We start from the raw sequence: 96,155 nt of genomic DNA, 5'->3' as shown, positions 1-96,155 counted from the left end.
GACCGGCGGTGATGAACTATATGTGATTTTGTTCTAAGCCCGCGAGCCGTTAAGGCAGGATTTGGTGTGATTCCAAAGCCGACAGTATAGTCTGGATGGGAGAAGATGGAGGTTCAAGCGTTCAAAAAAGATATGGATTTGAACGTCTGTTTGATGTGCCTTAAATTCTCCCTTTGTGTAAAACACAAAGGGTTTTTTCGTTCTATGAAAAAGTAGGCATAGCAGAACCTTTCCACTTTCCATGAGAAGATCGATGGAAAAGGAGAGAGAAAGATGAAACAAAAAAACAGTGTAGTGCAGATGGTGAGTGTAGCGATGCTAAGTAGTATTGCATATTTACTGATGATGTTGGATTTCCCGTTTCCAGGGCTTCCGCCATTTTTAAAAATTGATTTTAGTGATGTACCAGCTTTAATTGCTGCGATTATTTTTGGACCAGTTGCAGGGATAATTGTAGAGGCGATAAAGAATATTTTACATTACGGGATTCAAGGGAGTTTAACGGGAGTACCAGTTGGAGAAATTGCCAACTTTATTGCAGGATGTTTATTTATTGGACCGGCAGCTTTCTTATTTAGAAAGTATCGTACTGTTAAGAGTTTAACGACAGGATTAATGCTAGGGACAATTACAATGGCGCTCATCATGAGTGTATTAAATTACATCATTATATTCCCAGCTTACACTTGGTTTTTAAATTCACCAGCTATGTCTAGCGAGGCTATAAGAACAACGGTTGTAACGGCAATCTTACCATTTAATTTGATTAAAGGAATTGTTGTGACAATTGTATTTGTAGCGTTATTCTCACGCCTGAAAGTATGGGTGTTTGCAAAAATGAAAAATGCATAAAATATAAAATAAAACCATTAGTAGTATGGAACTACTAATGGTTTTTTATTAAATAGAATGAAAATAGAAAACAAAAAATATCCCTCATATTAATGAGGGATATTTTTTGAAGTTAATAAAAAACTATTCGAATTTTAAAGAGTCGCCGTCGAATGATTCGTCAGCAACTTTAATTGAGTCAGTTGGACAACCTTCGAATGCATCCATCATATCTTCAATTAATACATCTGGAATTTCAACGATACCTTGGTTATCGTCTAACGTTACAAATGCAATACCTTCATCATCATAATCATAAATGTCTGGTGCAGCAGCGCCGCAAGCACCACATGCGATACAAGTATCTTTATCAACGATTGTATATTTTGCCATCTTTTTTCCCTCCTGATAATATGTATGTGAAAAGCTCGCCATAAAAATTATAACCTTATTGTAAAACGGTTTTTAAAACTTTTCAACATAAAATTATAATGATAATCCTTATCAATTAGAGTGTCAACTAATTTTTGCATTATGTCACAAGATTTTCAAAATACGTAAATGTTATTTCGTTTGGTACAATATACTATATACAAGTACATAGTGCCGATATGATAAGTTTAATCGTGCAATCATATTAAAAAGTAACTAAGTTAGATTGAAAGGTGGAAGCGGTAATGCAACTACAATATACTGTATTGTATTGTTTAAAACAATTGAATGGTGAAAGGACCGTTTCTTCTATTTATTATTTATTAAAAGGAAAACGATCTTCACAAACGTTACAAGATGGAAATATGTTCCGAATTTCTTTTTTGTTTGGAATATATAAATCGTTAAATAGAACAGATTATGATCGTGAAGTTGCAAAGTTGTTGCAAGCAGATTTGATTCAAGAAATACATGAAAATACATATTTGTTAACATCTAAAGGTAAAATGCAGTTACAAACATGGGAGGAAGTGTATGCTTTTCCCGAGCATTTACATGGTTTGCACTATGGAGAATTAGGTGAAACATTTTGGAAAAGAGTATCATTAATTATTCAAACTATATCTAATTTACAACAGAATAATACAAAGTTTATTCCTATTCAACAAGATACAGAAATAACGGTGTGGGTGAAACGCTTTTTAACAGGTATACCGTATAGGAGAAATGAATTGGCTAAAAGATTATGGAAAGAAATACATAATCTTTTAGGAAAAGGTGATGTGGTAGAAGCGACAATTGTAACATATCGATTAACAGGATATGAACGTATCGGTTGTACATTGCAGCAATTAGCGGAAATTACGAAACAAGATATATTTCGGGTGTATTTTTTATTTTGGGGTACAATTCACTTCTTTATACAAGAAGTTCGCGATAAAGAAAATGAATTTCCGCTGTTAGCGGAAATTATATCTTACCCAAATGAGAGAGCTGAATTATTTAGTTTATCAACGAAAAAAACATATAATTTTTGGAGACAAGGACGTTCTTTAGAAGAAATAGCGACAATTAGAAATTTAAAGGTTGCAACGATAGAAGATCATTTTGTTGAAATTGCGTTGCGGGAAAAAGAGTTTTCAATCGAGATGTTTATGGAAAAAGATAAAATAGATAAAGTAACAAAAGTAATTGAAGCATTACAAACACGTAAGTTGCGTGAGTTGAAACAAGCGGTTGGAGAGGGGATTTCTTATTTTGAGGTCCGTCTTGTATTGGCGCGGATGGAGGGTATAAATGAAGCTTGAGGAATATTTATATAGATGGTTTGGATATTCTGAATTTCGACCAGGGCAAAAAGGGGTAATTACAGATTTATTAGAAGGAAAAGATGTTATAGCAATGCTCCCGACTGGAAGAGGGAAGTCTATGTGCTATCAACTTCCAGGGCTAATGCAAGAAGGAACAGTACTGGTTGTATCACCATTATTATCTTTGATGGAGGATCAGGTTACACAATTAAAATATGTTGTGAAAAACCGAGTAATAGCATTTAATAGTTTTCGGACATTACATGAAAAAAGAGAAGCGATGAAAAAATTAGCTTCATATAAATTTATTTTTGTATCACCAGAGATGTTGCAGTCGGAAGTGTTAATAAGAGAATTGAAGAAAGTTCATATTTCATTATTTGTTGTGGATGAGGCTCATTGTATTTCACAATGGGGTTATGATTTTAGACCGGATTATAAAAAACTAAATGTAGTCATTGAGCATATCGGGTCTCCTACGGTGCTAGCATTAACGGCAACAGCGACGAAAGATGTGCTACGAGATATAGCGGAGAGTTTAGATTTGAAGAAAGTGACGCAGCATGTATACTCTATTGATCGTCCAAATATTGCAATGGAAGTACAATTTGTGGAGACGATAGAGGAGAAGAAAGAAGCGCTTTTGGATCAGGTGATGTATTTACAAGGGCCAGGAATTGTATATTGTTCAAGTAGAGCGTGGACAGAACGTTTAACGGAATATTTAAGAGGAAAAGGCGTGACGGGTGTCGCTTTTTATCATGGTGGTATGGAACATGAAGAGCGTATGTTAATTCAACAACAGTTTATGAATGACCAGTTGCAGCTTGTAATATGTACAAGTGCTTTTGGTATGGGAGTAAATAAGTCGAATACGAGCTATATTATTCATTTCCATTATCCGACTAATATAGCTTCTTATTTACAAGAAATCGGAAGAGCTGGAAGAGATGGTGAACCGAGTATAGCTATCTTACTATGTAGTCCGTTAGATCACGATTTGCCAATTTCAATAATTGAAGATGAATTGCCAAGTCAGTCGCAAATACAATTTTTATTTTCTTTACTACAAGAAAGAATGTTTCAAACGAAAGAATTACCAATAGAAGAGGTAGAAGAAATTTGTTATAATGCAGCAAGATTTAATGAACAATATTGGCGTTTCATCCGCTATCATCTTGAGAAACTTGGAATCATACAACAGCGAAAATTAAAATTAAAGAGCTTGTCAGATGAAATTATGAACAGATTAATAGCTGAAGTAGAAATAAGGCTGCGTAATAAATATAGTGAGCTAGAAAACATGAAATCATGGATGCAAGTGAAAGGATGTAGACGTGAATATTTGCTGCAACAGTTCGGTTATAGAAAAGAGAACGAGTTAAAAAATTGCTGTGACTATTGTGGTATTACAAAAACAGATTATAAAAAAAGACAAGCGCAACAATCGGATTTCGACTATAATTGGGAAACAGAGTTACAAAAGCTTTTCGGTCTAGAAAAGATGGGGGAATGATGAACATTCAAAGGCATAATATTGAAGATATGAGTCCGAAAGAAATAAGGCTGAACCTGTATATCACACAGTTCATTATTATCGGTATCGGTTGTTTACTAGCATATATATTATTCCGAGATATAAAATCGGTGTATAGTCTGTGGAAATGGGAACCGGTGTCTATACTTATAATAGGTGGCTTATTAGCGATTGGTATTGTGTTATTAGATTATGTTGCAATGCGAGTATTTCCAGAGTCTTGGTTTGATGATGGTGGTATTAACGATAGAATGTTTCAAGGAATGTCAGTTATGCATCTACTCGTTATTACGTTCATTATCGGTTTTGCAGAAGAATTTCTATTTAGAGGTGTAGTGCAGACTCACTTTGGAATTGTAATAGCGAGTTTAGTATTTGCAGTATTACATATTCGGTATATAAAAAAGCCATTTTTGTTTTGTTTCGTCTGTTTCATTAGTTTTGTCTTTGGTTATGTATTTGAATGGACAGGAAATTTGTTTATAACAATCTTTGCACACTTTCTTGTTGATTTTATAATGGGACTCCAATTAAGAAAATAAATGGAAGGTGGTGGTGAACAACATGAGAAAACGAATTCCTGATTTTGAAGAGGAATTAGAAGTTGAGCGAGTGGAAGAAAAAGAAAGTTTACCGCCGCGTAGTGAAATTCATAGAAATAAAGAGAAAAAAGAAAAGTTTAAAATGAATCATATTTTCGTCCGAGTTTTAACATTTCTATTCATATTACTACCAATTAGTATCTTATGGTATACAGATAAATATATTCAGGTGAAAAGTGATGGTAATAACGCTGGGAAAAGTGCGTTTGAGGTCATTTTCTTTGATTCAGCTAAATCTGAATCCGGGGCACCATCTGAGAAAGTAGTAACGCATACGGTGAAAGAGGGAGAAACCTTAGAAAGTATAGCGAAGCAATATTTTTCAGATGAAACTGGGATCGAAGTGATTAAAAAGTATAATGATTTACAAGAAGATGAAGTGAATATAGGTCAAGAATTAAAAATTCCGATAAAAGATAATTCCGCAAAGCAGGATAGCTAGTAACATACCTACTATATAAATTGAGGATTCTCTTTATGAGGAGGGGAGTAAAAAATATATGATATGGATTATCTTATTAAGTACTCTCATATGTATTGGTATTATATTTCTTCTTGTAATGTATACAGAAGCGATGCGTAATACTGTGTTAGAACATACTTTAATATTTGAAGAATTTCCGGAAAGTTTTCAAGAAGTAAAGGTGTTTTTTATTTCTGATATTCATAGAAGGGTCATTTCAAGTTCGTTAATTGAACAAGTAAAAGGAAAAGTAGACCTTGTAATTATTGGTGGTGATTTAGCGGAAAGAGGCGTCCCTTTATCAAAAATCTCCGCAAATATACAAAAGTTAAGAGCGATAGCTCCTGTATATTTTGTATGGGGAAATAATGATTATGAGATTGAATATCATGAATTAGATGCTTTGTTATTAGAAAATAATGTGAAAGTTTTAGATAATACAAGAGTTGTATTTGAGTCTGAACGAGGAGAAAAAATTTGTTTACTTGGTGTAGATGATGTTGGTTTGAAACGTGATCGTTTAGATTTGGCGTTGGCGGATTGCAAAGAAGATGGTTTTCGCATATTAATTAGCCATAACCCTGATATAATAAATAAAATGTCTGGAAAAGAACAAATTTCACTTGTTTTAAGTGGACATACACATGGGGGACAGATTCGATTATTCCCATCTAAAAAACATTTAAAAGGTGGCGTATATAAGCATTCAAATATGACTCTTTTTGTTAGTAATGGGTATGGAACAACGTTGATTCCACTTCGCTTCCGAGCACCTGCTCAAACACATATTATTACGTTATGCGGAGGGAAATGATGCCAACTCTAAACGGGAAATATAACATAAAAGCTGTTTCGAATATAATTGGAATTCAGCCGAGTACGCTTCGTGCATGGGAGAGACGATATCAAATTATTGCCCCAAAGCGGAATCATGCGGGACATCGATTATATACAGAAGAGCATATTGAAGTTTTGAAATGGTTAATGGACAAGGTTTCTTCCGGCATGATGATTGGACAAGCAGTTCAATTATTAGAAGGGAATCGTTTGCAGCGTAGTGTTCAAAAAGAAATACATTTCGATAGAGAAGTTGTTTTAGTGGACGACTTACTACAAGCTTTGTTAAAATTTGATGAAATTACAACTTCTGCATTGTTAAACGAGGTTTTTAGTATTTATGCAACAGAAAAAGTTATAGCAAGTATTGTTCTTCAAGTGTCAAATAAATTGTTAACGTTAAAAAATAATAATGAAGTTACATTGATGCAATTTCAATATGTCGTATCATTTTTACAAACTCGACTAGGAATGGTGTATCATAATGCATCATCATTTTCTTCTATACACAAAGTTGTCGTGTTAGAAAATAATATGTTGAAAGGGTTTGTTTTCTCAACGTATTTACGCTTAAAGGGATATGAGGTGATATATATTAGGTCAAGCTTAGCGGAAGATGGTGTTTTGTTAGCTGCTGAGCAAATACAACCTACATATGTAGTAGTCTCTTTTGCTGACGGACGAGAACTTAAGAACGTGATGGACGACATGAATTTGTTGCAAGAAAAAAATGAGAACCTTTCGGTTGGGTTTATAGGAGAAATAAGTGCTCAAGATCAGTTGAACATTCAAACACGCCTAATTGGTGATACGAAAGAAGAATGGGATGATTGGTTAAAAATGTTAGAATAGTTGTTCGAAATGAACCATCTATTTTCTATTTCATATAATAAAAATTATATTCATTGGTTACGTAGGGAGGGTATGAGATGAGGCTGGAACGATTAAATTACAATAAGATAAAAATTTTCTTAACATTTGATGATTTATCTGAACGAGGATTAACGAAAGAAGATTTGTGGAGAAATGCACCGAAAGTACAGCAATTATTTCGTGATATGATGCAGGAAGCAAATAAGGAACTAGGATTTGAAGCGGATGGTCCGATTGCAGTTGAAGTATTTTCTCTACAAGCGCAAGGAATGGTCGTAATTGTAACGAAAGAACATCAAGATGTGGATACAGATGATGAGTTCCGTGACGAGTTTATTGAAATGCAAGTGACTCTAGATGAAAGCGAGCATATACTTTATGAGTTTGCTACACTAGATGATGTAATTAACCTGTCGAATCGTTTATATAACCTTGATGTAACTGGCGGAAAACTATATACGTGGGATGGTCGTTTCTATCTTTGGATGGAAGAAGAGGAGCAAGTTCAATTACTGAAGGCAGATTTTATAGCTATTTTAGCGGAATATGGTAATCCGTCTACAGCAACTATTTATCGTCTAATGGAGTATGGTAGAGAATTAATGGCTTCTCAAGCAATTGAACAAATACACAATTACTTTGTGAAAAAACAAAACCTTAGCTAATATAACAAAGCTAAGGTTTTGTTTTTTTATTTGGAAAAATCTAAAATATTGGTCTGAAAATGTCAAAACGATCAATGGTAAAGTGGGAATCATAAATACCGGGGCGTTTTTTGCTTAAAAGTATCTTCTTAAGGTGTTGTATATAAGTAAAATAAAAAATATTTAAATATTTAAGTATTTTACTTTTCTAAAAGTGATAAAAGGACTATAATGATAGTGAAAACGCTTGCAACAGAAAATAGTTTGTATATATTTGTTAGCGTTTTCTATTGCATTCCAAATTTAACGGTGTATACTAGGCAATGAAGGTTTACTAAACAAGTGAAATTACAGGGGGTTTACTTACTATGGTAGCCGAAAAGGGAACTCAAACAAAAACACAACAACAAAGGGAACAACATTTTGAATTATTGAATTCGACACAAATTGTTATTAGTGAAGCATTAGAAAAATTGGGTTATCCAAACGAAGTATATGAATTATTAAAAGAACCAATTCGTATGATGACAGTGAAAATACCAGTTCGTATGGATGACGGGACTGTTAAAATATTTACAGGATATCGTGCACAACATAATGATGCTGTTGGTCCAACGAAAGGTGGAATTCGCTTCCATCCGAATGTAACAGAAAATGAAGTGAAAGCACTTTCAATCTGGATGAGTTTAAAGTGTGGTATTGTTGATTTACCATACGGTGGAGGTAAAGGTGGAATTATTTGTGACCCACGTGAAATGTCATTCCGTGAGTTAGAAAGATTAAGCCGCGGTTATGTACGAGCAATTAGCCAAATCGTAGGACCGACAAAAGACATTCCAGCTCCAGATGTATTCACAAACTCTCAGATTATGGCATGGATGATGGATGAGTATAGCCGTATCGATGAATTTAATTCACCAGGATTTATTACAGGTAAGCCACTTGTATTAGGTGGATCACATGGACGTGAAACAGCAACGGCGAAAGGTGTAACAATTTGTATTCGCGAAGCTGCGAAAAAACGCGAAATTGATATTAAAGGTGCACGCGTTGTTGTTCAAGGATTCGGTAACGCTGGAAGCTTCTTAGCTAAATTTATGCATGATGCAGGCGCGAAAGTTATTGCAATCTCGGATGCTTACGGTGCATTGCATGATCCAAACGGATTAGATATTGATTATTTATTGGACCGTCGTGATAGCTTCGGTACAGTAACAAAACTATTTAATAATACAATTTCAAACAAAGAATTGTTAGAGCTTGATTGCGACATTTTAGTTCCGGCTGCAATTGAGAACCAAATTACAGAAGAAAATGCTAACAATATTAAAGCGAAAATCGTTGTTGAAGCTGCAAATGGTCCAACAACATTAGAAGCAACTAAAATTTTAACAGATCGCGGCATTTTACTTGTTCCAGACGTATTAGCAAGTGCTGGTGGTGTAACAGTATCTTACTTTGAGTGGGTACAAAATAACCAAGGTTACTACTGGACTGAAGAAGAAGTAGAACAACGTTTAGAAAAAGTAATGGTAAGATCATTTGATTCTATTTATGAAACAGCACAAGTTCGTAAAGTGAACATGCGCTTAGCGGCGTATATGGTTGGTGTTCGTAAAATGGCTGAAGCAAGTCGCTTCAGAGGTTGGGTATAATATTATATTATGAGAAAACGTGATTCCTTTCGAGGGAATCACGTTTTTTTGTTGAAATATAAGAATGAGGTGGTGTATATGGAAAATGAAATGATGGAACGAGTAGAACAATTAGAAGAAAAAGTTAAGAGGTTAGAGGGAGAACTCGCGAGAACGACGAAAGCCCCAAAAACAAGTATCGTTCGGGTGTTCGGGGAAGGACTGCTGTTTTTAATATTTGGTGCAGTTATAGTAGGACCAATTATCGCTGTTATATTGGTAATTATTAATTGGTTTGTTGAAAAATAAAATAAAAATAAAAAAGAACGCTTGTTCTACACGAACGAACGTGCTATACTTTCCTTAGATAAACAAAACGGAAATGATTTTAAGGAGAGATAAATGATGAAAATGACAGTAGACCAAAGATTTATGATGCCAGCAGATGTTGTAGAACGAGTGGAAGTATTAAGAAACAAACAAAGTAAGCGTGGCACATTATTACAATCAGTAAATAAATTTTTCGGTTTAGATACGAAAGAGGATTGTGTTTGGTTTTACGGTTTTTATGGAGTTGCTGTAAGTATTTTATTATTTATGGTATTCACATCAAATATTTTCGATTTTCTCTTCGCGTAAGAAATATGCGATAAGGACATTGCTACCGAATACATATATAAAGAAGTAAGGTAATCTTCTGAATTGGGAGTTGGTAGTAATGGCGATGTTTCCTATAGAGCGTAACTATATTGGGTATGGAAGTTCACGACCGGGAATTCCTCTTTCTAAAGTAAGATTTATTGTAAGTCATGATACGGGGAACCCTGGTAGCAATGCGATAGGGAATCGGGATTACTTTAATGAAATACAACCGAAAGCTTCGGCACATACATTTATAGATGATAAAACAATATTGGAAATTGTTCCTATAAATGAAGTAGCCTATCATGTTCGATATGGTGTGCCGACAGATAATGACTTATATGGTTATGATGCCAATAAGGCTGCCATTGGAGTGGAACTTTGTTATGGCGGTGATGTTAACTTTTGGGAAGCATATACCCGTTTTACGTGGTATCATGCGTATTTATGTCAAAACTTCGGCTTGAATCCGAAAAAAGATATCGTATCACATAAAACACTTGACCCAGCTAGAAAGATTGATCCTGAAAATGTATTAGGAAAACAAGGTATTAAATTTCAGCAGTTTTTAGCAGATGTCTATCGGATGTACGTTTCGTTTAGATGACAAATATATGAAAAATGAATACAATAAAGATAGGTGCCTACTGCTGTAAGTAGGTTTTTTCTTGTTTTTATAAATAGCGTATTGGTAGAAGACTAGGAGTGAGCTGAGTATGCAGAAAGAAACAGCTATCATAATTGGAGGCGGTCCGTGCGGATTAGCAGCAGCAATTTCGTTGCAAAAGGTAGGGATAAACCCGTTAGTAATTGAAAAAGGAAACATTGTAAATGCGATTTATAATTATCCAACACATCAAACATTTTTCTCTTCTAGTGAAAAATTAGAAATTGGTGATGTAGCTTTTATTACAGAAAATCGTAAGCCTGTTCGAAATCAAGCGCTTGCGTATTATCGTGAAGTAGTAAAGCGTAAATCTGTACGTGTAAATGCTTTTGAGCGAGTGGAGAAAGTTCAAAAGGATGGAGACGTTTTTCAAGTTGAAACGACAAAGCGTGACGGAAGTAAAGAAATATATATAGCGAAATATATTGTTGTAGCAACTGGATATTATGACAATCCAAATTATATGAATGTTCCAGGTGAGGAATTGAAGAAAGTAGCTCACTATTTTAAAGAGGGACATCCTTATTTTGATCGAGATGTAGTAGTTATAGGTGGGAAAAACTCGAGTGTAGATGCGGCGTTAGAACTTGTTAAAGCCGGTGCGCGTGTAACAGTTTTATATCGCGGAAGTGAGTACTCTCCGAGCATTAAGCCGTGGATTTTGCCGGAGTTTGAGGCATTAGTGCGAAGCGGCACAATTCAAATGCATTTCGGGGCTCACGTGAAAGAAGTTACTGAACATACATTAACGTTTACAGTTGATGATGAGGCATATACAATCCAAAATGATTTTGTATTTGCGATGACTGGTTACCATCCTGATCATAGTTTCTTAACGAGGATGGGTGTTCGGATTGATGAGGAAACAGGACGCCCAATTTATACAGAGGATACAATGGAAACGAACACTGAAAATATTTTCATTGCAGGTGTAATTGCTGCTGGAAATAATGCAAATGAAATATTTATTGAGAACGGTCGATTTCATGGGGATGCGATTGCGCAAACCATTGCAACGAGAGAAATGTAAGAAGAAGCTGTCGAAATAAATTTCGACAGCTTCTTTTTTAATCGTGCATAAACATATTTTGGATTGATTCATGAGAAGTTGTATTCTCTAATGCAACTAATAATTTAATACGTGCTTTTTGAGCATTTAAACCGTATGTGAATACAATACCCATATCTTTTAATTGTTTGCCGCCACCTTCATATGAATATACATCTTGAACGATGCCGTTGAAACAACGAGAAACTAATACGACAGGAATTCCTTTGTTTATTAATCGTTCTAGACTAGGAAGTGTTCTTGGAGGTAAATTACCTTGTCCAAGTGCTTCAATAACAATCCCGTCTACTGGAAGGTTTTCGATTGCTGCTAACAATGTATCGTCCATACCAGCGTATGCTTTTAGAACAACTACGTTTTTAGAAACTTTATTTACTGAATATGTTTCGTGATGTACTAAAGCGTGATGGAATACAACGCCGCGCTTTGTTACCATACCAATTGGTCCATACTGTGGACTCTGGAATGTTGCCACGTTACTTGTATGTGTTTTCGTTACATTTGTAGCGCAATGAATTTCGTCGTTTAATACGACTAGAACACCTTTTTCAGCTGCTTCACTACAGCTAGCGACTTTTACAGCCGATAAGAAGTTATATAGACCATCAGCACCTAATTCATTACTAGAACGCATTGCGCCTGTTACAACGATTGGAATAGTGGCCTGTACTGTTAAATCTAAGAAATAGGCTGTTTCTTCTAATGTATCCGTACCATGCGTAATGACTACGCCATGAATGTTGTCTTGTTTTACTCTTTCATCGATGATGACTTGTAATTGTAACATTTCGCTCGGTGTCATATGAGGAGATGGTAGATGGAACACGTCTTCAACGATTAAATCAACATCGCCTTCTAAATCAGGAATAAATTTTAAAAGAGGATTTTTTTCACCTGGTTGTACGACCCCAGTTTCTTTATCTTCCTCCATTGCAATTGTTCCACCTGTGTGTAAAACTAGGATTCTTTTCAATGCTTATACCCCTTTCAAGTAAAAAAATACATTTAGAACATAACATGTTTTGAGTAAATTCGACAATGGAAATGTATAAAAGTATGCCTCGAAAATGACAATAAAGTTAGCTGCTATATGTACGATGTGTAAAACCACGAAACGGAAAGTGTAAATATAGGATAGGAGGGAGCAATTACGTTGAAAAAGGTGGAGCAAATTATTATTCGTATATTAGTAATACAATTCATTTGTCTTTCGGTTGTGCAATTGTTATTTATACATAAGTCATCAGTGAAATATTTATCTAAAATTGTTTATTATGAAGGTGTCATGGTAAAAGACAAAGTAGAAACCTTACAGGTGAATAGGTAGTTTTCATTTTCTTCTATGAAGGATTATGCTACAATAATTGAGGATTTAATGACGTGAAGCAAATGAGAAGAAGCAGGAGAATGCCTGCTTTTCGTTTTGTTTTATAAGTGAAAAAATGAGGTGTTACAATGGATAAACGAATTTCAATTGCTATAGATGGTCCAGCAGCTGCTGGAAAAAGTACAGTTGCGAAAGTAGTAGCGAAGAAACTTTCTTACGTTTATATTGATACAGGCGCAATGTATCGTGCGATTACATATGCAGCCCTTGAGCAAAAAGTGGACATTGAAAATGAAGAGCAGTTAATGGAAGTTGTAAAAAATGTGCATATTGAGTTTCAACAAGGAGAAAATACACAACTTGTATTTTTAAATGGACAAGATGTTTCTGAAGTAATTCGTACACCTGATGTGACGAATCGAGTATCTATTGTAGCGAAACATCGCCTTGTTCGTGAAGAAATGGTACGTCGTCAACAAGAGTTAGCGGAAAAAGGCGGCGTTGTAATGGATGGCCGTGATATTGGTACACATGTGTTACCAGATGCTGAAGTGAAGATCTTTATGCTTGCTTCTGTTGAAGAAAGAGCAGAAAGAAGACATTTAGAAAATATGAATAAAGGTTTCGATTCTAATTTAGAGCAGTTAAAAGAAGAAATTGCTCAGCGTGATAAATTAGATTCAGAACGCGAAGTTTCTCCTCTAAAAAAAGCTGATGATGCATTGGAATTAGATACAACTTCTTTATCAATTGAAGAAGTTGTCCAAAAAATTATGAGTATTGTTTCAGGAGTGTTTGCGAAATAAAGAAAGGGGATAGCCTCTTTCTTTTTTTGTTTGTATAGAAATGTAAAGGATACGTGAATTGTGAACCTCTTTCCTTGACAAATGATCGGATTTGTAAGAAGTTAGTAAAAGAGGGATAAAACTTTCAGAATATATTCGCTATTATATTTCAAAACATACTTTCTTCAAGATGATTTTGCTGTATACTATTTATATAGGTTTAATATATTTTCTAGTAAAATGTATGAAAACTGAGTATGTGATGATAAATTCTTAAACATGCAAATGAAAACATTCGTTTTCATTTCGTATATACATAAAAAATGCTTTGTCAATTCTGTAGGGAGGTATTTCCATGGTAGAGAAAATGAATGAAGAAGTTATGGATTCAAAAGAATTACAAGTTGGTGACGTTGTTACAGGTTCTGTAACGAAGGTTGAAGAGAAACAAGTGCTTGTAAATGTTGGATACAAAACAGATGGCGTAATTCCAATTAGTGAATTAGCTAACGTTCATATTGAAAAAGCAAGCGATGTAGTAGAATTAGATCAAACACTAGAATTAAAGGTTATTAAATTAGAAGAGGATGACCTTGTCTTATCTAAACGTGCTGTTGATGCAGAAAAAGCGTGGGTAGAATTACAAGAGAAATTTACTTCTGGTCATGTATTTGATGTGACTGTAAAAGATATCGTGAATGGTGGATTAGTTGTGGACCTTGGTGTTCGTGGTTTTATCCCAGCTTCACTTGTAGAAGTACATTATGTAGAAGATTTTACTGACTATAAAGGCAAAACATTAGCCGTGAAAATTGTTGAATTAGACCGCGAAAAAAATCGTGTAATCCTTTCGCATAAAGCAGTAGTAGAATTAGAGCTAGATTCTAAGAAAAAAGAAGCAATCTCTTCATTAAAAGAAGGCGACGTTGTTGAAGGAACAGTACAACGATTAACTGATTTTGGTGCTTTCGTAAATGTTGGTGGTGTGGACGGTTTAGTTCATATTTCACAAATTTCACACGAACGTGTAGAGCAACCTTCTGAAGTATTAGAGCAAGGGCAAAAGGTAAAGGTGAAGGTGTTATCTGTTGATGCTGATACACAACGTATTTCTTTATCAATTAAAGCAGCTCAACCAGGACCTTGGGAAAATGTGGCTGGCGAACTAAAAGCTGGAGATATTCGTGAGGGAGTAGTAAAACGTCTTGTTACATTCGGTGCATTCGTTGAAGTTTTACCTGGCGTTGAAGGTCTTGTGCACGTATCTCAAATTGCAAATCGTCACGTGAAAAATCCAAGTGAAGTATTGGAAATGGGACAAGAAGTGAAAGTGAAAGTGCTTGAAGTCCATGTAGCAGAGAAACGTATTTCTTTAAGTATAAAAGAAGCGCTTGAGGAAAATAATGTAATTGAAGATTACAGTCAGTATGAACCAAATGCTGATTCTGCTACTTTCCAATTAAGTGATATTATTGGTGAACAACTGAAAAAATTAAAGAAATAAAGAGGGGTACAAGTGGTAAGGGCAAAACGTAAATTAGATCATATTGAATACGCTCTTTCTACTGGTCAGTCTCGTACGCATGGCTTTCATGATATTGATTTTGTGCATCAAGGTTTGCCAAATTCAAGTTATGACACAATAACATGTGAAACAAAAATCGGCGAACTTTCACTAAGTTCGCCGATTTTTATCAATGCGATGACTGGTGGTGGAGGAGAGAAAACGTTACGTATTAATGAGCAATTAGCATATGTAGCGAAACATCATAATCTTGCTATGGCTGTAGGTTCGCAAATGGCGGCGTTAAAAGATGAAAGTGAGGCTGCTTCTTATAAGATTATTAGAAAAGTAAATCCAAACGGTATTTTCTTTGCTAATTTAGGTAGTGAGGCAACTATCGAACAGGCAGAGCGGGCCGTTGATATGATTGAAGCGAATGCATTGCAAATTCATTTAAATGTCATACAAGAGTTAACGATGCCAGAAGGAGACCGTGACTTTACTGGTGTACTTCAGCGCATTGAGAAAATTGTTTTAAATAGTAAAGTTCCTGTCATTGTAAAAGAAGTTGGATTTGGGATGAGTAAGGAAACCGTGCAGCAGTTAGCGAGCGTAGGTGTAACGGCAATTGATATTGGCGGACAAGGTGGTACGAATTTTGCTGCTGTTGAAAATGAAAGAAGACAGCGAATGCTTTCTTATTTTAATAACTGGGGCATACAAACAGCAACCTCGATTATTGAAGCAACCTCTACAAATAATAACCTCTCTTTTATTGCATCTGGGGGTATACAAACAGCGCTTGACGTAGCGAAAGCAATCGCATTAGGGGCGAATACAACTGCGTTTGCTGGTTACTTTTTACGTATTTTAATGCAAGATGGTATTGAGAAGTTAGTGGATGAAATTGATCTTTTACATACAGATTTGAAATTTATTATGACAGCTCTTGGTGCGAAGACGATAGAAGAGTTACAGGCTGTACCTCTTGTTGTAAAGGGCGAAACATATCATTGGTTAACGCAGCGTGGTATTGATACGGCGCATTATAGTAGAAGATAAAAAATCAACCGTTTGGTTGATTTTTTTGTTTTCTGTTCTGTTTAGTAATGTAAAGTGAGGAAAAAAATAATATTCTATAAAAATAAAAAAAATATTATTATGTATATAAACATTAGTTTGTGAAAATTGCGACTGAAATAGAGGCTGGAAAATGTAGATATTGTAAGGCTGAATGATTGGGAATGGTTTGATTTTGTCAAAGGAAATAGGTGGAGGTAAAAATAAACCTAGAAAGATTTATATATGAAATATTATTTCGATATAAGTAAAATGTAAAAGACGGTTTCGTACAATATCGAAACCGTCTTTTTGTATTCATTAGTGCTGATTTTGTTTTCGAGCTTGCTCTGGTGTATCTAGTCCAGTTGCACCTGGATATTGTAGTGATTGGTCACGATCAGATTCAACGCGGCGTGATTCTCTTAGTTTTCGTTCTTGACGATCTTTACCCATAATGAATAGCACCTCCTTATTAAAAGTGTTGCTGTTATATGAAAAAACTATGCGCGAAGAAAGTGGATTAACTTTCATAAAAAGTTCCCATAATGGAAAACATAGGAGGTGAAATGATGGAAGGGAGTACTTTTTATTTTATTGCTTGGATAGGGTGGATTGTCGTAACTTTTTTTATGAAAAAGGATTCTATTCGGTGGAAGCTAAGCGCCTGTATATTGATTTTTATTATTTGCTCTCCGTTGCATGTAACGATTGCTTCATTCACGGTATCAGTAAATGCACTTTTGCTTTGTATTGTTGCTTTTATAGGAATCACGCTCTATTCTATTTGGAAAAAATTATATACCTTACTTTCGGCACTTATTATTGCAATGTTATATACAAGTTTTCATTTGTTAGAAGTATATGATCCAATTTGGATTGTGGTGGACAGATTGTTTTTGTTAAGTAGTGCTCTTGTGTATGCATCGGTTTTATTACACGAAGATCGCATATTACGATTATGTTCTCTTTATGTAGGAATGTTACAGGGAGAATTGTTTGTGACACTTATTTTTCGGAAACTACACTTCCCTTACGATTACGGTAGCTTAGCGTTTTTTGATATCGTCGCCGTTTCTACATTGTTTATGGCAATTTTGTTTTGGATTGCAAAAGCATCAGTATATATGGAACAGTTCAAAGGGAAAACACGTAAAAGAAAGGCGAGGGTAATACATGACTGAATATACACCGGCCATTTTATGCGGAGTAATAGCGGGGACAGTAACGAGAGTGCTAATGCTCCGGACAGATACGCGTCAATATCCGACGAGACTCCACGGGAAAATTATTCACGTTGCGATGGGGTTAATTGCAGCGGCTTTAGGAGCAATTGCGATTCCGTCAATTTTGAAAAAAGATTTTTCTGCTATTACGTTTCTTACATTGGCAGCAACACAGTTTCGTGATGTGCGTAATATGGAAAGAAATACACTTCAACAATTAGATGGATATGAGCTCGTACCGCGTGGAAATACATATATTGAAGGGATTGCATTAGTTTTTGAAAGTCGGAACTATTTGGCGATGTTAACGTCGTTTGCAACGACGTTTGCATATATAGGGTTCCGTTCATGGATCGCTGGAGTAATTATGGCTATCATCGCATTTATTATCGCGAAAAAATTAATGTCGGGCAAAAGGTTACATGATCTTGTCGATATCGAGCATGTTCCACTTCGTTTTGAAGGAGCGGGGCTGTATATTGATAATATTTACATTATGAATATTGGATTGCCAGCAAGGCAAGAGGAAATTATGAAATATGGAATGGGCTTTATTTTAAGGCCGAAATCAATTGATGCGATGGTGACAATCTCAAACTTAGGACAACGACAAGCTATTTTACATGATGTTTCTGTCGCTTTAGGGATTTATAGAGATTCTGGCACGCCGGCGCTTGTGCCATTAGCAAAGCGTGATTTAGAAGATGGTAGGGTTGGGATTTTTGTCTTGCCACAAGATCAAGATGCAGAGAAAGCGATAGGTGTCATAGGGAATGTGCCGACGTTAGAAAGTGCTGTTCATATGTCATCGGAAGCCCCGAAAGGAAGGGGAGATAAGGGATGATGTTAGAAAGTGTAATTCTCGCAGTTATTACAACAGCGCCGGAGAAATTTGCTGGTGGTGCCCCTTTGTTTACTTGTGAATCGACAGAGGAATTAGAATTTGTTGCAAATAATTTAGAGGCAATTTTAGATGGTATTGCGCATCGCTTACAAGAGAATGTATATATTATTGTGAAACATTAGCAACGTGTGGTATAATGTGAGGTGTTTTGATACGTTGAGAAATATTCTGGAATGCAAATCCCTTCTTGCACAAAGAAGGGTTTTTTACATAATAAACAGAAGCAAGTTGAAAGGATGAAAGTATATGCCGAAACCAGTAATAGCAATAGTAGGCCGCCCGAACGTAGGAAAATCTACTATTTTCAATAGAATTGTTGGAGAAAGAGTTTCAATCGTAGAAGATATACCAGGTATAACGCGAGACCGTATTTATAGTGCGGGAGAATGGTTAAATCATGAGTTTAACATTATTGACACAGGTGGAATTGATATTGGAGACGAGCCGTTCTTGACACAAATTCGTCAACAAGCGGAAGTAGCAATTGATGAAGCAGATGTTATCATTTTTATGACGAATGGTCGCGATGGTGTAACTGCAGCAGATGAAGAAGTTGCTAAAATTTTATATCGTTCTAAAAAACCAATTGTACTTGCGGTAAATAAGGTTGATAATCCCGAAATGCGTAGTGATATTTATGATTTTTATGCATTAGGATTTGGCGAGCCATTCCCGATTTCAGGTACACACGGTTTAGGACTTGGTGATTTGTTAGATGAAGCTGCAAATCATTTTCCGAAGATTGAAGAAGAAGCGTATGACGATGAAACAATCCGTTTCTCTTTAATTGGACGTCCAAATGTAGGGAAATCATCACTTGTAAATGCACTTCTTGGTCAAGAACGTGTAATTGTAAGTAATATAGCGGGAACGACACGTGATGCTGTTGATACGCCATATAGTAAAGATGGTCAAGATTATGTAATCATCGATACAGCTGGTATGCGTAAAAAAGGGAAAGTATACGAAAGCACAGAAAAGTATAGTGTACTTCGTGCACTTAGAGCGATTGAACGTTCTGACGTTGTTTTAGTCGTTTTAGACGGAGAAGAAGGAATTATTGAACAGGATAAAAAAATTGCTGGATATGCTCATGATTCAGGACGTGCTGTTATTATCGTCGTAAACAAATGGGATGCAGTGAAAAAAGATGAAAAAACAATGAAAGCATTTGAAGAAAACATCCGTGCTCATTTCCAATTTTTAGAGTACGCACCGATTGTGTTCTTATCTGCAAAAACGAAAAAACGTACACAAACATTATTACCAGTTATTAATGAAGTAAATGAAAGCCATAGCATTCGTATTCAAACGAACGTATTAAATGATGTAATTATGGATGCGGTAGCGATGAATCCAACGCCAACTCATAATGGTAGCCGTCTGAAAATCTTCTATGCGACACAGGTTGCGGTAAAACCACCAACATTTGTTATATTTGTAAACGATACAGAGTTAATGCACTTCTCATATGAGCGCTTCTTAAAGAATCGTTTACGTGAAGCGTTCGGTTTTGTAGGAACGCCGATTCACATTATCGCTAGAGCAAGAGACTAATGGAGAGGATGTGATTTTATGACAAAAATCACAGTAGTAGGAGCAGGTAGCTGGGGAACAGCGTTAGCGATGGTATTGGCTGACAATGGACATGATGTACGAATTTGGGGAAATCGATCTGAACTTATGGATGAGATTAATACGAAACATGAGAATAGTCGATACCTTCCAGGAATTACATTGCCAAGCACAATCGTAGCCTACTCTTCTTTAGAAGAAGCATTAGTAGATGTAAATGTAGTACTTCTTGTAGTGCCAACGAAAGCGTACAGAGAAGTATTGCAAGATATGAAGAAATATGTAGCGGGTCCGATTACTTGGGTTCATGCAAGTAAAGGAATTGAACCTGGTACGTCAAAACGTATTTCGGAAGTGATTGAGGAAGAAATTCCAGAGAACTTGATTAAAGACGTTGTTGTGCTGTCTGGACCGAGTCATGCTGAAGAAGTCGGTTTACGTCAAGAGACGACGGTTACGTCTGCAGCAAAGCGTATGGAAGCGGCTGAGGAAGTACAAGACTTGTTTATGAATAGCTACTTCCGTGTATACACAAATCCAGATATCGTTGGAGTTGAGCTTGGTGGTGCGTTAAAAAATATTATCGCATTAGCTGCTGGAATAACTGATGGTCTTGGATTAGGTGATAATGCGAAAGCAGCATTAATGACACGTGGTTTAACAGAGATTGCTCGTTTAGGCAGAAAGATGGGCGGAAATCCGTTAACGTTTGCTGGTCTAACTGGAATGGGAGACTTAATCGTAACTTGTACAAGCGTTCATAGCCGAAATTGGCGCGCTGGAAATATGCTTGGAAAAGGGCACTCTTTAGAAGAAGTGTTAGAAAGTATGGGTATGGTTGTAGAAGGTGTGAGAACAACGAAAGCTGCTCACGAATTAGCTGAGAAAATGGAAGTTGAAATGCCGATTACAGCTGCTTTATATGATGTGCTATTCAATGGGAATAATGTGAAAGATGCAGTAGGCTCATTGATGGGGCGTGTTCGAAAACATGAAGTGGAAGCTATACCAGACTTACTTTAAAGAAAAGCGACAGAAGTACATTTGTACTTCTGTCGCTTTTTATTTTTATGGGTCTTTTCACCATTTTTTTAATTTTGCATAGGATGAAGAGTAACTTGAGGAGAGGGTGAAAAGAATGGATAATAACATTTTTAATAACATTGAAAAAGAAGCGAAAGTGAATAAAGAAGATATTTTTAAATTAGCATCATCTGTACAAAACGCGAATTTACGTGATGAGACTGTGCTACGTCAATTGATTCATCAAGTGGCTCTTATGGCAGGACGTGAAGTGCCGAAAGAACAAGAGGATCAAATTGTAAAAGCGATCATTAACAATAATATGCCCGCAGATTTTGGTTCGTTAAGCAAAATGTTTAAAAAATAAAATATATGAGAAACAAAGAGTTTGTAGATTGCATATGATAGCCATGAAAGTATGGGAATAGAGCTGTTTTGGGCATATTTGGTCAACCGAAGCGAGAGATACACTCGCTTCGGTTTTATTTTTATCTAGATTAGTGGAAGATGCAGAAAAGTCTGTTGATTAAAGTTATATATTCGTAATTTGTAGTAAAATATTCTTTTTGTATTTGTTTAAAGATTTTAATTTGTTAAAATAGTATAAAAATAGATTAATAAAAAGGGGTGTGTATATGTCAGAAGGGCTTTTAAAAATGTGGTTTGCTTTAGGAGCAATTGGATTTATGTTTTTTGCAGTAAGTTTTATTTTACTAAGTAGATACAAAATAAAGAATAAAATTTTGAAAGGGATTACAGCGTTAGTAGCGTACACCCTTATGATTGTTTCAGGAATTGTTATTTTTCTTGTTGTATTTAGTGGACCAGTACAGCAGTAAAGGGAATGGTCTCGAAAATGCTACATACGGAGCAAGTTATATTAGTATGAAAAGGTGATTGCTAGTGAAAAAATTCCATATTATTTTAATATTTTGTTGTATGAGCCTTTTAACGGGGTGTCTGTATTCGAAAGAAAATATGAAACAAAATGCTGTTCCTTATGAAGATCAACTACAGGTTGTTCAAAAAGCTGTAGCGACATTTAAGGAGCAAAATGATGGGATATTACCAATTAAGACGCGGGATATGAGTACGCCTATTTATCAAAAGTATCCAATCGATTTTCAAAAGATTGCTCCGCGTTACATACAAGAAGCGCCGGGAAATGCGTATGAAAGTGGAGGAGTGTACCAATACGTATTAATAGACGTTGAAACAAACCCGACAGTAAAATTAATTGATGTTAGGATGGCTGAACAAATCCAGGAATTATCATTAAAACTTAGGATGTATCGGGATGAACATCAATATCCACCTTTTAAAAAGGTAATTTCAGATGGTGTGTATGAATTAGATTTCAAAAAACTAGGATATAAAGATGTGCCGCAAGTGACAAGTCCGTATTCTGGTAAAGGGCTTCCTTTTGTAATCAATGAAAAGGGAGAAATTTATGTTGATTATCGAATCGATTTATATGAAGCGTTGAAAAAAAATGAAGGTCAATTTAAGGAGGGGGAAGATATTCGGAATATACTTTCGAACGATTCTCCATTTGTACCTGCGTATTCTTTACCGTATACGGTAAAGAATGGAGAACCAATTTTTTTAAAATCATAAGTCATGAACCTTTCTTTTAGTGAATAAGTTCTAGAAGAAAGGTTTTTTATGTTACACAACTTGCGATGCAAACAAAAGGTATTTTTTAATAGTCATATGAAATTGGACAAAATTATATGATATATTGTCCGAACTTCTAGAATACCATTATATTATATCAGATATTATAGGCAACGTTAGAGAAGGTATTAGTTGACTATAAACGTGGAATTATTCCCAAAAATATTGAGGGAGGGAATCACTTGGAAAAGGTAGATATTTTTAAAGATATTGCGGAACGCACAGGCGGTGATATTTATTTTGGAGTTGTAGGAGCTGTTCGAACAGGGAAATCAACATTCATTAAAAAATTTATGGAACTTGTAGTTATTCCTAATATTGAGAATGAGTCTGACCGTCAAAGGGCGCAAGATGAACTGCCTCAAAGTGCTGCTGGTCGTACAATTATGACGACGGAACCGAAGTTTGTTCCAAACCAAGCGGTTTCTATCGAAGTAGATGAAGGTCTTGAAGTGAATATTCGATTAGTAGATTGCGTTGGATATACGGTTCCAGGAGCAAAAGGCTATGAAGATGAGAATGGCCCGCGCATGATTAATACTCCTTGGTATGAAGAGCCTATTCCATTCCATGAAGCTGCAGAAATCGGCACACGTAAAGTAATTCAAGAGCATTCCACAATTGGTGTTGTAATTACAACAGATGGAACGATTGGTGAAATTCCAAGAAGAGATTATATAGAGGCAGAAGAACGCGTAGTAAATGAGTTAAAAGAAGTCGGAAAACCTTTCATTATGATCATCAACACTGTACAGCCGTATCATCCAGATACAGAGCAATTGCGCCAAAGTTTATCTGAAGAATATGATATCCCAGTCATTGCGATGAGTGTAGAGAGTTTAAGGGAAACAGATGTGTACAATGTGCTTCGAGAAGCGTTATTTGAGTTCCCGGTTTTAGAAGTGAATGTTAACCTTCCGAGCTGGGTGATGGTGTTAAATGAAGGGCATTGGTTACGCCAAAGCTATCAAGAAGCTGTTCAAGAGACTGTAAAGGATATAAAACGTCTTCGTGATGTGGACCGCGTCGTTTGGCAGTTTAGTCAGTATGAATTTATTGATCGAGCGAGCCTAGCTGGCATTGATATGGGGCAAGGTGTAGCAGAGATTGATTTATATGCACCAGATGAATTATATGATCAAATTTTAAAAGAAGTAGTAGGGGTGGAAATTAGAGGGAAAGATCATTTATTGAAGCTTATGCTCGATTTATCTCATGCGAAAGTAGAATACGATCAAGTAGCGGATGCCCTGCGTATGGTAAAGCAAACAGGATATGGTGTAGCGGCGCCTGCGTTAGCTGACATGAGCTTAGATGAGCCAGAAATTATTCGTCACGGTTCAAGGTTTGGTGTGAAATTAAAAGCTGTAGCGCCATCTATTCATATGATTAAAGTAGATGTGGAGTCAACGTTTGAGCCAATCATTGGTACTGAAAAGCAAAGTGAAGAATTAGTTCGTTATTTAATGCAGGATTTTGAAGATGACCCATTATCAATTTGGAATTCTGATATATTCGGACGTTCGCTTAGCTCTATTGTTCGAGAAGGCATTCAAGCGAAACTATCTTTAATGCCAGAAAATGCGAGATATAAATTAAAAGAAACGCTAGAAAGAATTATTAATGAAGGATCTGGCGGATTAATTGCGATTATATTATAAGAAAAAATCCCTCTCATCGTAGAGGGATTTTTTTGATTTTCACGTATAGAAATAGAAAAATAAACAGTCATTATCTAATATATTGTTGTAAATTGTCAAGTTTCATCAGATTTTCACATTTTAAGAGTAACAATTTCCTTAAAAATATTGAATTATAAAGGAGAATCGTATAATATAGGCGTTGATAATGATTTATCTACATCTTTGTAGTATAGAATTTGCAAAAATTGCCTACAAATGAAAGTAAGACTCATTTTATGATCATTATACAGTCTTATCTTTGGGAGGAGGTGAATGGCATGAACAAGACAGATTTAATCAATGCTGTTGCAGAAGCAAGTTCCCTTTCTAAAAAGGACGCAACAAAAGCAGTAGACGCTGTTTTTGATTCTATCTTAGAAGCTTTAAAACAAGGTGATAAAGTACAACTGATCGGATTCGGTAACTTCGAAGTTCGTGAGCGTGCGGCTCGTAAAGGTCGTAACCCACAAACAGGTGAGGAGATTGAAATCGCTGCAAGTAAAGTACCTGCATTCAAACCTGGTAAAGCGTTAAAAGATGCGGTTAAATAATCCTTACATATTAACAGGGAAGAAGAGTTTCCTTTTTGGGAACTCTTCTTTTTGCTTTTAAAAACATAAATATGCTAGAATGTGTTCGTATCACTTTTAGGTTTTCGGGAGGGCTAGCGGATGGCAAAAGTTAATTTAGAACAAATTGAACATGCAGTACGCCTTATTTTAGAGGCAATCGGAGATGACCCAAATCGTGAGGGAGTGCTTGATACACCAAAGCGTGTTGCAAAAATGTACGCAGAAGTGTTCGCGGGTATGCATGAAGATCCGAAAGAACATTTGCATAAAGTGTTCGGAGAAGATCACGAGGAACTTGTACTAGTAAAAGATATACCGTTTTATTCGATGTGTGAGCATCATTTAGTTCCATTCTATGGAGTTGCTCACGTTGCATATATTCCGCAAGGCGGAAAAGTGACAGGGTTAAGTAAATTAGCTCGCACTGTAGATACAATTGCACGTCGTCCACAACTGCAAGAACGCATTACATCAACAGTAGCGAATTCTATTATGGAAGTACTAGAGCCGCATGGTGTAATGGTAGTAGTAGAAGCGGAACATATGTGCATGACAATGCGCGGTGTGAAAAAACCAGGCGCGAAAACAGTAACAACAGCAGTACGTGGTGTGTTAGAAAATGATGCTGCAGCACGTAGTGAAATTTTATCTTTTATTAAATCGAAGTAAAGAAAAGTAGGAAACTGCTTTTCTTTTTTTTTTTTATAAATAAATGATATAGTTTTAGTAAGGCAGAGTGAGAATAGAAAGACTACTAAAAAGAATGGAAGATGTTATTTCGTTCGGTGGAAGTTTGGAAAGAGTAGCCAAGTTTTGGTTATAGAAAATAGTATGTATGTGTTATAATAAGTTTTATGAATTAGAAAACAAGGGTGATTTTTGTGTGTGACATCTACGGAGGGTATGCGGGTATAAGAGAGAAATTGATGGAGAAATTACGCCATCCTTATTTTATAAATTATATTGAAGAACCATTTATTGATGAAGAAAAAATAGCATTGTTATATGGAGCTTTAAAAAGTGCAAATTTACATATAGAACAAATTGAGCATTATGTAGTAACGATTATGCTTGTGCAAATTGCGCTTGATACACATGAAAGAGTATCAAATAAAGCAGGGGAAGAAGCAAATGAATCGCATAAACGTCGTCAGCTAACAGTGCTTGCTGGTGATTACTATAGCGGGTTATATTATTATTTATTGTCTATGAATCGTGATATTGTTTTAATTCGTGCGCTTGCTGAAGGAATTAAAGAAATTAATGAACACAAAATAATGTTATATCAAAAAGCGCATGAAACGATGGATGACATAATGGAAAGTGTAGTTACGATTGAGTCTGCACTCTTGCAAAAAACATGTGATCATTTTCATTTATCGCATTGGAAGCCATTTATAACGTATGTACTAGGGAAAAACCGTCTTCAAAAAGAATGTGAACTGCATGCTGAAAAACAACATTCACCTGTTTTTCAAGCTGTTCAAGGAATTATGAAGGATCAAGCAGAGATAGAAACAGTTATTAATGGATGGATGATGGAACTCAGAAAGAAAGAAAATCAATTTTTGGAAAAACACACAGATATAAGCGAAATAAACTCTGTGTTAAGAGATAAATCGAAGACATAAGCAATTTTACATTGGAAGAAGGTACGAGCATGCAACAATCAAAAGAAGAAAGAGTACATGATGTATTTGAGAAAATCTCTGATAAATACGATGTGATGAATTCTGTAATTAGTTTTCAAAGACATAAAGCGTGGCGTAAAGAGACGATGCGCATTATGGATGTAAAACCAGGTAACAAGGCTCTTGATGTTTGCTGCGGGACAGCGGACTGGACAATTGCGCTAGCTGGAGCAGTAGGTGAACAGGGCAAGGTTGTTGGTTTAGACTTCAGTGAAAATATGTTATCTGTCGGTAAACAAAAGGTAGAGGCGTTACAATTAAAACAAGTAGAACTTCTACACGGGAATGCAATGGAACTTCCGTTTGAAGATAACACATTTGATTATGTAACGATTGGATTTGGTTTGCGTAACGTACCAGATTATTTGCACGTATTAAAAGAAATGACGCGTGTAGTAAAACCAGGTGGAAAAGTAATTTGTTTAGAAACATCTCAACCAACAATGATTGGTTTTCGACAAGGATATATTTTATACTTTAAATATATCATGCCGTTATTTGGAAAGTTATTTGCGAAAAGTTATAAAGAATATTCATGGCTGCAAGAATCTGCTAGTACATTCCCAGGTATGAAAGAGTTGGCTAATATGTTTGAAAAAGCTGGACTTGAACGTGTACAAGTGAAGCCGTTTACTTTTGGGGTAGCAGCGATGCATTTAGGTATAAAACCAGAATCAAAATAGAAAAAAGAAGTTTTAGGTTAAGGTGAACAATATGAAGTTACAACTTATGTACTCTTTTTTACGATCGGATATTAATGTAATAGAAAAAGAATTAAAAAAGACAGTTGCTTCTGAACAGCCATTAGTAGAAGAGGCGGCATTACAACTTATTGAAGCTGGCGGGAAACGAATTCGTCCTGTATTTGTGTTGCTTGCGGGAAAGTTCGGAGATTATAAGTTAGATGCAATTAAGCATGTAGCTGTTGCATTAGAACTTATTCATATGGCTTCTCTTGTTCATGATGATGTTATTGATGCTGCTTTTTTACGACGGGGTAGTGCGACTGTGAATGCAAAATGGGGAGATCGTATTGCAATGTATACAGGGGACTATTTATTCGCTAAGTCTCTTGAATGTATAACAAATATCGAAATTCCAGAGGCCCATCAGGCGCTATCGCATACCATTTTAGAAGTGTGTAAAGGTGAAATAGAACAAATTAAAGATAAATACAATTATGACCAAAATTTAAGAACGTATTTAAGAAGAATAAAGCGAAAAACAGCATTATTAATTGCTGCGAGTTGCCAACTAGGAGCAATTGCTGCTGGCGCTAATCGTGATACGGTAAATCGACTATTTTGGTATGGGTATTTTGTAGGCATGTCGTATCAAATTATTGATGACATTTTAGATTTCGTGTCCACAGAAGAGAAACTGGGCAAACCTGCTGGTGGTGATTTGTTACAAGGAAATATTACGCTACCTGCTCTATACGCAATGGAAGATCCGATACTTCGCAAAAAAATCACATCTGTACATGAAAATACAACAGCGGATGAAATGAAAGAAATTATTGAGGCCGTAAAGAATAGTACGGCTATTGATAAAGCATTTGCATTTAGTGAACGTTATTTACATAAAGCATTAGAAATTATAAAACCACTCCCGCGTGGGCAAGCGAAGTATGCATTACAAAATGTAGCAAAGTATATTGGAAAACGAAAATTTTAGTGTTTTTTCTAAAAAATAAAATAATCTCTCTATTTCAAAACTATTGCACAATTGTGATAAGGGTGTTAATATGTGTGTGGGGATATACAATTACATACATAATTCAGAAGTGGAGAGATTTTTTATGGAAAAAACATTTCTAATGGTAAAACCAGACGGTGTACAACGTGCCTTCATTGGGGAAATCGTAGCTCGTTTTGAGAAAAAAGGCTTTCAATTAGTTGGTGCAAAATTAATGCAAGTAACTCCGGAAATTGCTGGACAACACTATGCTGAGCACACAGAAAAACCTTTCTTTGGTGAATTAGTAGACTTTATTACATCTGGCCCTGTGTTCGCAATGGTGTGGCAAGGTGAAGGTGTAGTAGATACAGCTCGTAACATGATGGGTAAAACAAGACCACATGAAGCAGCTCCTGGAACAATTCGTGGAGATTTCGGTGTAACTGTTGCGAAAAACATTATCCATGGTTCTGATTCGTTAGAAAGTGCAGAGCGCGAGATTGCTATTTTCTTTAAAGAAGAAGAATTAGTTGACTACTCAAAATTAATGAATGAATGGATTTACTAATTATTTTGAAATAATTTGTAAACGCTTTAATTACTGTGATAATAGTAGAAAGTGCAAGGAGAATAGGGGTATTCTTCTTGCACTTTTTTTATTTCAATTAGTTACGAAGTTAGAGGTGTTATGATATATTGATATGTAAAGTAAAAGGCCTATCGGGGAAGAAGCGAATGGCTGATGTATTATATAATTTCTTTCATATTTTTAGAGTAATGAAGGATAAAATTATTGCTTAATATAGCGAGATAAATACATATACGAAAAGAGGAATAACGTATGCGATATATTACAGCTGGTGAATCTCATGGTCCACAACTTACAACGATTATAGAAGGTGTACCAGCAGGTCTACCTTTAGTAGCAGATGATATAAATGAAGAACTAGCTAGAAGGCAAAAGGGTTATGGGCGTGGTAGACGCATGCAAATTGAAACAGATCAAGTGCAAATTGTAAGTGGTGTTAGACATGGAGAGACATTAGGTTCTCCAATTGCACTGGTTGTTGAAAATCGTGATTTTGCACATTGGACAAAAATTATGGGCGCAGAGCCTTTAACGGAACAAGAAGAAAAAGAAATGAAAAGAAAAGTAACAAAGCCAAGACCTGGACATGCTGATTTAAATGGTGCGATTAAATATGGACATAGAGACATGAGAAATGTACTAGAACGTTCTTCAGCACGCGAAACGACAGTACGTGTTGCTGCTGGTGCGGTTGCTAAAAAAGTGTTAGCAGAACTTGGTATTACAGTGGCTGGTCATGTAATTGAAATTGGCGGTGTACAGGCTAAGGAAATTACGTATCGGTCAATTGAAGAATTAAAAAGTATTACAGAAGCATCACCTGTACGTTGCTTAGATGAAGGTGCAGGTAACAAAATGATGAAAGCAATTGATGATGCGAAAGCAAATGGTGATTCAATCGGTGGAATCGTTGAAGTGATTGTGGAAGGAATGCCAATTGGGGTTGGTAGCTATGTGCATTATGACCGAAAACTGGATGCAAAATTAGCAGCCGCAATTATGAGCATTAATGCCTTCAAAGGTGTCGAGATTGGAATTGGTTTTGAAGCAGCACATAGACCGGGAAGTGAAGTTCATGATGAAATTCTGTGGAATGAAGAGCATGGATATACACGAAGAACAAATAATGCAGGTGGATTAGAAGGTGGTATGACGACTGGAATGCCAATTGTTGTGCGCGGTGTGATGAAACCGATACCTACACTATATAAACCTCTTCAAAGTGTAGATATTGATACGAAAGAGCCTTTTACAGCGAGTATTGAACGTTCTGACAGTTGCGCTGTTCCAGCAGCTAGTGTTGTTGCAGAAGCGGTTGTAGCTTGGGAATTAGCGACAGCTTTAATAGAACAATTCGGATTAGATCGTATTGACCTTATTCGTGAAAATATTGAGAAACATAATGAATATGCGAGGGGATTTTAATGGAAAACATACATATTCAAACGAAATCAAAAGAATATGATGTACACGTAGGAAAAAAATCGTTGTCACATTTGAAAACAATCGTTCAAAATATGCAGCCATCTGTATCAAATATTATGATCATTTCAGATGAAGCTGTTGCATCTTTCCATTTACAGACAGTTGTAGATGCATTGCAAATAGAGCAAAATGTATTTTCATTCGTTGTACCGAGTGGCGAGAAAGAGAAGTCTTTTGAAAACTTCTATGCGGCTCATACGTCAGCTCTTGAAAATAAATTAGATAGAAATTCTTTAATTATTGCACTTGGAGGCGGGATGATTGGAGATTTAGCTGGCTTTGTTGCTGCGTCGTTTATGCGTGGAATTCGCTTTATTCAAGTTCCAACGACTTTATTAGCTCACGATAGTGCAGTAGGTGGGAAAGTAGCGATCAATCATCCGTTAGGTAAAAATATGATCGGTGCATTCCATCAACCGGAAGCAGTTGTATATCATACGCCGTTTTTACAGTCACTTCCTGAAAAAGAGTGGCGTTCAGGTTATGCAGAAGTGATAAAACATGCTCTTATTGGTGATGTAAAGCTGTATCATTGGTTAAAAGAAGAAGTGCAAACATTAGCGGACCTTCGTGATGAGAAGTTAATCCATATATTAACGAAGGCGATTCCTGTAAAGGCAAATATTGTAGCGCAAGATGAAACAGAAAAAGGTGTACGTGCTCATTTGAATTTTGGACATACGTTAGGCCATGCTCTTGAAAAAGAACTAGGATATGGAAATATTACTCACGGTGACGGAGTAGCGGTTGGTATGTTATTTGCCTTGTTTTTAAGTGAGCAAGTGTACAAGGTTGATCTTTCTTATGAAGAGATGAAGCAGTGGTTCTTGAAGTACGGATATCCAAAAATGCCAAGTGATTTGAATGTAGAGCGCCTTGTTCAATTGATGAAGCAGGATAAGAAAGCGAATGCTGGAGCAATTCATATGGTGCTAATGCAGGAATATGGGGTAGTGAATGTCGTATCTATTCCAGATGAGACTGTTCATATTGCGTTAGAGGCATTTCAAAAGGATATGGCTTAAGAAGTGTGAAGTGCTTGTTTTGAGGTATTCTCGTAATAGTGGCGGTTAAGATAAACGATTACAGTGTGGGATTACAACCGTATTGTAATCGAATTGAATAAAATGACTGGGGGAAGAAAAATGAGAGTGAAAGAGCAATTGTTAACTTTGAGAGCATATGTACCTGGGAAAAACATTGAAGAAGTAAAAAGGGAATATGGATTATCAAAAATTGTGAAATTAGCATCGAACGAAAATCCATTCGGTTGCTCAGCACGCGTAACAGAAGCATTAACTTCTTTAGCGAGTCAATATGCTCTTTATCCAGATGGATATGCATTTGAACTTCGGACAAAAGTAGCAGCGCAGTTAGGTGTCAAAGCAGAACAACTGTTATTTGGTAGTGGATTAGATGAAGTCATTCAAATGATTAGTCGTGCATTACTACACGAAGGAACAAATGTTGTAATGGCGAATCCAACATTCTCGCAATACCATCACCATGCTGTTATTGAAGGAGCAGAAGTTCGTGAAGTACCACTAAAAGATGGCGTTCATGATTTAGATGCGATGTTACAGCAAGTAGATGATAAAACGAAGATTGTATGGATTTGTAACCCGAATAATCCGACAGGTACATATGTAGAGAAACAAAACTTACTTTCATTTCTAGAATCAGTTCCTAAGTCAGCGCTCGTTATTATGGACGAGGCATACTATGAATATGCGGGAGCAGAAGACTATCCGCAAACATTACCACTTCTTGAAAAGTATGAAAATCTGATGGTTTTACGTACGTTCTCAAAAGCATATGGTTTAGCTGCATTCCGTATCGGGTATGCGGTTGGTAATGCGAAGTTAATCGGGCAGCTAGAAGTAGCAAGGTTACCATTTAATACATCGACTGTAGCGCAGGCTGTAGCACTCGCTGCATTAGAAGATCAAGCATTTTTACAAGAATGTGTGAAAAAGAACGAAGAAGGATTAAATCAATATTACGCATTTTGTAAGGAATATAATGTATTCTATTATCCATCTCAAACAAATTTCATTTTCTTAAAGCTCGGTATTCCTGGTAATGAGGCTTTCGAACGATTAATGAAGAAAGGCTACATTGTTCGTTCTGGTGCTGCATTTGGTATACATGATGGTATTCGTATTACTGTCGGTTTGAAAGAAGAAAATGATGAAATTATAGAATTATTGACAGAGCTTGTAAAAGAGCAAGTAAAGAAAGAAGAAACATACTCTTAAGAGTGTGTGAAGGCTCCTATTATAGGAGTCTTTTTATTTAAATAGTTCCGTGCACGGTTAAATCCTAAACATTAGAATAATGGGTCTTCCGCCTCGAATCATCTAAGTCAAAATGGATAAGATGGTTCGAGGCGGCTATCTCGTATAACTGACGAGAGTACATCACAAGGCTATGGTGGTGGAAAAATCCTCTATCTCTAAGTAGATAAACATATAGTCTGCGCTCATGTGAAAACATGAGAAGTTCATAAGAGAACTGGCTAAGGAATTGCGCCCTTAGTTAAACGAGATAAATTTTATTGAATCTATCAAACTTCATTGAATATATCGAACGTATGCGCTATATTGGATTCAATGTGGTGAGAATAATAATGAAATTTTCACGAGTTAGTCAAGTATCGGAATTAACAGGTTTGTATCCTAGTCGTCTTAGGAGAATGCTGGTGGAACACGCTATTATTCAGAAGAACCAATCTTTCATTATCTGAAAGGTGAGTGCTCGAATAATCGCACAGTAAAGGAGTAGGCTTCTGATGATATTGGCGAAGAAAGTTAGACTGATTCCAACGCCTGAACAAGAAAAAGTGCTTAGAAACCATGCTGGTGCTGCAAGATTCGCTTATAACTATTGTAAAAGAATGAGTGATAGATACTATAAGCTATTTGGAAAATCTGTTTCACAGTTAGCTTTACAGAAACGATTTACAAAGATCAAGAAGCGAAAGAAATATGAGTGGTTAAAAGACATCAATGCACAAGTTCCTAAACAGGCTTCAAAAGATTTTGATACGGCGAGAAAACATTCGTTCAAAAAGTACAAAAATGGTTATCACACTTCTTATAAATCCAAAAAAGATGTAATCCAAGGATTTTATGCCAATTATGAAAGACTGGCTATAGGAAAGAAGGTAGTTCATATTCAGTCTATCGGAGAAGTGAAAACAAGCCAACAACTACCAAGAAATAAAAAACCATCTAATCCAAGAGTTACATTTGACGGTCGTCACTGGTGGATTAGTGTAGGGTTCCAAGAAGACTTTGCATCCCAAGAACTAACCAATGAGTCGATTGGTGTGGATGTTGGTTTAAAAGAGCTTTTTGTAGCTTCTAATGGTATGAAAGAACGAAATATAAACAAAGATGCCAAGGTTAAAAAACTTTTGAGAAGGAAAAAGTCAGCACAAAGAGATATGTCTAGAAGATTTAAAAAAGGTGTAAAAATTCAGTCTGCCGGATATGAAAAAGCGAAAACGGAGCACCTGCGGTTATCTAGGAAAATTATAAATATCCGAAATAACCATATCCATCAAGCAACAGCTAAATTGGTGAAAACCAAACCAATGAGGATTGTTGTGGAAGACTTACCTATCTCAAACCTGTTAAAAAACAAAAAACTATCGAAAGCATTTTCATTTCAAAAACTAAACTTCTTCTTTCAATGTTTATCATACAAGTGCGAGAAGTATGGCATTGCGTATGTAAAAGCTGATAAATGGTTCGCCTCAAGCAAGATTTGTTCATGTTGCGGAGTTAAATACGACCATTCAGTTCAACCAGAAGGACAGTGGAGTTTAAAGGTTCGTGAATGGAACTGTGTTGGGTGCAATAGCCATCACGATAGAGATTTGAATGCTTCGATAAATTTATCAAGATGGGTAAAATAAATGCTTGATAATAGGAGGTAACGATACTGCCTCGTGTGGAGTGTTATACCCCTCGTCCCTTCGGGGTTGCGAGAACACGATGAAGCACTAACTCGTGTAAATTTGATTGAATTGTATAGATTTAGTTAAGTTTATCGTATCGGAAGTTATTTGCACGGTAATGAAAGAAAACGGTACAATAGAAAGTAGTAATGCGGTATCGGTGTCATATTCGAATCGTTATCAGTGAAAGTACAAGAAGAAGTATGCTCATTCTAAAGGTTGCGTTCTTACAACTAGTTGCTTATGATAAATGAACAGAAAATAATATTTGTTAGAATTAAAGGAGACGTTTATGCAAAATTTTGAACAAGCTGTTTCATATATTGAAAATGGTGAAGCGGAAAAAGGATTACAATTATTAAAAGAACAATTAAAAATTGCGAATGATGAAGAGAAGTATGATATCGCTCGCTATTATCATACACTTGGATTTATGGATGAAGCGTTAGCAATTACAGAAGATTTGCGTTTATTGTACCCGGAAGAAAGTGAATTCACTGTATTTTTAGCAGAATTATATATTGATCTAGACAAAGAGGATGAAGCAATTGAAGTGCTTCGTGATATTCCAGAAAATGATGATTTATATGTTCAATCGTTATTACTTGTTGCGGATTTATTCCAAATGCAAGGTTTCGATGATGTAGCAGAACAAAAACTATTAAAGGCGAAAGAAATGATGCCTGACGAGCCTGTTATTACGTTTGGATTAGCAGAGTTATATAGTAGTAAAGGGGAAGAACAAAAGGCAATCACTTATTATGAGGTGCTATTAGCGGAACATAAAGTAATGGGTGGTGTTGTCATTGCGCTTCGCCTCGCAGAAACGTTAAGTGCGATTGGAAATTGGGAAGAAGCGATCTCTTACTACGAAGCAGGTTTAGAGGAACAAAAAGATATTCACTCATTATTTGGATATGCCTTCACATTATATCAAGGTGAAGAATACCAAAGAGCTATTGGTGCTTGGCAAGAATTAAAAGAATTAGATCCGGAGTATGCATCGCTTTACATGTATTTAGCGAAAAGCTATGAAAAAGAAGGAATGCTTCAAGAAAGCTATGAAACACTTCAAGAAGGAATTAAAGTAGATGAGCTTTCTGTACCATTTTATGTAGAATTAGCGAACATTGCGGCGAAATTAGGAAAAATAGCGGAAGCAGAGGAAGTGCTTCAAAAAGCGCTTGAGTTAGATCCAGGACATTTAGGTGCAATATTAAAATATGCTTATATCTTAAAAGAACAAGAAAAGTATGAAGAGTTAATTGCAGTTGTAGAGCGTGCGATTGATAGCGGAGAACCAGATACACAACTACTTTGGGATCTTGCGTTTGCAAAAAAACAATTAGAAATGTATTCGGATGCATTAAAACACTATGAAAGTGCATATACTTCTTTTAAGAATCATCCAGACTTCTTGGAAGAGTACGGTTATTTCTTATTGGAAGAAGGTATGCGAAAAGAGGCGAAAGAAGTATTTACTCAGTTAATACAACTAGACCCGACACAAATTCATATTGAAGAATTGTTATATAATTTAGAGGATTTTTCATAAGTTGGAAGGAAACTGAATGCCGCTTCTTGAATCTAAAAAGAAAAGAGAAAGACAGAGGAGGGACTTAATTGCTATGAATACCCCTGTTTCTGTAAACGAGAAGAAGGATTTTGTAAAATGGTTTTTGAATAATTACCAACTGAAACAGCGTGAATGTGTATGGATTTTGAATTATTTAATGAGTCACGACCAATTGATGCATAAAGTCCACTTCGTAGAGCATGCAAAATATTGTCCGCGTGGCTTAGTGATGTCCGCGAATTGTGTAAAAGATACACCGTTTCACTTTTTTAAACAAAATGTCATGACAACGGATGCTGAAAAATCGTTTCATGATATTCGTTTAAATCGAGATGAGGATATTTATATTCAACTCAATTTTAAATCATCATTTCAAAATGCCAATTATGTAGCTGTATTAGAAGAAAACCCGTATTTACCAAAGCATATTGAAGTAAATGAAAAAGATCGTTTACTTGCAGAAAGATTTTTAGAAGAAAGTGTATTTTCTTTTAGAAGAGAACGTCTTTTGAAACAAATTGATGAAGCGCTAGATAAGCAAGATCAGGAAGCGTTTCATAGGTTAACAGCTGAGTTAAAGATGCTATAGAATTCATTTGGATTCATAAAATTTTAAAAATTTCAGACTTTTTAAGAAAAACTACCTTAATATAGGTAGTTTTTCTTTTTTTACCTCTTTTAGTATGGTTTAATATATATAAAGTGAAAGTTCTGTCATTTGTAGGTGAGAGGAGGGAAGAAATTTGAAATGGATTGTAAAAGATGTGGAACAGTTTGAGCAAGCAAGAGAGTATGTAGATACAGGTGTTATACCACTTTTATCAATTTCGGCAGCGAAAGAAATGAAAATGGTAGTAGAACAAGGTGAATTTATCGAATTGTTGAGTATGGAGCTGGAAAGAGAATATAAAGGAAGAGTGCTGTTACTACCTGCATTTACGTATTTAGTAGAAAGTCAAAAAAACGAAAAAGGTCGTTTGCAAGAATGGACAAATCATTTACAAGAGCAAGGTTTTAAACATATTGCTTATGTTACAAGTGATTTTTCATGGAAAGAAGATATGCAAGAGTTGCAGGGAGATTTGTTTTGGTTTCCTTCATTAGCGTTAGAACAATTTAGTGATCAAGCGAAAAGAGAAGTTATTCATGCGCATATAAAAAATATAATGGTGATGTTAGAAGAAAAATGGGGAAAGTAATAATAAACAGAAAGTTCTTATTATTATGAGTAGTATGATATTGACCTGTGCATGAGCGTATTATATCATGATAGTGTCCTAGTTTTTATTTTTTATATAATTTATCACGAGGGGACAATTTCTGATAGAGGGGGGAAATTTTCGTGAGCGAGAAAGAACATCGTGTATCAAGAAGACAGTTTTTAAATTACACCCTTACAGGGGTAGGAGGCTTTATGGCAGCGGGTATTTTAATGCCGATGACGCGATTTGCGCTTGATCCGGTGTTAAGAAAAGAAGCGGGAACGGATATGGTTGCTGTTGCACAAGTAAAGGATATTACAACAGAGCCGAAACGTTTCGACTTTAAGGTGAAGCAGGTTGATGGTTGGTACAAGTCCGAAGAGCCAAAATCAGCTTGGGTTCATAAAGATGAAAGCGGAGACATTGTTGCGTTCTCTCCGGTATGTAAACATTTAGGATGTACAGTGAACTGGAATTCGGACAAAGCACATCCGAATCAATTCTTTTGTCCATGCCACGGGGGCCGTTACACAAAAGACGGGATGAACATTAAAGGCACGCCGCCCCTTGCTCCACTTGATGTATACGAGTCTAAAGTGAAAGATGGAACGCTGTATTTAGGAAAAGCGAAGCCAAGAGGGGGTGCAAAGTAGATGCTAAATAAAATTTATGATTGGGTAGATGAAAGGTTAGATATTACACCAATATGGCGTGATATTGCTGATCATGAAGTACCTGAACATGTAAACCCAGCACATCACTTTTCTGCATTCGTTTATTGCTTTGGAGGACTGACCTTTTTCGTTACTGTAATTCAAATTTTATCTGGAATGTTTTTGACGATGTATTATGTGCCTGATATTAAAAATGCTTGGGAATCGGTTTATTATTTACAAAATGAAGTTGCATACGGGCAAATTGTTCGTGGTATGCACCACTGGGGTGCTAGTCTCGTCATTGTAATGATGTTTTTACATACACTTAGAGTTTTCTTCCAGGGTGCGTATAAAAAGCCTCGTGAGCTAAACTGGATTGTTGGTGTTCTTATTTTCTTTGTTATGTTAGGTCTTGGTTTTACCGGATATTTATTACCGTGGGATATGAAAGCATTATTTGCTACGAAAGTAGGGATTCAAATTGCAGAGCAAACGCCGCTCATTGGTCCTTATATTAAAACATTACTCGCTGGTCATTCCGAAATTGTTGGCGCTCAAACATTAACTCGCTTCTTTGCTATTCACGTCTTCTTCTTACCAGCAGCACTTCTAGGTTTAATGGCCTTCCACTTCATCATGATTCGCAAACAAGGTATTTCCGGTCCGCTATAAGAGATTGCTAAATAAAAGGGGAAAGAACTAAAGGAGGGAGATTATGCATCGCGGCAAAGGGATGAAGTTTGTAGGAGATTCTCGGGTACCAGTAGCTCGGAAATCAAATATTCCAAAAGACTATTCTGAATACCCAGGAAAAACAGAAGCATTTTGGCCGAACTTCTTGTTAAAAGAATGGATGGTTGGTGCAGTTTTTTTAATCGGTTATTTATGTTTAACAGTGGCGCATCCGTCACCACTTGAGAGAATGGCGGATCCAACTGATGCCGGATATATACCACTTCCAGATTGGTATTTCTTATTCTTGTATCAGTTATTAAAGTATTCTTATGCTTCTGGTTCATTCACTGTAATTGGAGCGTTTATTATGCCAGGGATTGCGTTTGGCGCATTACTGTTAGCTCCATTTCTAGATCGAGGACCAGAAAGACGCCCGTTAAAGCGTCCTGTAGCAACTGGATTTATGCTTTTAGCAATTGCATCGATTATCTTTTTAACTTGGGAATCTGTAGCACACCACGACTGGGAAGCTGCAAAAAAACAAGGAGCAATTGTAAAAACAGCACCAGTTGATAAAAATGATGACGGCTATAAATTAATGCAAAAAAATACTTGTTTAACGTGTCACGGTGACAATTTACAGGGCGGGGCAGCAGCGCCTGCACTGCAAAACTTAACTTTAAAGCCAGAAGAAATTGCTAAAATTGCAAAAGAGGGAAAAGGTTCAATGCCTAAAGGTGTATTTAAAGGTACAGATGAGGAACTGAAGAAACTTTCGGAATTCGTTGCAAAGTATAATAAAAAATAATAAAAAGCTGACTACAAAAAATTGTAGTCAGCTTTTTATTTTGATGAAAGAAAGTTTACTATATAATAGAGTAGAGTTTGAGGAAAGAATGACTTTGTTTGAAAGGTGTTGGACATACAGCTTGGTTTACTTGTATGCAATGTTAAGACAACGCTCCGTATTATTATTTTTATTAGTTGTTAACATATTAGGTACAATATACGGATTTATATGGTATGGAAATCAATTAAAAGAAACTTCACCTATATTTTGGCCGTTTGTACCTGATAGCCCGATGGCGAGTCTCTTTTTTGTCTTTGTTTTATTTGCTTTTTTAATAAAGAGAAATTGGGGATTAATAGAGGCGCTAGCGATTGTTACTTTAATAAAATATGGTATATGGGCTGTTGTTGTAAATGCAATTATGATCTATGTAAAAGGTCCTATTGGTGTTATGGGGTATATGTTAATGCTTTCGCATTTTGCGATGGCAGTACAAGGATTGTTATATGCACCGTTTTACCGTATAAAAAAATGGCATTTTGCGGTAGCAGCTATATGGACATTACATAATGATGCAATTGATTATTTATTTTGGCAAATGCCGAGATATGGAATTATGCATTTGTTTGTAGAAGAAATTGGTTATTTTACGTTCTGGCTAAGCATCGCTACACTATGTATTACATATTATTCTTGCTTGCGTGAGAACCGAAAACAGTTTTCTTTATGATAGTTAGAATACGTAGGGGGAGAAAATGAAGAAAAATAAGAGTGGTACAAAAATATGGGATCGATTGGTTACGATAGCTGTTTCATACAGCATAGCATTTTCTATATTTGCACTCGCGACAACGGCGGTTGTATACGGAAAATGGCTGTATTATTTTGAAATTGATTTTTTAAACATTCCAGATTTAGCGGATATGACGAAGGATGATATTAAAAGAAATTATGATGTGCTTATCACCTATTTATCGCCGTTTTATGATGGTGCATTGCAGTTTCCAACATTAGATATGTCTACAAATGGCCGTATTCATTTTGTAGATGTTAAAAATATTTTAGTAAAGATTCAATATGTGATGTATGCGACAATTATGATTGCTATAATAGGCGGGATTTATTTACTAAAAAAGAAAAGTGAAAAGTTTTTACTGCACGGATCGATTTTAACAATTATCTTTCCGATTGCGCTGATGTTACCGATTGCTATTAATTTTGAAAAAAGTTTTGTGTTATTCCATAAGCTTTTATTCAGTAATGATTATTGGATGTTTGATATTGAAACGGATCCGATTATATTAATGCTACCAGAAGAATTCTTTATGCATGCAGCGTGTGCTATTTTATTATTTATTTTATGTGGCAGCATACTTTGTTATAGCTTGTATAGATATTTCGTAAAAAAGAAAAGGGTTTCAAAGGAAAAATTCTCTGCTTAAAGAGAATTTTTTTGTTTGTAAAACGATAATATATTTTTCGGTTCAGTTCTGTTCTATTCTTGTCCAAATTAACATATTTTGTACTAGTAGTTATAGGGGGGACCGTGATGAAGAGAACATTAATTGGATTGATAGCATTTCTAATTATAATGTTTCCGTTACGTATATATGCTGAAGAGTGGAGTGAACTAACAGGGTTGTTAGACGACTCATTACAATTAGTGAAGCGTAATGAAGATGAAAAAGCAGTACAAGTATTACAACGTTTCTCGGAGCAGTTTGTCATAAAGGGAAATGAAAAGAAGCAAGAAGTAACACCAGATCAAGTTAGAGTTATTTCTTTAGCTTACGACAGGGCGAAACAATCTCTCGCGGAAACAGATTTAAGTAAACAAGTTAAAATTGATAATGTGTTAGCCCTGCAGCTCGCTGTTGATGCGCAAGTGTCGAAATATCAACCACTTTGGATGGAAAGAGAAACAAAAGTAATGGGTGCCTTTTCACAAATGGAAAAAGCGATGAAAAAAGAAGACACGGGACAGTTTCAACAAACGTTAAACACATTTTTACATGAGTTTAATATTATTTATCCAAGCTTAATGATTGCTTTGCCAGAAAACGAAGTGCAGCGTGTAAATGCTCATTTATCTTATTTGGATGAATTTCGTAACGTTATGTTAAAAACGAAAGGTGGGCAAATGCAATTAGGAATCATTAAAGGGGATTTGCAAAAAATATTTCACACAGTAAAAAAAGATGAAATTGCACCCTCGCTCATTTGGTTTATGACAATTACTGGAGGTCTTATTTTATTCACATTAACTTATGTTGGGTGGAGAAAGTATAAAGGAGAGAGAGAAAAAAGAAAAAGTAATGTACACTCTAAAAATAGATAATACAATAAATAAAGATACGGATTGTAAGGTTTATTCATTGACAATGATGGCAGAAGAAAATAGAATGAGAAGTACTATAATTAAAACTTCAATGGAGGTTCATGATGTTTTATTTAATTTACTTCGCGATCATAATGATCATACCGTTGTATGCACAGTCAAGAGTACGTAGTGCTTATAGCAAGTATTCACAAGTTTATTCAACATCAGGTATGACAGGAGCGGAAGTGGCTCGAAAAATTTTAGATGAAAATGGATTATACAACGTAGCTGTAGAAGAAACACCAGGTCATTTATCAGACCATTATGATCCAACTGCCAAAACAGTTCGATTATCAACAGATAACTATTACGGTCATTCAGTTGCTGGTACAGCAGTTGCAGCACACGAAGTAGGACACGCAATTCAAGATGCAAAAGATTATAACTTTATGCGTATTCGTCATTCGTTAGTGCCTGTGGCGAATTTTGGATCGAATATATCATGGGTATTTATTATGATTGGTATATTTGCGACAATGTCAAAACTATTGTTATTAGGAATTATTTTAATGGCAGCAGGTGTTGTGTTCCAACTCGTTACATTACCAGTTGAGTTTGATGCATCAAAGCGTGCAATGCAACAAATTGAAGCGTTAGGTATCGTATCAACAGATGAATATGGCCAAGCTCGTAAAGTATTAAATGCGGCAGCATTAACATATGTAGCAGCTGCAGCTGTAGCGGTATTTGAATTATTACGTCTCGTATTAATGTATACTGGTATGCAGCGTAGCGACGACTAAAGACTATCATTTGATAGTCTTTTTTTGTTTTGTGGATTGAATTATATAATGGATTGTAAATAGAAATAATAGAAGTAATGCAGAAAGGCGGTGGGGGAATGAAATATCCAAGCCATTTAGTAAAACAAGTGAAAGAACGTAGTGCTTCTTATCAGCTAGAAGGCTTTTTAAGTGGACAAGGTCCTGAAAATCCAAAATTTATGTTGCTAGGAGAAGCGCCTGGTGAAACAGAAATTCATAATGGGATTCCATTTAGCGGGAGAGCGGGAAAACAGTTAATGGAGTTTTTAGAACGGATTCACGTTACAAGGGAGGAAGTATATATTACGAGCGCTGTTCGGAGTAGACCTTATAAGTGGCGAGAGAAAAAAGAACGAAATGGTGAAATCATACAGAAAAAGTATAATAGAACGCCAAATCAAGGAGAAATACTTGCCCATGCACCTTTGTTAGATTATGAATTAGAGAACATAAACCCGAAGCTTATCGTTACGCTTGGAAATATCGGCCTTCAACGTTTAACAGGAAAAAATACAAAAATCACAGATGTGCACGGGCAATTATTAAAACAGCCTATTCAAAAATTAAAGGATATGCAAAGTGCAGAGTTTACATGGTCAGAGAAAGAATATCGTATTTTCCCGACTTTTCATCCTGCTTCCATTTTTTATAATCGGAGTTTATTGGAGCTTATTTATGAGGATCTAGAGAAACTTAAAAAATATGTAATAAAAAACTAGAAAAGCTCTCTAGCTTTTCTAGTTGCATTTATGTATGTAACGGATTTTTATTTTCATCTAATGTAAAACCTTCACCAACTACATCATGTACATCGCTTACAGCAACAAAGGCATGAGGATCAACAGAAGTAATAATATTTTTTAATTTCACGATTTCATTTTTAGCAACAACGCAATATAATACGTTCCGTTCCACCTTTGTATACGATCCAACAGCTTTTAAAAAAGTAGCTCCGCGTTCCATATCAGATAAAATTTTGGCAGCAATTTCATCATTTTTATCTGAGATAATAGTTGCTCCTTTTGCCGCATAGGCTCCTTCTTGCATAAAATCAATGACTTTCGCCCCGATAAAAACAGCAACTAACGTATACATGCCTTCGCGGTATGATAAATAGGTAAGAATCGAGACGATAATGACGATAGCATCAAACATAAACATCGTTTTCCCCATACTCCAGCCAACGTATTTATGAGCGAGTCTCGCGATAATATCTACACCGCCGGTAGTCCCGCCGTATTTAAATATTATTCCAAGACCGATACCGATAAATGCCCCGGCGAATAAAGCCGCGAGTGTCATATCATTTTGTAAGTTTAAATGTAAGTTGAGAACGTCGTAACGTTGAAAAATCCATAGAAATAAAGATACGCTAAAGGTGCCGATTAGTGTATAGATAAATGTTGTTCTTCCGAGTAACTTCCAACCGATGAAAAATATAGGGATATTTAAAATTAAGTTTGAGTAAGAAGGATCAAACTTAAATAGAAAATACAATAATAGTGTAATGCCGGTAAATCCACCTTCTGCTAGGTGATTTTCAATATTGATATTCACAATACCGAAAGAAAAAATAGCGGAACCGATTAAAATAAAAATGATATTTCGAATCTTCAAATTCGATGTCATATAGAAATCCCCCTAATTATGTAGATTGCATTGCTCCGCTGATACGGTAAAACATAATGATAAGTAATTTCTAGTTGTTAGTAAAAATAGTGCAGGCTATAAAAAAATGCAAAAGAAGTTTCACTTTCCCCCGTTCCAACGGCTGGTAGGAGATAAAGCTCTGAAGCAGGGTGAACCAGCCGTAGGAAACCGATTGGTTCGGGCTAATCTTTTGCAAAAACCGCAAAAGAAAGTTTCACTTCATTATAGTCTATCCAAAAAAGGGTCGCAAATAGGTGTTTAACAGGGAATAATATTTGTCAAATCGCGATGAATTGGCTAACATGAAAGAGGAAGGATTAGAGGTGAATTGTATGGAAGCGAAAACGATGAAGGATATGCAGAAAGAAGTAGATGCATATATTGGTCAGTTTAAAGAAGGTTATTTCAGTCCACTTGCAATGATGGCTCGTTTAACGGAAGAAATGGGGGAGCTTGCAAGAGAGGTTAATCATTATTATGGTGAGAAACCGAAGAAAACAACTGAAAAAGAACGTAGTATTGAAGAAGAGCTTGGAGATGTATTATTTGTTATGATTTGTATGGCAAATAGTTTAAATATTGATTTAGAAACAGCACATAACATTGTAATGAATAAATTTAATACTCGCGATAAAGATCGCTGGACACGTATTGATGAGGGAGAGAAAGAATAATGAAAGAAATTAAAGTAATTATCGCTGGACCAAGGGGACGTATGGGACATGAAGCAGTCCTTCTTATGGAAAGAACGGAACATTTTAATTTAGTAGCAGCAGTGGATTATAAGCATGGCGGAGAGAAAATCTCTGATTTACCAGGCATGCCAGCGCTAGATGCACCTATTTACGCAGATTTACATACTTGTTTAGAGGAAGTAGAAGCTGATGTGTTATTAGATTTAACAACGCCAGAAGTTGGGAAACAACACGTTACACTTGCAGTTGAGCGTGGACTTCGTTCTGTTATTGGTACAACTGGATTTACAGAAGAAGAACTAAAGCAATTAACAGAGAATGCGAAAGAAAAAGAAGTAGGAACAATTATCGCTCCAAACTTTGCAATTGGTGCAGTTCTTATGATGAAATTCTCACAAATGGCAGCGAAGTATTTCCAAGATGTTGAAGTAATTGAATTGCATCATGATCAAAAGTTAGATGCACCATCTGGTACAGCGGTAAAAACAGTAGAATTAATTCGTCAAAACCGTGAATCAAAGCAGCAAGGTCATCCAAATGAAGTAGAGCAACTAGAAGGAGCTCGTGGTGCAAATGTAGACGGCATTCACATTCATAGTGTACGTTTACCAGGACTTATTGCACATCAAGAAGTAATGTTTGGTGGAAATGGACAAATGTTAACGGTTCGTCATGATTCATTCAATCGTGAATCATTTATGTCGGGTGTAAAACTATCAATTGATACAGTAATGAATCTAGATCATCTTGTGTACGGTTTAGAAAATATTATCGACTAAAGGGGAGACAACGGATGAAAATTGCCTTAATCGCACATGACAAAAAGAAAAATGACATGGTTTCGTTTGCATACGCATATAAACCAATTTTTGAACAACATGAATTATTTGCAACAGGAACGACAGGGCTTCGTATTATGGAAGCGACCGGTTTAGTTGTAACAAGATTTCAATCGGGTCCTCTTGGTGGCGATCAAGAAATTGGTGCAATGATTGCAAAAAATGATATGGATATGGTGATTTTTTTCCGGGATCCACTAACTGCTCAGCCGCATGAACCAGATGTAAATGCATTGCTTCGTCTATGTGATGTATATGCGATTCCACTTGCAACGAATATGGCAAGTGCTGAAATGTTAATGCACGCATTAGAGCGAGGAGATTTAGATTACCGCAAGTTAAGAAAATGAGGGGAACAATTATGAGTGGATTACATATATTAGCGTTTGGTGCTCATGCCGATGATGTTGAAATCGGCATGGCTGGTACCATTGCTAAATATACGAAACAAGGGTATGAAGTAGGTATTTGTGATTTAACAGAAGCTGATCTTTCTTCTAATGGAACGATAGAGTTGAGAAAAGAAGAAGCAAAGGCGGCAGCTCGTATAATGGGAGTAAAAACGAGACTGAATTTAGCGATGCCAGACCGTGGTTTGTATATGAAAGAAGAGTATATACGTGAAATTGTAAAGGTGATTCGTACATATAAACCAAAACTAGTTTTTGCACCGTATTATGAAGATCGTCATCCAGATCATGCGAATTGTGCAAAAATTGTGGAAGAAGCTATTTTTTCAGCGGGAATTCGTAAATATATGCCAGAGGTTCCACCACATCGTGTAGAGTCTTTTTATCATTATATGATTAATGGTTTTCATAAACCGAATTTTTGTATAGATATAAGTGAGTACCTTTCTATAAAAGTGGAGGCATTAGAAGCATATGAAAGTCAGTTTTCAACAGGGAGCGATGGTGTGAAAACGCCGTTAACAGAAGGTTATGTTGAAACTGTGGTTGCTCGTGAGAAAATGTTTGGAAAAGAAGTTGGAGTTTTATATGCCGAGGGATTTATGAGTAAGAAACCGGTTTTATTACATGCTGATTTAATAGGGGGATGTAAATGAAATTAAAAATAGGTATTACATGTTATCCTTCTGTAGGTGGTTCTGGAGTTGTTGGAACAGAATTAGGAAAGCAATTAGCGGAACGCGGGCATGAAATTCATTTTATTACATCGGGTTTACCATTCCGGTTAAACAAAGTGTATCCAAACATTTATTTTCATGAAGTGACGGTAAATCAATACTCTGTATTTCAATATCCACCATACGATTTAGCGTTAGCTAGTAAAATGGCAGAAGTTGCACAACGAGAAAACTTAGACATTTTACATGTGCATTACGCAATACCACATGCAATTTGTGCTTATTTAGCAAAACAAATGATTGGAGAGCGTATTAAAATTGTTACAACCTTGCATGGAACAGATATTACTGTGTTAGGTTCCGACCCTTCGCTAAATAATTTAATTCGTTTTGGTATTGAGCAATCTGATGTTGTGACGGCTGTCTCGCATTCATTAATTAGCGAAACACATGAGCTAGTAAAACCAAATAAAGATATTCAAACGGTGTATAACTTTATAGACGAACGTGTATATTTCAAGCGTGATATGTCTCAATTAAAGAAAGAATACGGTATAAGTGAGAGTGAAAAGATACTCATTCACATTTCAAATTTCCGTAAAGTGAAACGTGTGCAAGATGTTGTTCAGGCATTTGCTAAAATTGTTACAGAAGTAGATGCGAAGTTGCTTCTCGTAGGAGATGGACCAGAATTTTGCACGATTTTACAATTAGTGAAAAATCTACATATTGAAGATCGCGTCTTATTCTTAGGGAAGCAAGATAATGTTGCAGAGCTACTTGCGATGAGTGATTTAATGCTGCTTCTATCAGAGAAGGAAAGTTTTGGTCTTGTTTTATTAGAAGCGATGGCGTGTGGTGTACCTTGTATCGGAACAAGGGTTGGAGGTATTCCAGAAGTCATTCAACATGGTGAAACAGGATATTTATGTGAAGTTGGCAATCCAGCAGGAGTGGCAACTCAAGCCATTCAGCTATTAAAGGATGAAGAACTTCACCGTAATATGGGAGAGCGAGCAAGAGCAAGTGTTTACGAGCAGTTCCGCTCTGAAAAAATCGTCTCACAATATGAAACGATTTACTATGATGTACTAAGGGATGACAAAAATGAAAAGATTTAAAAAAGCTAGTTCTATTATTGAGACTTTAAAGCAACAAGGACATGAGGCCTACTTTGTCGGTGGAAGCGTACGAGATCTTATGATCGATAGGCCGATTGGAGATATTGATATTGCGACATCTGCTTTACCAGAAGAAGTGATGGCTATATTTCCAAGACATGTTCCTGTTGGTCTTGAGCATGGAACTGTAATTGTGGTAGAAAATGGTGAACCTTATGAGGTAACCACTTTTCGAACAGAGAGCGAATATGAAGATTTTCGAAGACCTAGTAGTGTTCAATTTGTTCGTTCATTAGAAGAGGATCTAAAACGTCGTGATTTCACAATGAATGCAATTGCGATGACAGAAGAAGGCGAAATGGTTGATTTATTTGCTGGACAGGAAGCGATTCAAAAGAGAGAAATTGTGACAGTCGGCAATGCTGCGGATCGTTTTCAAGAAGATGCCCTGCGAATGATGCGTGGTATTCGTTTCGTAAGTACGTTAGGTTTTTCTTTAGAAATGAAAACGAAACAAGCAATTGAAACATATGGACATTTACTGGAACATATTGCAATTGAGCGAATTACAGTGGAATTTGAGAAACTGTTAACTGGTACATATTGCGTGAAGGGCTTGCAAGAATTAGTAGAAACGAAGCTATTTTCTCATCTGCCATATTTACAAATGTCAGAAGAGAGATTATTAAAAGCTACGCAGTATAACTGGGATTCTTTTGAAACGGACATTGAGGCATGGGCATTCTTCTTATATTGTATCGGAGAAGAGCATCCATCTGTCTTTTTACGTCAATGGAAGTTTTCGAATAAAAAAATAAAAGATATCGTCGCAGTTTTATTAACAATTCGTACGAGAAAGGAGAAGGATTGGGATACAGTCCTTCTTTATAAAACGGGACTTCATATCGCTGAAATGGCCGAAAGAGTATATGAAGCGATGATTGAAAGCTATGATCATACATCTGTTAAACGAGTACAAACGTTGTTTGAAGCATTGCCAATCAAGAGTCGCCAAGAAATGAATGTGACTGGGAATGATTTATTAAACTGGGCAAATAAAAAGCCTGGTCCATGGGTTGCTGAAATGATTCAAAAAATTGAGGAAGCAATCGTACAAGGAAACGTAGTTAATGAGAAAGAGTGTATAAGGGAGTGGCTGCAAGAATGCAATCTACTATAAGAAAGCAGTTATTGCAAGTTTTTTCGGAAGCGGATGGCGCGTTTGTATCTGGCCAAACGATTAGTGATAAACTTGGTTGTTCAAGAACCGCTGTGTGGAAACATATGGAGGACCTTCGGAATGAGGGATATGAACTTGAGGCTGTGCGTCGATTAGGTTATCGCATTGCGGGTAAGCCAGACAAAGTAACTGCTAATGAAATTCAGTTAGGGTTACAAACGAAACATATTGGTAGAACGGTATATTTTGAAGAATCTGTTGAATCTACACAGCACATTGCAGCAAAACTTGCTTATGAAGGTGCAGAAGAAGGAACCATTGTTGTGGCAGAAGAACAAACATCGGGCAGAGGTCGTTTAAGTAGGAAATGGTATTCACCAAAAGGAACAGGAATTTGGATGAGTATTATTTTACGTCCATCAATCCCGGTTCATCATGCACCACAACTTACTTTGTTAGCGGCTGTTAGCGTTGCACAAGCAATTGAAAAGTGCACGGGTGTAAACGTAGGAATAAAATGGCCAAATGATATTTTAATTCAAGGTAAAAAGGCTGTAGGTATATTAACAGAAATGCAGGCGGATCCTGATAAAATTAATGCTGTCATTATGGGTATTGGTATTAATGCGAATCAAAAGCAAGAACATTTTGATGAGGAAATTCAGCATATTGCTACTTCTTTAGCGATTGAGTCCGGTAAGCCAATTGTTCGTGCAGAGCTTATGCAGCAAATCTTTTTACAACTAGAAAAATTATATGAAGAGTATTTACAAAATGGTTTCTCTGTTATTAAAATTCTTTGGGAAAGTTACGCTGTTAGCATCGGGAAAGAAATTACCGCTCGAACGATGAGAGAGACAATTATAGGGGTGGCAAAAGGAATTACAGAGGATGGTGTATTGCTTCTGGAGGATCATGAAGGGAAAGTACATCACATTCATTCTGCGGATATCGAAATTAAGTAAAAGAAGTTCCTTTTTGGAACTTCTTTTTATCCCGCTTTAATGGGCAGTAAGACCCCCACCTCAAAATTCAGCGAAAGCAAAGAAGTTAGGTGGGGGATCAACTGCCCATAAAAGTCCGATTGGTGAGGGCTGATAATTAGTGGGGGATGAAGAAAACCCCCACTGATTAAAGTTTCACTTTATTTGACTATTACTTTGCCTTCCATTCCTTTTAGAAGATGGTACCGGCATATTAATTCATATGTACCAGTACTTGTAGGTTTCACGGTAATGTTTTTATTTTTTCCGGGTTCAACTACGACGTCAATGCCAAGTTTTTTCACTGTAAAGGTGTGTTCATTCTTACCTTTGTTTTTTAAGAGCAATGTTGTTGACTCTTCAATTGGAATTGTGATGACGTTTGGCTGAAAGTAATCATCGTTTAATTCAACTTCAATTACTTTCGTTGAATCGATAGGTTGTGTTACGACGTTAACTGAGGCAAATGCATGGAAGGAGCTAAAAGTTACCATCCCTACAATTATCACAAGCAGAACGGTGAATTGAAATAACCATTTGTTCATAGACATTCGTAATTCTCCTTTTGTTAAGTATGTTCTTCCATTAACCTGCATCATTAGTTTAAGAGTTATACGGGGCTTAAACAAAGGTTTGCCTTTCTATGATTGAGTTATTTATAAAAAATTTCACATACCGTAATGAGAATAAAAAATTATTTTTTCGAAAAAATGTAGTAATTCCTTTTTGGATTTTGCTATAATTAGTTCGAATGTGGGCAGTATCAGAGCGAACTGCACCATCATTCGAAGCAATCCGAAAAAATAATAACTTGGATTCTGCCTTGATCCAATAATGGACTGGGACAGAGGGATGAATAATGCCGACTAACACACAACCCTTCTGCCCTTTTATGGCCAGAGGGGTTTTTTATATGATTTCGGCCATCTCCTCTCTCCTGCATAAAGGAGGAGTAGTTTTTGAAAACAAAAACAGATTTTTTGAAGATGAAAGAGCAAGGTGAGCCGATTACGATGCTAACGGCGTATGATTATCCATCTGCTAAATTAGCAGAAGAAGCTGAAGTTGATATGATTCTAGTTGGAGATTCCCTTGGGATGGTGGTGCTCGGATACGATTCAACAGTACCTGTAACAGTAGAGGATATGATTCATCATACGAAAGCTGTACGCCGAGGAGCGAAAGAGACGTTTATTGTAACTGATATGCCATTTATGTCGTATCATGTGTCGCCTCAAGATACGATGGTGAATGCACGCCGTATCGTTCAAGAGAGTGGTGCTCATGCACTGAAGGTAGAAGGTGCAGGGGAAGTAGTATCAACGATTCATTACTTGACGAACGCGGGAATTCCTGTCGTGGCGCACTTAGGCTTAACTCCTCAATCTGTAGGAGTACTAGGTGGGTATAAAGTACAAGGAAAAGATGCTGAAAGTGCAAAAAAATTAATAGAAGATGCGAAGAGATGTGAGGAAGCTGGTGCGATAGCGCTTGTGCTAGAATGTGTGCCAATGCAGTTAGCAGAATTAATTTCGAAGCAACTAACAATTCCAACGATTGGAATTGGAGCAGGGAAAAAAGTAGATGGGCAAGTACTTGTTTATCATGATCTTATCTCATACGGAGTAAATCGTGTTCCGAAATTTGTGAAGCAATATACGTCTGTTCAAGAGGAGATTGTGCGAGGGATTTCACAATACGTTACGGAAGTAAAGACAGGGCAATTTCCAGAAGAAAAACATTCATTCACAATGAAAGAGGAAGAATGCTTAGCGTTATACGGAGGAAAACAATAATGAAAATTGTAACTACAGTGCAAGAGATGCAGCAAATTACAAACGAACTTCGTACAAGTGGAAAAAGTATTGGTTTTGTTCCAACGATGGGTTACTTACATGAAGGTCATGCGACTTTATTACGTAAGGCAAGAGCAGAAAATGAAATTGTAGTTTTAAGCGTGTTTGTCAATCCGCTACAGTTTGGACCGAATGAAGATTTAGATCGATACCCTCGTGATATTGATAGAGATGAAAATGTAGCAAAAGAAAACGGTGTAGATTATTTATTTTATCCGAGCGTAGAAGAAATGTATCCAGCAGAACAAACGACAACAGTAGCAGTTGTGAAGCGTACCGATGTATTATGTGGCAAACAAAGACCTGGTCATTTTGCTGGAGTTGCGACTGTGCTAATGAAACTGTTTAATATAACATTGCCAACGCGTGCTTATTTCGGTATGAAAGATGCACAGCAAGTTGCTGTCATTGAAGGATTTGTCGCTGATTTTAATATTCCGATTACGATCGTACCAGTGGATATTGTAAGGGAAGAAGATGGATTAGCGAAAAGTTCTCGTAACGTGTATTTATCACAAGAAGAGCGTGAAGAGGCTCCTCAATTATACCGCAGCCTATGTATAGCGAAAGAAAAAATTGAAGCAGGCGAACGGAATGCAGAAATCATTACAACTCTTGTGAAAGAGTATATTGAGACGTATACGAAAGGCACTGTAGATTATGCTGATTTATATGCTTATCCTTCACTACAAGTAATGGATAAAATTGAAGGACGAATCATTTTAGCAATTGCAGTTAAATTTGAGAATGTACGATTAATTGACAATATAACAGTAACGGTTAAATAAGGGGGAGCAACTATGTTTCGCACAATGATGAGAGCGAAGTTACATCGCGCAACAGTAACAGAGGCAAATTTAAACTATGTAGGTAGTATTACAATTGATGAAGATTTAATGGATGCAGTAAATATTGTGGAAAATGAAAAAGTACAAATTGTAAATAACAATAATGGTGCTCGATTAGAGACATATGTTATTAAGGGCGAACGTGGTAGCGGTGTTGTTTGTTTAAATGGTGCAGCTGCAAGGCTTGTACAGCCAGGGGATAAAGTTATTATCATTTGCTACGGTTTAGTGGCAGAAGAAAATATTCATAAACAAGCGCCGAAAATTGCAGTATTAGACGATGAGAATCAAATTATTGAAATGTTAGGTGCTGAAAAAGCGGGTACGATATTATAAGTAAGAAGGCTATCTCTATTACGGAGATAGCTTTTTTGTGCATCTTTTCATTAAGATGAGATAAAACGTGGTATAGTAACATTATATAATTTTGTGTTTGATAGGTAAGAAATTGAGGTGTTACATATATGAGTAAGCGTTATGTCGTTGTGGATTTAGAGACGACAGGGAACTCCTGGAAGGATGGGAAGGATAAAATTACCCAAATTGCAGCTGTTGTAGTGGAAGATGGAGAGATATTAGAGATTTTCTCATCTTTTATTAATCCGAAGAGAGAGATTCCGCCATTTATTACAGAACTAACAGGGATTGATGAGAGTATGGTTAAGCAAGCCCCGTTATTTCAAGATGTAGCCCCGATGGTTGTTGAGCTATTACAAGGTGCAGCTTTCGTTGCACATAACGTTCACTTTGATTGGAATTTTTTAACGGAAGAATTAAGGCAGGCTGGATATACAGAAGTACATTGTCCTAAAGTTGATACAGTTGAGTTGGCGCAAATTCTTTTGCCGACGGCTGATAGTTATAAATTACGTGATTTAGCTAAACAACATGAACTAGAGCATGATCAACCGCATCGTGCGGATAGTGATGCTCTTGCAACAGCGGAATTGTTTTTACAATTTTTAAATGAAATTGAAAAGTTACCACTTGTCACCTTGCAATCGCTCTACGAATTAAGTGATGTTTTTCAAAGTGATATAGCGGATGTACTTTCTGAAAATATTTTAAAGAAAATGATGCATGGTAAAAAAGCAGCAGAGGGGTATGAGGTGTATCGAAATATTGCGCTTCGAAAGCGGAATTATTCTTTAAATCTCAGTGAAACATGTTCATCTAAATTTGATGCTTTCTTGCATAAGACAATCGGTAAACTTGAATTGAATATGCCAAAGTTTGAAAAAAGAGAAAGCCAACAGATTATGATGAAGGAAATATATACAGCACTAAGAGATTCTAGGTTTTCACTAATTGAGGCAGGAACAGGAACAGGAAAGACTCTTGCATATTTACTTCCAAGTATTTATTTTGCAACGAAAAAAGAAGAGCCTGTCATCATTAGTACCCAGACAGTACAACTGCAACAACAAATATTAGAAAAAGAAATTCCATTATTACAGAAAATAATGCCATTTTCTTTTGAAGTAGCTCTTTTGAAAGGAAGAAAGCATTATCTTTGTCTACATAAATTTGAATATGCTTTGCAAGAGGAAGAGAAAAATTATGATATGGCGCTCACAAAGGCAAAAATTTTAGTGTGGTTATTGCAAACAGAAACTGGTGATCGGGATGAGTTAAATATTCCTGAGGGCGGAAAGTTACTTTGGAACCGTATTTGTAGTGATGTACATAGTCCAGGCGGGATGCAAAGCAACTGGTATAGTCGTTGTTTTTATCAACGAGCAAAGAATAAAGCATTATTTGCAGATATCGTTATTACAAATCATGCGTTATTATTTCAAGATTTTTCAAGTGAAGAACCACTTTTTGCTTCATGTGAACATATTATCTTTGATGAAGCTCATCATATTGAGGAAGCGGCGAGTAGAACATTAGGTGAACAGTTCTCCTGTATGTATTTCCAGCTAGTTTTATCTCGTCTTGGTACGCTAGAAACAGATGATGTACTTTCTAAAGTATATAAAATGATGAAAAAATCAGAGCAAGCCTCTCGTTCAACTTTCCGTATGGTGAGTCATAGTTTAAAGGAATTGAAATTTGATGCGGATGAGCTATTCCAAATGTTACGTGCTTTCATCTTTAAACAAACAAAGCAGGAACAAGGGATAAGCAATATGCCACTCATTTATCGATACAACACGGAAGTAGAGAAAGGTAAGTTATGGGATAGCATTACCGAGTTAACAAATCGTTTTGTATACGATGTAAGAAAATTGTTGACTACACTTGAGAAGCAAGTTGACATATTACAAAGTAAATTAGAATGGGAGATGCATGTTGTTACAGGTGAATTTATGCATTTAATTGAGTTGTTGAGAAAGATGGAACAATCTTTACAATTACTCATTTTAGAAAAAAATTCATACGTGACATGGATGGAGACTGAAACGAAAGGAACAATTCATTCAACAGTTTTATATGCACAGCCTGTTCATATTGGTGAAAGGTTTGCGGATGAATTTTTAACACAGAAAAAGAGTGTTATTTTTACGTCAGCAACGTTAACAGTAAATGATTCATTTGACTATATAAAAGAGGAGCTAGGTTTACATGATTTTGCTCCAAATGCATTACAGGTCCCGTCACCATTCCGTTTTGAAGAACAGATGAAATTAATGGTTTCAACAGATGTGCCGTTTATTAAGCAAGCAAGTAATGAAGAATATATTGGATCTGTGTCGGCCCATATTGCAAAAATAGCGAAAGCTACAAAAGGCAGAATGCTCGTGTTATTCACTTCGTATGAAATGTTGAAAGAAGCGTATACGAATTTGAAAAATGATGAGGAATTAGAAGGTTATTTATTATTAACGCAAAGTGTGAATAATAAGAGCCGAAGTCGTCTCATTCGTAAATTTCAAGAGTTCGACAAATCGATTTTGTTAGGAACAAGTAGCTTTTGGGAAGGGATAGATATACCTGGAGATGCCCTTAGTTGTCTTGTTATTGTCCGGCTTCCCTTTACGCCTCCTCATCAACCGATGATGGAAGCAAAAGGAGAGTGGTTAAAAAATCAAGGAGAAGACGTATTCGCTAAGTTAGCACTCCCGCAAGCGATCTTGCGTTTCAAACAAGGATTTGGTCGTCTGATTAGAACAAGTACAGATACGGGAACGGTATTTGTATTAGATCGTCGTTTGACAAGCGCTTCTTATGGGAAACGTTTTTTACAATCAATCCCAACTGTCCCGCTTTATGAAGGCCCTTTAGAAGAATTGTTAGAACAATTAAAAGAACGGCCAACTGAATAAAATTGGAAGAAAAATACGCCTGAAGTACATTTAAACTTCAGGCGTAAAAAATGTGGGTAGGAGGAATTTTATTTTTCTTACTTCTTGTATACAAAATGTATTGGTTTTCGACTTGAAACCTTTTTTTGCAGTACATGTCCTGCTATAATAGATGGGTGATGAAGCAGGGGTTGTAAAGAATGTACTCTTATTGTAACCGCATTGCGTTCTTCTATAATTAGAAATTTTTGTGTAACGGAGGAGTTTTTTCATGGATAAGAAAATCGAAGTCCTATCAACGACGCGTCTTAAATATTCGTCTGACTTGTATAAAGTCGTTGATAGTTTGAATCGTACGTTAAAAGAGCAGGACCTCATGTTCGGATTAGCATTAGACGAAAAAGACAAAGAAACAGCTGTATTTACGATTTACAGAACGTAGTGATACAATGAAAAAGTGGATCTTTGCAATCGTTATCGTAATCGTTGCTAGCGGAATATATGGGGCGTATGTTTATAATAAAGCAATGGAAAAGAAAATCTCTAAAGAGGAAAAATCTGTAGAAATTGCAAAAGAAAAGGCAAAGCTTACAAAAGTAAAATCTGTTGATTATTATAACGGAAATTCTTCATATACGGTCGTACAAGGTGTAGACGAAAAAGGAGAACAAATTATTGTTTGGGTGCCGAATAAAAAAGGGAATGTCCTTGTGAAGAAAAAGAGTGAAGGTATTCCTGAAAAAGAAGCTTTGCAAAAGTTGGCTGAACAAGCTACAGGAAAAGGCGATGAGCCGAAGCCAAAGCCAAAAGAAATTATAAAAGTAAAATTAGGTGCTCAAAACGATATTCCGTTGTGGGAAATTACATATATTGATCAGGAAGATCGTTATACGTATTATTATTTAGAGTTTCAAAATGGGGATTATGCTGGTCACTACAGCATTGAAAAATAGATGTAGGGGGAACTACAAATGAAATTAGCAAAGCGAGTAGCTGCTTTAACACCATCTGCAACTTTAGAAATTACAGCAAAGGCACAAGCATTAAAAGCAGAAGGTCATGATGTAATTGGATTAGGGGCAGGAGAACCTGACTTTAATACGCCAGAACATATTATGGATGCTGCACATAAAGCAATGTTAGAAGGACATACGAAGTATACACCAACAGGTGGATTACAAGCGTTAAAACAAGAAATTGTGAAAAAGTTTACACGTGATCAAGGAATTGCGTATGATCCATCTGAAATTATTGTATGTAACGGTGCAAAGCATGCATTATATACATTATTCCAAGTATTACTTGATGAAGGAGATGAAGTTATCATCCCAACGCCTTACTGGGTAAGTTATCCTGAACAAGTAAAGCTTGCTGGTGGTAAGCCAGTTTATGTAGAAGGTCTGGAAGATAATGAATACAAAATTACAGCGAAGCAGCTGCGTGAGGCAATTACAGAGAAAACGAAAGCAGTTATTATTAATTCACCGAGCAATCCAACAGGAATGATTTATAGCAAAGAGGAATTACAACAGCTTGGAGAAGTATGTTTAGAGCATGATATCTTAATCGTTTCAGATGAAATTTATGAAAAATTAATTTATGGTGGAGCAGAATATACTTCAGTTGCCCAGCTTTCTAATGCATTAAAAGAACAAACACTTATTATTAATGGTGTATCTAAATCTCATTCTATGACAGGATGGCGTATTGGATATGCAGCAGGAAATAAGCAGCTTATTAAAGCGATGACGAACTTAGCGAGTCATAGTACGTCAAACCCTACTTCAATCGCTCAATACGGCGCAATCGCGGCATATGCAGGCTCACAACAACCTGTAGAAACAATGCGTCAAGCATTTGAAGAGAGATTAAACATTATTTATGATAAATTAATTCAAATCCCTGGCTTTACTTGCATTAAACCACAAGGTGCATTTTACTTATTCCCTAATGTAAAAGAAGCTGTGGCTTTATCAGGATACGAAAATGTTGATGATTGGGCAAAAGCTCTATTAGAAGAGGAAAAAGTGGCTCTTGTACCAGGTACAGGATTTGGTGCGCCAAATAACGTTCGTTTATCATATGCGACATCTCTTGAACAAGTAGAGAAAGCATTAGAACGCATTCATACGTTTATGAAAAGTAAAGTGCAAGCTTAATTGTATATTTTAGTAATGCAATACAAAAAACCTTCCTACATAATAGGGAGGTTTTTTTGACGAATTGTGGCAAAAAGAAATAGTGAAAGGTGTGTTATACTAGAGAGCGAGGTGTTTGGTGATGAAAAAGAAAATGATGTTACAGTGGTTTGAGCAGGGAAGCATTGCAATTCCAAAATTACTTATGATGCATTATAAAAAATTAGGGTTAAATGAAATGGAATTTATGGTTGTACTTCATGTACACACATTTTTAGAATCGGGCAATTCGTTTCCGACTCCGTCAGAGATTTCAGAACGGATGACGATTACTGAAATGAAATGTATGGAAGTCATTCAGGCGTTGATTCAAAAAGGTTTTTTATCACTAGAAGGTGGACAAAAATCAGAAGCAATGATGTGTGAAAGTTATTCTTTACAACCGCTATGGGAAAAAATATTGCATTTCTTAATGAATGAATCAGTAGAGGAAGAACAAAAAGAAATAAAACAACTGCAAGTAAATTTATATACAGTATTTGAAAAAGAATTTGGAAGACCACTTTCTCCGTTTGAATGTGAAACGTTGGGTATGTGGGAAGATCAAGATCAACATCATCCGAATTTAATTCAAGCGGCCCTCAGGGAAGCTGTAATGAGTGGTAAGCTTAATTTCCGATATATTGATCGTATTTTATTTGAGTGGAAAAAGAATGGTATTAAAACAGTAGATCAAGCCCAAAACCAAGGACGAAAATTTAGAGCAAATCAACAACGAACGCAGCAAACGACAAAACAAGAGACGAAATTTACTGGGAAAGTGCCTTTTTATAATTGGTTGGAGCAGTAATGTAGGAGGAAGTATATGTTAAATAAAACGCAAATTCGCTATTGTTTAGATACAATGGCGGATATGTATCCAGAAGCACATTGTGAATTAATTCATGATAATCCGTTTGAATTAGTAATTGCGGTGGCATTATCTGCACAATGTACAGATGCACTTGTAAATAAAGTGACGAAAAATTTATTTCAAAAATATAAAACACCAGAAGATTATTTAAGTGTTTCCCTAGAAGAGTTGCAACAAGATATACGTTCTATTGGGCTGTATAGAAATAAAGCAAAAAACATTCAAAAATTGTGCCGAATGTTGCTGGATGATTATGATGGAAAAGTTCCAGAAGATCGTGACGAGCTGACGAAGTTACCAGGAGTAGGGAGAAAAACAGCAAATGTAGTTGTTTCGGTAGCGTATGGCATTCCGGCAATTGCTGTTGATACGCATGTAGAGAGAGTGAGTAAACGGTTAGCGATTTGTAGATGGAAAGATTCGGTGTTAGAAGTAGAAAAGACATTAATGAAGAAAATTCCGATGGATGAATGGAGCGTTACACATCACCGTATGATTTTCTTTGGACGTTATCACTGTAAAGCACAGCGACCACAATGTGAAGAGTGCCCTTTACTAGAAGTATGTCGTGAAGGAAAGAAGCGAATGAAGGGGAAATAAAGGATGGAGCGAGTGATAGAAATACCGAAAGAATTTCGGTGCTTACCATTTTTTAAAGAAAGTATGGATTCGATTACGTATCATACAGAACAATCTTTTGAAGAAATCATACAAAATACTTACTTTATATATGATATGGAAAGACAAGATGAGCCGTGGAGTGAAATTGAAAATAGTGTTCCTGTACTGTTGAAAGTATGGAAAAGTAAGCATGAAGACATCGCTACACTATTTCGAAACAGAAATAAGCAGGAAGCTGAAGGTCCAATGATTCTTTTTGCGGCACATTTGTTATCAATTGTATATTGGCTAAATGAGCAACCTGTTCATAGTTTGAATGAACTGGAAGCTTATACGAATAATTTAGAAGTACAACCAGTTAATTTTATGGAGCGATATTCGTTCATTATAAAGAAACCGAATAATTATCATTCCTATATTCAGTTAGCGCAGTTGTATATTGAAATAGAAAAGCTATACGTAAAGAAAATGATAACAAAAAAGAAGTCCTTTTCTCGTTAAGAGAAAGGACTTCTTTTTTGTTAAGACTCTGTTGTAACAACATTTCCGTCTGCGTGGGGTGTATCTCCTCCGGTATTTTGTTGTTGTTCTTGTTGCTTGTGTTGTTCTTCTTCAGCTTTTTTTCTAGCAGCCTCTTCTTCAGCTTTCTTTCTAGCAGCTTCTTCTTCGGCTTTCTTTCTAGCAGCTTCTTCGTCAGCTTTCTTTCTAGCGGCTTCTTCTTCAGTAGCCTTTTTCTGAGCTTCTTCTTGTTGTTTACGTTGTTGTTCTTGTTGCTCTTGTTGTTTACGCTGCTCTTCAGCAGTTTTTTTCTGAGCTTCTTCTTGTTTTAGTTTATCTTCATTAGCTTTTTTCTGTGCGTCCTCAGCAGCTTTTTTCTGAGCTTCTTCGTCAGCCTTCTTCTTAGCGTCGTCTTCAGCTTTTTTCGGGTCTGGAGTTCCGCCAGGTGCAGTGAAGGATGCACCAACTGCAGGGCTTGTTCCATTACCTTTTTTCGCTACTACAGAGAAGCTGTAAGTAACGCCTGGTTTAATACCACCAAGAGTAGCTGTCGTACCACTTATTGATAGGCTACCACTTGAACCGTCAGTCGCTTTATAGCTTGCTGCATACGCATCAACTTCTGCTGGTCCAGACCAGTTTAGTGTAACTGTGCTAGCGCCATCGAAAGCGACATTAAGACCACTAGGTGCATCTACTTTAATTTGTTTAACCGCATCTTTCTTAGCACCTTTTACGTACAATTCACCATATAATTCTTGTACAGAAGAAGGGCGTTCGAAACGAGATTTATCTGTAGCGAATTTGCTCATCATTACTTGGAACATTTGTTGTGCAATTCTAGTATAACGATCACTAATGTAGTTTTCTGGGCCGTTTTTTTCGTAACCAGTCCATACTGCCATTGTATATTGCGGTGTATATCCAGCGAACCAGCTATCTCTGTTTGCATCAGCCGGAATACCATATTCTTTTATAACGTCTGCATCAAAGTTTTGTGTTCCTGTTTTACCGGCAACATCAACACCTGAAACGTATGCTGTTGGACCAGTACCGCCAGAACCAGGTTTTACTACGTCACGAAGAACGTCAGTCACCATGTAAGCTGTATAGTCTTGCATCGCACGTTGTTCTTTCGTTTTAAAACTTTTCTTTTTCCCATCTGGGAAGATAACTTCTTTTACGAAGTGCGGTTTATTGTAGTTCCCACCGTTACCAAAGGCTGCATATGCCCCCGCTACTTGTAATGGTGAACTATCGTTACTACCAATTGCTGTTGATTCATATGTTTTGCCGTCTTTAAATGTCATACCTAAACCCTCAGCAAACGCTTGTGACTTAGGAAGGCCAACCGCTTGGGCTGTCTTTAAAGCCGGAATGTTTAATGATTTTTTCAAAGCTTCACGTAGTGAAACGTCACCTTTATAACTATTTGTTGCATTTCGTATTTTTTTCCCATTGGAATACGTATACTCTGAGTCATTTAATTGATGGTATGTAGACCATTGTAAATTCTCAATTGCTGGACCGTAGTCAAAAATTGGTTTCATTGTTGAACCGACTTGGCGTTTTAAATCAGTGGCCATATTATGACCTTTGAAAGTAGACTTACTTTCTTTACGCCCAGCTCCAATTGCTCGAACTTCTCCAGATTGTGTATCCATAAATACGAATGAACCTTGGAATTGATCGTTCGGATACTTAATAAGATTACCATCCATAATTTTTTCAGCATAATCTTGAGCATCTTGATCAAGTGTTGTATGGATTGTTAAACCATCTGAACCAATATTTACATCCGGATATTCTTTTTCAACTTCTTTTACAACAGCATCTAAAAATGCTTGATACTTCATCTCTGTTACTTCTGAAGATGGTTGAAGACCCTCAGTTACAGAGATTTTCATTGCGTTATTCATTTCATCTTTTGTTATATAACCATGTCGATTCATTAATGATAATACGACGTTACGACGTTGTGTAGCTCGTTCAACGTTATCTGGTTTTGTTGGATCATAAATATTAGGACCTTGGGGTAAACCTGCAAGCATTGCAGCTTCATGCAACTGTAAGTCTTTTAAATCTTTGTCATAATATTTTTTGGCTGCTGTTGCAATACCATACGAACGGTTACCTAAGTTAATCTTATTTAAGTACATTTCTAAAATCTCATGCTTAGAGTATTGTTGCTCTAATTTGTAAGATAGGTACCACTCTTGTACTTTTCTCTTTGCAGTTTTGTCCATCGTTAGAAAATAGTTTTTGACTACTTGTTGTGTAATCGTACTACCACCTTGAGATCCGAATCCTCCAGTGACATTTTCCATAACTGCTTTTGTAGTTCGTTTAAAATCAATTCCATTATGATCATAGAAACGTGAATCCTCAGTTGCAAGGAATGCACTTTCAACTACCTTTGGAATTTGATCATACGTAACGTGGGTTCGTTTTTCAGCACCGTATTCATAGAAAAAATTCCCATTCTTATCAAGAAACTTTGTTGATAAAGGATTGACAAGTTTTGATTTGTCTAATTTTGGAGCGTCCTTCACCATAACAAAGAAAGCGGAAACGCTAGCTACAAGACCAACGATACCAAGAAGTAGACAACCTATAAGGAATTTCTTAAAAAAGGAGCCTTTTTTCTTTGGTTTTTTCTCTTTATTTGTTTCTTGCTTTTGATTTTTTACATGATTTCGTTCTGTACGAGAACGATAATTATCTGACATTATACTTTCTCCTACCTTTCATTCTCTCCCCCAAAAGTCGAAAAAAGAGCCTTAGTGATGACTCTATCACGAAAAATAAACCGTGTCTAGTACACGGATATAATCAATCCGAGGGTGATAACCGCATGATAATAAAGATCCATGCTCTTCTATTTCTTCTTTCGTAATCGATTTTCGTCCACCAGTATTTTGACGATTCCAAAATGCAATAATATGTTTTGCATCTAATAAATAAAGTTCATCAAAAAGTGTAAATTTAATAATAACAAATGCAATCCCATTATGAGCGATTACTTGCTTCATATGTTCAATTTGATGAAGGTGGAAGTTTTGAAGTGGAAAGCTGGTTTTATTTTTTGTTTCTTTCGCTTCAAAATCGATGTACTTCCCTTTATATACACCGTTGTAATCTGTTGTAGAAGGTTGTTTGAAATACGCTTCTTTTACCACTGCAGCACTTCGAGCGGGGTAATCTACTTTTACAATTTGAAGAGGTGTAGGTTTTTTATGTACGCATGCAATATTATGGGTTAAGTAATATTCATTTGTTTCATTTAATTCCTCTTCAAGGGACATACCTCTATTACTATAAGTATGTTTTTTAATTGGTGTTTTATGAGGTTGTGAAGCTTGATTGTACCGTTTTCCATTTGGGTAACGAATGGTCATAGTGTGTCCACTCCCAACTTGTTAAGAATTACTTACAAAGGTGATTATAACAAAAAATGAAAAAAGATGTGACCTTTTTGAAGAAAGGTATGATGACTAGCTCATGTTTACATGGAATGATTATGAAAAAATTGAACAATATCGTAAAAATATGGTTTGTTCAGAAGAAGAGAAAGCAATCGTTTACAACATTAAGAGGGAAATTGAAATAGCTAATATGGACAATATTTCTCGAACACAGTCCTATCAAGAATATTATGTAAGAAATGATGAAATTAGGTGGGCTTTTTTAGCAAGTATGGTCTCAAGAAATGCGGGATGGAATATGACTGATTTAAAAGGGAGGTATTATGCTACCGTTTTACCTCAAACAGTAAAAAAACATTTGTTTCTGACTTATGAAGAAGCGAATTGGATTATTTTTTTAGATGCATTCCCTCAGCTATTGTTATACGAAGAAAGTAAGAGGAGACAAGTACCGCTATTCCACTTGTTACAATATTTCAACGTATCAATTTTTATGGAAAAAGAATGGATTTATTTTTGGGAGAAAAAAGATAGAAGTAGGCTCATGACAGCGCTTATTATAAATGAGCAAAATAAAATTCAAAAACCAGTTATTGAGAATACATATTTTAAAAAACATGTATTTCATACTGCATTTTTTAAATTGCAAGAAATGCTTCATATAAGTGCTGTTATTTTTCCAACCGTTGAAGGGGGGATGTATGGGTTTTCAGTGTATCAATTTGAAACGCTACAAAAACGTATAGAACTAGGGAAGAAATTAGCGGATTTACTGTTTCATCCGAATTATAAAAGTTTATTCCATAGGTTTGCATTGCAAACTATACACACAGGATCAAGAGCAGACTATGAATGTTTTGTAAGAGAAATTAGAAAATCTTGTACGCCAGTCCTTAGAGAGGTTTATCCTGTTGTTGCACATAAGGAAATAAGCATGGGAGATTGGTTTTGTAGAGATACGGAAATAAATGAGTTGTTTTTACTTGAAGAGTATAAGGGGGAAGTTGATATAACAGAATGGTATAAAAGAAAGAGGGAGCAAATCTATGTTGCTTCTATTGTAAATCGTTTTGTTAAAAGGATGGGTGAGTTCGTGATATAATAGAAAAGAAGTCCCGTCTTCATTTATGAAGACGGGACTTCTTAATGTGAAGTAATCCTGCCATGTGTGCGAAAAATTTAATCTCAAAACGTAATGAACATAAGAGATTAAGGATGCTTCAGAAATTAGCTTTTTGTAAAAGTGCTAAAGTTTCACTTTATGTAGCAGGGAAGTTTGGACCATCTAACTTTGGATTGCCAGTCTCGGGTTTATTTTGTTTGTTTTGTTTTTTCTTTTTTTCGTTTTTGTTCTTTGCCATTTTCATACACCTCCTTTTTGTATTGTTACCATTTCTATCGATGGCATACAAAATGATTTCTTTGACGAATAACAACTAGTTTTGTCATGTGAGCAGGAGTGGGGAATCATTCGGCGAAATTACATGACAAAGGAAAAGCAAAGAAGGGGGCGTTTTGTATATGGCGATGGTTCAGAAGGAAGATGTAATGAAAACAATGGATCAAATGTTAAGTTCTCTCGATTTGCTGGAAATGAATATGGGGATTAGAATGAATCATGCATTGAAGGATAAGAGTGAAAAAATATGCAATAAGATAGAAATAACAGAAATGCATATTGAACATATGGAAAATAAATTAGTGCATCACGAAGAAAAAGGGAATTGGGTGAAGGCATTTCAAAACGTCGTAGTGAGTGCATAATAAGGTGGGAATAAAATGAAGTATGAAGCATTAATACAATCTTCAGAAAAACTCATGGAGTATAATAATGAAGCGAATGTGAAAAAAAGAGAAATGATTGAGTACGATTTTTATAAGGATATGAAACCATTTGTAGATATGGTAGATGAGGAATTAAAAGTGTGGAAAGAATTAGCTTATAAATGGATTAAGGAAGAAAAACCGAAGTATATACATGTACAGCAAATTGATCAAGTGTACGATAATTTACAGACAAATGTATTGCAATGTTTTGTAAATAAAGGTAAAGGTAAGCGATTCTTTGAAACACATCAAGCCATTTCGTATACTTTGCAAAATATAATTGAGCAATGTAAGTAACAAGAGGGGAAACCCTCTTGTTTTTTATGCTTCTGTCATAGTTGTAGGTTTTGTTGCACCGTTTATTTCTAATTCTTTTATTAATGTTCGGTAATCTGAAATGCATATTTTTCCTTCGAGATACCAATGTCTCGCAAAGTCTAACAATTCATTTACATTCTCTGTGTAATACCCCTTTTTTTGAGAAAACGCTTGTTTTAAATCCCCTAATACCATGTTGATTCCTCCCCCATGAGAATCTTCTTCTTCATTATCATAGCATGGAAGGGTTTTCTTTTTTAATTTTTTAAAAATTTAAACTTCCGACAAAAATAGACAGATACTCCGTCACACAAATTATTTTACAAGTACATATTATATATGTAGAAACTTATGTGAAGGAGGAGAGAATGCATGTTTCAACAATCTAACGTATATCAGCAATCTAATCCATATGCACAGCAAAATATGTACCAATATAATAAGGATACATATTTACGGTATAATATGTATCCTTTCGAGCCTCATTATGGAAATCAAAATTATTACCAGCCATTTGAAGTGTCGTTTATGAATCAACCTCAGCAACCTCAGCAACAGCAGCAACCTTATATGAATCCACAACAGCAGCCTTATATGGATCCACAACAGCAACCTTATATGAATTCGCAATACTATATGCCACCACCATCTCCCTATGGAAATCAGCAAGCGATGTTTTATCCACCAAAACAGCCGTACCCGACGCAGAACAAACAAAAACAACAACAGCAACCGAGTCAGTTTTCTAGTTTTGTTTCCCAATTTAAAACGTCAGATGGGAACTATGATGTAAATAAAATGATGAATACAGCTGGACAAATGATGAATGCGATGAATCAAGTGACAGGTATTGTAAAGCAAGTTGGAGGTTTTTTTGGTAAGTAATTTTGAAGGATTGTCTATAAAAAACATTGTATAGGAAGTGGGGACTAGACAAATTTCCTTATAATAAATGGGTATATATAACAAGCGGCTTAACCTCCTTTCTCATATTGTAAAGTGTAATCAGATTTTTTTATGAGAGAGGAGAGAAAAAACTATGCATCATTGTCATCCTTGCTTTGGAGGGCATAAGCCTACAGGACCTATTTGTACAACTGCTCCTGTCATTCATCCGACGAAACAATGCGTAACACATTCTTTTTCAACAACGGTGGTGCCACACATTTTCCCGACGCATACAACACATGTACACCATCAACAAATTAAAAACCAAAACTTCTTCCCGCAAACAAACTCGAATGTAAATGTTGTAGACCCAATCGATCCAGGATTCGGCGGCGGATGTGGACCATGTGGTCATGGTCATCATGGACATCAAGTATCTCCATTCGGGCCAAATGTATCACCATTTTTACCAAACAATGTATCACCAGTAGGTCCGAATATTGGACCAAATGTTGGTGGAATGTTTAAAAAGTAAATGATATGTTAGAACTAGCGAAATGCTAGTTCTTTTTTTGTAATTGGAGTGTTGATATGAAAGTTATTGCTATAACGGGATATAAGCCGTTTGAACTTGGTATATTTAAAAATGATCATCCAGGGGTGGACTGTATAAAAAAAGCATTGCACCGAAAATTAACTGCTTTTGTAGAAGAAGGTTTGGAATGGGTGATAATAAGTGGACAGCTAGGGGTCGAATTATGGGCTGCTGAAGTTGTTTTTGACATTCAAGTAGAATATCCAGATTTAAAATTAGCGGTATTTACTCCGTTTTTAGAACAGGAAGAAAGCTGGAAGGAAGATAACCGTGAATATTACGAATATATTCTCTCTCAAGCAGACCATATTGATAGTATTACGAAACGGAAGTACGAAAGCCCAGAGCAATTTAAATTAAAAAATCAATTTTTTATTGAAAAAAGTGATGCACTTTTAGCTGTATATGATGAAGAAAAACCAGGGAGTCCTAAATATATTGTAGAAGCAGCAAAGAAAAAAGGAGAAATAGAAAATTATCACAGTTATTTTATTCTTTTTTCCGATTTACAAGATATAATAGAAGAGGAACAGTGGAATAATGCTGAGTAATATGTAATATAGTACTCGTATATATGATTGACAAAAGGCATTGTTTCTGAAAAAATTTAGGTAATGAAAGTTTTGGCAAAAATTTGAGGTGAAGAAAATGATTTCGGATAAAATTAAATTAACGGCGAAAGATATTTTAGAAAAAGAATTTAAAACAGGCATGAGAGGTTATCAACAAGAAGAAGTAGACAAGTTTCTTGATATGATCATTAAAGATTATGAAGCTTTCCACAAGGAGTTTGACCAATTAAAGCAACAAAATGCTCGTTTAAAGCGTGAATTAGAGGAACAAAAACTAGTAGCAACGCAAGTGCCACAACAACCAGTTGTACAAACGCCAGTTGCACAACCTGTATATAACAACACGAATACGGACATTTTGAAACGTCTATCTAATTTAGAAAAAGCTGTATTTGGAAGTAAGTTATACGAATAATTTCTAGTGGTAAAAAGGTTAAAGCATTTTACATAGAAAAAAACATTGCAAAATCTTTTTGTTTCCACTATACTAATGGATGTCATAACGTTTGGGTAATCGCTGCAACGCCAACGTTGTAGAGGAAAGTCCATGCTCGCACGGCCTGAGATGGCTGTAGTGTTCGTGCCTAGCCAATTCATAAGCTAGGGTATTCTGGCTGTAAGGCTGGTTTAACGGCAGGGAAAAAACCTAAGTCCTTTCGGATATGGTTTGACTACCTTTAAAGTGCCACAGTGACGAAGTCCTTGAAGAAATGATAGGAGTGGAACGAGGTAAACCCCACGAGCGAGAAACCCAAATAATGGTAGGGGAATCTTTTCCAAGGAAATGAACGATGGGAAAGGACAGGTTGTATAACCTGTAGATAGATGATTGCCACCGGAGTACGAGGCGTGGGCCGTTTGCAGTACAAAGGAACAGAACATGGCTTACAGAACGTTATGAACCAACTATGAAATAACTCAGCTCTCCTTTGTTAGAGGAGGGCTTTTTATTTGTATGAAGTTATAAATTATGAGTTAAAATGGTTAATGAGAAAATTTTTCGTAAAATGTAATGATTAATAGGACTAATTGCTATTAATTATTGTTTGACTATACATAAGAGGTGAATGCAAATGGGAAAAGTTACTTTAATCGCAACAGCGGCAATGGGTATTGAAGCATTAGTTGCCCGAGAAGTTCGTGATCTTGGTTATGAATGCCAAGTGGAAAACAGCAAAGTAACATTTGAAGCAGATGAAAAGGCGATTTGTCGCACGAACTTATGGTTACGTACTGCGGACCGTGTGAAAATTAAAGTTGGCGAATTCAAAGCGACAACATTTGATGAGCTGTTTGAAAAAACGAAAGCATTAAACTGGGGAGATTATATTCCAGAGAACGGAGAGTTCCCAGTAATTGGTAAATCATTAAAATCCGAGTTGTTCAGTGTTTCGGATTGCCAACGTATCGTTAAAAAAGCTGTCGTTGAAAAATTAAAAACAACATATAAACGTACAACTTGGTTTGAAGAAGATGGTCCGTTATTCCGTATTGAGATCGCAATGCTCAAGGATATTGCAACGTTAACAATTGATGCAAGTGGTGTTGGACTTCATAAACGTGGATACCGTATGGATCAAGGGGAAGCGCCATTAAAAGAAACATTGGCTGCGTCTTTAATTAAGTTAACAAACTGGAAGCCAGATCGTCCTTTCGTGGATCCTTTCTGTGGATCAGGTACAATTCCGATTGAAGCAGCATTAATTGGCCAAAATATTGCACCAGGATTTAACCGTGGCTTCGCATCAGATGAGTGGGGCTGGGTTGGTAAACAAAACTGGCGTGAAGCTCGTCAAGAAGCTGAAGATTTAGCGAATTACAATCAACCACTACAAATCATTGGATCAGATATCGATCATCGTATGATTCGAGTTGCTCAAGATAACGCTGAAGAAGTAGGTTTAGGTGATTTAATCACATTTAAACAAATGCAAGTAAAAGATTTCACGACAAAAGAGGATTATGGCTATGTTGTAACGAATCCTCCATACGGAGAACGTTTAAGTGAAAAAGCACTCGTTGAGCAATTGTACAAAGAAATGGGACAAGTATTCCGCCCATTAGACACATGGTCAGCGTATGTATTAACAAGTTACGAAGCGTTTGAGAAGTGCTACGGAAAAGATGCATCAAAGAAACGTAAACTGTTTAACGGATTTATCCGTACAGATTACTACCAATACTTCGGAAAACGTCCGCCGCGTAATTCATAGTATAAAACTCCTCCAGCACGCATATACTGGCTATTATGTAGTGCGTAAAGGAGGAAGTGGTATGGATAGTTTCCAATTATCAATGATTCAAAAAGCTATTCACCGTACGTATGACGAGCTCGGAAAAGAAGTGGATAGTCAAGGTGTGATTGTAGATGAAATACAAAAAGCACAAGAAGAATATTTGTCAGCTCTTTCGCATGAAACAGCGATTGATAAACGGTATTTAAAGTCATTAATATAGAAGAAAATTTTCCTTTTTCGAAAGGAAAATTTTTTTTCGTGTATTTCTATGTATGGCAACAGGGGAAAGTGGCTGCACACATATGAGTAGCAGTTGCTATATTTTTTTATAGAAAAACTTTTTGGTTGGAGGCTAAGGATGTTTACTGAGAAGAGATTACCATTTGAAGTAGGGAAACAAGATAATTTTTATGATAAGTTGAATGAGTGGATTGGAGATGTGTTTTACGACATCCTTCCGGAAAAAGGTTTTGAAGAGCGTGATGAACAAATTTTTATGGCGTTTCAATTAGAACGTGCTTTCCAAGAAAAGAAAGTAATGTTCGCAGAAGCGGGCGTAGGAACAGGGAAAACAATTGTATATCTTCTATATGCAATTTGCTATGCGCGTTATACTGGAAAACCAGCTATTATCGCTTGTGCTGATGAAACGTTAATTGAGCAGCTTGTGAAAGAAGAAGGGGACATTGCTAAGTTATCTGAAGCATTAGGACTATCTGTTGATGTTAGACTTGCGAAATCAATGGATAATTATTTATGTTTACGTAAACTTGAAGATGTTATGAGTGGACGAGCTCCAGAAGTAATTGAAGATGTATACTACGAATTACCGCAGTTTGTATTCGATCATGGTACGATGCAAAACTTTACCCACTACGGTGACAGAAAAGAATTTCCTCTTTTAAATGATGAGGAATGGTCAAAAGTAAATTGGGATTACTTCCAAGATTGCTTCACTTGTGATTCTCGCCATCGTTGTGGTCAAACTCTTTCTCGTGAACATTATCGTAAAGCGGCAGATTTAATTATTTGTTCTCAAGATTTCTACATGGATCATATTTGGACGTACGATGCACGTAAACGTGAAGGGCAAATTCCGTTATTACCAGAAAGTAGCTGCGTTGTATTCGATGAAGGACATCTTGTAGAATATGCAGCTCAAAAAGCTTTAACGTATCGTTTAAAGCAGACGATGATGGAGCAACTTTTAACAAGATTGTTGCAAAACGATATTCGTGAAGAGTTTGCGCATTTAGTAGAAGAAACAATTTGGCAAACAGAGCGATTCTTTGATGTGTTACAAGAAAATAAAAAAGAAATTGCCGGTTCTGATCGTTTAGAAATTACTGTGACAGAAAAAGTAACTGCTGAAGCGAAGCGACTTTATGCGAAAATTGGTGAAGTTGGTGATGCATTAGTATTTGAAAGTGAAATGCATACAGTAAACACGTATGACTTAAATATCGTTGATGAACATTTAGATGTATTAGAACATTCACTTCGTCTGTTCATGCACGAGAAAAATGTAATTACATGGGGTGAAGAAGGTGATGGAGCCTTCACGTTAGTGATTATGCCACGTGCAGTTGAAGAAGTATTACAAGAGAAAGTATTCTCGAAGAAAATCCCGTATATTTTCTCTTCTGCTACATTATCTAATAACGATTCATTCGCATTTACAGCAAATAGCTTAGGAGTAAAAGATTACTTGTCATTCTCGGTTGCTTCACCGTTTGATTATGAGGAGCAAATGGCAGTAAACTTACTATCGCATACGAAAGAAAATGAATGGGAAAGAAAGTGTCAATATACACTTGAAAATATACAGAAAACAAATGGACGTACACTTGTATTATTCCGTACAACACAAGAACTTGCAGCGTTTAAAGAATATGTAAGTAAAGAACAAATGTCCGTTCCGTTCCTATATGAAGGGGATCAAGAAATTAGTCAGCTCGTTTCTCGTTTCCAAAATGAAGAAGAGACTGTACTTTGCGCCGTTCATTTATGGGAAGGTTTAGATATTCCTGGTTCATCATTATCACATGTTATCATTTGGTCATTACCATTCCCTCCAAACGATCCTGTGTTTGAAGCGAAGCGTAAACATGTAAATGATCCATTCTGGGATGTAGATGTACCGTATATGATTTTACGTCTTCGTCAAGGGATTGGACGTTTAATTCGTACGAGCGACGATAAAGGTGCTATATCAATCTTCTTATCTGATACAGAAGATGAGAAAGTGATAGAAGCGGTGAAAAACGTACTACCAGTAGAAGGTAAAGAATTATAAGGAGAAAGCTTGGCGCTTGCCAAGCTTTTTTTCTATTATAAAAGGAATTTAGATTTCCATGTCGAATTAAGTTTGAGGTAGAAAAGGGAGGTTTTATACGATGACAGTAGCTACATATGAAGTAGAAACACAATTTTTAACATATGTGAAGAAGATACAAAATTATGGAGAAGCATTAAGCTTAATGTTTTGGGACTTAAGAACAGGTGCGCCTAAAAAAGGTGTAGACCAGCGTTCAGAAGTAATTGGTATGCTTTCATCAGAAGTATTTGTAATGTCGACTTCAGATGAGATGGGGAACTATTTAACAGAACTTGAAGCTTTAATACGTGAAGATAAACTTTCTGAAACGACGAAGAAAATGGTTGAAGAATGTCGTAAAGAATATGATAGAAATAAAAAAATTCCACAAGCGGAATATGAAGCGTATGTGAAATTAGAAGCGAAAGCGGAAAGTGTGTGGGAAGAGGCTCGCGAAAAATCTGATTTCGAAATGTTCCGTCCGTATTTAGAACAAATAGTTGAATATAAAAAGAAATTCATTACATATTGGGGTTACGAAACATATAAATATAATACATTATTAGATATGTATGAGCCAGGTATTACAGTAGAAGTGTTAGATCATGTATTTGGTCAGCTTCGTGAGCGTATCGTTCCGCTCGTAAAAGAAATATCGGAGTCGCAAAAGAGACTAAAGACAAGTGCTTTATCAGAACATTTTTCAAAAGAAAAACAAAAAAACTTTACATTAGAGCTATTAAAGCAATTAAATTATGACTTTGAAGCAGGTCGTCTTGATGAAACGGTACATCCATTCGAGATTACATTAAATAGAGGGGATGTTCGTATTACGACACGCTATGACGAAAAAGACTTCCGTATGGCTGTGTTTGGAACAATTCATGAATGTGGTCATGCTGTATATGAGCAAAATATTGCAGAGAAATTTGAAGGTACACCGCTATGTAGTGGAACATCTATGGGGATTCATGAGTCACAATCATTATTCTTTGAGAACTTTATCGGTCGTAATAAATCATTCTGGAAGAAAAATTATGATTTATTAAAAGAGTATAGCGATGGCCAATTCAATGATATATCAGTAGACGAGTTTTATGATGCAATTAACGAATCGAAGCCATCATTCATTCGTATAGAAGCAGATGAGCTTACGTATCCGCTTCACGTTATGGTTCGTTATGAACTTGAGAAAGAATTATTTGATGGTACATTACAAGTGAAAGACTTGCCAGCGGCTTGGAATGATAAGATGGAAGCATATTTAGGAATTCGTCCGGAAAACAATGCACAAGGTGTATTGCAAGATGTTCACTGGGCTGGTGGTTCATTTGGATACTTCCCATCTTATGCGCTTGGTTATATGTATGCAGCGCAATTTAAGCAAAGAATGTTAAAAGACATTCCGAACTTTGATGCATTATTAGAAGAAGGAAACGTAACACCAATTCGTGAATGGTTAACAGAAAATATTCACCAATATGGCAAAACGAAAAAGCCACTTGAAATTTTAAAAGATGTGACAGGTGAAGGGTTAAATGCAAACTACTTAGCGGATTATTTAGAAGCGAAGTATAAAGAAATTTATGAGTTATAAAAAAGAGCTGCTTAATTGCAGCTCTTTTTTTAAAGGGGATAGAAGAATGATTTATACATATACAGTAATGACGCAAGAAGAAGCAGAAGAAATTGCATATAACTGGCATTATGAAGGGAAACATTCTTTTTACGATATAGAGGCAGATGAAGAAGATTTAGCTGAGTTTTTACATGAGGAGAGTAGAGGGAATCATACATTTTCTGTGAAGGAAAATGGCACTCTCATTGGTTTTTTAACTGTTTGTAACGTGAATGAAGGAACAGTTGATATAGGTCTTGGAATGAAACCTGATATAACTGGGAATGGATTTGGTTTGCAGTTCGTAAATGCTGGACTAGCTTTTAGTAAAGAAAAATACGGATGCAATTATATAACGTTATCAGTAGCGACATTTAATGAGAGAGCGATTACAGTGTATAAAAGAGCAGGATTTGAAGCAGTTGGTACGTTTGTCCAGAAGACGAATGGTAGTTGTTTTGAGTTTTTGAGAATGAGTTATATATGTAAAAAATAAAAAAACAGAAGAATCTTCTTCTGTTTTTTTGTAACTTCATTAACTTTCAGTTGCTAGCATGTGTACAGCTATTTCATGCATGTCTTTCAAACCTGACACTTGAGCGTATTCAGCAACAGTGATACCACTCGTTGCTAGAAGTTCGATAATATGTTCATCCATTCTTGACCAAGTTTTACCGCCGGCGTTGTCATAAGAGTGAATTAAATTTGTTAGTCCATCTTTCCCAAAGAGCAGATAATGAGATGTAAAATCTATAGATACATCACCTACCCCTACTTCTGTCCAATCGATTAAGCCTGTTACATTATTTTTATTATCAATCAGGATATGACCTGGATGTATATCCCCATGCTTTACTCCTACATGAGATGGCCAAAAAGAGTCTTCAGCTAGCCATGCTTGCCAACGATCCCATAAGTTTTGATTGATATCGTATTGTTCCTTCACTCGATTCATCCTTTGTTTCATAGAAGTTCTTAATTCATTAGCAGTAAGCATTTCAACACCTATATTGTTAAATTTTTGCTGAGGTAATGAGTGTAAATTCGCTAGAACTTTTCCTAATGAAATATTGTATTCAGTCGGTGCATTCTTTTCATTAAAGTTCCATACATATTCTTGTCGTTCTATATCGATAGTAGCGGCAGGAACGCCACTTAGTTGTTTATAAGCAATTAGTTCCTCAGAAAATATAGACCAATCAGGAACTTGGAATTCTGCATGTTGTTTCATGATTTCTAATGCTTCTTTTTCAAGTAGAGCATGTCTCATAGATTCTCGTCTACGAGGAATTCGTAGTATCCATTTATCTCCGTTTTGTTCTTTCACGTGTGCTACTTGAAAGTCAACGCCAGACTCATTAATTTCTATTGAATCTTCTAATATATTTAGCCCTTCCTTAGTTGCTAATTGTTTCACTTTAAGTGTATTCATTATTATTGCCTCCAAATGTTTATTCTAATTTCAATGTTTTCATACGTTTTCTGTTACGAATTGTTTCTAACTACATCCATATGATTAAAGTAGCAAGATATAAGAAAATGTAATCATAAAAAACCACAGACGGGCTTCTGTCTGTGGTTAAGAGTAAACGAGGATATAATGAATAAACGCCTCTCTTTGTATGAAAAAATATACGAAAAAAAGACAGACGTATATCTGCCTTTCTTCATGTGGAAAGTGTATTCTTCCGTTGAAGATTATTAAAAATGTGCAGACTAATCCCGTTTACTCTGCTTTATGAAAACAGAGCCTTTGAACATATTAAGTTACTTAGTGTTCAAAGTTTGCTGACGTAGTCTTCCTGCATGCATCATCTTTAACAATCCTCCTTTTAATAGTATAGTGTTACTATACTTTGTTTATAAATAAACATCAACAAAAAATACTAGATGTAATATGTAAAAACGAATGAAATATAAATTTACATTCGAAAAATAGAAAAAAGGATGTCTGCTCTTATAATTAGAAGCTTTGTATTAGTAGTAAATAGTAAGTTTAGTAAGGAAGGTAGAGGTAAGCATGGTTACAATTAAAACAAAAAATGAAATAGATTTGATGCACGGATCTGGGAAGTTACTTGCTTCGTGTCATAGAGAAATTGCGAAAATGATGAAACCGGGTGTGACGACAAAAGAAATTGATACGTTTGTTGAAGCGTATTTAGAAAAGCATGGTGCAATATCTCAGCAGAAAGGATATAACGGGTATCCATATGCAACGTGTGCATCTGTAAACGATGAAATGTGTCATGGCTTTCCGGCGGATGAACCTTTAACTGAGGGCGATATTGTAACAATTGACATGGTAGTAAACTTAAATGGTGGTCTTTCAGATTCTGCTTGGACGTATAGAGTTGGAAATGTTTCAGAAGAAGCAGAAAGGTTATTGGTAGTAGCTGAGAATGCATTGTATAAAGGAATTGATCAGGCAGTAATCGGTAATCATGTAGGAGATATTGGCTATGCAATTGAGAGTTACGTAGCAAATGAAGGTTTTTCTGTCGCAAGAGATTTTACAGGACACGGGATCGGTAAAGAGATTCATGAAGAGCCAGCAATTTTTCATTTTGGGAAACAAGGACAAGGGCCAGAGTTACAAGAAGGAATGGTAATTACAATTGAGCCTATTGTAAATGTAGGCATGCGCTATTCGAAAGTAGATTTAAATGGATGGGCTGCAAGAACGATGGACGGGAAATTATCAGCTCAATATGAGCATACAATTGCGATTACAAAAGATGGGCCAATCGTTTTAACGACGCTTTAAAATAATATGTAAGAGTTTACAAAACTCGAACGAAAATGATGTTTTTATAAAATTTGTACGTGTTTTGTTAATAAATGCTTTTCAAAGTATAAAAAGTACGTTATAATCCATCTATAAAATAAATAGTTAGCTACACTCATATAATCGCGGGGATATGGCCTGCAAGTTTCTACCGAAGTACCGTAAATACTTTGACTATGAGTGAGGACGAATATATTTGCTTGTTTAGCATTCTTTTTTGCGAAACTCCAAAAGCGCGTCTCTCACTTGTAACGAGTGGTGGCGGCTTTTGGAGTTTTTTATTGCATAAGAGGGGGAACAAACATGAAAGTATTACAAGAAAAGATTTTGAACGAAGGAAAGGTTTTATCTGGTGACGTATTAAAGGTAGATGCATTTTTAAATCATCAAATTGACCCAGTACTTATGCAAGAGATCGGAAAAGAATTTGCTAAACGTTTTAAAGAAGAGAACATTACAAAAATCGTGACGATTGAATCTTCAGGCATTGCACCAGCAGTTATGGCTGCATTAGAGCTTGGCGTAAAAGTAATCTTTGCAAGAAAACGTAAATCGTTAACGTTACAAGATAATATGTACGTTGCAAACGTATACTCATTTACGAAGCAAGAAACGAATGAAATTTCATTATCTCGAAATCATATCGATGAAACTGATCGCGTTTTAATTATCGATGACTTTTTAGCAAACGGTCAGGCTGCTTTAGGTTTAATGAGTTTAGTAGAGCAAGCAGGAGCAAGTATTGCAGGTATTGGTATTGTTATTGAAAAAGCATTTCAAGATGGAGGAAAGAAGCTTCGTGAACAAGGAGTTCGTGTTGAGTCACTAGCAGAAATTGCATCACTTGATAACGGCACAGTTACATTTGTACAGCATGAAACTGTGGAGGTGAAATAAGCGATGAAGCAACATCCATTTAAAATCGCATCACTTGGTATGCAGCATATGCTTGCTATGTATGCTGGTGCAATTATCGTTCCGCTTATTGTGGGCGGTGGACTTGGTTTAAATCAAAAAGAGTTAACATATTTAGTCTCAATTGATTTATTAATGTGCGGCGTTGCGACAATTTTACAAGCATTATCAAATCGCTTTTTCGGTATTGGACTTCCAGTTGTGCTTGGTTGTACATTTACAGCGGTTGGGCCGATGATTGCAATCGGAAAACAATACGGAGTGTCTTCTATTTATGGAGCAATTATTGCTGCCGGGTTATTCGTTGTTATTTTTGCGAAATTATTTGGAAAGCTTGTAAAACTGTTTCCACCAGTTGTAACAGGATCTGTCGTTACCGTAATTGGAGTTACACTTGTTCCAGCGGCAATTAATGATATGGCTGGAGGAGTGGGAAGCAAGGATTTCGGTAGTCTTGAAAATTTAGCATTAGCATTTGGTGTGTTGTTATTTATCATCATTATGTATCGTTTCTTTGACGGATTTATCCGTTCGATCTCTATTCTACTAGGTCTATTGTTCGGCACAATTGTTGCAGCATTTATGGGGAAAGTAAGCTTGCAAGCGGTTGGAGAGGCTGATTGGTTCCATGGTATTCAGCCATTTTACTTCGGTACACCAACATTTGAATTGACGCCAATTATTACGATGATCTTAGTTGCTTGTGTAGGGATTGTAGAAGCAACAGGTGTTTACTTTGCATTATCTGATATTTGCAATAAAAAGATCGGTGAAAAAGAATTAACAAAAGGCTATCGTGCAGAAGGGTTAGCGATGGTATTAGGTGGTATTTTCAACGCGTTCCCATATACAACATACTCTCAAAACGTAGGACTTGTTCAATTAACTGGAGTAAGAAATCGCGTTATTATTTATACTTGTGGTGGTATGTTAATCGTTCTTGGTTTCATTCCAAAAATCGCAGCTATTACAACTATTATTCCAAAATCAGTACTTGGCGGTGCAATGTTAGCGATGTTCGGTATGGTAATGGCATATGGTATTAAAATGTTAAGTAGCGTTGATTTTGGTAAACAAGAAAACTTATTAATCGTTGCATGTTCTGTCGGAATTGGACTTGGAGTTACAGTCGTTCCTACTTTATTCTCACAACTTCCTGAAAACATTCGTATTTTAACAGATAACGGAATTGTACTTGGAAGTGCGTCAGCAGTACTTTTAAATATCGTATTTAATATGGTGCCGCAGCGTAAAGTGAAAGTAAAAGAAGAGCCAGTTCCGATGCAAAGTGCAGTAAGAGAAGCATAAAAAAGCAAGGTCTCGTTATGAGACCTTGCTTTTCTTTTTCAGTGGCATCATTTTCCCGTACGTACCAAGACGCCAAATGTACTCAAGTGGCCCGTATTGATAACGTGACAGCCACCAGCGGCTAATAAAGATTTGCAACGTGTAGAAACCGATGCAGAATAGTGGTCCTACCCATAATGGAGCAAGATAATCATTTTTGAACAATAGTCCGAATACAAGTAACGTAACAATTGTATGTGAGATGTAATTTGTTAACGCCATTCGACCAACGTATTGGAACGGACGTAATAATGTTTGCCATTTTTCTTTTTGTAATAAACGCATGAGCGTGAAAATGTAGAAGATGAATAATGTCTTTCCGCTAAACATTGTAAAGGCCTGCATATAAATTGGTTCATAAGATGGTTTTGATAAGAAATAACGGACCATGAAGAACCACATTGGCAATGTTAAAATGAACATAATAATTTGCCATTTTTTAAGCTTTGGATCTAACTCTTTCGTACGACGGAAAATATCCTTTTTACCGGCATATAAACCAAGTAAAAATAGCCCAACTGTTTCTGGGAGCATGAATGCGTTTAGTCCAATTCCATCAGCATAAAATGCATGGAAACGATTTTGTATTTGTGACACCCAGTCTTCAAGTGGCATGATTGGTAAGGATAACCCAAGTTCCTCCTTTGGTATGAAGGCCATACCAATACTAGCAATTAGCATAAGAAACTGAAAAATACTTAATAAAACGATTGCCCATATTAAAATGGTACGAGGTTCTCTCTTATAAAATAAAAATAAGAAAAATCCAGCGATTGCATACGTATGTAAAATGTCTCCGTCCCATAAAAGAACGTAATGTAAGAAACCAAATAATAATAAAATAAGTAAGCGACGAACAAATAAAGTTTTTGGACGATCGGTTTTCGCTTCAGCACGAGTCATAAAAATGTAAAAGCCTAGGCCGAATAAAAACGAAAAGATAGTATAAAACTTCGTTTGAATAAACATATCGTAAAATAGGCGAATGTAGCTGTCTATCCCTTCGTAAATCCCTGAAATATCACGTGAGTCAATCCCGGCGATAACAGGCCAGTTCACAAGAAAAATACCTAATACAGCTATTCCTCTAATAATATCGATGGAGTGTATCCTCTCGCCTTGTGTAATATTTTGTGTCATTATTTTCCTCCTTGTTAAGTAATTCCCTTTTATTATACAAAATGTAAGGTGGAGGGTATAGGGGAGATTTCCATTTTTTTTTACTATTAAGTTATGTAAGATGAGATATAATAAGAGTGCACAACAAGTTTTAACCTTCTTCAAAACAGGCAGTAAAGCTCCTTCTTATAAGGGGCTTTCTTTATAAAAGGTGTTGATAATGATTCTCTTTAATGATAAAATGTATTCAAAAGTGATAATCATTATCAAAAAAGGTTGGTGCATCAGTATGGTATATGCATTAGTAGCAGGTACGGTAGCTGTATATGCAGTTATTGCAAAGCATGTTTTAAATGGAGTAGGAACAGCAAAATGAGTGATATGACATAAAATCCCTTTCATTTGTAAAAAGAATGAAAGGGATTTTTTATTTTTAATGAGAATATGCTGAAAATTTAGTATGATAGTAAAGTGAAACTGTAATCAATGAGGGGATGTATCTCCTAATGATTATGAACTCGCAAATAGCGGGGAAAGTATATACATCTTGGATAAAGGGGAACAAGGGGATGACAAACATAGTACAGACAAACGGTATGAAAAAACTTGTTTGTTTTTATGAAGAGTGGCAAAAACACGGCGATGCAGAGAATAGTTTAAAGTTGTTTGAGGTGATTCAAAAATATAAGCAAGAGCAGCTTATGATTGCGTTCTGCGGTCACTTCTCTGCAGGGAAATCAACGATGATGAATCATCTATATAAAGCGCAGTTGTTACCGACAAGTCCAATTCCGACAAGCGCTAACGTTGTCAAAATTGAAAAAGGGATGGATCGTGTTGTTGTAACGGTTAAATCTGGAGAACAGTACGAGTATGACGGTGCATATTCAGCTGAAGAATTAAAACAAATTTGTAAAGACGGTGATGAGGTAATTGGTGTTCACATTTATCGGAATGATGCGCCAATTCCTGAGGGTGTTATGTTAGTTGATACACCAGGGATTGATTCAACAGATGATGCCCACCAACTAGCGACAGAATCAACGCTGCATCTAGCAGACGTAATTTTTTATATGATGGATTATAATCACGTCCAATCGGAAGTGAATTTACAATTTGTTAAAGAATTGAAACAACGTAATAAAACGGTTTATCTCGTTGTAAATCAAATAGATAAACATAAAGAAAATGAATTATCGTTTGAGGATTATAAAGATAGTGTAAAACAATCGTTCTCTAACTGGGATATTGAAGTAGATGGAGTGTATTATACTTCATTACGAATGATGAACCATACACATAATGAAATTGGAAGCTTAGAAACATTAATTACTTCTATTATGAAAGAAAAAGAGCAGTATGTAAGAGATGGAATGGAGCGAGAAACAGAATATTTAATGGGGGAACATTTCTCATTTATTCTTTCTGAAAATGAAAAAGCTCTTTTGAAATATGAGGAAGAGTTAGCATCACCGCTTTCCATCTCAGAGATAGTGGAAAAGAAAGAAGAGCTAACGGAAATTAAACATCACGAGGCTAGTAAAGAGTCTCACGTGAGAAACGAATTTATAAAAGGCTTACAAGCTATATTAGATAACGCGTATTTAATGCCATTTGAAATGAGAGAATTGGCAAATGCGTATTTAGAAACGAAATTAACTAAGTTTAAGGTCGGTTTGCTATTTGCGAAAGGAAAGACGGAGCAAGAAAAGCAGAGACGTTTAGATGCCTTTTATTCTGCCTTACAAAAGATTGTTGAAACGCAACTTGATTTCCATGTGAAAGAATTTATTGTTACCTTCTTAAAGGAAGAAGGATTGTTTACAGAGGAAATTGGGAAAGACATATATGCTTTAGAAATTGCTTTTAGGCCAGAAATGTTAGCTGAAGTCATTAAGCAAGGTGCAGGTTTCACAGGTGATTACTTACTTCTTTATACAGCGGATGTAGCGAATGAACTGAAGAAACGTTATTTTACAAAAGCACAGCAAATTTTTGATAAAAGTGCAGTTGTTTTAAAGCAAAAGGTGAAGGAAGAAGTTACTCGTATTGAAGAAGAGATAGAAAAATATACGATGTTGCAAACAGCAAAAGAAACGAAGTTGCAATACAGTAACAATTTGGAGGCATATGAAAGTTATTTGCAAAATGTTTGGCACGAGCGTATTGCTACACCAGAAGGATTGCAAATAGAGGAGATATTGCAAAGTAAAACACAAATTGTTAGTGAGAAATTCACACTACAAGAACAGGAAAGCGTAAACAGTAACGTAATGGCCCGTGAGGAAGAGATAAAAGGAACGGCAGCTTTAAATATTCAGCGTATATTAGAGAAAGTGAAGAAAGCTGAAACGATATTAGAGCCATTGCCAGCGCTGAAACACGTACAACAAGAGGTAATAGAAAAAAGGCGTCGTGTGGAAACGAAACAATTTACAGTAGCGTTATTCGGAGCTTTTAGTGCTGGGAAATCATCATTTGCCAATGCATTGCTTGGTGAGAAGGTACTTCCTGTGTCGCCAAATCCGACGACGGCAACGATCAATCAAATTTTGCCAGTTACAGAGGAAAAACCACATGGAACAGTAATCGTTCAATTTAAATCAAAGCAAGCTCTATTAGAAGATATGAAAGCTGTTTATAAGCTGTTTCATTATGAGATTACTACGTTAGATGAAGCGTTAGCACAAATTGATAAAGTTATGAAATATCCTTCACCAACTGGGAAGCAAAAAACAACATTTAGTTTTTTACGAGCGGTACAAAAAGGGTATGATACGGTTTCTGCTCATTTAGGAGAGCAAGTACAAGTTACGTTAGAAGAGTTTGCTGATTATGTAGCGAATGAAGAAAAATCATGTTTTGTTGAGTACATGGAGCTGTATTATGATTGTGCTTTAACAAGGCAAGGAGTAGCGCTTGTAGACACACCTGGAGCGGATTCTATTAACGCCCGCCATACGGACGTTGCGTTCCAGTATATTAAAAACGCGGATGCTATTTTATTTGTAACGTATTATAATCATGTGTTCTCTCGTGCTGACCGTGAATTCTTAATCCAGCTTGGTCGTGTAAAGGATACGTTTGCTCTTGATAAAATGTTCTTCTTAATTAATGCGGCCGATTTAGCAGAGTCTGAAGAAGAACTTGAAATGGTAAAAGGGTATATCGCAGACCAGCTACTGCAATACGGTATTAGAAATCCACGTTTATTCGCAATTTCAAGTTTATGTGCGCTTGAAGAGAAACAAGGAAAGAATATTGAAAAAGAAAAGTACGGTATATTACAAAACTCTGGGATTGCGAAGTTCGAGGAATCATTTACATCCTTTATGATGAGAGATTTAATGCTCGTATCTGTTCATGCTTTATATGGTGCATTGCAAGGAGCAGATCAGCTTTTAGTAAATATGATAAATGGTGCAAAGCAAGGGAATGAAGAGAAAGAGAAGCAAACGAAAAAATATGAAGCAGAGCGTGATCAGCTACTTCATATTATTTCATCATATAGTGTGCTTGCTGAAGAGCAGGCGATGCAAAATGAAGTGAAAGAATTGCTGTATTACGTGCAACAGCGTCTATTCCTACGCTATAACGATGTGTTTACTGAATTTATTAATCCAGCATCCCTTCGAACGGATGGAAATGTGAAAGTACAGTTGCAACAGTGCGTTATGGAATTAGTAGCATTTATTCAGCATGATTTATTACAAGAAATGCGTGCGACATCATTACGCCTTGAAAAATGGATAGATGAAGCGATGAAACGTGCAAAGAATGAAATTGTGGTGAACTGTAAAGTAGAAAATGAATCAATTTCTATGAGTGGAACAGTGGATTATGAATATAAAGATATTACACATAAAGAACCGTTCCCTTCAGTTGAAATAAAAGATTTCAAAAAAGCATTGGCACATTTTAAAAATGAAAAAAGCTTTTTTGAAAAAAATGATAAAGCTTTCATGCAAGAAGAGGCTAAAGTTGTATTAGAGCCTTTCGTATCAAACTATGTAGCTGATGAAAAAGATTTATTTGTTCATCATTATGAGCAAGAATGGGATATGAAATGGAACTTATTCCAAAAAGTGATGCAGCAAGATGTGATGAACTACTATGAAAGTATATTATTTGCATTAGCGGAAACGATTGATGTATCACTATATGAACAAAGTAAAGAACAATTGCAAAAGCAGTTAGTGGAGATTGAAAAAGAAATTTATGTGATTTAATTGTTATGAGAAAAAGATTCGTTCAATTTTCTTTTGCAGTACTGTATCTAAAGATTTGACAAACCCAGCAAATTCATCGGTAGAAATCATATGAGTAAGAACGAGTCGTCTGCCGTCTGGTGTTTCACCGCATAAGACGAATGAAGAAAATTCATATGTTTTGTTTTCTACTACTAATTTTGGATAGGAATACGTGTCGCTTTTCTTCTTCTTTCCATCAATAGAGATGACGTTGCATTTTTTCTCATTGTTGTCCATGGTGAATCCCTCCTTTCTATTACTTATGGTAGACAAGGAGGGATTAGAACAATAGGGAAAGGGGAATTTTTTATGAGTGTAGTAATAGAGTATGTTTCGAAAGAAGCTATACCGAAACCTTTATTATTGCTTGCTGATCCAAGTGAGGGGCAAATTGATGCATATGTACAAAGAGGCTTAACATATGTAGCTAAGCAAGAGGAGCGTGTTATCGGTGTATATGTTCTTTTGGAAACAAGGCCGAAGACGATGGAGATTATGAATATTGCGGTTGTAGAGCATTTGCAAGGAAAAGGTATTGGGAAGAAGCTAATAAGTCATGCCATAGAAACTGCTAAAGGATATGGTATGTCAAAACTTGAAGTTGGTACAGGCAATTCTAGTGTTTCACAAATTGCTTTATATCAAAAATGTGGATTTCGTATTTTTTCTATTGATTTTGATTACTTTTCGAAGCATTATGAAGAAGAGATTATTGAAAATGGGATTGTATGCCGTGATATGATTCGGCTTGCAATGGAATTGAATTAGAACGTATAACTTATTTAGGGGGAAGAGAAGATGGAAGTACATAAAGCAATTACAGCACATTCTCGTAAACAAAATGAAAGTGTAAAAGCATGTTTACAATTAGATGCGCAGCGTGAAGCAGCTATTGAAGCAGCCGTATCTCTTGCGTCAAATGGGAAAGAATTTTCGGTTGATGTCATTAATGTTGTAACAAAGCAAATTAATGATCTTGCAAAAAATGGTGTTACCTTGCAGCGTAAATATGTTACAGAAGAAATGGTTATGGAGTATGTAAGTCGTTTGCAAGAGAAAGAAGGTCGTTAAAGATGATAGTTACAGTCGAATGGTTACGTGAGCATATAGAAGATGAGAATGTCCGTATAATCGATTGTCGTTTTGATTTAGCGAATCCTAATTGGGGTAGAGAAAAGTATGAGGAAGAACATATTCTTCATGCGTTATATTTTGATTTAAATTTAGATTTATCAAGTCCTGTAACAGAACATGGTGGTCGCCATCCATTGCCGCATATTGAGGCGTTTGCAGACAAGCTTTCGCAAGCTGGTATTGATGAACATACGACAGTAATTGCATATGACAGTCAAGCAGGTGCAAATGCTTCTCGTCTCTGGTGGTTATTAAACTATGTAGGACATGAGAAAGTATATATATTAGATGGCGGATTTCCAGCTTGGAAAGAGAATGGACTACCGATAACAACGGAAATTCCTGTTGCTAAACGGAAAGCATTCAAAGCAAATGTACAAGATCATATGCTTGTAACGATGGAAACGGTGAGAGCGAATATTCATGCAGGTGCAAATGTTACGTTAATTGATTCTAGAGAGCCAAAACGGTATGCTGGTGTAGAGGAACTTGTGGATCCAAAAGCGGGACATATTCCAACAGCAGTAAACTATTTTTGGAAGGATGGAATTGTCCAATCAGGACAATTTAAGAATGAAGCTGAGCAACAAGAACGATTCCAAAATCTTTCGAAAGATAAGGAAACAATTGTATATTGTGGTTCTGGCGTTACAGCATGTCCAAATATTCTTGCATTGAAATTAGCTGGATTCCAAAATGTTAAATTGTATGCAGGTAGCTGGAGTGATTGGATTTCTTACCCAGAAAATCAAATTGCAAAAGAAGAAGATTAATCACTTGCATGCAAAAATAATTTGTATTAAAATAAGGTCACAAGCAAGAAATTGCTCGAAAAACTTTGTATTTTACACATTGGAAACAATGTGATAATATAACGACAAGTAAATAATACATCCTGCGGTGTACGTAACTTATTTATGTCTAAAACCGATGTTAGTTATACGGAAGCTCAATATTTAGCGACCATCATCAAGCCTTCCTAGTGGAGGAAGATGTACGGTAACTGTGAGGGCATCCACCTGCGAGTAGCGGGTTTTTGGACATTTACGAGGAGCGGCACGTGCGGGGGTCTTATTTCAACTAACATTATATAAAATTCCTACGGTGTACGTAGCTTATGTATGTCTTAAACCAATAAGTTTAATATGGAAGTTCAATATTTAAATGTAGCTAACATGCCATCTTTTTAAGAAGGAAGTTACAAACATTTGTGAGAGCATCCACCTGTGAGAGCAGGTTTATGGACATCTAGAGAGAACGGCATATGTGGGGCTAAATAAAAACCTTACGTTTTATACGTAAGGTTTTTTTGTTGCATAAATGTATCCATGTTATCCCGCTTTAATGGGCGGTAAGACCCCCACCTCAAAATGTAGCGAAAGCAAAGAAGTTAGGTGGGGGTCGGCCTGCCCATAAAAGTCCGATTAGTGAGGGCTGATTAAAGTTTCACTTTATCTCGACTCACCCGTGAAATTTCCATAATAAATATAGCACTTTCTGTCTTCATCAATCTCTCTTGAATCTAAAGTGAACTCCATATGCGTGCCGTCGCGCTTAATATATATAATATCTGAATGAAGAGATGGTAAAATTTCTTCATAGTTCCATACATCTTTACTTTCAATTAAGTTTGAACTCGTATCCTTTAGCTCTCTAATTTCAAAACCGATGTGGAAGTAAGTAGGATCTGAAGGATCATTAGAAAAGGTTTCTTGCTGAATATATATAACTGCTGTTCCGTCTGGATCTACTGAAGTTGCAGTAACAACATATGTATTTTTATCTTTTATAAAATATTCACAAGTCATGCGTGCGATAATTTCAGAATTAGAAATATTTGCGTAGTTCCATAAAGCAGGATACCTTTTCGTTTCATCATTAAGTCGATATTCTAAGCGCATTTTATCCTCTTCTTCCTTTTTCTTCTACTTTATCATGCCATCCTATATAATAGAAATAGAATTTAAAAAGGGGAGTGCGAAGGTGACAAAAACGAAATGGCTAGTAGGTGGTGTCGTAACGTCTTTAATGACTGGCACCTTATTTGGCTGCGCACAAGATCTTCCCTCAAAACCGAATGATACTAGTTGTTCAGATTGGGATTGGGATGATGAACTTGGGGTATGGCAGTGTGATGATAGTAGTTCAGGTTATCGTGGGCATTATTTCTATGGTGGGAGATACTATCAAAATAAATCCGCTTTTAAAAATTCATCGGCGTTTAAATCGTATCAATCGTCTGCGGAATTTAAAGGTGGAATTGGGAGCGGTGCAAAGGGAGGATTTGGGGGCTAACATATGTCGCAATACATAAGAGAACGAAAAGAGTTTTATTCGAAATATCCGAATTTTTGGTCGGATTTATATGAATGTGAATATAGTTTGTTTCATGTTTTCTCTATAACAAATGAGACTATGAAACAATTACAAGTAGCAACTGAACGAATGGGGAAAATATTTTTTAAGACTGCTAGGCTTTTGCGTAATTTAAGTGACGAACAGCTTCTTGAACTTGGTTTTCCTCCTGCGAGCTTAACGTTCATTAGAATGAAAGGATTATATCCTGAATCTGTTATTTCACGATTTGATTTTGTTTTAACTGATGATAACCAAATTAAAATGCTTGAGTTTAATAGTGATACGCCAACTTTTATTATGGAATGCTTTCAAATGAATGGCAAAGTTTGCGAAAAACTAGGCTACGATAATCCAAACTTGGATCAAGAACGATTGCTATCTTCTGGTGTTACAAAAGCCGTTATGGAAGCGACAAAGGGAATAGATAACCCAAATGTTGTTTTTACAGCACATCATGAACATATTGAGGATTGGAATACGACTATGTATTTGAGTCAGTTATGCCATGTTGAAAATAAAGTAGTGCCAATGTCAGAACTTAGAATTACAAAAGATGCTTTAGTGGATAGCGATGGAGTACCGATTGATGTTTTATATCGTCAAACATATCCGATAGAAGATTTAATTGAGGATCAAGATCCTGAAACAGGAGACTTGGTAGGTGTGGAACTGTTGCAACTTGTAAAAGCGGGAAAGCTTTTTATAATAAATCCTTTGTCAGCATTTTTACTTCAGCCCAAATCAATTCAGTGTCTAATTTGGGGATTAGCAGAAGAAGAGGCCTTTTATACAAATGAGGAACAACAGTGGATTAAAGAATATATGTTACCTACATATTTAGAACGAGATGTATTTGTAGGAAAAGGTTCTTTCGTTCAAAAACCTTCATTTGGTAGGGAAGGGGACACAATTACCGTTCGAGATAAGGACGAAAATATTATGATGCAAAATGCACACCAAACGTATAAAGCGTCACTGCCGATATTTCAAAAATATATAGAACTTCCAGTCGTATCCTTGGAAACAGAGAAAGGGATGGAGAAACTGTCGTATGTGTTTGGTTCGTTTTTAATTGCTGGAAAAGCAAGTAGTATCGGTATTCGCGCTGGGGAAAAAATTACGGGGAATGAATCGTACTATTTACCGGTAGGAATAAAAAGGAGGAAAGTATATGATTAATTTTTTATTATATTTAGCAGTAACACTGGGACTTTTATGTATTGGTCTTTTCCTGATGGAAGTGACAACGAAAGTAAAAGAATTTAAGTTAATGGCTCAAGGAAATAAGGCGGTAAGCTATGTACTTGGAGGACGATTACTTGGGTTAGCTATTGTTTTATATTCGACAGCAGCTAATTCCATTTCACTTCTTGATATGGTTTCGTGGGGAGCTGTTGGTATTTTGGCTCAAATTATTGTTTATTATTTAGCGGAATGGCTTACACCACGCTTTAATATAAACAAAAGTCTTGAAGAAGATAATCAAGCAGTCGGTCTGTTTCTTATGTTTTTATCACTTTCCATTGGGATTGTAATTGCAGGTTGTATAACTTATTAAAAATTTTACGTTCAAACGTAAAGTTTTTTATTTTTATATATGTTAGTTTGCCATACCGTTTGAAAAAATTGTAGGCTACTGTTGACATCTATTTTAAATAAGAGTAACATTTTCTATGTAATAAAAAATAAGTCTCTGTTAGGTGAGGCTCCTGTATAGAGAAATGCTACTGCCCAAAAATGTCGAGAGACGCCAATGGGTCAACAGGAATGATCGAATTAAGGTTTTTCTTAACGTAGCTGGTAATGTACCTATGCTATACAGTGCTAAAACTCGGCGAGGGAGAGGTCCGTAGATTTCTAATTGTATTAGGAATCGTTTATTTGTGTATGTCATGACCTTTACTCTTTTCGGAGTAAGGGTCTTTTTGTTACAAAGCTATGAGTAATTTCATAGTATAAACTATAAAATTAAACGAGGAGGTGAGGAGCATGTCAAATTCTGACTCGGTTCCGTTACCCATATACTTCAATTCAAAAATATATGATGTAGGCAGGAAACGACTTGTTCCTCCCTCTATATTTATCATAATGTAGCGTTTATATGCATGTTTAAGCGCTAGACACTGTTACGGTAAAGTGGATAAATTGAGAAACAAAGCGTTTCTTCCTATGTTGTACAGGAGGAGACGATAATATGTTATATGCAAACAAAACTGTGGGTAACACGTCATATAAATTAAGTAAAAAATCAATGAAAGAACAAACAATGCTTCAAAAAAATAAAGATTTATTAATTGAAATCGCAACGAGAGATGTAAAATCTGTATTTGCATATTTTAAAACAACAAGAGACGGATTATCTATGAAAGAGGCACAAAAACGTATTCAAGTATACGGCCGAAATGAATTAACTTCAAAAAGAGCGCGTATTGCGGAAGTAATGATGAAGCTAAGTGGAATGATTCCAGGTTTTTCAAAACAACATGTGCGTGATGGATCACAATGTGAGAAAATTACCGTGTCTCGAGTAGAGTGTTCTAGTGTAACAGGGTTAAACGGTGAATTAAAAATGATGAATTTGCCAGTACAAGAGCTTGTTCCTGGTGATATGATTTTTCTTTCAGAAGGTGATATAGTACCAGCAGATGTACGTATCATTTACGCGAATGATTTATTAGTAAATGAATCTGTGCTAACAGGAAAAGATACAAATATTGAGAAATTTGAAAGCTGCTATCACCTTGAGCGCAAAAGATTTATTCCTTTAAAACGAATGAAAGACTATAATCCACTTGAACTTGAAAATGTATGTTTCAAAGGGACGTATATTGTTGGCGGAAATGCAAAGGCTGTAGTTGTTTCGACTGGGAAAAATACGTATTCAGGAATTCTTCATACTTGTTGTAGTAGAATGTCTTAATGTGTAAATGATGCTAAATATACAAAAACAATGTATAATAGACAAAGTTGAAAAAACGTAGAATGGTAATCTATTTATATAACCTTACGTGATGACGTGGGGTTATTATTTTTTGTAGTAGGAGAGGGATTATGAAAAAAGTATTATTAGTTGATGGTATGGCACTACTATTTCGTGCTTTTTACGCAACAAGTGTCTACGGACAATTTATGAAACGACAAGATGGTACCCCTACAAACGGGATTCATGGTTATATGAAACATTTATTAACAGCTATGCAAGCAATTGAACCGACACATATCGTAACATGCTGGGATATGGGTAGTACGACATTTAGAACAGAATCGTTCTCAAATTATAAAGCGAATCGTGCAGCGCCGCCTGAAGAATTAATTCCGCAATTTGATTTAGTACAAGAAATGACTGCGAAATTGTCTATTCCAGTTATCGGTATGAAAGGGTATGAAGCGGATGATTGTATCGGTACGCTTGCAAAACAATACTGTAATGAAGCAGAAGTATATATTTTAACAGGCGATACGGATTTACTTCAGCTTGTTGATAAGAACGTTACAGTTATGCTCTTGCGCAAAGGTATCGGAAATTACGAATATTATACAACAGAGAAAATCATGGAAGAAAAAGGTGTGGAGCCTTGGCAAATCGTGCATGCGAAAGCGTTCATGGGAGATACGAGCGATAATTACCCAGGTGTAAAAGGTATCGGTGAAAAAACAGCGTATAAACTGATTCAAGAGCACGGAACAGTAGCAACTGTACTAGAAAATGTAGCATCATTAACGAAAGCGCAGCGTACAAAGATTGAAAGTGATTTAGAGAACTTAAATATTTCATTACAATTAGCGCAAATTCACTGTGAAGTTCCAATTTCATGTTCACTAGAAGAAGGATTACACACAATGGATGAAGAAAAACTTAGATTCGTTTGTGAAGAAATGAATTGGGGAAGACCTGAAATATTAATCAATATGTTATAAATACTAGAAAGACCGATTATAAGTAAAATGAATCGGTCTTTCTTTTTTTGCGTGTTCACAAAGTTGTCAGAAAATAAACGGAATTTTCATATGAAGTTCAAATAGAATTCACAACAATCAATTATTATAAGGGCAACCAGATAATACTTTATTTTTTATCCCGCTTTAATGGGCAGTAAGACTCCCACCTCAAAATTCAGCGAAAGCAAAGAATCTAGGTGGGGATCAACTGCCCATAAAAGTCCGATTGGTGAGGGCTAATAATCAATGGGGATGAAGAAAACCCCTACTGATTAAAGTTTCACTTTATATAAACCATCTCCCAAGGAGGAAAATGAAAATGAGAAAAAAAGTGAGAAAATCTTTTAAACAATTATTAATTGAAAATAAACAATCACTATTAAACAATAAAGAAAATATGAAAGAAATTGAAGAAAGAATTGAGAAACGACATGTAGCATACAGAGTTGCTAGTAATTGAGTATGATAATTTTGCATATGAAAAAAGCTTGTAGTTTGGATAGTATCCAAACTACAAGCTTTTTCTTTTTTTATTTCCACCAAATCCAAGCCCAAAAGTAATTTCGTATATTTCGAGGAGTAATACGTATAAAACGTTCCCCGTCAAAGAAGCAATATAAATTTGGAAGTGTTTCATCTGGATTTTCTGAAATAAAGGTGACGATATTTTCATTGCTTGTAACGGTTACTGTAATTGGTGGGTCGGTAGGTGAAACTTGAAGTTGTAATGAAATATTCGCCGTGTTTTTAAATTCATTAGTAACAGGTGGGCTTATCACTTGTACTGTGAATAACACGATAATTGTTTCGTTTGGTTCCAAATTAGCAGCGACTAGGAAACCGATATTCGGATTTGCTAGTGGAGAGCGTTCGCCGTTAATAAAGACAGTACCGTTCATAAATTGTAAACCTGCTGGAATGGTATCTTGTAAAGAAACATTTGAAAGTGAAATATCAGAAGTATTCGTAATGCGCACCGTATAATTAAAATATTGGTTTAAATAAGCTGAGCTGACGGAAGCATCTTTCACTACTGTCACAGTTACAAATTGAACTGGTATACGAACGATATTTGAATTAACAATAAAAGTAATAATTGGGTCCTGCGGTGTCAATTGGAATGCGGCTGTGACGGAAGCAGAATTAATAATTGTACTGTTTGAAGGAATAGAAGTGACGAGAACTTTAAATGTTATCGTTGCTACTGAATCAGCTGGTAAAGCACCGATATTCATACCAGTGTCTGGACGGACATTTGGAACCGGAGTGCCGTTAATTGTTACGCTGTTTTCTATAAATGTTGTACCAGTTGGAATGGTATCTAAAATAGAAGTACTTATTGTAGGAATAGGGGAATGGTTCAATACCTCTAATGTGAATGTAATAACATCCCCTATAACGGCGATAGATGTGTCAGTTGTTTTGTTAATACGAACCATAGGATCAACCACTGTTGTTGTAACGACATTTGTTTGCTTTGTAATGGTAATAGGTGGTTCATTCGGGTCAATGGTAACGGTATAGGAAACAGAAGCATCGTTATGAATTGCTGGTTGAAGAGTTGAAGAAGATATTGTTACTTGGAAAGTAATGATAGTAGATGCATTAGGAGCAAGATTTCCTAACGAAATACCTTTTTCAGGATTCGCATTAGGCTGATTGATTCCGTTAATCGTAACGCTACCCGTAACGAAGGTAGTATCTACTGGTGCGGTGTCTATGGCAAGGATATCTTCAATAGTCACATTACCATTATTCGTAATTGTAATTGTATACGTTATAGTTTGACTAGGTAATGCATTCGTAGCATTAACAGACTTTATGGCAAGGACATTATCATTTTGGACAGTTGTTGTGACGGTATTTGTTGTAGTTGTATTCGTAACAGGCACGTTATTTGGGTTGACTATATAGTTAAAGGTAGTAATGGCTTGGTTGGTCAGTTCATTTGGAGTTGGGATAGAAGTCACGGTTACTTGGAATGAAGCGATAGCATTTCCGCCAACAGTTATAGAACCAATTGGTATACCACTTACTGGATTAACTCCCGGAAGAGTTTCTCTGTTTACAACAACGCTATTCTCTACAAACGTAGTACCTTGAGGAATCATATCTTGAATGATTACATCATTTGCTGCAACATTACCAGTTTGATTGAGTGTAATCGTATACGTTAACGTGTCACCGACTGTTGCAAATGCAAGGTCAACAGCTTTATTACTATTTAAATTTGCATGATGAATTGCTGTTACGGCAGCTGATGAAAGAATAGTTTCGGTAATAGGCGGCTGGTTTGGTATCGTGTATTGGTATTCAATTGTACTCGTGTTAGAGATTGGATTGGTTTGCGGAATCGAAGTAACTCGTACTTGGAATAGAATAGTTGCTGTCGTATTAGGTGGAATGTTATCAAGTTGTATCCCGTTAAGTGGATTGTCATTTGGACGAGCAGTTCCATTTACAATAACACTATTCTCTATAAAGCTCGTATTTGATGGGATGATATCAGTAACAATAATGTTTTCTACTTGTATATTCCCATTATTTGTGATGGAAATTGTGTAAGGGATAATCGTTTGTAGATCGGCATATTGGATAGGCGTTGTTTTTGTTGCAATTAAATTAGCAGAAATAACTTCAGTGAAGGTAATATTACTAGTCGATATTTGTTCTTCGCCACTAATTGTATAACGAGAAGTTGATTGGTTTTGGATACGACTGCTAGCTGGAAGAGATACCACAGTAACGGAAAACGTGACAGGGATAGAAGCGTTAGGAGCAATCGTTCCTACAAGTATACCGGCACTTGGGTTCGCGTTAAGCTGAGGAATATTGTTTACTAAAACGCTACCTTCTATAAAGGTAGTTCCATCAGGTATATTGTCTGTAAATAAAGTAGCAGTAGCATCTGTGTTTCCTATATTTGTTAAATTTGTTGTATAAGTTAAAGTGTCACCAATCGTTACAGAAGTTAAATCAACAATTTTCAGTGAAACGATATCAGCGTCGTTAATTTGAACGAAAGTAGTATTGGAAGTAGTGGATTTTTGAATTGGTGCAAAGTCAGGATTGAAAATAAAGTCGTAGACGATGTTTGCAGTATTAGGCGTTGGATTTACAGCTGGTAAATTCGTAACGGAAACTTGAAACATTATTGTAGTCGCTTGACCTGACGCAATATTAGGAATGGAAAATCCGATATTTGGATCTGCTGCAGGAAGTACAGTATTGTTAACCGTGACACTTCCTGGAATAAATACTGTTCCATCTTCTATAGTATCTGTAAAAAAGATGGAGTTAGTTGCAGTGGATCCGTTATTTTGAATGAATACTGTATATTCAACGGTTTCATCAATATTTGCTAATACTTTATTAGCGGATTTTGTAGCGATAAGAATAACATCAATAAATTGTATATTTGTAGTATTGGAAGAGGTCGTTTCTGAAATTGGTGGTGCGCTTTGTTCCGGTTGATATTCATAGTGAATGACAGCGATATTATTAATATTATTTTGTGATGGTATAGAAGTTACATTTACTTGGAACGTAACAATAATCGTATTGTTTGGAAGAATGATATCAAGATTGATACCGGTACTTGGATTTTCATTAGGTCTTGGTATGCCATCTACAAGGATGCTATTTGGAACGAATGTGGTGCCAGCGGCAATTGCATCAATTAGGAGAGTATTTGTAATAGGTACTGTACCAGCGTTTGTAACGGCGACTGTATACGTGATGATTTGACCGATGCGTGTAATGGATCTATTGGCGGATTTAATTGCACTAACATTTGCTGTTCGCACTTCAGTATTTACTGCATTTGATAACGATCTACGCTGAATAATAGGAGAACTAGGGTCAATTTGGTATTCATACGAAGTGTCTGAAATGTTAATGACTGTGTTGCCGGAAGGGATACTTGTAAGTTGTACTTGAAATGAAATAGTGACTGTTTCATCTGGTTGTATCGTGCCGAGAGTTACTCCGTTTTCAGGGTTCGCACCAGGCTGAATGACATTGTTTATTGATAAGCTATCTTCAATGAATATAGTACCCTCTGGAATATTGTCAATGAACACAGTATTGTTAGCTGGAATAGTTCCTATATTTTGTAGTGTATTTGTGTAAGTGATATTTTGCCCGATGGATACGAAAGTAACATTCGCCTGTTTAACAGAAATAATATTTGCATTTTGAAGTGATGTTGTAACGATATTAGAATTTGCAGAGCGATTCACTGGTGGAGCTGTAGGAATACTTACATATTGGTAATTTGCAGATGATTGATTTACAATTTCGGTTTCAGTTGGTGGATTATTTGTTTGTACTTGAAATAGTATCGTTTTGGAACTGTTTGGTGGAATCGTTCCAATTGGTATTCCGTTTTCTGGATTTGTACCAGGCTGAAGTATACCGTTAATTGTGACACTGTCTGGAACGAATGTAGTCCCAGCTGGAATAGAATCTGTAAAAGTAATATTTATTGCGTCAACATTTCCGG

Annotated in this window: 103 protein-coding genes, 3 other RNA genes, 1 pseudogene and 3 riboswitches; of the genes and pseudogenes, 93 read left to right on the top strand and 14 right to left on the bottom strand. The window is 36.0% G+C overall.

Annotation, left to right across the window (positions count from 1 at the left end):
- Positions 1–111, top strand: a riboswitch (FMN riboswitch). This riboswitch is flagged as partial in the annotation.
- Between the two features lie 162 nt (positions 112–273).
- Complete coding sequence (locus tag BAQ44_RS13745) at positions 274–852, top strand: ECF transporter S component (RefSeq protein ID WP_000810851.1); 579 nt, start codon at positions 274–276, stop codon at positions 850–852.
- Positions 853–975: 123 nt separating this feature from the next.
- On the opposite strand, the gene BAQ44_RS13740 is transcribed toward BAQ44_RS13745, so the two are convergent.
- Complete coding sequence (locus tag BAQ44_RS13740) at positions 976–1,224, bottom strand: ferredoxin (protein WP_001151994.1); 249 nt, start codon at positions 1,222–1,224, stop codon at positions 976–978.
- A 284-nt stretch (positions 1,225–1,508) separates the two neighbouring features.
- Between BAQ44_RS13740 and BAQ44_RS13735 the strand changes: the two genes are divergently transcribed.
- The 12 genes from BAQ44_RS13735 to BAQ44_RS13680 all read left to right on the top strand — a co-directional run bounded on the left by BAQ44_RS13735 (position 1,509) and on the right by BAQ44_RS13680 (position 11,502).
- Positions 1,509–2,570, top strand: coding sequence for a YpbB family protein (locus BAQ44_RS13735; RefSeq protein ID WP_071721999.1), 1,062 nt, complete (start codon positions 1,509–1,511; stop codon positions 2,568–2,570).
- Complete coding sequence (locus tag BAQ44_RS13730) at positions 2,560–4,089, top strand: RecQ family ATP-dependent DNA helicase (RefSeq protein WP_071721996.1); 1,530 nt, start codon at positions 2,560–2,562, stop codon at positions 4,087–4,089. The genes BAQ44_RS13735 and BAQ44_RS13730 overlap by 11 nt, the downstream gene beginning before the upstream one ends.
- Entirely contained in the window at positions 4,089–4,652 is a 564-nt protein-coding gene (locus BAQ44_RS13725; RefSeq protein ID WP_061677819.1) for a CPBP family intramembrane glutamic endopeptidase, read from the top strand. The genes BAQ44_RS13730 and BAQ44_RS13725 overlap by 1 nt, the downstream gene beginning before the upstream one ends.
- Positions 4,653–4,674: 22 nt before the next feature.
- Complete coding sequence (locus tag BAQ44_RS13720) at positions 4,675–5,154, top strand: LysM peptidoglycan-binding domain-containing protein (protein WP_061677818.1); 480 nt, start codon at positions 4,675–4,677, stop codon at positions 5,152–5,154.
- Between the two features lie 58 nt (positions 5,155–5,212).
- Entirely contained in the window at positions 5,213–5,989 is a 777-nt protein-coding gene (locus BAQ44_RS13715) for a metallophosphoesterase (protein WP_071721993.1), read from the top strand.
- Positions 5,989–6,864 carry a MerR family transcriptional regulator gene (locus tag BAQ44_RS13710; RefSeq protein ID WP_071721991.1) on the top strand — a complete coding sequence of 292 codons (876 nt, stop codon included), beginning with the start codon at positions 5,989–5,991 and terminating at the stop codon, positions 6,862–6,864. The genes BAQ44_RS13715 and BAQ44_RS13710 overlap by 1 nt, the downstream gene beginning before the upstream one ends.
- 77 nt (positions 6,865–6,941) lie before the next feature.
- The gene (locus tag BAQ44_RS13705; protein ID WP_071721989.1) at positions 6,942–7,550 is read left to right on the top strand and encodes a genetic competence negative regulator; all 609 of its coding nucleotides are present in this window, start codon (positions 6,942–6,944) and stop codon (positions 7,548–7,550) included.
- Between the two features lie 347 nt (positions 7,551–7,897).
- Positions 7,898–9,184, top strand: coding sequence for an NAD-specific glutamate dehydrogenase (gudB, locus tag BAQ44_RS13700; RefSeq protein WP_071721987.1), 1,287 nt, complete (start codon positions 7,898–7,900; stop codon positions 9,182–9,184).
- Positions 9,185–9,262: 78 nt separating this feature from the next.
- Entirely contained in the window at positions 9,263–9,472 is a 210-nt protein-coding gene (locus BAQ44_RS13695; RefSeq protein WP_061677815.1) for a hypothetical protein, read from the top strand.
- Between the two features lie 93 nt (positions 9,473–9,565).
- Entirely contained in the window at positions 9,566–9,802 is a 237-nt protein-coding gene (locus BAQ44_RS13690; protein WP_001983018.1) for a DUF3961 domain-containing protein, read from the top strand.
- A 79-nt stretch (positions 9,803–9,881) separates the two neighbouring features.
- On the top strand, positions 9,882–10,412 hold the full coding sequence (locus BAQ44_RS13685) for a peptidoglycan recognition protein family protein (protein WP_001240648.1): 531 nt from the start codon (positions 9,882–9,884) through the stop codon (positions 10,410–10,412).
- A 109-nt stretch (positions 10,413–10,521) separates the two neighbouring features.
- Positions 10,522–11,502, top strand: a complete 981-nt coding sequence (locus BAQ44_RS13680; protein WP_071721985.1) for a YpdA family putative bacillithiol disulfide reductase — start codon at positions 10,522–10,524, stop codon at positions 11,500–11,502.
- A 37-nt stretch (positions 11,503–11,539) separates the two neighbouring features.
- Here the strand turns inward: BAQ44_RS13680 and ansA are convergent, their stop codons facing one another.
- A complete protein-coding gene (gene ansA, locus BAQ44_RS13675) occupies positions 11,540–12,514 on the bottom strand; it encodes an asparaginase (RefSeq protein WP_071721983.1) in 975 nt (324 codons plus the stop codon).
- Positions 12,515–12,694: 180 nt separating this feature from the next.
- Between ansA and BAQ44_RS30830 the strand changes: the two genes are divergently transcribed.
- From BAQ44_RS30830 to BAQ44_RS13660, 4 genes are all read left to right on the top strand, one after another.
- On the top strand, positions 12,695–12,868 hold the full coding sequence (locus BAQ44_RS30830; protein WP_081110211.1) for a YpfB family protein: 174 nt from the start codon (positions 12,695–12,697) through the stop codon (positions 12,866–12,868).
- A gap of 128 nt (positions 12,869–12,996) precedes the next feature.
- Positions 12,997–13,674, top strand: coding sequence for a (d)CMP kinase (gene cmk, locus BAQ44_RS13670; RefSeq protein WP_071721981.1), 678 nt, complete (start codon positions 12,997–12,999; stop codon positions 13,672–13,674).
- A gap of 334 nt (positions 13,675–14,008) precedes the next feature.
- Positions 14,009–15,157 (top strand): 30S ribosomal protein S1, encoded by a 1,149-nt coding sequence (gene rpsA / locus BAQ44_RS13665; protein WP_000229568.1) that lies wholly within the window; start codon positions 14,009–14,011, stop codon positions 15,155–15,157.
- 12 nt (positions 15,158–15,169) lie between these two features.
- Positions 15,170–16,219, top strand: a complete 1,050-nt coding sequence (locus BAQ44_RS13660; RefSeq protein WP_071721979.1) for a type 2 isopentenyl-diphosphate Delta-isomerase — start codon at positions 15,170–15,172, stop codon at positions 16,217–16,219.
- A gap of 318 nt (positions 16,220–16,537) precedes the next feature.
- Here the strand turns inward: BAQ44_RS13660 and BAQ44_RS30350 are convergent, their stop codons facing one another.
- Entirely contained in the window at positions 16,538–16,672 is a 135-nt protein-coding gene (locus BAQ44_RS30350) for a YpzI family protein (RefSeq protein WP_000513900.1), read from the bottom strand.
- Positions 16,673–16,788: 116 nt separating this feature from the next.
- On the opposite strand from BAQ44_RS30350, the gene BAQ44_RS13650 reads away from it, so the two are divergent.
- From BAQ44_RS13650 to BAQ44_RS13505, 30 genes are all read left to right on the top strand, one after another.
- A complete protein-coding gene (locus BAQ44_RS13650; protein ID WP_063261762.1) occupies positions 16,789–17,400 on the top strand; it encodes a YphA family membrane protein in 612 nt (203 codons plus the stop codon).
- Positions 17,393–18,286: a YIEGIA family protein gene (locus BAQ44_RS13645; protein ID WP_061677810.1), complete on the top strand. Its 894-nt coding sequence runs from the start codon at positions 17,393–17,395 to the stop codon at positions 18,284–18,286. Before BAQ44_RS13650 ends, BAQ44_RS13645 begins: the two co-directional genes overlap by 8 nt.
- On the top strand, positions 18,283–18,468 hold the full coding sequence (locus tag BAQ44_RS13640) for a capping complex subunit for YIEGIA (RefSeq protein ID WP_061677809.1): 186 nt from the start codon (positions 18,283–18,285) through the stop codon (positions 18,466–18,468). Before BAQ44_RS13645 ends, BAQ44_RS13640 begins: the two co-directional genes overlap by 4 nt.
- 124 nt (positions 18,469–18,592) lie before the next feature.
- Entirely contained in the window at positions 18,593–19,903 is a 1,311-nt protein-coding gene (gene der, locus BAQ44_RS13635; protein ID WP_001125888.1) for a ribosome biogenesis GTPase Der, read from the top strand.
- A gap of 18 nt (positions 19,904–19,921) precedes the next feature.
- Positions 19,922–20,944 (top strand): NAD(P)H-dependent glycerol-3-phosphate dehydrogenase, encoded by a 1,023-nt coding sequence (locus BAQ44_RS13630; protein WP_000161774.1) that lies wholly within the window; start codon positions 19,922–19,924, stop codon positions 20,942–20,944.
- A gap of 115 nt (positions 20,945–21,059) precedes the next feature.
- The gene (locus BAQ44_RS13625) at positions 21,060–21,311 is read left to right on the top strand and encodes a stage VI sporulation protein F (RefSeq protein WP_000369753.1); all 252 of its coding nucleotides are present in this window, start codon (positions 21,060–21,062) and stop codon (positions 21,309–21,311) included.
- Between the two features lie 268 nt (positions 21,312–21,579).
- On the top strand, positions 21,580–21,783 hold the full coding sequence (locus tag BAQ44_RS13620) for a DUF2768 domain-containing protein (protein ID WP_061677808.1): 204 nt from the start codon (positions 21,580–21,582) through the stop codon (positions 21,781–21,783).
- A gap of 64 nt (positions 21,784–21,847) precedes the next feature.
- Positions 21,848–22,561 (top strand): YphF family lipoprotein, encoded by a 714-nt coding sequence (locus BAQ44_RS13615; protein WP_071721977.1) that lies wholly within the window; start codon positions 21,848–21,850, stop codon positions 22,559–22,561.
- A 242-nt stretch (positions 22,562–22,803) separates the two neighbouring features.
- Positions 22,804–24,282: a stage IV sporulation protein A gene (gene spoIVA / locus BAQ44_RS13610; RefSeq protein WP_000416522.1), complete on the top strand. Its 1,479-nt coding sequence runs from the start codon at positions 22,804–22,806 to the stop codon at positions 24,280–24,282.
- Between the two features lie 299 nt (positions 24,283–24,581).
- Positions 24,582–24,854 (top strand): non-specific DNA-binding protein Hbs, encoded by a 273-nt coding sequence (locus tag BAQ44_RS13605; protein ID WP_001043860.1) that lies wholly within the window; start codon positions 24,582–24,584, stop codon positions 24,852–24,854.
- Positions 24,855–24,974: 120 nt separating this feature from the next.
- Positions 24,975–25,544, top strand: coding sequence for a GTP cyclohydrolase I FolE (folE, locus tag BAQ44_RS13600; protein WP_001151477.1), 570 nt, complete (start codon positions 24,975–24,977; stop codon positions 25,542–25,544).
- 212 nt (positions 25,545–25,756) lie between these two features.
- Positions 25,757–26,506: a heptaprenyl diphosphate synthase component 1 gene (locus tag BAQ44_RS13595; RefSeq protein WP_061677806.1), complete on the top strand. Its 750-nt coding sequence runs from the start codon at positions 25,757–25,759 to the stop codon at positions 26,504–26,506.
- A gap of 29 nt (positions 26,507–26,535) precedes the next feature.
- A complete protein-coding gene (gene menG, locus BAQ44_RS13590) occupies positions 26,536–27,249 on the top strand; it encodes a 2-heptaprenyl-1,4-naphthoquinone methyltransferase (protein WP_061677805.1) in 714 nt (237 codons plus the stop codon).
- Positions 27,250–27,280: 31 nt separating this feature from the next.
- The gene (gene hepT, locus BAQ44_RS13585; protein WP_061677804.1) at positions 27,281–28,243 is read left to right on the top strand and encodes a heptaprenyl diphosphate synthase component II; all 963 of its coding nucleotides are present in this window, start codon (positions 27,281–27,283) and stop codon (positions 28,241–28,243) included.
- Between the two features lie 124 nt (positions 28,244–28,367).
- Complete coding sequence (ndk, locus tag BAQ44_RS13580) at positions 28,368–28,814, top strand: nucleoside-diphosphate kinase (protein ID WP_000415885.1); 447 nt, start codon at positions 28,368–28,370, stop codon at positions 28,812–28,814.
- 273 nt (positions 28,815–29,087) lie between these two features.
- Positions 29,088–30,260, top strand: a complete 1,173-nt coding sequence (aroC, locus tag BAQ44_RS13575) for a chorismate synthase (protein ID WP_071721975.1) — start codon at positions 29,088–29,090, stop codon at positions 30,258–30,260.
- Positions 30,260–31,345, top strand: a complete 1,086-nt coding sequence (aroB, locus tag BAQ44_RS13570) for a 3-dehydroquinate synthase (protein ID WP_071721973.1) — start codon at positions 30,260–30,262, stop codon at positions 31,343–31,345. The genes aroC and aroB overlap by 1 nt, the downstream gene beginning before the upstream one ends.
- Before the next feature lie 120 nt (positions 31,346–31,465).
- Positions 31,466–32,578: a histidinol-phosphate transaminase gene (gene hisC, locus BAQ44_RS13565; protein WP_063261759.1), complete on the top strand. Its 1,113-nt coding sequence runs from the start codon at positions 31,466–31,468 to the stop codon at positions 32,576–32,578.
- Positions 32,579–33,111: 533 nt separating this feature from the next.
- Entirely contained in the window at positions 33,112–34,242 is a 1,131-nt protein-coding gene (locus BAQ44_RS13560; RefSeq protein WP_071721971.1) for an RNA-guided endonuclease InsQ/TnpB family protein, read from the top strand.
- A gap of 334 nt (positions 34,243–34,576) precedes the next feature.
- Positions 34,577–35,839, top strand: a complete 1,263-nt coding sequence (locus BAQ44_RS13555) for a tetratricopeptide repeat protein (protein WP_071721970.1) — start codon at positions 34,577–34,579, stop codon at positions 35,837–35,839.
- A 73-nt stretch (positions 35,840–35,912) separates the two neighbouring features.
- Positions 35,913–36,449, top strand: a complete 537-nt coding sequence (locus BAQ44_RS13550; protein WP_001095929.1) for a ReoY family proteolytic degradation factor — start codon at positions 35,913–35,915, stop codon at positions 36,447–36,449.
- Positions 36,450–36,603: 154 nt separating this feature from the next.
- Positions 36,604–37,059: a YpiF family protein gene (locus BAQ44_RS13545; RefSeq protein WP_061677797.1), complete on the top strand. Its 456-nt coding sequence runs from the start codon at positions 36,604–36,606 to the stop codon at positions 37,057–37,059.
- Positions 37,060–37,202: 143 nt separating this feature from the next.
- Positions 37,203–37,715 carry a menaquinol-cytochrome c reductase iron-sulfur subunit gene (gene qcrA / locus BAQ44_RS13540; RefSeq protein ID WP_001290420.1) on the top strand — a complete coding sequence of 171 codons (513 nt, stop codon included), beginning with the start codon at positions 37,203–37,205 and terminating at the stop codon, positions 37,713–37,715.
- On the top strand, positions 37,716–38,390 hold the full coding sequence (gene qcrB, locus BAQ44_RS13535) for a menaquinol-cytochrome c reductase cytochrome b subunit (RefSeq protein ID WP_000932700.1): 675 nt from the start codon (positions 37,716–37,718) through the stop codon (positions 38,388–38,390).
- A gap of 43 nt (positions 38,391–38,433) precedes the next feature.
- Positions 38,434–39,201 (top strand): menaquinol-cytochrome c reductase cytochrome b/c subunit, encoded by a 768-nt coding sequence (qcrC, locus tag BAQ44_RS13530; protein WP_071721969.1) that lies wholly within the window; start codon positions 38,434–38,436, stop codon positions 39,199–39,201.
- A 121-nt stretch (positions 39,202–39,322) separates the two neighbouring features.
- Positions 39,323–39,913 (top strand): lipoprotein heptaprenylglyceryl N-acetyltransferase LhaT, encoded by a 591-nt coding sequence (gene lhaT, locus BAQ44_RS13525; RefSeq protein ID WP_116758367.1) that lies wholly within the window; start codon positions 39,323–39,325, stop codon positions 39,911–39,913.
- Between the two features lie 25 nt (positions 39,914–39,938).
- Complete coding sequence (gene lit, locus BAQ44_RS13520) at positions 39,939–40,625, top strand: lipoprotein intramolecular transacylase Lit (protein WP_071721968.1); 687 nt, start codon at positions 39,939–39,941, stop codon at positions 40,623–40,625.
- 107 nt (positions 40,626–40,732) lie between these two features.
- Complete coding sequence (gene ypjB, locus BAQ44_RS13515; protein ID WP_061677795.1) at positions 40,733–41,521, top strand: sporulation protein YpjB; 789 nt, start codon at positions 40,733–40,735, stop codon at positions 41,519–41,521.
- A 101-nt stretch (positions 41,522–41,622) separates the two neighbouring features.
- Positions 41,623–42,306, top strand: coding sequence for a zinc metallopeptidase (locus tag BAQ44_RS13510; protein ID WP_073517780.1), 684 nt, complete (start codon positions 41,623–41,625; stop codon positions 42,304–42,306).
- Between the two features lie 98 nt (positions 42,307–42,404).
- Positions 42,405–43,046: a uracil-DNA glycosylase gene (locus tag BAQ44_RS13505; RefSeq protein ID WP_071721967.1), complete on the top strand. Its 642-nt coding sequence runs from the start codon at positions 42,405–42,407 to the stop codon at positions 43,044–43,046.
- Between the two features lie 28 nt (positions 43,047–43,074).
- Here the strand turns inward: BAQ44_RS13505 and BAQ44_RS13500 are convergent, their stop codons facing one another.
- Positions 43,075–43,956: a YitT family protein gene (locus tag BAQ44_RS13500; protein ID WP_061677793.1), complete on the bottom strand. Its 882-nt coding sequence runs from the start codon at positions 43,954–43,956 to the stop codon at positions 43,075–43,077.
- Positions 43,957–44,309: 353 nt separating this feature from the next.
- On the opposite strand from BAQ44_RS13500, the gene BAQ44_RS13495 reads away from it, so the two are divergent.
- The 7 genes from BAQ44_RS13495 to BAQ44_RS13465 are packed head-to-tail and all read left to right on the top strand — an operon-like array spanning position 44,310 to position 49,864.
- Positions 44,310–44,651, top strand: coding sequence for a nucleotide pyrophosphohydrolase (locus BAQ44_RS13495; RefSeq protein WP_002108639.1), 342 nt, complete (start codon positions 44,310–44,312; stop codon positions 44,649–44,651).
- Positions 44,651–45,451 (top strand): dihydrodipicolinate reductase, encoded by an 801-nt coding sequence (gene dapB / locus BAQ44_RS13490; RefSeq protein WP_061677792.1) that lies wholly within the window; start codon positions 44,651–44,653, stop codon positions 45,449–45,451. Before BAQ44_RS13495 ends, dapB begins: the two co-directional genes overlap by 1 nt.
- Before the next feature lie 14 nt (positions 45,452–45,465).
- On the top strand, positions 45,466–45,861 hold the full coding sequence (locus BAQ44_RS13485; RefSeq protein WP_000684763.1) for a methylglyoxal synthase: 396 nt from the start codon (positions 45,466–45,468) through the stop codon (positions 45,859–45,861).
- Positions 45,862–45,872: 11 nt separating this feature from the next.
- Positions 45,873–46,577 (top strand): bacillithiol biosynthesis deacetylase BshB1, encoded by a 705-nt coding sequence (gene bshB1 / locus BAQ44_RS13480; protein ID WP_061677791.1) that lies wholly within the window; start codon positions 45,873–45,875, stop codon positions 46,575–46,577.
- Positions 46,574–47,719 (top strand): N-acetyl-alpha-D-glucosaminyl L-malate synthase BshA, encoded by a 1,146-nt coding sequence (gene bshA / locus BAQ44_RS13475; RefSeq protein ID WP_061677790.1) that lies wholly within the window; start codon positions 46,574–46,576, stop codon positions 47,717–47,719. Before bshB1 ends, bshA begins: the two co-directional genes overlap by 4 nt.
- Positions 47,706–48,899, top strand: coding sequence for a CCA tRNA nucleotidyltransferase (locus BAQ44_RS13470; protein WP_063262240.1), 1,194 nt, complete (start codon positions 47,706–47,708; stop codon positions 48,897–48,899). Before bshA ends, BAQ44_RS13470 begins: the two co-directional genes overlap by 14 nt.
- Positions 48,884–49,864: a biotin--[acetyl-CoA-carboxylase] ligase gene (locus BAQ44_RS13465; protein WP_001192030.1), complete on the top strand. Its 981-nt coding sequence runs from the start codon at positions 48,884–48,886 to the stop codon at positions 49,862–49,864. The genes BAQ44_RS13470 and BAQ44_RS13465 overlap by 16 nt, the downstream gene beginning before the upstream one ends.
- Positions 49,865–50,043: 179 nt before the next feature.
- Here BAQ44_RS13465 and BAQ44_RS13460 read toward each other — a convergent pair whose 3' ends face one another.
- The gene (locus BAQ44_RS13460; protein WP_071721966.1) at positions 50,044–50,433 is read right to left on the bottom strand and encodes a cupredoxin domain-containing protein; all 390 of its coding nucleotides are present in this window, start codon (positions 50,431–50,433) and stop codon (positions 50,044–50,046) included.
- A gap of 408 nt (positions 50,434–50,841) precedes the next feature.
- Here BAQ44_RS13460 and panB point away from each other — a divergent pair, with 408 nt between their 5' ends.
- The 10 genes from panB (at position 50,842) to BAQ44_RS13410 (ending at position 60,007) form a co-directional block, all read left to right on the top strand.
- Positions 50,842–51,678 carry a 3-methyl-2-oxobutanoate hydroxymethyltransferase gene (gene panB, locus BAQ44_RS13455; protein WP_000853116.1) on the top strand — a complete coding sequence of 279 codons (837 nt, stop codon included), beginning with the start codon at positions 50,842–50,844 and terminating at the stop codon, positions 51,676–51,678.
- The gene (panC, locus tag BAQ44_RS13450) at positions 51,678–52,526 is read left to right on the top strand and encodes a pantoate--beta-alanine ligase (RefSeq protein ID WP_071721965.1); all 849 of its coding nucleotides are present in this window, start codon (positions 51,678–51,680) and stop codon (positions 52,524–52,526) included. Before panB ends, panC begins: the two co-directional genes overlap by 1 nt.
- Before the next feature lie 12 nt (positions 52,527–52,538).
- On the top strand, positions 52,539–52,922 hold the full coding sequence (gene panD / locus BAQ44_RS13445) for an aspartate 1-decarboxylase (protein ID WP_061679513.1): 384 nt from the start codon (positions 52,539–52,541) through the stop codon (positions 52,920–52,922).
- A 128-nt stretch (positions 52,923–53,050) separates the two neighbouring features.
- Positions 53,051–55,855, top strand: a complete 2,805-nt coding sequence (gene dinG / locus BAQ44_RS13440) for an ATP-dependent DNA helicase DinG (protein WP_071721964.1) — start codon at positions 53,051–53,053, stop codon at positions 55,853–55,855.
- Positions 55,856–56,105: 250 nt separating this feature from the next.
- The gene (locus BAQ44_RS13435) at positions 56,106–56,276 is read left to right on the top strand and encodes a YpmA family protein (RefSeq protein WP_061679511.1); all 171 of its coding nucleotides are present in this window, start codon (positions 56,106–56,108) and stop codon (positions 56,274–56,276) included.
- A 7-nt stretch (positions 56,277–56,283) separates the two neighbouring features.
- Positions 56,284–56,787, top strand: a complete 504-nt coding sequence (locus BAQ44_RS13430; RefSeq protein WP_061679510.1) for a cell wall elongation regulator TseB-like domain-containing protein — start codon at positions 56,284–56,286, stop codon at positions 56,785–56,787.
- A gap of 18 nt (positions 56,788–56,805) precedes the next feature.
- Complete coding sequence (gene aspB, locus BAQ44_RS13425) at positions 56,806–57,993, top strand: aspartate transaminase AspB (RefSeq protein WP_000761547.1); 1,188 nt, start codon at positions 56,806–56,808, stop codon at positions 57,991–57,993.
- A 121-nt stretch (positions 57,994–58,114) separates the two neighbouring features.
- The gene (gene dnaD, locus BAQ44_RS13420; RefSeq protein ID WP_071721963.1) at positions 58,115–58,822 is read left to right on the top strand and encodes a DNA replication protein DnaD; all 708 of its coding nucleotides are present in this window, start codon (positions 58,115–58,117) and stop codon (positions 58,820–58,822) included.
- 15 nt (positions 58,823–58,837) lie between these two features.
- A complete protein-coding gene (nth, locus tag BAQ44_RS13415; RefSeq protein WP_000933021.1) occupies positions 58,838–59,485 on the top strand; it encodes an endonuclease III in 648 nt (215 codons plus the stop codon).
- 3 nt (positions 59,486–59,488) lie between these two features.
- On the top strand, positions 59,489–60,007 hold the full coding sequence (locus tag BAQ44_RS13410; RefSeq protein ID WP_071721962.1) for a YpoC family protein: 519 nt from the start codon (positions 59,489–59,491) through the stop codon (positions 60,005–60,007).
- A gap of 20 nt (positions 60,008–60,027) precedes the next feature.
- Here the strand turns inward: BAQ44_RS13410 and BAQ44_RS13405 are convergent, their stop codons facing one another.
- The gene (locus BAQ44_RS13405; RefSeq protein ID WP_071721961.1) at positions 60,028–62,733 is read right to left on the bottom strand and encodes a PBP1A family penicillin-binding protein; all 2,706 of its coding nucleotides are present in this window, start codon (positions 62,731–62,733) and stop codon (positions 60,028–60,030) included.
- A 66-nt stretch (positions 62,734–62,799) separates the two neighbouring features.
- Positions 62,800–63,402 (bottom strand): Holliday junction resolvase RecU, encoded by a 603-nt coding sequence (recU, locus tag BAQ44_RS13400; protein WP_000155592.1) that lies wholly within the window; start codon positions 63,400–63,402, stop codon positions 62,800–62,802.
- 103 nt (positions 63,403–63,505) lie between these two features.
- Here recU and BAQ44_RS13395 point away from each other — a divergent pair, with 103 nt between their 5' ends.
- Positions 63,506–64,531, top strand: coding sequence for a DUF2515 domain-containing protein (locus BAQ44_RS13395; RefSeq protein WP_063263229.1), 1,026 nt, complete (start codon positions 63,506–63,508; stop codon positions 64,529–64,531).
- Between the two features lie 157 nt (positions 64,532–64,688).
- Here the strand turns inward: BAQ44_RS13395 and BAQ44_RS31410 are convergent, their stop codons facing one another.
- On the bottom strand, positions 64,689–64,865 hold the full coding sequence (locus BAQ44_RS31410) for a phage portal protein (protein WP_080467831.1): 177 nt from the start codon (positions 64,863–64,865) through the stop codon (positions 64,689–64,691).
- 85 nt (positions 64,866–64,950) lie between these two features.
- On the opposite strand from BAQ44_RS31410, the gene BAQ44_RS13390 reads away from it, so the two are divergent.
- Together BAQ44_RS13390 and BAQ44_RS13385 are read left to right on the top strand one after the other, a co-directional pair.
- Positions 64,951–65,193 (top strand): hypothetical protein, encoded by a 243-nt coding sequence (locus BAQ44_RS13390; protein WP_063263228.1) that lies wholly within the window; start codon positions 64,951–64,953, stop codon positions 65,191–65,193.
- A 15-nt stretch (positions 65,194–65,208) separates the two neighbouring features.
- On the top strand, positions 65,209–65,553 hold the full coding sequence (locus tag BAQ44_RS13385; protein WP_061679504.1) for a YppE family protein: 345 nt from the start codon (positions 65,209–65,211) through the stop codon (positions 65,551–65,553).
- Positions 65,554–65,577: 24 nt separating this feature from the next.
- Here BAQ44_RS13385 and BAQ44_RS13380 read toward each other — a convergent pair whose 3' ends face one another.
- Positions 65,578–65,769 carry a YppF family protein gene (locus BAQ44_RS13380; protein WP_000242661.1) on the bottom strand — a complete coding sequence of 64 codons (192 nt, stop codon included), beginning with the start codon at positions 65,767–65,769 and terminating at the stop codon, positions 65,578–65,580.
- Positions 65,770–65,946: 177 nt separating this feature from the next.
- Between BAQ44_RS13380 and BAQ44_RS13375 the strand changes: the two genes are divergently transcribed.
- From BAQ44_RS13375 to BAQ44_RS13330, 10 genes are all read left to right on the top strand, one after another.
- Complete coding sequence (locus BAQ44_RS13375; protein WP_071721960.1) at positions 65,947–66,459, top strand: YppG family protein; 513 nt, start codon at positions 65,947–65,949, stop codon at positions 66,457–66,459.
- Between the two features lie 154 nt (positions 66,460–66,613).
- Positions 66,614–66,997 carry a CotD family spore coat protein gene (locus tag BAQ44_RS13370; RefSeq protein ID WP_071721959.1) on the top strand — a complete coding sequence of 128 codons (384 nt, stop codon included), beginning with the start codon at positions 66,614–66,616 and terminating at the stop codon, positions 66,995–66,997.
- A gap of 56 nt (positions 66,998–67,053) precedes the next feature.
- On the top strand, positions 67,054–67,608 hold the full coding sequence (locus BAQ44_RS13365; RefSeq protein WP_063263225.1) for an SLOG family protein: 555 nt from the start codon (positions 67,054–67,056) through the stop codon (positions 67,606–67,608).
- A gap of 97 nt (positions 67,609–67,705) precedes the next feature.
- Complete coding sequence (gpsB, locus tag BAQ44_RS13360) at positions 67,706–68,044, top strand: cell division regulator GpsB (RefSeq protein WP_000622425.1); 339 nt, start codon at positions 67,706–67,708, stop codon at positions 68,042–68,044.
- Positions 68,045–68,131: 87 nt separating this feature from the next.
- Positions 68,132–68,522: RNase P RNA component class B (gene rnpB / locus BAQ44_RS13355), an RNA gene on the top strand.
- Positions 68,523–68,702: 180 nt separating this feature from the next.
- Positions 68,703–69,842 (top strand): THUMP domain-containing class I SAM-dependent RNA methyltransferase, encoded by a 1,140-nt coding sequence (locus BAQ44_RS13350; protein WP_000521229.1) that lies wholly within the window; start codon positions 68,703–68,705, stop codon positions 69,840–69,842.
- A gap of 61 nt (positions 69,843–69,903) precedes the next feature.
- Positions 69,904–70,086 (top strand): DUF3921 domain-containing protein, encoded by a 183-nt coding sequence (locus BAQ44_RS13345; RefSeq protein WP_000376898.1) that lies wholly within the window; start codon positions 69,904–69,906, stop codon positions 70,084–70,086.
- 138 nt (positions 70,087–70,224) lie between these two features.
- Entirely contained in the window at positions 70,225–72,162 is a 1,938-nt protein-coding gene (locus BAQ44_RS13340) for an ATP-dependent DNA helicase (RefSeq protein WP_000493698.1), read from the top strand.
- 100 nt (positions 72,163–72,262) lie between these two features.
- Complete coding sequence (gene ypwA / locus BAQ44_RS13335; RefSeq protein ID WP_063263224.1) at positions 72,263–73,780, top strand: carboxypeptidase; 1,518 nt, start codon at positions 72,263–72,265, stop codon at positions 73,778–73,780.
- A 46-nt stretch (positions 73,781–73,826) separates the two neighbouring features.
- A complete protein-coding gene (locus BAQ44_RS13330) occupies positions 73,827–74,297 on the top strand; it encodes a GNAT family N-acetyltransferase (RefSeq protein ID WP_063263223.1) in 471 nt (156 codons plus the stop codon).
- A gap of 39 nt (positions 74,298–74,336) precedes the next feature.
- On the opposite strand, the gene mphL is transcribed toward BAQ44_RS13330, so the two are convergent.
- Positions 74,337–75,233, bottom strand: a complete 897-nt coding sequence (mphL, locus tag BAQ44_RS13325) for a macrolide 2'-phosphotransferase MphL (RefSeq protein ID WP_063263222.1) — start codon at positions 75,231–75,233, stop codon at positions 74,337–74,339.
- A 588-nt stretch (positions 75,234–75,821) separates the two neighbouring features.
- Here mphL and BAQ44_RS13320 point away from each other — a divergent pair.
- From BAQ44_RS13320 to pbuX, 3 genes are all read left to right on the top strand, one after another.
- The gene (locus BAQ44_RS13320; RefSeq protein ID WP_071721958.1) at positions 75,822–76,568 is read left to right on the top strand and encodes a type I methionyl aminopeptidase; all 747 of its coding nucleotides are present in this window, start codon (positions 75,822–75,824) and stop codon (positions 76,566–76,568) included.
- Between the two features lie 116 nt (positions 76,569–76,684).
- Positions 76,685–76,786: riboswitch (purine riboswitch) on the top strand.
- 106 nt (positions 76,787–76,892) lie between these two features.
- Entirely contained in the window at positions 76,893–77,486 is a 594-nt protein-coding gene (locus BAQ44_RS13315) for a xanthine phosphoribosyltransferase (protein ID WP_061679497.1), read from the top strand.
- A 3-nt stretch (positions 77,487–77,489) separates the two neighbouring features.
- Positions 77,490–78,812 (top strand): xanthine permease PbuX, encoded by a 1,323-nt coding sequence (pbuX, locus tag BAQ44_RS13310; RefSeq protein WP_071721957.1) that lies wholly within the window; start codon positions 77,490–77,492, stop codon positions 78,810–78,812.
- Positions 78,813–78,827: 15 nt separating this feature from the next.
- On the opposite strand, the gene BAQ44_RS13305 is transcribed toward pbuX, so the two are convergent.
- Positions 78,828–79,991, bottom strand: coding sequence for a DUF418 domain-containing protein (locus BAQ44_RS13305; protein WP_071721956.1), 1,164 nt, complete (start codon positions 79,989–79,991; stop codon positions 78,828–78,830).
- Positions 79,992–80,190: 199 nt separating this feature from the next.
- On the opposite strand from BAQ44_RS13305, the gene BAQ44_RS31040 reads away from it, so the two are divergent.
- Positions 80,191–80,346, top strand: coding sequence for a hypothetical protein (locus BAQ44_RS31040; RefSeq protein WP_169833826.1), 156 nt, complete (start codon positions 80,191–80,193; stop codon positions 80,344–80,346).
- 193 nt (positions 80,347–80,539) lie between these two features.
- Positions 80,540–84,199: a dynamin family protein gene (locus BAQ44_RS13300; protein ID WP_071722001.1), complete on the top strand. Its 3,660-nt coding sequence runs from the start codon at positions 80,540–80,542 to the stop codon at positions 84,197–84,199.
- 3 nt (positions 84,200–84,202) lie between these two features.
- On the opposite strand, the gene BAQ44_RS13295 is transcribed toward BAQ44_RS13300, so the two are convergent.
- On the bottom strand, positions 84,203–84,457 hold the full coding sequence (locus tag BAQ44_RS13295; protein ID WP_000369740.1) for a DUF3931 domain-containing protein: 255 nt from the start codon (positions 84,455–84,457) through the stop codon (positions 84,203–84,205).
- A gap of 72 nt (positions 84,458–84,529) precedes the next feature.
- On the opposite strand from BAQ44_RS13295, the gene BAQ44_RS13290 reads away from it, so the two are divergent.
- The 5 genes from BAQ44_RS13290 to ssrS (BAQ44_RS13270) all read left to right on the top strand — a co-directional run bounded on the left by BAQ44_RS13290 (position 84,530) and on the right by ssrS (BAQ44_RS13270) (position 86,631).
- Entirely contained in the window at positions 84,530–84,988 is a 459-nt protein-coding gene (locus BAQ44_RS13290; RefSeq protein ID WP_071721955.1) for a GNAT family N-acetyltransferase, read from the top strand.
- Between the two features lie 30 nt (positions 84,989–85,018).
- Positions 85,019–85,291, top strand: coding sequence for a YpbS family protein (locus BAQ44_RS13285; RefSeq protein WP_000451820.1), 273 nt, complete (start codon positions 85,019–85,021; stop codon positions 85,289–85,291).
- Between the two features lie 2 nt (positions 85,292–85,293).
- Entirely contained in the window at positions 85,294–86,127 is an 834-nt protein-coding gene (locus BAQ44_RS13280; protein ID WP_071721954.1) for a sulfurtransferase, read from the top strand.
- A 116-nt stretch (positions 86,128–86,243) separates the two neighbouring features.
- A non-coding RNA gene (gene ssrS, locus BAQ44_RS13275) (6S RNA) lies at positions 86,244–86,426 on the top strand.
- Positions 86,427–86,447: 21 nt separating this feature from the next.
- Positions 86,448–86,631: non-coding RNA, 6S RNA (gene ssrS / locus BAQ44_RS13270), on the top strand.
- A 174-nt stretch (positions 86,632–86,805) separates the two neighbouring features.
- Here the strand turns inward: ssrS (BAQ44_RS13270) and BAQ44_RS13265 are convergent.
- Positions 86,806–87,255 carry a hypothetical protein gene (locus BAQ44_RS13265; protein ID WP_071721953.1) on the bottom strand — a complete coding sequence of 150 codons (450 nt, stop codon included), beginning with the start codon at positions 87,253–87,255 and terminating at the stop codon, positions 86,806–86,808.
- 82 nt (positions 87,256–87,337) lie between these two features.
- Here BAQ44_RS13265 and BAQ44_RS13260 point away from each other — a divergent pair, with 82 nt between their 5' ends.
- From BAQ44_RS13260 to BAQ44_RS13235, 6 genes are all read left to right on the top strand, one after another.
- The gene (locus BAQ44_RS13260; RefSeq protein ID WP_071721952.1) at positions 87,338–87,649 is read left to right on the top strand and encodes a hypothetical protein; all 312 of its coding nucleotides are present in this window, start codon (positions 87,338–87,340) and stop codon (positions 87,647–87,649) included.
- A gap of 3 nt (positions 87,650–87,652) precedes the next feature.
- Positions 87,653–88,891 (top strand): glutathionylspermidine synthase family protein, encoded by a 1,239-nt coding sequence (locus BAQ44_RS13255; RefSeq protein ID WP_071721951.1) that lies wholly within the window; start codon positions 87,653–87,655, stop codon positions 88,889–88,891.
- Positions 88,884–89,270 (top strand): DUF350 domain-containing protein, encoded by a 387-nt coding sequence (locus BAQ44_RS13250; RefSeq protein WP_000606861.1) that lies wholly within the window; start codon positions 88,884–88,886, stop codon positions 89,268–89,270. The genes BAQ44_RS13255 and BAQ44_RS13250 overlap by 8 nt, the downstream gene beginning before the upstream one ends.
- A 127-nt stretch (positions 89,271–89,397) precedes the next feature.
- Positions 89,398–89,563: riboswitch (M-box (ykoK) riboswitch) on the top strand.
- A gap of 343 nt (positions 89,564–89,906) precedes the next feature.
- On the top strand, positions 89,907–90,632 hold the full coding sequence (locus BAQ44_RS13245; protein WP_063263214.1) for a P-type ATPase actuator domain-containing protein: 726 nt from the start codon (positions 89,907–89,909) through the stop codon (positions 90,630–90,632).
- Between the two features lie 131 nt (positions 90,633–90,763).
- The gene (locus BAQ44_RS13240) at positions 90,764–91,630 is read left to right on the top strand and encodes a 5'-3' exonuclease (protein ID WP_071721950.1); all 867 of its coding nucleotides are present in this window, start codon (positions 90,764–90,766) and stop codon (positions 91,628–91,630) included.
- Positions 91,631–91,970: 340 nt separating this feature from the next.
- Positions 91,971–92,111: an FbpB family small basic protein gene (locus tag BAQ44_RS13235; RefSeq protein WP_001228045.1), complete on the top strand. Its 141-nt coding sequence runs from the start codon at positions 91,971–91,973 to the stop codon at positions 92,109–92,111.
- Between the two features lie 70 nt (positions 92,112–92,181).
- Here the strand turns inward: BAQ44_RS13235 and BAQ44_RS13230 are convergent.
- A pseudogene (locus BAQ44_RS13230) lies at positions 92,182–96,155 on the bottom strand (DUF11 domain-containing protein); the annotation flags it as partial.

The sequence above is a fragment of the Bacillus mobilis genome, assembly GCF_001884045.1.
GTDB lineage: Bacteria > Bacillota > Bacilli > Bacillales > Bacillaceae_G > Bacillus_A > Bacillus_A mobilis.
This window is presented reverse-complemented; position numbering and strand designations above follow the sequence as displayed.

What these genes read in the sequence shown, in the direction of transcription:
- dinG (WP_071721964.1), top strand. Translation starts at nt 53,051, where the DNA reads ATGAGTAAGCGTTATGTCGTTGTGGATTTAGAGACGACAGGGAACTCC.
- BAQ44_RS13605 (WP_001043860.1), top strand. Translation starts at nt 24,582, where the DNA reads ATGAACAAGACAGATTTAATCAATGCTGTTGCAGAAGCAAGTTCCCTT.
- der (WP_001125888.1), top strand. Translation starts at nt 18,593, where the DNA reads ATGCCGAAACCAGTAATAGCAATAGTAGGCCGCCCGAACGTAGGAAAA.
- BAQ44_RS13340 (WP_000493698.1), top strand. Translation starts at nt 70,225, where the DNA reads ATGTTTACTGAGAAGAGATTACCATTTGAAGTAGGGAAACAAGATAAT.
- folE (WP_001151477.1), top strand. Translation starts at nt 24,975, where the DNA reads ATGGCAAAAGTTAATTTAGAACAAATTGAACATGCAGTACGCCTTATT.
- BAQ44_RS13690 (WP_001983018.1), top strand. Translation starts at nt 9,566, where the DNA reads ATGATGAAAATGACAGTAGACCAAAGATTTATGATGCCAGCAGATGTT.
- BAQ44_RS13630 (WP_000161774.1), top strand. Translation starts at nt 19,922, where the DNA reads ATGACAAAAATCACAGTAGTAGGAGCAGGTAGCTGGGGAACAGCGTTA.
- BAQ44_RS13320 (WP_071721958.1), top strand. Translation starts at nt 75,822, where the DNA reads ATGGTTACAATTAAAACAAAAAATGAAATAGATTTGATGCACGGATCT.
- BAQ44_RS13640 (WP_061677809.1), top strand. Translation starts at nt 18,283, where the DNA reads ATGATGTTAGAAAGTGTAATTCTCGCAGTTATTACAACAGCGCCGGAG.
- BAQ44_RS13315 (WP_061679497.1), top strand. Translation starts at nt 76,893, where the DNA reads ATGAAAGTATTACAAGAAAAGATTTTGAACGAAGGAAAGGTTTTATCT.
- gpsB (WP_000622425.1), top strand. Translation starts at nt 67,706, where the DNA reads ATGATTTCGGATAAAATTAAATTAACGGCGAAAGATATTTTAGAAAAA.
- BAQ44_RS13370 (WP_071721959.1), top strand. Translation starts at nt 66,614, where the DNA reads ATGCATCATTGTCATCCTTGCTTTGGAGGGCATAAGCCTACAGGACCT.
- BAQ44_RS13715 (WP_071721993.1), top strand. Translation starts at nt 5,213, where the DNA reads ATGATATGGATTATCTTATTAAGTACTCTCATATGTATTGGTATTATA.
- BAQ44_RS13505 (WP_071721967.1), top strand. Translation starts at nt 42,405, where the DNA reads ATGAAATATCCAAGCCATTTAGTAAAACAAGTGAAAGAACGTAGTGCT.
- menG (WP_061677805.1), top strand. Translation starts at nt 26,536, where the DNA reads ATGCAACAATCAAAAGAAGAAAGAGTACATGATGTATTTGAGAAAATC.
- BAQ44_RS13470 (WP_063262240.1), top strand. Translation starts at nt 47,706, where the DNA reads ATGAAAAGATTTAAAAAAGCTAGTTCTATTATTGAGACTTTAAAGCAA.
- BAQ44_RS13330 (WP_063263223.1), top strand. Translation starts at nt 73,827, where the DNA reads ATGATTTATACATATACAGTAATGACGCAAGAAGAAGCAGAAGAAATT.
- nth (WP_000933021.1), top strand. Translation starts at nt 58,838, where the DNA reads ATGTTAAATAAAACGCAAATTCGCTATTGTTTAGATACAATGGCGGAT.
- BAQ44_RS13405 (WP_071721961.1), bottom strand. Translation starts at nt 62,733, where the DNA reads ATGTCAGATAATTATCGTTCTCGTACAGAACGAAATCATGTAAAAAAT.
- BAQ44_RS13280 (WP_071721954.1), top strand. Translation starts at nt 85,294, where the DNA reads ATGATAGTTACAGTCGAATGGTTACGTGAGCATATAGAAGATGAGAAT.
- BAQ44_RS13390 (WP_063263228.1), top strand. Translation starts at nt 64,951, where the DNA reads ATGGCGATGGTTCAGAAGGAAGATGTAATGAAAACAATGGATCAAATG.
- BAQ44_RS13410 (WP_071721962.1), top strand. Translation starts at nt 59,489, where the DNA reads ATGGAGCGAGTGATAGAAATACCGAAAGAATTTCGGTGCTTACCATTT.
- BAQ44_RS13255 (WP_071721951.1), top strand. Translation starts at nt 87,653, where the DNA reads ATGTCGCAATACATAAGAGAACGAAAAGAGTTTTATTCGAAATATCCG.
- mphL (WP_063263222.1), bottom strand. Translation starts at nt 75,233, where the DNA reads ATGAATACACTTAAAGTGAAACAATTAGCAACTAAGGAAGGGCTAAAT.
- BAQ44_RS13290 (WP_071721955.1), top strand. Translation starts at nt 84,530, where the DNA reads ATGAGTGTAGTAATAGAGTATGTTTCGAAAGAAGCTATACCGAAACCT.
- BAQ44_RS13430 (WP_061679510.1), top strand. Translation starts at nt 56,284, where the DNA reads ATGAAAAAGTGGATCTTTGCAATCGTTATCGTAATCGTTGCTAGCGGA.
- aroC (WP_071721975.1), top strand. Translation starts at nt 29,088, where the DNA reads ATGCGATATATTACAGCTGGTGAATCTCATGGTCCACAACTTACAACG.
- BAQ44_RS13560 (WP_071721971.1), top strand. Translation starts at nt 33,112, where the DNA reads ATGATATTGGCGAAGAAAGTTAGACTGATTCCAACGCCTGAACAAGAA.
- lit (WP_071721968.1), top strand. Translation starts at nt 39,939, where the DNA reads ATGAAGAAAAATAAGAGTGGTACAAAAATATGGGATCGATTGGTTACG.
- BAQ44_RS13245 (WP_063263214.1), top strand. Translation starts at nt 89,907, where the DNA reads ATGTTATATGCAAACAAAACTGTGGGTAACACGTCATATAAATTAAGT.
- BAQ44_RS13345 (WP_000376898.1), top strand. Translation starts at nt 69,904, where the DNA reads ATGGATAGTTTCCAATTATCAATGATTCAAAAAGCTATTCACCGTACG.
- BAQ44_RS13695 (WP_061677815.1), top strand. Translation starts at nt 9,263, where the DNA reads ATGGAAAATGAAATGATGGAACGAGTAGAACAATTAGAAGAAAAAGTT.
- BAQ44_RS13745 (WP_000810851.1), top strand. Translation starts at nt 274, where the DNA reads ATGAAACAAAAAAACAGTGTAGTGCAGATGGTGAGTGTAGCGATGCTA.
- BAQ44_RS13395 (WP_063263229.1), top strand. Translation starts at nt 63,506, where the DNA reads ATGTTTACATGGAATGATTATGAAAAAATTGAACAATATCGTAAAAAT.
- BAQ44_RS13685 (WP_001240648.1), top strand. Translation starts at nt 9,882, where the DNA reads ATGGCGATGTTTCCTATAGAGCGTAACTATATTGGGTATGGAAGTTCA.
- BAQ44_RS13350 (WP_000521229.1), top strand. Translation starts at nt 68,703, where the DNA reads ATGGGAAAAGTTACTTTAATCGCAACAGCGGCAATGGGTATTGAAGCA.
- bshA (WP_061677790.1), top strand. Translation starts at nt 46,574, where the DNA reads ATGAAATTAAAAATAGGTATTACATGTTATCCTTCTGTAGGTGGTTCT.
- BAQ44_RS31040 (WP_169833826.1), top strand. Translation starts at nt 80,191, where the DNA reads ATGATTCTCTTTAATGATAAAATGTATTCAAAAGTGATAATCATTATC.
- BAQ44_RS13250 (WP_000606861.1), top strand. Translation starts at nt 88,884, where the DNA reads ATGATTAATTTTTTATTATATTTAGCAGTAACACTGGGACTTTTATGT.
- hepT (WP_061677804.1), top strand. Translation starts at nt 27,281, where the DNA reads ATGAAGTTACAACTTATGTACTCTTTTTTACGATCGGATATTAATGTA.
- dnaD (WP_071721963.1), top strand. Translation starts at nt 58,115, where the DNA reads ATGAAAAAGAAAATGATGTTACAGTGGTTTGAGCAGGGAAGCATTGCA.
- dapB (WP_061677792.1), top strand. Translation starts at nt 44,651, where the DNA reads ATGAAAGAAATTAAAGTAATTATCGCTGGACCAAGGGGACGTATGGGA.
- recU (WP_000155592.1), bottom strand. Translation starts at nt 63,402, where the DNA reads ATGACCATTCGTTACCCAAATGGAAAACGGTACAATCAAGCTTCACAA.
- panD (WP_061679513.1), top strand. Translation starts at nt 52,539, where the DNA reads ATGTTTCGCACAATGATGAGAGCGAAGTTACATCGCGCAACAGTAACA.
- BAQ44_RS13705 (WP_071721989.1), top strand. Translation starts at nt 6,942, where the DNA reads ATGAGGCTGGAACGATTAAATTACAATAAGATAAAAATTTTCTTAACA.
- BAQ44_RS13725 (WP_061677819.1), top strand. Translation starts at nt 4,089, where the DNA reads ATGAACATTCAAAGGCATAATATTGAAGATATGAGTCCGAAAGAAATA.
- BAQ44_RS13435 (WP_061679511.1), top strand. Translation starts at nt 56,106, where the DNA reads ATGGATAAGAAAATCGAAGTCCTATCAACGACGCGTCTTAAATATTCG.
- ndk (WP_000415885.1), top strand. Translation starts at nt 28,368, where the DNA reads ATGGAAAAAACATTTCTAATGGTAAAACCAGACGGTGTACAACGTGCC.
- qcrB (WP_000932700.1), top strand. Translation starts at nt 37,716, where the DNA reads ATGCTAAATAAAATTTATGATTGGGTAGATGAAAGGTTAGATATTACA.
- BAQ44_RS13380 (WP_000242661.1), bottom strand. Translation starts at nt 65,769, where the DNA reads ATGGTATTAGGGGATTTAAAACAAGCGTTTTCTCAAAAAAAGGGGTAT.
- BAQ44_RS13735 (WP_071721999.1), top strand. Translation starts at nt 1,509, where the DNA reads ATGCAACTACAATATACTGTATTGTATTGTTTAAAACAATTGAATGGT.
- BAQ44_RS13240 (WP_071721950.1), top strand. Translation starts at nt 90,764, where the DNA reads ATGAAAAAAGTATTATTAGTTGATGGTATGGCACTACTATTTCGTGCT.
- BAQ44_RS13385 (WP_061679504.1), top strand. Translation starts at nt 65,209, where the DNA reads ATGAAGTATGAAGCATTAATACAATCTTCAGAAAAACTCATGGAGTAT.
- BAQ44_RS13555 (WP_071721970.1), top strand. Translation starts at nt 34,577, where the DNA reads ATGCAAAATTTTGAACAAGCTGTTTCATATATTGAAAATGGTGAAGCG.
- BAQ44_RS13650 (WP_063261762.1), top strand. Translation starts at nt 16,789, where the DNA reads ATGGAAGGGAGTACTTTTTATTTTATTGCTTGGATAGGGTGGATTGTC.
- hisC (WP_063261759.1), top strand. Translation starts at nt 31,466, where the DNA reads ATGAGAGTGAAAGAGCAATTGTTAACTTTGAGAGCATATGTACCTGGG.
- BAQ44_RS13295 (WP_000369740.1), bottom strand. Translation starts at nt 84,457, where the DNA reads ATGGACAACAATGAGAAAAAATGCAACGTCATCTCTATTGATGGAAAG.
- BAQ44_RS13365 (WP_063263225.1), top strand. Translation starts at nt 67,054, where the DNA reads ATGAAAGTTATTGCTATAACGGGATATAAGCCGTTTGAACTTGGTATA.
- BAQ44_RS13375 (WP_071721960.1), top strand. Translation starts at nt 65,947, where the DNA reads ATGTTTCAACAATCTAACGTATATCAGCAATCTAATCCATATGCACAG.
- cmk (WP_071721981.1), top strand. Translation starts at nt 12,997, where the DNA reads ATGGATAAACGAATTTCAATTGCTATAGATGGTCCAGCAGCTGCTGGA.
- BAQ44_RS13740 (WP_001151994.1), bottom strand. Translation starts at nt 1,224, where the DNA reads ATGGCAAAATATACAATCGTTGATAAAGATACTTGTATCGCATGTGGT.
- bshB1 (WP_061677791.1), top strand. Translation starts at nt 45,873, where the DNA reads ATGAGTGGATTACATATATTAGCGTTTGGTGCTCATGCCGATGATGTT.
- BAQ44_RS13645 (WP_061677810.1), top strand. Translation starts at nt 17,393, where the DNA reads ATGACTGAATATACACCGGCCATTTTATGCGGAGTAATAGCGGGGACA.
- BAQ44_RS13300 (WP_071722001.1), top strand. Translation starts at nt 80,540, where the DNA reads ATGACAAACATAGTACAGACAAACGGTATGAAAAAACTTGTTTGTTTT.
- BAQ44_RS13265 (WP_071721953.1), bottom strand. Translation starts at nt 87,255, where the DNA reads ATGCGCTTAGAATATCGACTTAATGATGAAACGAAAAGGTATCCTGCT.
- ypwA (WP_063263224.1), top strand. Translation starts at nt 72,263, where the DNA reads ATGACAGTAGCTACATATGAAGTAGAAACACAATTTTTAACATATGTG.
- BAQ44_RS13680 (WP_071721985.1), top strand. Translation starts at nt 10,522, where the DNA reads ATGCAGAAAGAAACAGCTATCATAATTGGAGGCGGTCCGTGCGGATTA.
- BAQ44_RS13500 (WP_061677793.1), bottom strand. Translation starts at nt 43,956, where the DNA reads ATGACATCGAATTTGAAGATTCGAAATATCATTTTTATTTTAATCGGT.
- aspB (WP_000761547.1), top strand. Translation starts at nt 56,806, where the DNA reads ATGAAATTAGCAAAGCGAGTAGCTGCTTTAACACCATCTGCAACTTTA.
- pbuX (WP_071721957.1), top strand. Translation starts at nt 77,490, where the DNA reads ATGAAGCAACATCCATTTAAAATCGCATCACTTGGTATGCAGCATATG.
- BAQ44_RS13465 (WP_001192030.1), top strand. Translation starts at nt 48,884, where the DNA reads ATGCAATCTACTATAAGAAAGCAGTTATTGCAAGTTTTTTCGGAAGCG.
- gudB (WP_071721987.1), top strand. Translation starts at nt 7,898, where the DNA reads ATGGTAGCCGAAAAGGGAACTCAAACAAAAACACAACAACAAAGGGAA.
- ypjB (WP_061677795.1), top strand. Translation starts at nt 40,733, where the DNA reads ATGAAGAGAACATTAATTGGATTGATAGCATTTCTAATTATAATGTTT.
- BAQ44_RS13720 (WP_061677818.1), top strand. Translation starts at nt 4,675, where the DNA reads ATGAGAAAACGAATTCCTGATTTTGAAGAGGAATTAGAAGTTGAGCGA.
- BAQ44_RS13460 (WP_071721966.1), bottom strand. Translation starts at nt 50,433, where the DNA reads ATGTCTATGAACAAATGGTTATTTCAATTCACCGTTCTGCTTGTGATA.
- BAQ44_RS13510 (WP_073517780.1), top strand. Translation starts at nt 41,623, where the DNA reads ATGATGTTTTATTTAATTTACTTCGCGATCATAATGATCATACCGTTG.
- qcrC (WP_071721969.1), top strand. Translation starts at nt 38,434, where the DNA reads ATGCATCGCGGCAAAGGGATGAAGTTTGTAGGAGATTCTCGGGTACCA.
- BAQ44_RS13710 (WP_071721991.1), top strand. Translation starts at nt 5,989, where the DNA reads ATGCCAACTCTAAACGGGAAATATAACATAAAAGCTGTTTCGAATATA.
- BAQ44_RS13285 (WP_000451820.1), top strand. Translation starts at nt 85,019, where the DNA reads ATGGAAGTACATAAAGCAATTACAGCACATTCTCGTAAACAAAATGAA.
- BAQ44_RS13620 (WP_061677808.1), top strand. Translation starts at nt 21,580, where the DNA reads ATGTCAGAAGGGCTTTTAAAAATGTGGTTTGCTTTAGGAGCAATTGGA.
- aroB (WP_071721973.1), top strand. Translation starts at nt 30,260, where the DNA reads ATGGAAAACATACATATTCAAACGAAATCAAAAGAATATGATGTACAC.
- panC (WP_071721965.1), top strand. Translation starts at nt 51,678, where the DNA reads ATGAAAATTGTAACTACAGTGCAAGAGATGCAGCAAATTACAAACGAA.
- BAQ44_RS30350 (WP_000513900.1), bottom strand. Translation starts at nt 16,672, where the DNA reads ATGGGTAAAGATCGTCAAGAACGAAAACTAAGAGAATCACGCCGCGTT.
- BAQ44_RS13235 (WP_001228045.1), top strand. Translation starts at nt 91,971, where the DNA reads ATGAGAAAAAAAGTGAGAAAATCTTTTAAACAATTATTAATTGAAAAT.
- BAQ44_RS13730 (WP_071721996.1), top strand. Translation starts at nt 2,560, where the DNA reads ATGAAGCTTGAGGAATATTTATATAGATGGTTTGGATATTCTGAATTT.
- rpsA (WP_000229568.1), top strand. Translation starts at nt 14,009, where the DNA reads ATGGTAGAGAAAATGAATGAAGAAGTTATGGATTCAAAAGAATTACAA.
- BAQ44_RS13625 (WP_000369753.1), top strand. Translation starts at nt 21,060, where the DNA reads ATGGATAATAACATTTTTAATAACATTGAAAAAGAAGCGAAAGTGAAT.
- BAQ44_RS13495 (WP_002108639.1), top strand. Translation starts at nt 44,310, where the DNA reads ATGGAAGCGAAAACGATGAAGGATATGCAGAAAGAAGTAGATGCATAT.
- BAQ44_RS13485 (WP_000684763.1), top strand. Translation starts at nt 45,466, where the DNA reads ATGAAAATTGCCTTAATCGCACATGACAAAAAGAAAAATGACATGGTT.
- BAQ44_RS13305 (WP_071721956.1), bottom strand. Translation starts at nt 79,991, where the DNA reads ATGACACAAAATATTACACAAGGCGAGAGGATACACTCCATCGATATT.
- BAQ44_RS13550 (WP_001095929.1), top strand. Translation starts at nt 35,913, where the DNA reads ATGAATACCCCTGTTTCTGTAAACGAGAAGAAGGATTTTGTAAAATGG.